The organism is Pseudomonas sp. HPB0071, assembly GCF_000478505.2.
In the GTDB taxonomy this organism is placed as follows: Bacteria; Pseudomonadota; Gammaproteobacteria; order Pseudomonadales; family Pseudomonadaceae; genus Chryseomonas; species Chryseomonas luteola.
Map to the genome: position 1 here is coordinate 2,363,506 of NZ_KI517367.1, position 114,642 is coordinate 2,478,147.

The 114,642-nt window shown below is 53.4% G+C and carries 110 protein-coding genes, 2 tRNA genes and 1 rRNA gene (2 of these 113 cut by a window edge); 89 read left to right on the forward strand and 24 right to left on the reverse strand.

The genetic code is table 11. The features are described 5' to 3' along the window. From rpsL to HMPREF1487_RS11275, 34 genes are all read left to right on the forward strand, one after another. A protein-coding gene (rpsL, locus tag HMPREF1487_RS11110; RefSeq protein ID WP_010796747.1) for a 30S ribosomal protein S12 crosses the window boundary here: on the forward strand, positions 1-73 show its final stretch. Its footprint begins 299 nt before the window's first position; the window shows 73 of its 372 coding nt (coding positions 300-372); the start codon falls outside the window, past its left edge; its stop codon occupies positions 71-73. Between the two features lie 96 nt (positions 74-169). After that, positions 170-643, forward strand: coding sequence for a 30S ribosomal protein S7 (rpsG, locus tag HMPREF1487_RS11115; protein ID WP_010796748.1), 474 nt, complete (start codon positions 170-172; stop codon positions 641-643). Between the two features lie 18 nt (positions 644-661). Then, the gene (fusA, locus tag HMPREF1487_RS11120) at positions 662-2,764 is read left to right on the forward strand and encodes an elongation factor G (RefSeq protein WP_010796749.1); all 2,103 of its coding nucleotides are present in this window, start codon (positions 662-664) and stop codon (positions 2,762-2,764) included. Between the two features lie 29 nt (positions 2,765-2,793). Beyond that, the gene (gene tuf / locus HMPREF1487_RS11125) at positions 2,794-3,987 is read left to right on the forward strand and encodes an elongation factor Tu (RefSeq protein WP_010796738.1); all 1,194 of its coding nucleotides are present in this window, start codon (positions 2,794-2,796) and stop codon (positions 3,985-3,987) included. 142 nt (positions 3,988-4,129) lie between these two features. Then, complete coding sequence (gene rpsJ, locus HMPREF1487_RS11130) at positions 4,130-4,441, forward strand: 30S ribosomal protein S10 (protein ID WP_003243886.1); 312 nt, start codon at positions 4,130-4,132, stop codon at positions 4,439-4,441. 83 nt (positions 4,442-4,524) lie between these two features. Next, on the forward strand, positions 4,525-5,160 hold the full coding sequence (gene rplC / locus HMPREF1487_RS11135; protein WP_010796750.1) for a 50S ribosomal protein L3: 636 nt from the start codon (positions 4,525-4,527) through the stop codon (positions 5,158-5,160). A 14-nt stretch (positions 5,161-5,174) separates the two neighbouring features. Next, on the forward strand, positions 5,175-5,777 hold the full coding sequence (rplD, locus tag HMPREF1487_RS11140) for a 50S ribosomal protein L4 (protein WP_010796751.1): 603 nt from the start codon (positions 5,175-5,177) through the stop codon (positions 5,775-5,777). After that, positions 5,774-6,073, forward strand: coding sequence for a 50S ribosomal protein L23 (gene rplW / locus HMPREF1487_RS11145; RefSeq protein ID WP_010796752.1), 300 nt, complete (start codon positions 5,774-5,776; stop codon positions 6,071-6,073). The genes rplD and rplW overlap by 4 nt, the downstream gene beginning before the upstream one ends. 13 nt (positions 6,074-6,086) lie before the next feature. Continuing rightward, a complete protein-coding gene (gene rplB / locus HMPREF1487_RS11150; RefSeq protein WP_010796753.1) occupies positions 6,087-6,908 on the forward strand; it encodes a 50S ribosomal protein L2 in 822 nt (273 codons plus the stop codon). Between the two features lie 18 nt (positions 6,909-6,926). Further along, complete coding sequence (gene rpsS / locus HMPREF1487_RS11155) at positions 6,927-7,202, forward strand: 30S ribosomal protein S19 (protein ID WP_010796754.1); 276 nt, start codon at positions 6,927-6,929, stop codon at positions 7,200-7,202. Positions 7,203-7,215: 13 nt separating this feature from the next. Continuing rightward, positions 7,216-7,548 carry a 50S ribosomal protein L22 gene (gene rplV, locus HMPREF1487_RS11160; protein ID WP_003103908.1) on the forward strand — a complete coding sequence of 111 codons (333 nt, stop codon included), beginning with the start codon at positions 7,216-7,218 and terminating at the stop codon, positions 7,546-7,548. Between the two features lie 13 nt (positions 7,549-7,561). Beyond that, entirely contained in the window at positions 7,562-8,248 is a 687-nt protein-coding gene (gene rpsC / locus HMPREF1487_RS11165; protein WP_010796755.1) for a 30S ribosomal protein S3, read from the forward strand. A gap of 12 nt (positions 8,249-8,260) precedes the next feature. After that, entirely contained in the window at positions 8,261-8,674 is a 414-nt protein-coding gene (rplP, locus tag HMPREF1487_RS11170; RefSeq protein ID WP_010796756.1) for a 50S ribosomal protein L16, read from the forward strand. Then, a complete protein-coding gene (rpmC, locus tag HMPREF1487_RS11175; RefSeq protein WP_010796757.1) occupies positions 8,674-8,865 on the forward strand; it encodes a 50S ribosomal protein L29 in 192 nt (63 codons plus the stop codon). The genes rplP and rpmC overlap by 1 nt, the downstream gene beginning before the upstream one ends. Before the next feature lie 2 nt (positions 8,866-8,867). Then, the gene (gene rpsQ, locus HMPREF1487_RS11180; RefSeq protein ID WP_010796758.1) at positions 8,868-9,134 is read left to right on the forward strand and encodes a 30S ribosomal protein S17; all 267 of its coding nucleotides are present in this window, start codon (positions 8,868-8,870) and stop codon (positions 9,132-9,134) included. A 12-nt stretch (positions 9,135-9,146) separates the two neighbouring features. Continuing rightward, complete coding sequence (gene rplN, locus HMPREF1487_RS11185) at positions 9,147-9,515, forward strand: 50S ribosomal protein L14 (RefSeq protein ID WP_007161241.1); 369 nt, start codon at positions 9,147-9,149, stop codon at positions 9,513-9,515. Between the two features lie 12 nt (positions 9,516-9,527). After that, positions 9,528-9,842 (forward strand): 50S ribosomal protein L24, encoded by a 315-nt coding sequence (rplX, locus tag HMPREF1487_RS11190; protein ID WP_010796759.1) that lies wholly within the window; start codon positions 9,528-9,530, stop codon positions 9,840-9,842. Between the two features lie 19 nt (positions 9,843-9,861). Next, entirely contained in the window at positions 9,862-10,401 is a 540-nt protein-coding gene (gene rplE, locus HMPREF1487_RS11195; protein WP_010796760.1) for a 50S ribosomal protein L5, read from the forward strand. Positions 10,402-10,413: 12 nt separating this feature from the next. Further along, a complete protein-coding gene (gene rpsN, locus HMPREF1487_RS11200) occupies positions 10,414-10,719 on the forward strand; it encodes a 30S ribosomal protein S14 (protein ID WP_010796761.1) in 306 nt (101 codons plus the stop codon). Between the two features lie 161 nt (positions 10,720-10,880). Next, a complete protein-coding gene (gene rpsH / locus HMPREF1487_RS11205) occupies positions 10,881-11,273 on the forward strand; it encodes a 30S ribosomal protein S8 (protein ID WP_010796762.1) in 393 nt (130 codons plus the stop codon). A gap of 11 nt (positions 11,274-11,284) precedes the next feature. Then, positions 11,285-11,818, forward strand: coding sequence for a 50S ribosomal protein L6 (gene rplF / locus HMPREF1487_RS11210; protein ID WP_010796763.1), 534 nt, complete (start codon positions 11,285-11,287; stop codon positions 11,816-11,818). 10 nt (positions 11,819-11,828) lie between these two features. Beyond that, positions 11,829-12,179: a 50S ribosomal protein L18 gene (gene rplR, locus HMPREF1487_RS11215; RefSeq protein ID WP_010796764.1), complete on the forward strand. Its 351-nt coding sequence runs from the start codon at positions 11,829-11,831 to the stop codon at positions 12,177-12,179. 3 nt (positions 12,180-12,182) lie between these two features. After that, complete coding sequence (rpsE, locus tag HMPREF1487_RS11220) at positions 12,183-12,683, forward strand: 30S ribosomal protein S5 (RefSeq protein ID WP_010796765.1); 501 nt, start codon at positions 12,183-12,185, stop codon at positions 12,681-12,683. Positions 12,684-12,685: 2 nt separating this feature from the next. Beyond that, positions 12,686-12,868, forward strand: coding sequence for a 50S ribosomal protein L30 (rpmD, locus tag HMPREF1487_RS11225; protein WP_010796766.1), 183 nt, complete (start codon positions 12,686-12,688; stop codon positions 12,866-12,868). 3 nt (positions 12,869-12,871) lie between these two features. Further along, positions 12,872-13,306: a 50S ribosomal protein L15 gene (rplO, locus tag HMPREF1487_RS11230; RefSeq protein WP_010796767.1), complete on the forward strand. Its 435-nt coding sequence runs from the start codon at positions 12,872-12,874 to the stop codon at positions 13,304-13,306. Beyond that, a complete protein-coding gene (gene secY / locus HMPREF1487_RS11235; RefSeq protein ID WP_010796768.1) occupies positions 13,307-14,635 on the forward strand; it encodes a preprotein translocase subunit SecY in 1,329 nt (442 codons plus the stop codon). Between the two features lie 29 nt (positions 14,636-14,664). Beyond that, on the forward strand, positions 14,665-14,781 hold the full coding sequence (gene rpmJ / locus HMPREF1487_RS11240) for a 50S ribosomal protein L36 (protein ID WP_003281814.1): 117 nt from the start codon (positions 14,665-14,667) through the stop codon (positions 14,779-14,781). A gap of 132 nt (positions 14,782-14,913) precedes the next feature. Then, positions 14,914-15,270: a 30S ribosomal protein S13 gene (gene rpsM / locus HMPREF1487_RS11245; protein WP_010796769.1), complete on the forward strand. Its 357-nt coding sequence runs from the start codon at positions 14,914-14,916 to the stop codon at positions 15,268-15,270. 30 nt (positions 15,271-15,300) lie between these two features. Next, on the forward strand, positions 15,301-15,690 hold the full coding sequence (gene rpsK / locus HMPREF1487_RS11250; protein ID WP_003093689.1) for a 30S ribosomal protein S11: 390 nt from the start codon (positions 15,301-15,303) through the stop codon (positions 15,688-15,690). Positions 15,691-15,706: 16 nt separating this feature from the next. After that, positions 15,707-16,327, forward strand: a complete 621-nt coding sequence (rpsD, locus tag HMPREF1487_RS11255; RefSeq protein WP_010796770.1) for a 30S ribosomal protein S4 — start codon at positions 15,707-15,709, stop codon at positions 16,325-16,327. A gap of 22 nt (positions 16,328-16,349) precedes the next feature. Then, positions 16,350-17,351 carry a DNA-directed RNA polymerase subunit alpha gene (gene rpoA, locus HMPREF1487_RS11260; protein ID WP_010796771.1) on the forward strand — a complete coding sequence of 334 codons (1,002 nt, stop codon included), beginning with the start codon at positions 16,350-16,352 and terminating at the stop codon, positions 17,349-17,351. 43 nt (positions 17,352-17,394) lie between these two features. Beyond that, on the forward strand, positions 17,395-17,787 hold the full coding sequence (rplQ, locus tag HMPREF1487_RS11265; RefSeq protein ID WP_010796772.1) for a 50S ribosomal protein L17: 393 nt from the start codon (positions 17,395-17,397) through the stop codon (positions 17,785-17,787). A 167-nt stretch (positions 17,788-17,954) separates the two neighbouring features. Beyond that, the gene (locus tag HMPREF1487_RS11270) at positions 17,955-19,412 is read left to right on the forward strand and encodes a catalase (RefSeq protein ID WP_010796773.1); all 1,458 of its coding nucleotides are present in this window, start codon (positions 17,955-17,957) and stop codon (positions 19,410-19,412) included. Positions 19,413-19,540: 128 nt separating this feature from the next. Next, positions 19,541-20,413 (forward strand): MBL fold metallo-hydrolase, encoded by an 873-nt coding sequence (locus HMPREF1487_RS11275; RefSeq protein ID WP_010796774.1) that lies wholly within the window; start codon positions 19,541-19,543, stop codon positions 20,411-20,413. Between the two features lie 16 nt (positions 20,414-20,429). On the opposite strand, the gene uvrA is transcribed toward HMPREF1487_RS11275, so the two are convergent. Then, a complete protein-coding gene (gene uvrA / locus HMPREF1487_RS11280; protein WP_010796775.1) occupies positions 20,430-23,264 on the reverse strand; it encodes an excinuclease ABC subunit UvrA in 2,835 nt (944 codons plus the stop codon). Positions 23,265-23,563: 299 nt separating this feature from the next. On the opposite strand from uvrA, the gene HMPREF1487_RS11285 reads away from it, so the two are divergent. The 13 genes from HMPREF1487_RS11285 (at position 23,564) to HMPREF1487_RS11345 (ending at position 43,344) form a co-directional block, all read left to right on the forward strand. Next, positions 23,564-24,952, forward strand: coding sequence for an MFS transporter (locus tag HMPREF1487_RS11285; RefSeq protein ID WP_010796776.1), 1,389 nt, complete (start codon positions 23,564-23,566; stop codon positions 24,950-24,952). Between the two features lie 25 nt (positions 24,953-24,977). After that, the gene (gene ssb, locus HMPREF1487_RS11290; protein ID WP_010796777.1) at positions 24,978-25,490 is read left to right on the forward strand and encodes a single-stranded DNA-binding protein; all 513 of its coding nucleotides are present in this window, start codon (positions 24,978-24,980) and stop codon (positions 25,488-25,490) included. A gap of 141 nt (positions 25,491-25,631) precedes the next feature. Continuing rightward, positions 25,632-26,855 carry a tyrosine-type recombinase/integrase gene (locus HMPREF1487_RS11295; protein WP_010796778.1) on the forward strand — a complete coding sequence of 408 codons (1,224 nt, stop codon included), beginning with the start codon at positions 25,632-25,634 and terminating at the stop codon, positions 26,853-26,855. Further along, on the forward strand, positions 26,852-28,381 hold the full coding sequence (locus HMPREF1487_RS11300; RefSeq protein WP_010796779.1) for a site-specific integrase: 1,530 nt from the start codon (positions 26,852-26,854) through the stop codon (positions 28,379-28,381). The genes HMPREF1487_RS11295 and HMPREF1487_RS11300 overlap by 4 nt, the downstream gene beginning before the upstream one ends. A 119-nt stretch (positions 28,382-28,500) precedes the next feature. Then, complete coding sequence (locus HMPREF1487_RS11305) at positions 28,501-30,390, forward strand: integrase (protein ID WP_230382318.1); 1,890 nt, start codon at positions 28,501-28,503, stop codon at positions 30,388-30,390. Positions 30,391-30,393: 3 nt separating this feature from the next. After that, a complete protein-coding gene (locus HMPREF1487_RS11310) occupies positions 30,394-30,804 on the forward strand; it encodes a hypothetical protein (RefSeq protein ID WP_010796782.1) in 411 nt (136 codons plus the stop codon). A gap of 335 nt (positions 30,805-31,139) precedes the next feature. Next, complete coding sequence (gene hsdR, locus HMPREF1487_RS11315; protein WP_010796783.1) at positions 31,140-33,446, forward strand: EcoAI/FtnUII family type I restriction enzme subunit R; 2,307 nt, start codon at positions 31,140-31,142, stop codon at positions 33,444-33,446. A gap of 3 nt (positions 33,447-33,449) precedes the next feature. After that, on the forward strand, positions 33,450-35,240 hold the full coding sequence (locus HMPREF1487_RS11320; RefSeq protein ID WP_010796784.1) for an ATP-binding protein: 1,791 nt from the start codon (positions 33,450-33,452) through the stop codon (positions 35,238-35,240). A 2-nt stretch (positions 35,241-35,242) separates the two neighbouring features. After that, positions 35,243-36,721: a type I restriction-modification system subunit M gene (locus tag HMPREF1487_RS11325; RefSeq protein WP_010796785.1), complete on the forward strand. Its 1,479-nt coding sequence runs from the start codon at positions 35,243-35,245 to the stop codon at positions 36,719-36,721. Between the two features lie 2 nt (positions 36,722-36,723). After that, positions 36,724-37,953, forward strand: a complete 1,230-nt coding sequence (locus HMPREF1487_RS26315) for a restriction endonuclease subunit S (RefSeq protein WP_010796786.1) — start codon at positions 36,724-36,726, stop codon at positions 37,951-37,953. 1,243 nt (positions 37,954-39,196) lie between these two features. Further along, entirely contained in the window at positions 39,197-41,410 is a 2,214-nt protein-coding gene (gene yccS, locus HMPREF1487_RS11335) for a YccS family putative transporter (protein ID WP_010796787.1), read from the forward strand. A 106-nt stretch (positions 41,411-41,516) separates the two neighbouring features. After that, positions 41,517-42,416, forward strand: a complete 900-nt coding sequence (locus HMPREF1487_RS11340) for a sugar nucleotide-binding protein (RefSeq protein WP_010796788.1) — start codon at positions 41,517-41,519, stop codon at positions 42,414-42,416. Beyond that, complete coding sequence (locus HMPREF1487_RS11345; protein WP_010796789.1) at positions 42,409-43,344, forward strand: NAD-dependent epimerase/dehydratase family protein; 936 nt, start codon at positions 42,409-42,411, stop codon at positions 43,342-43,344. Before HMPREF1487_RS11340 ends, HMPREF1487_RS11345 begins: the two co-directional genes overlap by 8 nt. 65 nt (positions 43,345-43,409) lie before the next feature. On the opposite strand, the gene HMPREF1487_RS26775 is transcribed toward HMPREF1487_RS11345, so the two are convergent. Next, positions 43,410-43,958 carry an outer membrane protein assembly factor BamE gene (locus tag HMPREF1487_RS26775; RefSeq protein ID WP_010796790.1) on the reverse strand — a complete coding sequence of 183 codons (549 nt, stop codon included), beginning with the start codon at positions 43,956-43,958 and terminating at the stop codon, positions 43,410-43,412. 92 nt (positions 43,959-44,050) lie between these two features. Between HMPREF1487_RS26775 and fur the strand changes: the two genes are divergently transcribed. Beyond that, positions 44,051-44,455 (forward strand): ferric iron uptake transcriptional regulator, encoded by a 405-nt coding sequence (gene fur / locus HMPREF1487_RS11355; RefSeq protein WP_010796791.1) that lies wholly within the window; start codon positions 44,051-44,053, stop codon positions 44,453-44,455. 61 nt (positions 44,456-44,516) lie between these two features. On the opposite strand, the gene recN is transcribed toward fur, so the two are convergent. Beyond that, positions 44,517-46,184 (reverse strand): DNA repair protein RecN, encoded by a 1,668-nt coding sequence (gene recN, locus HMPREF1487_RS11360; protein WP_010796792.1) that lies wholly within the window; start codon positions 46,182-46,184, stop codon positions 44,517-44,519. 194 nt (positions 46,185-46,378) lie between these two features. Between recN and grpE the strand changes: the two genes are divergently transcribed. From grpE to greA, 8 genes are all read left to right on the forward strand, one after another. Then, positions 46,379-46,948, forward strand: a complete 570-nt coding sequence (gene grpE, locus HMPREF1487_RS11365; RefSeq protein WP_010796793.1) for a nucleotide exchange factor GrpE — start codon at positions 46,379-46,381, stop codon at positions 46,946-46,948. A 91-nt stretch (positions 46,949-47,039) separates the two neighbouring features. Continuing rightward, the gene (dnaK, locus tag HMPREF1487_RS11370; RefSeq protein ID WP_010796794.1) at positions 47,040-48,965 is read left to right on the forward strand and encodes a molecular chaperone DnaK; all 1,926 of its coding nucleotides are present in this window, start codon (positions 47,040-47,042) and stop codon (positions 48,963-48,965) included. Positions 48,966-49,081: 116 nt separating this feature from the next. Next, positions 49,082-50,212 (forward strand): molecular chaperone DnaJ, encoded by a 1,131-nt coding sequence (gene dnaJ / locus HMPREF1487_RS11375; protein WP_010796795.1) that lies wholly within the window; start codon positions 49,082-49,084, stop codon positions 50,210-50,212. Between the two features lie 60 nt (positions 50,213-50,272). Further along, positions 50,273-51,079, forward strand: coding sequence for a 4-hydroxy-tetrahydrodipicolinate reductase (gene dapB, locus HMPREF1487_RS11380; protein WP_010796796.1), 807 nt, complete (start codon positions 50,273-50,275; stop codon positions 51,077-51,079). 255 nt (positions 51,080-51,334) lie between these two features. Then, entirely contained in the window at positions 51,335-52,471 is a 1,137-nt protein-coding gene (gene carA / locus HMPREF1487_RS11385; protein ID WP_010796797.1) for a glutamine-hydrolyzing carbamoyl-phosphate synthase small subunit, read from the forward strand. A gap of 3 nt (positions 52,472-52,474) precedes the next feature. Beyond that, the gene (leuE, locus tag HMPREF1487_RS11390) at positions 52,475-53,134 is read left to right on the forward strand and encodes a leucine efflux protein LeuE (protein WP_010796798.1); all 660 of its coding nucleotides are present in this window, start codon (positions 52,475-52,477) and stop codon (positions 53,132-53,134) included. Positions 53,135-53,153: 19 nt separating this feature from the next. Beyond that, entirely contained in the window at positions 53,154-56,375 is a 3,222-nt protein-coding gene (gene carB / locus HMPREF1487_RS11395) for a carbamoyl-phosphate synthase large subunit (protein ID WP_010796799.1), read from the forward strand. Then, positions 56,372-56,848: a transcription elongation factor GreA gene (gene greA / locus HMPREF1487_RS11400; RefSeq protein ID WP_010796800.1), complete on the forward strand. Its 477-nt coding sequence runs from the start codon at positions 56,372-56,374 to the stop codon at positions 56,846-56,848. The genes carB and greA overlap by 4 nt, the downstream gene beginning before the upstream one ends. A 179-nt stretch (positions 56,849-57,027) precedes the next feature. Here greA and yhbY read toward each other — a convergent pair whose 3' ends face one another. Beyond that, a complete protein-coding gene (gene yhbY / locus HMPREF1487_RS11405) occupies positions 57,028-57,339 on the reverse strand; it encodes a ribosome assembly RNA-binding protein YhbY (RefSeq protein WP_010796801.1) in 312 nt (103 codons plus the stop codon). Between the two features lie 267 nt (positions 57,340-57,606). On the opposite strand from yhbY, the gene HMPREF1487_RS28370 reads away from it, so the two are divergent. The 17 genes from HMPREF1487_RS28370 to HMPREF1487_RS11485 all read left to right on the forward strand — a co-directional run bounded on the left by HMPREF1487_RS28370 (position 57,607) and on the right by HMPREF1487_RS11485 (position 73,430). Then, entirely contained in the window at positions 57,607-57,912 is a 306-nt protein-coding gene (locus tag HMPREF1487_RS28370; protein ID WP_112297952.1) for an SAM-dependent methyltransferase, read from the forward strand. A 78-nt stretch (positions 57,913-57,990) separates the two neighbouring features. Next, positions 57,991-59,901 carry an ATP-dependent zinc metalloprotease FtsH gene (gene ftsH / locus HMPREF1487_RS11410; protein WP_019366086.1) on the forward strand — a complete coding sequence of 637 codons (1,911 nt, stop codon included), beginning with the start codon at positions 57,991-57,993 and terminating at the stop codon, positions 59,899-59,901. Positions 59,902-59,908: 7 nt separating this feature from the next. Next, the gene (folP, locus tag HMPREF1487_RS11415; RefSeq protein WP_037030717.1) at positions 59,909-60,757 is read left to right on the forward strand and encodes a dihydropteroate synthase; all 849 of its coding nucleotides are present in this window, start codon (positions 59,909-59,911) and stop codon (positions 60,755-60,757) included. A 15-nt stretch (positions 60,758-60,772) separates the two neighbouring features. Continuing rightward, entirely contained in the window at positions 60,773-62,110 is a 1,338-nt protein-coding gene (glmM, locus tag HMPREF1487_RS11420; RefSeq protein ID WP_010796805.1) for a phosphoglucosamine mutase, read from the forward strand. Positions 62,111-62,176: 66 nt separating this feature from the next. Next, a complete protein-coding gene (gene tpiA, locus HMPREF1487_RS11425) occupies positions 62,177-62,935 on the forward strand; it encodes a triose-phosphate isomerase (protein WP_010796806.1) in 759 nt (252 codons plus the stop codon). Then, the gene (gene secG / locus HMPREF1487_RS11430; RefSeq protein ID WP_010796807.1) at positions 62,935-63,321 is read left to right on the forward strand and encodes a preprotein translocase subunit SecG; all 387 of its coding nucleotides are present in this window, start codon (positions 62,935-62,937) and stop codon (positions 63,319-63,321) included. Before tpiA ends, secG begins: the two co-directional genes overlap by 1 nt. Before the next feature lie 12 nt (positions 63,322-63,333). Next, positions 63,334-63,419, forward strand: a tRNA-Leu gene (locus HMPREF1487_RS11435). Positions 63,420-63,503: 84 nt separating this feature from the next. After that, a tRNA-Met gene (locus HMPREF1487_RS11440) sits at positions 63,504-63,580 on the forward strand. Between the two features lie 128 nt (positions 63,581-63,708). Beyond that, positions 63,709-64,167 carry a ribosome maturation factor RimP gene (gene rimP / locus HMPREF1487_RS11445; protein WP_010796808.1) on the forward strand — a complete coding sequence of 153 codons (459 nt, stop codon included), beginning with the start codon at positions 63,709-63,711 and terminating at the stop codon, positions 64,165-64,167. Between the two features lie 47 nt (positions 64,168-64,214). Then, positions 64,215-65,696, forward strand: coding sequence for a transcription termination factor NusA (nusA, locus tag HMPREF1487_RS11450; RefSeq protein WP_010796809.1), 1,482 nt, complete (start codon positions 64,215-64,217; stop codon positions 65,694-65,696). A 26-nt stretch (positions 65,697-65,722) separates the two neighbouring features. Next, entirely contained in the window at positions 65,723-68,317 is a 2,595-nt protein-coding gene (gene infB, locus HMPREF1487_RS11455; RefSeq protein ID WP_010796810.1) for a translation initiation factor IF-2, read from the forward strand. A gap of 94 nt (positions 68,318-68,411) precedes the next feature. After that, on the forward strand, positions 68,412-68,792 hold the full coding sequence (gene rbfA, locus HMPREF1487_RS11460; RefSeq protein WP_010796811.1) for a 30S ribosome-binding factor RbfA: 381 nt from the start codon (positions 68,412-68,414) through the stop codon (positions 68,790-68,792). A 2-nt stretch (positions 68,793-68,794) separates the two neighbouring features. After that, on the forward strand, positions 68,795-69,709 hold the full coding sequence (gene truB / locus HMPREF1487_RS11465; RefSeq protein WP_010796812.1) for a tRNA pseudouridine(55) synthase TruB: 915 nt from the start codon (positions 68,795-68,797) through the stop codon (positions 69,707-69,709). 95 nt (positions 69,710-69,804) lie between these two features. Further along, positions 69,805-70,074: a 30S ribosomal protein S15 gene (gene rpsO, locus HMPREF1487_RS11470; RefSeq protein ID WP_010796813.1), complete on the forward strand. Its 270-nt coding sequence runs from the start codon at positions 69,805-69,807 to the stop codon at positions 70,072-70,074. 154 nt (positions 70,075-70,228) lie between these two features. Further along, positions 70,229-72,334, forward strand: a complete 2,106-nt coding sequence (gene pnp, locus HMPREF1487_RS11475; RefSeq protein ID WP_010796814.1) for a polyribonucleotide nucleotidyltransferase — start codon at positions 70,229-70,231, stop codon at positions 72,332-72,334. A 235-nt stretch (positions 72,335-72,569) separates the two neighbouring features. After that, a complete protein-coding gene (locus HMPREF1487_RS11480; protein ID WP_010796815.1) occupies positions 72,570-72,932 on the forward strand; it encodes a BON domain-containing protein in 363 nt (120 codons plus the stop codon). A 54-nt stretch (positions 72,933-72,986) separates the two neighbouring features. Then, a complete protein-coding gene (locus tag HMPREF1487_RS11485; RefSeq protein WP_010796816.1) occupies positions 72,987-73,430 on the forward strand; it encodes a PA2169 family four-helix-bundle protein in 444 nt (147 codons plus the stop codon). Here the strand turns inward: HMPREF1487_RS11485 and HMPREF1487_RS11490 are convergent, their stop codons facing one another. The 16 genes from HMPREF1487_RS11490 to dksA all read right to left on the reverse strand — a co-directional run bounded on the left by HMPREF1487_RS11490 (position 73,431) and on the right by dksA (position 93,594). Next, positions 73,431-73,742 (reverse strand): DUF2845 domain-containing protein, encoded by a 312-nt coding sequence (locus tag HMPREF1487_RS11490; RefSeq protein ID WP_010796817.1) that lies wholly within the window; start codon positions 73,740-73,742, stop codon positions 73,431-73,433. Between the two features lie 9 nt (positions 73,743-73,751). Next, positions 73,752-74,045, reverse strand: coding sequence for a DUF2845 domain-containing protein (locus HMPREF1487_RS26780; RefSeq protein ID WP_010796818.1), 294 nt, complete (start codon positions 74,043-74,045; stop codon positions 73,752-73,754). Between the two features lie 8 nt (positions 74,046-74,053). Continuing rightward, positions 74,054-76,912: a DUF748 domain-containing protein gene (locus tag HMPREF1487_RS11495; protein ID WP_010796819.1), complete on the reverse strand. Its 2,859-nt coding sequence runs from the start codon at positions 76,910-76,912 to the stop codon at positions 74,054-74,056. Between the two features lie 80 nt (positions 76,913-76,992). After that, positions 76,993-78,009 carry a class I SAM-dependent rRNA methyltransferase gene (locus HMPREF1487_RS11500; RefSeq protein WP_010796820.1) on the reverse strand — a complete coding sequence of 339 codons (1,017 nt, stop codon included), beginning with the start codon at positions 78,007-78,009 and terminating at the stop codon, positions 76,993-76,995. Between the two features lie 71 nt (positions 78,010-78,080). Beyond that, entirely contained in the window at positions 78,081-78,959 is an 879-nt protein-coding gene (locus HMPREF1487_RS11505) for an oxygenase MpaB family protein (protein WP_010796821.1), read from the reverse strand. 87 nt (positions 78,960-79,046) lie between these two features. Continuing rightward, positions 79,047-80,996, reverse strand: coding sequence for an acetate--CoA ligase (gene acs, locus HMPREF1487_RS11510; RefSeq protein WP_010796822.1), 1,950 nt, complete (start codon positions 80,994-80,996; stop codon positions 79,047-79,049). A 161-nt stretch (positions 80,997-81,157) separates the two neighbouring features. Continuing rightward, the gene (gene pgi, locus HMPREF1487_RS11515; protein ID WP_010796823.1) at positions 81,158-82,822 is read right to left on the reverse strand and encodes a glucose-6-phosphate isomerase; all 1,665 of its coding nucleotides are present in this window, start codon (positions 82,820-82,822) and stop codon (positions 81,158-81,160) included. A 182-nt stretch (positions 82,823-83,004) separates the two neighbouring features. Next, positions 83,005-83,859 (reverse strand): pantoate--beta-alanine ligase, encoded by an 855-nt coding sequence (gene panC / locus HMPREF1487_RS11520; protein WP_010796824.1) that lies wholly within the window; start codon positions 83,857-83,859, stop codon positions 83,005-83,007. After that, a complete protein-coding gene (panB, locus tag HMPREF1487_RS11525) occupies positions 83,856-84,656 on the reverse strand; it encodes a 3-methyl-2-oxobutanoate hydroxymethyltransferase (RefSeq protein WP_010796825.1) in 801 nt (266 codons plus the stop codon). Before panB ends, panC begins: the two co-directional genes overlap by 4 nt. Before the next feature lie 254 nt (positions 84,657-84,910). Continuing rightward, positions 84,911-85,396 (reverse strand): 2-amino-4-hydroxy-6-hydroxymethyldihydropteridine diphosphokinase, encoded by a 486-nt coding sequence (folK, locus tag HMPREF1487_RS11530; protein WP_010796826.1) that lies wholly within the window; start codon positions 85,394-85,396, stop codon positions 84,911-84,913. 3 nt (positions 85,397-85,399) lie between these two features. Then, complete coding sequence (locus tag HMPREF1487_RS11535; protein WP_010796827.1) at positions 85,400-86,803, reverse strand: polynucleotide adenylyltransferase PcnB; 1,404 nt, start codon at positions 86,801-86,803, stop codon at positions 85,400-85,402. Positions 86,804-87,491: 688 nt separating this feature from the next. After that, positions 87,492-88,922 (reverse strand): sigma-54-dependent transcriptional regulator, encoded by a 1,431-nt coding sequence (locus HMPREF1487_RS11545; protein WP_010796829.1) that lies wholly within the window; start codon positions 88,920-88,922, stop codon positions 87,492-87,494. 62 nt (positions 88,923-88,984) lie between these two features. After that, the gene (locus HMPREF1487_RS11550; RefSeq protein WP_010796830.1) at positions 88,985-91,942 is read right to left on the reverse strand and encodes a sensor histidine kinase; all 2,958 of its coding nucleotides are present in this window, start codon (positions 91,940-91,942) and stop codon (positions 88,985-88,987) included. Beyond that, entirely contained in the window at positions 91,926-92,102 is a 177-nt protein-coding gene (locus HMPREF1487_RS27325; RefSeq protein WP_010796831.1) for a hypothetical protein, read from the reverse strand. Before HMPREF1487_RS27325 ends, HMPREF1487_RS11550 begins: the two co-directional genes overlap by 17 nt. Positions 92,103-92,205: 103 nt before the next feature. Further along, positions 92,206-93,093 carry a tRNA glutamyl-Q(34) synthetase GluQRS gene (gene gluQRS / locus HMPREF1487_RS11560; RefSeq protein ID WP_010796832.1) on the reverse strand — a complete coding sequence of 296 codons (888 nt, stop codon included), beginning with the start codon at positions 93,091-93,093 and terminating at the stop codon, positions 92,206-92,208. A gap of 57 nt (positions 93,094-93,150) precedes the next feature. Continuing rightward, positions 93,151-93,594, reverse strand: a complete 444-nt coding sequence (gene dksA / locus HMPREF1487_RS11565; protein WP_010796833.1) for an RNA polymerase-binding protein DksA — start codon at positions 93,592-93,594, stop codon at positions 93,151-93,153. Between the two features lie 238 nt (positions 93,595-93,832). Here dksA and HMPREF1487_RS11570 point away from each other — a divergent pair, with 238 nt between their 5' ends. The 6 genes from HMPREF1487_RS11570 to deoA all read left to right on the forward strand — a co-directional run bounded on the left by HMPREF1487_RS11570 (position 93,833) and on the right by deoA (position 100,222). Beyond that, the gene (locus tag HMPREF1487_RS11570; RefSeq protein WP_010796834.1) at positions 93,833-95,005 is read left to right on the forward strand and encodes a pyridoxal phosphate-dependent aminotransferase; all 1,173 of its coding nucleotides are present in this window, start codon (positions 93,833-93,835) and stop codon (positions 95,003-95,005) included. 21 nt (positions 95,006-95,026) lie between these two features. Then, positions 95,027-95,734 (forward strand): DNA/RNA nuclease SfsA, encoded by a 708-nt coding sequence (sfsA, locus tag HMPREF1487_RS11575; protein WP_010796835.1) that lies wholly within the window; start codon positions 95,027-95,029, stop codon positions 95,732-95,734. Positions 95,735-96,101: 367 nt separating this feature from the next. Beyond that, positions 96,102-97,040 carry a nucleoside-specific channel-forming protein Tsx gene (locus HMPREF1487_RS11580; protein WP_037030719.1) on the forward strand — a complete coding sequence of 313 codons (939 nt, stop codon included), beginning with the start codon at positions 96,102-96,104 and terminating at the stop codon, positions 97,038-97,040. Between the two features lie 59 nt (positions 97,041-97,099). After that, entirely contained in the window at positions 97,100-97,513 is a 414-nt protein-coding gene (locus HMPREF1487_RS11585; RefSeq protein ID WP_010796837.1) for a cytidine deaminase, read from the forward strand. Between the two features lie 66 nt (positions 97,514-97,579). Beyond that, on the forward strand, positions 97,580-98,845 hold the full coding sequence (locus HMPREF1487_RS11590; protein ID WP_010796838.1) for a NupC/NupG family nucleoside CNT transporter: 1,266 nt from the start codon (positions 97,580-97,582) through the stop codon (positions 98,843-98,845). Between the two features lie 69 nt (positions 98,846-98,914). Next, a complete protein-coding gene (gene deoA, locus HMPREF1487_RS11595) occupies positions 98,915-100,222 on the forward strand; it encodes a thymidine phosphorylase (protein WP_010796839.1) in 1,308 nt (435 codons plus the stop codon). 236 nt (positions 100,223-100,458) lie between these two features. Here the strand turns inward: deoA and HMPREF1487_RS11600 are convergent, their stop codons facing one another. The 3 genes from HMPREF1487_RS11600 to HMPREF1487_RS11610 all read right to left on the reverse strand — a co-directional run bounded on the left by HMPREF1487_RS11600 (position 100,459) and on the right by HMPREF1487_RS11610 (position 103,276). Next, complete coding sequence (locus tag HMPREF1487_RS11600; RefSeq protein WP_010796840.1) at positions 100,459-101,256, reverse strand: Crp/Fnr family transcriptional regulator; 798 nt, start codon at positions 101,254-101,256, stop codon at positions 100,459-100,461. Between the two features lie 75 nt (positions 101,257-101,331). Beyond that, positions 101,332-101,619: a TfoX/Sxy family protein gene (locus tag HMPREF1487_RS11605; RefSeq protein WP_010796841.1), complete on the reverse strand. Its 288-nt coding sequence runs from the start codon at positions 101,617-101,619 to the stop codon at positions 101,332-101,334. A 115-nt stretch (positions 101,620-101,734) separates the two neighbouring features. After that, a complete protein-coding gene (locus tag HMPREF1487_RS11610; protein ID WP_010796842.1) occupies positions 101,735-103,276 on the reverse strand; it encodes a bifunctional aminoglycoside phosphotransferase/ATP-binding protein in 1,542 nt (513 codons plus the stop codon). 117 nt (positions 103,277-103,393) lie between these two features. Between HMPREF1487_RS11610 and mrcB the strand changes: the two genes are divergently transcribed. The 3 genes from mrcB to HMPREF1487_RS11625 are packed head-to-tail and all read left to right on the forward strand — an operon-like array spanning position 103,394 to position 106,793. Next, a complete protein-coding gene (gene mrcB / locus HMPREF1487_RS11615; protein WP_010796843.1) occupies positions 103,394-105,715 on the forward strand; it encodes a penicillin-binding protein 1B in 2,322 nt (773 codons plus the stop codon). A gap of 11 nt (positions 105,716-105,726) precedes the next feature. Continuing rightward, positions 105,727-106,467, forward strand: coding sequence for a tetratricopeptide repeat protein (locus tag HMPREF1487_RS11620; RefSeq protein WP_010796844.1), 741 nt, complete (start codon positions 105,727-105,729; stop codon positions 106,465-106,467). Next, a complete protein-coding gene (locus HMPREF1487_RS11625) occupies positions 106,467-106,793 on the forward strand; it encodes a YqcC family protein (RefSeq protein ID WP_010796845.1) in 327 nt (108 codons plus the stop codon). Before HMPREF1487_RS11620 ends, HMPREF1487_RS11625 begins: the two co-directional genes overlap by 1 nt. Positions 106,794-106,796: 3 nt before the next feature. Here HMPREF1487_RS11625 and HMPREF1487_RS11630 read toward each other — a convergent pair whose 3' ends face one another. Then, the gene (locus HMPREF1487_RS11630; protein WP_010796846.1) at positions 106,797-107,246 is read right to left on the reverse strand and encodes a DUF4124 domain-containing protein; all 450 of its coding nucleotides are present in this window, start codon (positions 107,244-107,246) and stop codon (positions 106,797-106,799) included. 387 nt (positions 107,247-107,633) lie between these two features. Here HMPREF1487_RS11630 and HMPREF1487_RS11635 point away from each other — a divergent pair, with 387 nt between their 5' ends. From HMPREF1487_RS11635 to HMPREF1487_RS11665, 7 genes are all read left to right on the forward strand, one after another. Continuing rightward, positions 107,634-109,361 carry an acetolactate synthase 3 large subunit gene (locus HMPREF1487_RS11635; RefSeq protein WP_010796848.1) on the forward strand — a complete coding sequence of 576 codons (1,728 nt, stop codon included), beginning with the start codon at positions 107,634-107,636 and terminating at the stop codon, positions 109,359-109,361. A 2-nt stretch (positions 109,362-109,363) separates the two neighbouring features. After that, the gene (gene ilvN, locus HMPREF1487_RS11640; protein ID WP_010796849.1) at positions 109,364-109,855 is read left to right on the forward strand and encodes an acetolactate synthase small subunit; all 492 of its coding nucleotides are present in this window, start codon (positions 109,364-109,366) and stop codon (positions 109,853-109,855) included. Positions 109,856-109,894: 39 nt separating this feature from the next. Continuing rightward, the gene (ilvC, locus tag HMPREF1487_RS11645) at positions 109,895-110,911 is read left to right on the forward strand and encodes a ketol-acid reductoisomerase (protein ID WP_010796850.1); all 1,017 of its coding nucleotides are present in this window, start codon (positions 109,895-109,897) and stop codon (positions 110,909-110,911) included. A 168-nt stretch (positions 110,912-111,079) separates the two neighbouring features. After that, entirely contained in the window at positions 111,080-111,946 is an 867-nt protein-coding gene (gene pssA, locus HMPREF1487_RS11650) for a CDP-diacylglycerol--serine O-phosphatidyltransferase (RefSeq protein WP_010796851.1), read from the forward strand. Positions 111,947-112,009: 63 nt separating this feature from the next. After that, positions 112,010-113,020 (forward strand): protein-methionine-sulfoxide reductase catalytic subunit MsrP, encoded by a 1,011-nt coding sequence (gene msrP, locus HMPREF1487_RS11655; protein WP_010796852.1) that lies wholly within the window; start codon positions 112,010-112,012, stop codon positions 113,018-113,020. Next, positions 113,020-113,637, forward strand: a complete 618-nt coding sequence (gene msrQ / locus HMPREF1487_RS11660; RefSeq protein WP_010796853.1) for a protein-methionine-sulfoxide reductase heme-binding subunit MsrQ — start codon at positions 113,020-113,022, stop codon at positions 113,635-113,637. Before msrP ends, msrQ begins: the two co-directional genes overlap by 1 nt. Positions 113,638-114,108: 471 nt before the next feature. Continuing rightward, positions 114,109-114,642 (forward strand): 16S ribosomal RNA (locus HMPREF1487_RS11665); it runs 1,003 nt beyond the window's last position.

Below are 114,642 nucleotides of genomic sequence, written 5' to 3' on the forward strand. Positions count from 1 at the left end.
CTCTCTGGACACCTCTGGTGTTAAAGACCGTAAGCAGGGTCGTTCTAAGTACGGCGCGAAGCGTCCGAAGTAATCTATTCTTTTTGTTCGAGTCGATAAGAGTAAGGTCAGGCGTAACCTGCTTGTTACAGTCCTGAGCTAACCTGAAGACCGTTTTGAGGGCTTATCAATGCCAAGACGTCGTGTAGCGGCCAAGCGCGAAATACTTGACGATCCAAAATACGGAAGCCAGATCCTGGCCAAGTTCATGAACCACGTAATGGAAAGCGGCAAGAAAGCCGTTGCTGAGCGTATCGTTTATGGTGCTCTGGACAAGGTCAAAGAGCGTTCCAAGAATGCCGACCCCCTGGAAGTTTTCGAAAAAGCGCTCGACGCCATCGCTCCGCTGGTCGAAGTGAAGTCCCGCCGTGTAGGCGGTGCTACCTACCAGGTGCCGGTCGAAGTTCGTCCGTCCCGTCGTAACGCTCTGGCCATGCGCTGGCTTGTGGACTCTGCGCGTAAGCGTGGTGAGAAGTCCATGGCTCTGCGGCTGGCGGGAGAGCTCATGGATGCATTCGAAGGCAAGGGCGCCGCAGTCAAGAAGCGCGAAGACGTGCATCGCATGGCAGAGGCCAACAAGGCCTTCTCGCACTACCGCTTCTAATCAAGCGAGGACCTTATCGTGGCTCGTACTACCTCAATTAATCGCTACCGTAATATCGGTATCTGCGCCCACGTGGACGCAGGTAAAACGACTACCACGGAGCGTATTCTGTTCTACACCGGCGTGAACCATAAGATGGGTGAGGTTCATGACGGCGCAGCTACCATGGACTGGATGGTTCAGGAGCAGGAGCGTGGTATTACCATTACTTCTGCTGCTACCACAGCGTTCTGGTCCGGCTCCACTAAGCAGTATGACAAGTACCGTGTAAACATCATTGATACCCCTGGTCACGTTGACTTCACTATTGAAGTTGAGCGTTCCTTACGTGTGCTGGACGGTGCTGTTGTTGTTTTCTGCGGTACTTCGGGTGTTGAGCCTCAGTCTGAAACTGTATGGCGTCAGGCTAACAAGTACGGTGTTCCGCGTATTGTCTATGTCAACAAGATGGACCGCGCTGGTGCCAACTTCCTGCGTGTTGTTGAGCAGATCAAAAAGCGTCTAGGTCATACACCTGTCCCGGTTCAGCTGGCTATCGGTGCTGAAGATAACTTTCAGGGTCAGATTGACCTTCTGAAGATGAAAGCGATCTTCTGGAACGATGATGACCAGGGCATGACCTATCGCGAGGAAGAAATTCCTGCAGAGCTTCAGGACTTGGCTGATGAGTGGCGCTCCAACATGGTTGAAGCAGCAGCTGAAGCTAACGAAGAGCTGATGAACAAGTACCTGGAAGAAGGTGAGCTGTCGATCGAAGAGATCAAGGCTGGCCTGCGTCAGCGTACTATCGCATGCGAAATCGTTCCGGCTGTGTGTGGTTCCTCCTTCAAGAACAAGGGCGTTCCACTGGTTCTTGATGCCGTGATTGACTTCCTGCCGGCTCCGACAGAAATTCCTGCGATCAAAGGTGTCCATCCGGACAACGAGGAGCAGGAAGATGAGCGTCATGCTAATGACGAAGAGCCCTTCTCTGCTCTAGCGTTCAAGATTGCCACCGACCCGTTTGTAGGTACGCTGACTTTTGCGCGCGTTTATTCTGGTGTTCTGAATTCAGGTGATTCGGTTCTAAACTCTGTGAAGGGTAAGAAAGAGCGTGTGGGTCGTATGGTGCAGATGCACGCGAACACCCGTGAAGAGATCAAGGAAGTTCGTGCAGGTGACATTGCTGCTCTGATTGGTATGAAGGATGTTACTACGGGCGATACTCTTTGCTCGCTAGAAAAGCCGATTATCCTTGAGCGTATGGACTTCCCTGAGCCGGTAATCTCGGTTGCGGTTGAGCCGAAGACCAAGGCTGACCAGGAGAAAATGGGTATTGCATTGGGCAAGCTGGCCCAGGAAGACCCGTCTTTCCGAGTTAAGACCGACGAAGAGTCTGGTCAAACCATTATTTCCGGTATGGGTGAGCTGCACCTGGATATTCTGGTTGATCGTATGAAGCGCGAGTTTGGTGTTGAGGCTAACATCGGCAAGCCTCAGGTAGCCTACCGTGAAACTATCCGGAACAAGTGCGAAATCGAAGGTAAGTTCGTTCGCCAGTCCGGTGGTCGTGGTCAGTTCGGTCACTGCTGGATTCGTTTCGCCCCGGCTGATGAAGGTCAGGAAGGTCTCGAATTTACCAGTGAGGTAGTAGGTGGTGTGATTCCGAAAGAATACATCCCTGCTATTCAGAAGGGCATCGAAGAGCAGATGAAAAACGGTATCGTTGCCGGTTATCCGCTGCTTGGCCTGAAAGCAACTGTATTCGACGGCTCTTATCATGACGTCGACTCCAACGAAATGGCGTTCAAAATCGCTGCTTCGATGGCGACTAAGCAGTTGACCCAGAAGGGTGGTGCTGTTCTGCTTGAGCCAATCATGAAGGTCGAGGTGGTAACGCCTGAAGACTACATGGGCGACGTAATGGGTGACCTGAACCGTCGTCGCGGCCTGATCCAGGGTATGGAAGATACTGTATCCGGTAAGGTGATTCGTGCTGAAGTTCCGCTGGGCGAGATGTTTGGCTACGCTACTGATGTGCGTTCCATGTCTCAAGGTCGTGCTAGCTACTCCATGGAGTTCGCCAAGTACGCTGAAGCGCCATCGAACATCGCCGAAGCTATTATCAAGAAACAAGCTTAATAAACGCTTTCTAGTAGGGGTTTATACTCGTGGCTAAAGAAAAATTTGAACGTAACAAACCGCACGTCAACGTCGGCACCATCGGCCACGTCGACCATGGTAAGACAACGCTGACTGCAGCACTGACCAAGGTTTGCTCTGAAACTTGGGGTGGTTCTGCCCGTAACTTCGACCAGATCGATAACGCTCCGGAAGAAAAAGCGCGCGGTATTACCATTAACACTTCCCACGTTGAGTACGATTCGGCCACTCGCCACTACGCTCACGTTGACTGCCCTGGCCACGCTGACTATGTGAAGAACATGATCACCGGTGCTGCGCAGATGGACGGTGCGATCCTGGTTTGCTCGGCAGCTGACGGCCCCATGCCGCAGACTCGTGAGCACATCCTGCTGTCCCGTCAGGTAGGCGTTCCTTACATTGTCGTGTTCCTGAACAAGGCTGACATGGTTGACGACGCTGAGCTGCTCGAGCTGGTAGAAATGGAAGTTCGCGATCTGCTGAACACCTATGACTTCCCAGGTGACGACACTCCGATCGTTGTAGGTTCCGCGCTGATGGCGCTGGAAGGCAAAGACGACAACGAAATCGGTGTTTCTGCTGTGCGTAAGCTGGTTGAAACTCTGGATGCCTATATCCCTGAGCCAGTTCGTGCAATCGACCAGCCGTTCCTGATGCCGATCGAAGACGTATTCTCCATCTCTGGTCGCGGTACTGTAGTAACAGGCCGTGTTGAGCGTGGTATCGTCAAGGTGGGTGAGGAAGTTGAAATCGTAGGTATCAAAGCTACGACCAAAACTACCTGCACCGGCGTTGAAATGTTCCGTAAGCTGCTAGACGAAGGTCGTGCAGGTGAGAACGTTGGCGCCCTGCTGCGTGGTACCAAGCGTGAAGACGTTGAGCGTGGTCAGGTTCTGGCCAAGCCGGGCACCATCAAGCCGCACACCAAGTTCGAGTGCGAAGTGTACGTTCTGTCCAAGGAAGAAGGTGGTCGTCATACTCCGTTCTTCAAGGGCTACCGTCCTCAGTTCTACTTCCGTACTACTGATGTGACTGGTAACTGCGAACTGCCGGAAGGCGTTGAAATGGTAATGCCGGGCGACAACATCAAGATGGTTGTTACCCTGATCGCTCCGATCGCCATGGAAGAAGGTCTGCGTTTCGCTATTCGCGAAGGCGGCCGTACCGTAGGCGCCGGCGTGGTTGCCAAGATCGTCGAATAATATCGACGTTCGTCCAGAGAAGGCCCTTCGGGGCCTTTTCTGCTTTGTCTATTATTGACACCCCTCTGGCGTCTCTATAGAATTGCGCCTCCTTTTATCGGGCATATTCTGCCTGAGGGGAAAGCTTGGAGTCTGAGGTCAAATGCAAAACCAACAAATCCGTATTCGGTTGAAGGCTTTTGATCATCGCCTGATTGATCAGTCCACCCAGGAAATCGTGGAAACCGCGAAACGTACTGGTGCTCAGGTGCGTGGTCCGATTCCTCTGCCTACCCGCAAGGAACGTTACACAGTGCTGATTTCTCCGCACGTCAACAAGGATGCACGTGACCAGTACGAGATTCGTACTCACAAGCGTGTGCTGGATATCGTCCAGCCAACGGATAAAACCGTTGATGCGCTGATGAAGCTCGACCTTGCTGCTGGTGTAGAAGTACAAATCAGCCTCGGCTAAAACCTTGGGGTTTTAGTCGTGTAACGCTCTGAAATGGGCGGCCATAGCGGGTGAAAGCCCCGTACACTCAAGAGGTTTATACAATGACTATTGGTGTAGTCGGTCGTAAGTGCGGCATGACCCGCGTTTTCACCGAGGAAGGTGTTTCCGTTCCGGTTACAGTCATCGAGATTGAGCCGAACCGTGTAACACAGATGAAAGTAGAAGAGACTGATGGCTATCGTGCTGTTCAAGTGACAGTGGGTGAGCGTCGTGCTTCTCGTGTTAGCAAGGCTCAGGCAGGTCACTTTGCCAAAGCTAGCGTTGCTGCTGGTCGTAGCGTTCTGGAGTTTCGTCTTGAAGAAGGCGAGTACAACGCTGGTGATCAGATCACGGTTGATATTTTCCAAGCTGGACAGCTGGTCGATGTGACTGGTCAGTCCAAAGGTAAAGGCTATGCCGGTACCATTAAGCGTTGGAACTTCCGTGGCCAAGATAATACTCACGGTAACTCCGTTTCTCACCGCGCACCTGGCTCTATCGGCCAGTGCCAGACTCCTGGTCGAGTGTTCAAGGGCAAGAAGATGTCCGGTCACCTGGGTGCTGAGCGTGTAACTGTGCAGTCCCTTGAAATTGTCCGTGTTGATGCTGAGCGCAACCTGCTTCTGGTCAAGGGTGCCATTCCTGGCGCGCCTGGCGGTGATGTGGTTGTTCGTCCTGCAGCCAAGGCTCGCGGTTAAGAGGGGAACGGAACATGCAACTAAATGTAAATGGCTCGCAGGCTATTGAAGTCTCTGAGCGCGCCTTTGGTGGCGAATTCAACGAGACGCTGGTCCATCAGGCAGTAGTCGCCTACATGGCTGGCGGTCGTCAGGGTACTCGCGCTCAAAAGACTCGCTCCGAAGTATCTGGCGGCGGCAAAAAGCCCTGGCGTCAAAAGGGTAGCGGTCGTGCCCGTGCAGGTACTATTCGTAGCCCTATCTGGCGTGGCGGTGGTACCACTTTTGCTGCTAAGCCGCAGAACCATGAGCAGAAGCTCAACAAGAAGATGTATCGCGCCGCGCTGCGCTCCATTCTGGCGGAGCTGGTACGTCTGGATCGTCTGGTCGTAGTGGACGAGTTTTCTATCGATGCCCCTAAGACTAAAGGGTTGGTAAACAAGCTTGACGGCCTTGGCCTGAAAGATGTCCTGATTGTGACTGATAACGTCGATCAGAACCTTTACTTGGCTGCCCGCAACCTGCCTTTCGTTGACGTTCGTGATGTACAGGGTTCCGACCCTGTTAGCCTGATCGCTTACGACAAGGTTTTGGTCACAGTGTCTGCCGTGAAGAAATTCGAGGAGCTGCTGGGATGAACCAGGAACGTGTATTCAAGGTACTGCTTGGTCCGCACATCTCCGAGAAGGCAACTGTGCTAGCGGAAAACCAAAAGCAGTTTATTTTCAAGGTTGCTACTGATGCAACCAAGCTGGAAATCAAGAAGGCGGTCGAGCAGCTGTTCGACGTTAAAGTGCGCAGCGTTAGCACCCTGAATGTAAAGGGTAAGACTAAGCGTACCGCACGTGGTCTGGGCAAGCGTAACGATTGGAAGAAGGCATATATTGCTCTCCAGCCGGGCCAAGACCTCGATTTCTCCAGCAATGCTGAGTAAGTAAGGGGGCATCATGGCAATCGTAAAATGCAAGCCGACCTCCGCTGGCCGCCGTTTCGTGGTCAAGGTTGTCAATGCTGATCTGCACAAGGGCGCCCCGTATGCTCCTCTTCTGGAGAAGCAGGGTAAGTCCGGTGGCCGTAATAACAACGGTCGTATCACCACTCGTCACAAGGGTGGTGGTCATAAGCAGCACTATCGTCTAGTTGATTTCCGTCGCGATAAGGATGGTATCCCGGCTGTTGTTGAGCGCGTTGAGTACGATCCAAACCGTACTGCTCACATCGCGCTGCTGAAGTACGCTGATGGCGAACGTCGTTACATCATCGCTCCGAAAGGTGTGACAGCAGGTGATCAGCTGATCTCTGGTGCTGGTGCTCCAATCAAAGCAGGTAATAGCTTGCCTCTGCGCAATATCCCGGTAGGTAGTACTGTTCACGGTATTGAGCTCAAGCCAGGCAAAGGCGCACAGATCGCCCGCTCAGCTGGTGCTTCCGCCCAGCTAGTTGCCCGTGAAGGCGCTTATGTAACGCTGCGTCTACGCTCCGGCGAGATGCGCAAGGTTCTAAGTGAATGTCGCGCAACGTTGGGTGAAGTATCCAATACCGAGCACAGCCTGCGTTCCCTGGGTAAAGCAGGTGCTAAGCGCTGGCGTGGTATTCGTCCAACCGTCCGCGGTGTGGCGATGAACCCTGTTGATCACCCGCATGGTGGTGGTGAGGGTCGTACCTCCGGTGGCCGTCATCCGGTGTCTCCATGGGGCTTCCCGACCAAGGGCGCGAAGACCCGTGCGAACAAGCGCACTGACAAGATGATCGTCCGTCGCCGCAAGTAACGAATTGAGGATACGACTGTGCCACGTTCTCTTAAGAAAGGTCCTTTTATCGATCTTCACCTACTGAAGAAGATCGAAGTTGCGGTAGAGAAGAACGATCGTAAGCCAATTAAGACTTGGTCGCGTCGTTCGATGATTCTTCCGCAGATGGTCGGCCTGACCATCGCTGTACACAACGGCCGCCAGCATGTCCCGGTGCTAGTCAACGAAGACATGGTTGGTCATAAACTCGGCGAGTTCGCTGCTACCCGCACTTATCGCGGTCATGCGGCTGACAAGAAAGCCAAGCGTTAAGGGGTAAGGAAAGATGGAAGTAGCCGCTAAGCTGTCGGGCGCTCGAATCTCCGCCCAGAAAGCCCGCTTGGTCGCCGACCAGATTCGCGGGAAGAAGGTGGGCGAGGCGCTCAACCTCCTGGCTTTCAGCAGTAAGAAAGCTGCCGAGATCATGAAAAAAGTGTTGGAGTCGGCTGTTGCCAATGCCGAGCACAACGAAGGCGCAGACGTGGATGACCTAAAAGTCTCCACGGTTTTCGTCAACGAAGGGCGTTCGCTGAAGCGCATCATGCCGCGCGCCAAAGGTCGTGCTGATCGCATCGTGAAGCGGTCTTGCCATATCACGGTCAAGGTTGCGGACAAGTAACGGAGTCGATCAGATGGGTCAGAAAGTACATCCCAATGGCATTCGCCTGGGCATCGTCAAGGAGCATACTTCCGTTTGGTATGCAGATAAGCGCACTTATGCTGATTATCTGCTCTCCGACCTGAAGGTTCGTGAGTACCTCCAAGACAAACTAAAAAGCGCGTCCGTAAGCCGTATCGATATTCATCGTCCGGCGCAAACTGCACGCATTACCATCCACACTGCTCGTCCCGGTATCGTTATCGGCAAGAAAGGTGAGGATGTAGAAAAGCTGCGTCAGGACCTGACCAAGCAAATGGGTGTGCCTGTGCACATCAACATCGAAGAGATCCGTAAGCCGGAACTCGACGGTGCGCTGGTTGCGCAAAGCGTGGCTCAGCAGCTCGAGCGTCGCGTTATGTTCCGTCGTGCGATGAAGCGCGCGGTGCAGAGTGCGATGCGTCTAGGTGCCAAAGGCATCAAGATTCAGGTGAGTGGTCGTCTTGGCGGGGCAGAAATTGCTCGTACCGAGTGGTATCGCGAAGGTCGTGTGCCGCTGCACACACTGCGTGCCGATATTGACTACGCAACTGCGGAAGCGCACACCACTTATGGTGTGATCGGTGTGAAGGTTTGGATCTTCAAGGGCGAGGTCATTGGTGGCCGCCAGGAAGAGCTTAAGCCTGTAGCTCCTGCTCCGCGTAAAAAAGCTGCTAAGTAAGGAGTACGCATCATGCTGCAACCTAAGCGTACAAAATTCCGCAAGCAGATGACTGGTCACAACCGTGGCTTGGCTCATCGCGGTAGTAAAGTAAGCTTTGGCGAATATGCGCTGAAAGCTGTTGGCCGTGGCCGTCTTACTGCTCGCCAGATCGAAGCAGCTCGTCGTGCCTTGACTCGTCACGTTAAGCGTGGCGGTAAAATCTGGATCCGTGTGTTCCCGGACAAGCCTGTTACCAAGAAGCCCCTTGAAGTGCGTATGGGTAAAGGTAAGGGTAGTGTTGAGTACTGGGTAGCCCAGATCCAGCCGGGCAAGGTCCTCTACGAGATCGAGGGTGTTTCTGAGGTTCTGGCTCGTGAAGCTTTTGCGCTCGCGGCTGCCAAGCTTCCCGTTGAAACCTCCTTTGTTAAGCGGACGGTGATGTAATGAAAGCGCAAGAATTACGTGAGAAATCCGTCGAGGAGCTGAACGAGCAGCTCCTCAGCCTGCTGCGTGACCAGTTTAATCTGCGTATGCAGAAGGCAACTGGCCAATTGGGGCAGTCTCACATGCTCTCGCAAGTGAAGCGCGACATTGCTCGTGTCAAGACTGTGCTGAACCAGCAAGCAGGTAAGTGATCATGGCTGAAGCTGAAAAGACCGTCCGTACACTGACCGGCCGAGTGGTCAGTGATAAAATGGACAAAACCATCACTGTATTGATCGAGCGTCGCGTTAAGCACCCGATCTACGGTAAATACGTCAAGCGTTCCACTAAGCTGCACGCCCACGACGAAAACAATCAGTGCCGCGCTGGTGACCTGGTCACCATTCGTGAAACCCGCCCTCTGGCAAAGACCAAGGCGTGGACGCTGGTTGATGTCGTTGAGCGCGCCGTACAAGTGTAAGGGTGAAGAGCCATGATTCAGACTCAATCCATGCTCGATGTGGCCGATAACAGCGGCGCTCGTCGTGTTATGTGCATCAAGGTGCTGGGTGGTTCGCATCGCCGCTACGCAGGTATTGGCGACATCATCAAGGTCACCGTAAAAGAAGCCATTCCTCGTGGAAAGGTGAAGAAGGGCCAGGTGATGACGGCTGTTGTGGTACGTACTAAGCACGGTGTGCGCCGTACTGACGGCTCCATCATCCGCTTCGACGGTAACGCGGCTGTTCTGTTGAACAACAAGCAGGAGCCTATCGGTACCCGTATCTTTGGGCCGGTGACGCGTGAACTTCGCTCTGAGAAGTTCATGAAGATCGTCTCCCTTGCCCCCGAAGTGCTGTAAGGAGTAGCCGTCATGCAAAAGATTCGTCGTGACGATGAAGTAATCGTCATCGCAGGCAAGGACAAGGGCAAGCGCGGTAAGGTGCTCAAGGTTCTGGCTGATGACCGTTTGGTTGTTGGTGGTGTTAACCTTGTCAAGCGTCACACCAAGCCTAACCCCATGCTGGGCGCGCAAGGTGGCATTGTTGAGAAGGAAGCTCCTCTGCATGTCTCCAACGTTGCTATCTTCAACCCTGAAACTAACAAGGCTGACCGCGTAGGTTTCAAGGTAGAGGACGGTAAAAAAATTCGTATCTTTAAGTCGAACCAGAAAGCGGTTCAGGCTTAAGGTTGCTAGGTAGATCACCATGGCACGATTGAAAGAAGTTTATCGGAAGGACATCGCGCCCAAGCTGAAAGAACAGCTTCAGCTGGCTAACGTGATGGAAGTTCCGCGTATCACTAAAATCACTCTGAATATGGGTGTTGGTGAGGCGGTAGGCGATAAGAAGATTATCGACAATGCGCTGGCTGACCTTGAGAAAATTGCTGGTCAGAAGCCGGTTGTAACTTATGCGCGTAAGTCGATCGCTGGTTTTAAGATCCGTGATGGTTGGCCGATTGGCGTCAAGGTAACTCTGCGTAGCGATCGCATGTACGAGTTCCTGGATCGTCTGCTGGCTATCTCTTTGCCGCGCGTTCGTGACTTCCGTGGTCTGAATGCCAAGTCCTTTGATGGTCGCGGTAACTACAGCATGGGTGTTAAAGAGCAAATCATCTTCCCGGAAATCGATTACGATAAAATCGATGCGCTCCGCGGTATGGATATTACTCTGACTACAACTGCTCGTACGGATGAGGAAGGTCGTGCACTGCTTCGTGCATTTAACTTCCCGTTCCGTAACTGATAGGAGCTACGTATGGCTAAGCAAAGCATGAAGAACCGTGAGCTGAAGCGTCAGCAAACGGTTGCTAAGTTTGCAGCTAAGCGCGCTGAGTTAAAGGCAGCTATTGCCAATCCCAACACTTCTCCGGAAGATCGTTGGGCTGCACAGGTTGCACTTCAAAAGCAGCCTCGCGACGCTAGCGCCAGTCGTCTGCGTAATCGCTGCCGTTTGACTGGTCGTCCGCACGGTGTATACCGTAAGTTCGGTCTGTCGCGTATTATGTTGCGCGAAGCTGCAATGCGTGGTGATGTTCCTGGTCTGGTTAAAGCCAGCTGGTAATTTCATAGCAATTTGCAGTAAGTATGCGAATCAAGCCCCTTTTGGGGCTTGATTCGTTTTTGTATGCCTACTAGAATATCCGGCTCGCCCGAGTCGGCATGTTTTCGGCTGGGCAGTTTCAGAGCTATAGGCTCATTTATGCATTTAGGAGCTACAAGCCCATGAGTATGCAGGACCCGTTAGCAGATATGCTAACTCGTATCCGTAATGCCCAGATGGCTGAAAAGTCCGTCGTAAGCATGCCTTCCTCCAAGCTGAAGGTGGCGGTAGCTAAAGTCCTTAAGGACGAAGGTTACATCGCGGGTTTTCAGGTCAGCACGGAAGTTAAGCCGCTGCTGTCCATCGAGCTGAAGTACTTCGAAGGTAAGCCTGTAATCGAAGAGCTTAAGCGTTCTAGCCGTCCTGGCCTTCGCCAGTACAAATCTGTTGACCAGTTGCCGAAAGTGCGCGGCGGTTTGGGTGTATCGATCGTGTCCACCAACAAGGGTGTGATGACTGATCGTGCAGCCCGTGCTGCTGGTGTTGGCGGCGAAGTGCTCTGCACTGTTTTCTAAGGGGAAGAAGCATGTCTCGCGTTGCTAAAAACCCCGTTAAGCTTCCTGCCGGTGTTGAAATTAACCTGGCTGGTCAACAGCTTTCTATTAAGGGTTCCAAAGGCTCTCTTGAGCTTAAGGTTCATCCTTCTGTTGAAGTCTCTCAAGAGTCCGGTGAGCTTCGTTTCGCCGCTCGTAATGGTGATCAGCAGACTCGTGCCATGGCTGGTACTACCCGTGCGCTGGTCAACAATATGGTCATTGGCGTGAGCCAAGGCTTTGAGCGCAAGCTTCAGCTGGTTGGTGTTGGTTATAAAGCTCAGGCCAAGGGCCAGGTTCTTTCGCTTTCCCTGGGTTTCTCTCATCCGGTCGACTATGAATTGCCGCAAGGCATTACTGCTGAGACCCCGAGCCAGACTGATATCCTGATTAAGGGTATTGATAAGCAGCTCGTTGGACAGGTGGCAGCAGAGATTCGTGATTTCCGTCCGCCAGAGCCCTATAAGGGCAAAGGTGTACGTTATTCCGATGAAGTCGTTCGCCGTAAAGAAGCCAAGAAAAAGTAGGGCATAGCAAATGAGCGTAAAGAAAGAAACTCGACTGCGTCGCGCTCGCAAGGCACGCCTGAGAATGCGCGAGCTGGAAACTGTACGCCTGTGCGTCTACCGTTCCTCTCAGCACATCTATGCCCAGGTCATCGCGGCCGACGGCAGCAAGGTTCTGGCCAGTGCGTCTACGCTGGACAAAGACCTGCGCGAAGGCGCAACCAGCAACATCGAAGCGGCGCAAAAGGTCGGCAAGCTGGTAGCAGAGCGTGCCAAAGCGGCTGGCGTTACTCAAGTAGCGTTTGATCGTTCTGGCTTCAAGTATCATGGTCGCGTTAAGGCGCTGGCCGATGCCGCTCGTGAAGGCGGGCTGGAGTTCTAAGTCATGGCAAACAACGATCAAAAGCGCGACGAAGGTTACATCGAGAAGCTCGTTCAAGTTAACCGTGTTGCTAAAACCGTTAAAGGTGGCCGTATCTTCGCTTTCACTGCACTAACCGTGGTGGGTGATGGTAAGGGTCGTGTTGGTTTTGGCCGTGGTAAGGCGCGCGAAGTTCCTGCAGCTATTCAAAAGGCTATGGAAGCTGCGCGCCGTAACATGATTCAGGTTGATCTGAACGGCAACACACTTCAATACCCAGTGAAGTCTGCTCATGGCGCATCCAAAGTTTTCATGCAGCCTGCTTCTGAAGGTACGGGTATCATTGCCGGCGGTGCCATGCGTGCCGTTCTAGAGGTGGCTGGCGTTCAGAACGTTCTGGCTAAGTGCTATGGCTCCACTAATCCAGTAAACGTTGTCTATGCAACGTTTGAGGGTTTGAAGCACATGCAGTCGCCTGAGTCGGTCGCGGCCAAGCGTGGCAAGAGCGTCGAGGAGATTCTCTGATCATGGCTACTTCAACTGTTAAAGTTACGCTGATCAAAAGCGTGAATGGCCGTTTGGCTAATCACAAAGCCTGCGTCAAGGGTCTCGGCCTGCGTCGCATCGGTCATACCGTTGAAGTTCTGGATACTCCAGAAAACCGCGGCATGATTAATAAGGCTTACTATTTACTGCGTGTGGAGGGTTAAGTTATGAAACTTAACGATCTACGTTCCGCTCCTGGTGCACGTCGTGAAAAGCTGCGTCCAGGTCGTGGTATCGGTAGCGGTCTTGGTAAGACTGGCGGCCGTGGCCACAAGGGTGCTACTTCCCGTTCCGGCGGTAAGGTTGCTCCTGGTTTCGAGGGTGGTCAACAGCCCCTTCACCGTCGTCTGCCGAAGTTTGGTTTCGTATCGCTGAAAGCCCTTGATCGCGCTGAGGTTCGTACTTCAGAGCTGGCAAAGGTAGAAGGCGGCGTGATCACTTTGCAAGCGCTGAAAGATGCCAATGTTATCAATCGTAGCGTTGTGCGCGTTAAGGTCGTTCTCTCTGGCGAAATCGGTCACGCTATTACCTTGAAGGGCATTCCTGCCACTAAGGGCGCTCGCGCGGCTATCGAAGCAGCTGGCGGTAAGATCGAGGAATAAATGGCTAAGCAAGGTTCTCTCTCTGCGCTCAACAATGGCGGTTTGTCGGAACTGTGGGCGCGCTTGCGCTTCCTGTTTCTGGCAATCATCGTTTATCGAATTGGTGCGCATATTCCAGTTCCAGGTATAAATCCTGATCAATTGGCTGCACTGTTTCGGCAGAACGAGGGGACCATTCTTAGCCTGTTCAACATGTTCTCTGGCGGTGCGCTGGAGCGGATGAGTATATTTGCACTTGGGATCATGCCGTATATCTCGGCGTCGATCATCATGCAGCTTCTCACTGCTATCAGCCCACAGCTAGAGCAGTTGAAAAAAGAAGGCGAGTCTGGTCGCCGCAAGATCAGTCAGTACACTCGTTACGGTACGCTCGTGCTTGCGCTGGTTCAGGCTACGGGTATGTCTGTAGGACTGGCGAGTCAAGGTGTAGCCTTTTCAGCAGGGTTCAGCTTCTATTTTGTTGCTGTAACCACGTTTGTTGCAGGCGCACTTTTTATGATGTGGCTGGGTGAGCAGATAACCGAGCGAGGTGTTGGTAATGGAATTTCCATGCTGATCTTCTCGGGTATCGTTGCTGGCTTACCGCGAGCGATTGGTCAATCCTTCGAGTCTGCTCGTCAAGGCGATATTAATATCTTCGCTCTGATAGCGGTGGGCCTTGTTGCTGTTGCTATCATTGCGTTCGTGGTCTTCATCGAGCGCGGCCAGCGTCGTATCGCTGTTCATTATGCTAAGCGCCAGCAAGGCCGCAAGGTGTTTGCAGCGCAAAATAGTCATTTGCCACTGAAAGTAAATATGGCGGGTGTCATACCTGCTATCTTTGCAAGTAGCATTTTGCTATTCCCGGCCTCGCTAGGCTCGTGGTTCGGTCAGTCTCAAGGGCTCGGTTGGCTTCAGGATGTGGCTCAGGCCATTGCTCCAGGACAGCCGCTTAATATCTTGCTGTTTAGTGCAGGGATCATATTCTTCTGCTTCTTCTATACAGCCTTGATGTTTAACCCCAAAGACGTTGCCGAGAACCTAAAGAAGTCTGGTGCGTTTATTCCAGGAATCCGTCCTGGTGAGCAGTCTGCACGCTATATAGATGGTGTGTTGACGCGTTTGACCATGTTCGGCGCCCTGTATATGACGGCGGTCTGCTTGTTGCCCCAGTTTCTGGTGGTTGCAGCCAACGTGCCGTTTTACCTCGGCGGGACTTCGCTGCTGATCGTAGTTGTGGTGGTCATGGACTTTATGTCCCAGGTCCAATCGCATCTTGTATCCCACCAGTATGAGTCTCTGATGAAGAAAGCCAACCTGAAGGGCTACGGCGGCGGAATGCTCCGCTGATCAGTACCCGTAAGGTTAAGGAGTTGGTGATGAAAGTTCGTGCATCGGTCAAGAAGCTGTGCCGTAACTGCAAAATCATCCGTCGCGACGGCGTCGTTCGGGTGATCTGCAGCGCGGAGCCGCGTCACAAGCAGCGCCAAGGCTGAGTGTGAATACACGCGTATAACCCGACAGCTAGTGTGCTGTCGGGTTGATCATTTTTTATTACAGCGTTAATATCTCGCGCCCTTTTCTTGGCTTCCAGGGCGTGGGTTGCTGTCACATGGAGTTTTTCTAGAATGGCCCGTATTGCAGGCGTTAACATTCCGGATAACAAGCATACTGTTATCTCGCTGACCTATATCTATGGTATTGGTCGCACTACTGCTCAGAATATCTGTGCGGCCACAGGCATCAGCCCGTCCGCCAAAATCAAGGATCTGAGCGACGAGCAGATCGATCAGCTGCGTAATGAAGTCGCTAAGCTCGTCACTGAAGGTGACCTGCGTCGCGAACTCAACATGAACATCAAGCGCTTGATGGACCTGGGTTGCTACCGTGGCCTTCGCCATCGTCGCGGTCTGCCGGTTCGTGGTCAGCGTACCAAGACCAACGCGCGTACCCGTAAGGGCCCGCGTAAGCCGATCCGCAAGTAATCGCATCCGCGAATCGACAGGAATTTAGTCATGGCAAAACCTGCTGCTCGTCCTCGTAAGAAAGTCAAAAAGACAGTGGTTGATGGCATCGCCCACATCCATGCGTCTTTCAATAACACCATCGTAACCATTACTGATCGTCAAGGTAATGCGTTGTCCTGGGCTACTTCTGGTGGTTCCGGTTTCCGTGGCTCCCGTAAGAGCACTCCGTTCGCTGCCCAGGTTGCAGCTGAGCGTGCCGGACAGGCAGCTCTTGAGTACGGTCTCAAGAACCTTGACGTAAACGTCAAAGGCCCAGGCCCGGGCCGTGAGTCTGCAGTGCGTGCATTGAACGCCTGTGGTTACAAGATCGCCAGCATTACCGACGTGACGCCCATCCCGCATAATGGATGCCGTCCGCCGAAGAAGCGTCGCGTGTAATAGGAGACAGTAAGAAATGGCTCGTTACATTGGTCCCAAGTGCAAACTGTCCCGCCGTGAAGGCACCGATCTCTTCCTGAAGAGCGGTGTGCGCGCGATTGAATCCAAGTGCAATATTGAAACTGCTCCTGGAGCTCACGGTCAGCGTCGTGGTCGTCTATCCGACTATGGTCTGCAGTTACGTGAGAAGCAAAAAGTTCGTCGTATCTACGGCGTCCTGGAGCGTCAGTTTGCTGGTTATTACAAAGAAGCTGCTCGTCGCAAAGGTGCAACAGGCGAAAACCTGCTGCAGCTGCTAGAAACTCGTTTGGATAACGTTGTTTACCGTATGGGTTTCGGTGCTACTCGTGCAGAGTCTCGCCAGCTGGTTTCTCACAAGTCCATTACTGTTAATGGCCAGACTGTAAACATCCCGTCCTACCAAGTTAAGCCTGGTGATGTGGTAGCAGTACGCGAGAAGGCAAAGAATCAACTGCGTATCGCCCAAGCTCTCGAGCTTTGCGCCCAGCGCGGTCGTGTTGAGTGGGTAGAAGTCGACTCCGAGAAGAAGTCTGGTACGTTCAAGAGCGTTCCGGCTCGTGGCGACCTTTCCGCCGACATCAACGAAAACCTGATTGTCGAGCTCTACTCCAAGTAAGGGCTAGAAAATAGGTGCATCCATGCAGAGTTCGGTAAATGAGTTCCTGACCCCCCGGCACATTGATGTGCAGGCGGTCAGTCCAACCCGCGCCAAAATCACGCTCGAGCCTCTCGAGCGCGGTTTTGGTCATACCTTGGGCAACGCGCTTCGTCGCATCTTGTTGTCCTCCATGCCTGGCTGCGCGGTGGTCGAAGCCGAAATTGATGGCGTACTACACGAGTACAGCGCAATCGAAGGCGTGCAGGAAGACGTTATTGAAATCCTGCTTAACCTTAAAGGTCTGGCTATCAAGCTTCATGGTCGTGACGAGGTGACTCTGACCCTTTCCAAGAAAGGCCAAGGTCCCGTTCTGGCTTCCGATATTCAGCTTGAGCATGACGTTGAAATCGTCAACGGCGATCATGTCATTGCTCATCTGGCTGATAACGGTTCGCTGAACATGCGGCTTAAGATTGCTCGTGGCCGTGGCTATGAGCCGGCTGATGCTCGCCAGAGTGAAGAAGACGAGACGCGTGCCATTGGTCGCCTGCAGCTCGATTCCTCTTTTAGCCCGGTTCGCCGTGTGGCCTATGTGGTCGAAAATGCTCGTGTTGAGCAGCGTACTAACCTGGATAAGCTGGTTCTTGATCTTGAGACCAATGGTACTCTAGATCCTGAGGAAGCTATCCGTCGTGCTGCAACCATCTTGCAACAGCAATTGGCTGCTTTCGTTGATCTCAAAGGTGACAGTGAGCCTGTTGTCGTTGAGCAGGAAGACGAAATTGATCCGATTCTGCTGCGTCCGGTTGATGACCTTGAACTGACCGTCCGTTCGGCTAACTGCTTGAAAGCTGAGAATATCTACTATATCGGTGATCTGATTCAGCGTACCGAAGTAGAGCTGCTCAAGACGCCTAACCTAGGTAAGAAGTCGCTTACCGAGATTAAGGATGTCCTAGCTTCACGTGGTTTGTCGCTTGGCATGCGCCTGGACAACTGGCCCCCGGCAAGTCTTAAGAAGGACGATAAGGCTACAGCCTGATCGTTATTAGTCACCGAACGTTAGTTTGGTAAGGAATTTAACCATGCGTCATCGTAAAAGTGGTCGTCACCTGAACCGCACGAGCGCACACCGCAAGGCTATGTTCCAGAACATGGCTGTGTCGCTGTTCGAGCATGAACTGATCAAAACTACTCTTCCGAAAGCCAAGGAACTGCGTCGCGTTGCCGAGCCGCTGATTACTCTGGCCAAAGAAGATAGCGTTGCCAACCGTCGTCTGGCTTTCGACCGTACTCGTTCGAAAGCTGCTGTCGGCAAGCTGTTTAACGATCTGGGCAAGCGTTATGCAAATCGTCCAGGTGGTTACCTGCGTATTCTCAAGTGCGGCTTCCGTGCTGGTGATAACGCTCCTATGGCCTATGTTGAGCTGGTTGACCGTCCTATTGGCGGCACAGTTGAGGCTGAATCTGCTGAATAAGCAGTGAGTGTTATCAAAAGCCGGGCCTAGTGTCCGGCTTTTTTATGCTTAAAGTAGTTGGGTTTTCTATCACAAGGCTAGATCTAATAAATTAGATCTACCGTCCCGCTTTTAACATACTTCTCTGCAAGACGCGCTGAAGCGCAATTCCAAGGGAGAAGTTTTTCATGAGCCAGAACAATACGCTCACTACTGCTAGCGGCATTCCAGTTGCCGACAATCAAAACTCTCGCTCTGCCGGTGAACGTGGCCCGTTGCTGTTAGATGATTTTCATCTTGTTGAAAAGCTGGCTCACTTCAACCGTGAAGTGATTCCTGAGCGTCGTGTACATGCGAAAGGTTCTGGGGCTTACGGCACTTTTACCGTTACTCAAAATATTACCCATCTATCCTCTGCTCGGCTTTTTGAAAGCGTAGGTAAGCAGACGCCGGTATTCTTGCGCTTTTCTACTGTTGGCGGTGAGCGTGGCTCGGCAGATACCGAACGTGATCCTCGTGGTTTTGCCTTGAAGTTTTATACGGAAGAGGGCAACTGGGATATTGTTGGTAACAACACGCCTGTTTTCTTCCTGCGTGATCCACTGAAGTTTCCCGATTTCATACATACGCAGAAGCGCAATCCGCAGACTAACCTAAAGAGCCCGCAAATGATGTGGGACTTCTGGTCGCATTCTCCGGAGTCACTGCACCAGGTAACCATTCTATTCTCTGATCGTGGTATTCCTGACGGCTATCGCTTCATGCATGGCTTTGGGAGCCATACGTTTAGCGTTATCAATGAAGCGGGTGAGCGGCGCTTCGTGAAGTGGCATTTTAAGAGCAAGCAGGGCATCAAGAACCTATCTCCCGCGGAAGCTACGAGGTTGGCCGGTACTGATCCAGATTATGCTCAGCGTGATCTGTTCGATGCAATCGAGCGGGGTGACTTTCCGAAATGGCGCGTTTGCATTCAGGTGATGGACGAAGCTGAAGCGTTTAGCCGCACAGAGAATCCGTTCGATGTCACCAAGGTATGGTCGCAAAAAGCGTTTCCGTTGATTGAAGTGGGTGAGCTGGTGCTTAACCGTAATCCGCTCAACTATTTTGCAGAGGTTGAACAGGCAGCTTTTGCTCCTAGCAATGTAGTGCCAGGGGTTGGTCTGTCGCCTGATCGAATGTTGCAGGGGCGCGTGTTCGCTTATGCTGATGCTCAGCGTTATCGCGTCGGAACCAACTATCAGCAGCTGCCTGTAAATGTTCCGCGTTCGCCTTACCAGAACTACCAGCGTGATGGTGCCATGCGTTTTGATGGTAATGGTGGGGCAGCACCCAACTATGAGCCAAACAGCTTTAGCAATGCACCCAAGCAGGCCCCTCAGTACCGTGAGCCTGCAATGACATTGAGTGGTGCAGCGGATCGTTATGATCATCGCCTGGACGAGGATTATTATTCTCAAGCAGGAGCGTTGTTCCGCCTGATGTCCGATGCGCAAAAGGCATTGTTGATCGATAACATCACTGGTGCTATGCGTTCTGTTACGCGTGACGTTCAATGCCGCCAGATTGCTCATTTCCTTAAGGCGGATCGCGCTTATGGTGAGGGGATCGCCAGTGGTTTGGGTGTGTCCTTAAGCGAAGTGGAATAAGTATCGTCAGTTCAGAAGGCCCCTCCTACGAGGGGCTTTTTTATTGTCTGCAAATAAATGTACAGATAGAGGAAACACCTGACGCCCGCGGTGTGTCGCAATAAAAGAACCACACTGGGATTGATCTCATGCGTATACATCATCTTAACTGCGGTTGTATGTGTCCGTGGGGCGGTGCGCTTTTTGATGGATTCAGCAAAGGCCTGACAGGACATCTTGTTTGTCATTGTCTGTTGATTGAGACAGACAACGATGGCCTTGTCTTGGTTGATACAGGGTTTGGTGCCCGTGATGTTCATGCACCGCACAAGCGTCTTAGCGGATTTTTCATTGGGTTCAACAATATCCAGTTTGAGATGCGTTATACCGCTATCGAGCAAATTCGGCAGCTTGGATTCCAGGCCAGCGATGTACGCCATATTGTGCTTACCCATCTGGACTTCGACCATGCGGGTGGTCTGGAGGATTTTCCAGACGCCACGGTTCATGTGCTAGAACGTGAGATAAGTATGGCCCGTTTGCCTCATGGCTATATAGGCAAGCGACGCTACCGTTTTCATCAATGGGACCAGGTAAGGCGCTGGGAACTATATGAGTCTCAAGGCGAGGCATGGTATGGCTTTTCTGCAGTTCGGGATTTGAAAGGTCTGCCTCCAGAAATTCTCATGATTCCATTGGCAGGCCATACTTGGGGGCATGCGGGGATTGCCATTCAGACACCGACAGGTTGGTTGCTTCACGCTGGCGATGCTTACTTTTATCGTGAAGAAGTCGGGCAGCCGAAGCGTTCCTGTACGCCAGGTTTGCGTTTTTATCAAACGATGATGGAAGTTAACCGAGAGCTACGTCTGCGTAATCAGCAGCGGCTGCGTGAGCTTTCGTTGACACATAAGAGTGAGGTGGAGCTTTTTTGTAGTCATGATGCAAAGGAGCTGGAGCGCTGCCAGCAAAGTAGACCGACAGAGCTCCAAGTTGTAGATGCAACGCCTACTAACCTATAAAGGTTAGTAGGGGGCATCACGCCCGGTCACGCTCCAGCAATGGTTGCAGAAACCGTCCGGTATGCGAGGCTGGATTCTCGGCTACGTCTTCTGGTGTACCTGTTGCGATGATCTGACCGCCCTTCGAGCCGCCTTCAGGTCCTAGGTCCACCAGCCAGTCTGCCGTCTTGATAACATCCAGGTTATGCTCGATCACTACGACGGTATTGCCGTGGTCACGTAGTCGGTGAAGTACGTCAAGCAGTTGCTGGATATCCGCAAAGTGAAGACCGGTTGTGGGTTCGTCAAGGATATAGAGTGTCTTGCCTGTATCACGCTTGGATAGCTCTCGAGCCAGTTTGACGCGCTGGGCTTCTCCACCAGAGAGCGTGGTTGCGCTTTGGCCCAGGCGGATATACGACAGGCCGACATCCATCAGGGTTTGAAGCTTACGCGCCAGGGCAGGCACTGCATCAAAGAACTCACGCGCTTCTTCGATGGTCATGTCCAACACCTCTGTGATGGTCTTACCCTTGTATTTGACCTCAAGTGTTTCACGGTTATAGCGCTTACCTTTACAGACATCGCATGACACATAAATGTCGGGCAAGAAGTGCATCTCTACCTTGATAACGCCGTCACCCTGACATACCTCACAGCGGCCACCTTTCACGTTAAAGGAGAAGCGGCCCGGCCCGTATCCTCTGGAGCGCGCCTCTGGCACACCCGCGAACAGCTCACGTATGGGTGTGAAAATGCCCGTATAAGTCGCCGGGTTTGATCGAGGGGTGCGTCCAATAGGGCTTTGGTCGATATCGACAACTTTGTCGATATGCTGCAGACCATCGAACGAATCATAGGGTGCTACTTCCAGCGTAGTGGCGCCGTTGAGTGCGGTAGCTGTAATAGGGAACAGGGTATTATTGATGAGTGTTGACTTGCCTGAGCCTGAAACACCTGTAATGCATGTGAACAAGCCTACTGGAATACGCAGCTCAACGTTCTGTAGGTTATTGCCGCGGGCACCTTTAATGACCAGTTCTTTCTTCTTGTCACGCTTGGTGCGCTCGGCAGGCACGACGATTTTCTTTCGTCCTGAAAGATACATCCCCGTTACAGACTCTGGGTGTGCCATGACTTCTGCCGGTGTACCTTGGGCAATGATCTGGCCACCGTGTACGCCTGCCCCTGGGCCAATATCTACAACATAATCGGCAAGGCGGATTGCATCCTCATCGTGTTCTACGACGATGACAGTATTGCCCAGGTTACGCAGGTGCGTAAGTGTTCCTAACAGGCGTTCGTTGTCCCGTTGATGCAGGCCAATAGAAGGCTCATCAAGAATGTACATGACCCCGACAAGGCCTGCGCCAATCTGGCTGGCGAGGCGAATACGCTGAGCCTCGCCCCCGGAAAGTGTGTCGGCGCTGCGGTCCAGGGTGAGGTAGTCCAGTCCTACATTGACCAAGAACTGCAAGCGCTCGCGGATTTCCTTGAGAATCTTGTCTGCGATCTGGCCTTTATGTCCGGCCAGGGTCAGGTCCGCAAAGTAGCTGGTTGCATCTCCTACCGGTAAGCGCGTCACGGCAGGTAGCGTTTTGTCCCCGACCCATACGTGACGTGACTCACGGCGCAGACGTGTACCATTACACTCCGAACACGGCTGTGTGCTCAGGTATTTGGCCAACTCGTCCCGTACGCTTTGTGATTCGGTTTCACGATAGCGTCGCTCCAGATTCGGCAGAATGCCTTCGAATGGGTGAGAGCGCTTGACGATGTCTCCGCGATCGTTGAGATAGCGAAACTCTACGCCCTCACGACCAGAGCCGTTGAGCACCGCTTTCTGATGGTTGGCGCTGAGGTTCTTAAAGGGTTCTTCAAGGCTGAAGCCGTAATGGGCTGCGAGTGAACCCAGCATTTGGAAGTAATAGACGTTGCGGCGATCCCACCCGCGTACGGCCCCTTCTGCCAGGGAAAGCTCGCTATTTACAACCCGGCGTGCATCGAAAAACTGCCTAACGCCTAGGCCGTCACAGGTAGGGCAGGCACCGGCCGGGTTGTTGAACGAGAATAGCTTGGGCTCAAGCTCGCCGATGGAGAATCCGCAAATCGGGCAGGAGAAGCGAGCTGAAAAGAGCACTTCTTCACCGTCCTCGCCCTCCAAGGGAGCGATTACAGCAATATCATCGGCCAGTTTAAGCGCTGTCTCAAACGATTCTGCCAAGCGCTGCTGGATGTCGCCGCGTACTTTAAAGCGATCGACCACGATTTCGATGGTGTGCTTTTTTTGCTTGTCTAGCTTGGGCAGGTCGTCTAATTCGTACAGGCGACCATCTACCCGGGCACGAACAAAGCCCTGCGCACGCATCTCTTCGAAGATAGCCTGATGCTCACCCTTGCGCTCACGGATGACAGGAGCCAGCAACATAAGGCGGCGACCTTCCGGCATGCTGACGACCTGATCGACCATCTGACTGACGGTCTGTGCTTCCAGAGGCACGTCGTGATCGGGACACCGTGGCGTGCCTACACGCGCGTAAAGCAGGCGCAGGTAATCGTAGATCTCGGTGATAGTCCCTACCGTTGAGCGAGGGTTGTGCGAGGTAGACTTCTGCTCAATGGAAATCGCAGGTGATAAGCCTTCTATGCTATCGACCTCAGGCTTTTCCATCATTGACAGGAATTGGCGAGCGTAAGCCGATAATGATTCGACGTAGCGGCGCTGCCCTTCGGCATAAAGCGTATCGAATGCCAGAGACGATTTGCCCGAGCCGGACAAGCCTGTAATGACGATGAGCTGATCGCGGGGTAGGGTAAGGTCGAAATTTTTTAGATTGTGGGTTCGCGCCCCACGGATAAGGATCTTATCCACGTATGTTATGGCCTCGCTTGGCGGGCATCTGAGAACCCGCAATTGTACGACGTCGGCCGGGTGCGCGTCGAAACGTCGCGCCTGTGCCGGACAGGTCAAGACTGGTAAAATTGTGAGTGCTCTTCAGCAGTAATTGCCGCGTTGCCAAATTGGCAACGGTACAGCCAAGGGACAGCATGTCTGGAGTATAAGTCGGCATGCTTGGGCTTCGTCCCGCTTTCTTATATGTGGTCATTTTTTCGCTATTTTTAAAGTTATCCGGCACGATGAATTTTGAGGTGCCGACAAGAGGAGTATTCATGCACGATAAGCTCAGCGACCGCATGAGCGCTTTAGAGCGCCGCGCGGCGGTCGGACTGGCCCTTGTGTTTGCCTTTCGCATGCTTGGTATGTTCATGGTGTTACCGGTGCTGGCCACCTATGGTCAGGAGCTGGCAGATGCGACGCCAGCCCTCATCGGTTTGGCAATCGGTGCTTATGGTTTGACCCAGGCTGTACTGCAAATTCCCTTCGGTACGCTTTCTGATCGTATTGGTCGGCGGCCGGTTATCATTGCCGGCCTGCTGGTGTTTGCTGCAGGTGCTGCAGTGGCTGCTAATGCGCACAGCATATGGGGTGTTATTCTGGGTCGTGTCATTCAAGGGGGCGGAGCTATTTCTGCCGCCGTGATGGCACTGCTGTCCGATCTGACTCGCGAACAGCATCGTACGAAGGCCATGGCTACCATTGGAATGAGTATTGGCGTGTCCTTTGCGGTTGCAATGGTGTCCGGTCCTCTGCTGACGCGCTCGTTTGGTTTGTCAGGTCTCTTCTGGGCGACTTCTGCGCTGGCGCTGATTGGACTCCTGTTGATTCTTTTCCTCGTGCCCAAGGGGTCGCGCGTCATGCAACATCGCGAGTCCAGTGTTGCCAAACAGGCATTGGGCAAAACGTTGCGCAACAAGGATCTTTTGCGGCTGGACCTTGGCATTGGCGTATTGCATGCCGTGCTGATGTCCAGCTTTGTAGCGCTGCCATTGGCGCTGGCTGAGCATGCCGGGTTGCCCAAGGAGCAGCACTGGTGGGTTTATCTGACTGCCTTGGTCGTAGGGTTCTTTACCATGGTGCCCTTTATCATCTATGGCGAAAAGAAGCGGCAGATGAAGCGGGTGCTCGTGGGCGCTATTGCGGTACTGGCTTTGTGTGAGCTGTTTTTCTTTGCCTTTGATGAAAGTCTGACGGCACTGGTAATTGGCATCGTTGTGTTCTTTGCTGCCTTTAATCTGTTGGAGGCTTCACTGCCCTCGCTAGTAAGCAAGGTGGCCCCTGCTGGAGGAAAGGGGACGGCAATGGGCATCTATTCCACCAGTCAGTTTCTAGGTTCGGCGGCCGGTGGCATTTTAGGTGGCTGGCTGTTCCAGCATGGAGGGTTGAATACCGTTTTTCTAGGGTGTGCGGCGCTTTGTGTCGTTTGGCTGCTAATAGCTGTTACGATGCGCGAACCCCCTTATGTCACCAGTCTGCGCATGCCGTTGGTGCCATCCGTTGCCCAGGATGCGGCATTGACTGATAGGCTAATGGCTTTGCCCGGCGTTACCGACGCGGTAGTCGTAGCGGAAGAAGCTGCGGTCTACGTTAAAATAGATACCAAACAGGTCAATCGTGAGGCCTTGGAGCGGTTGGTAAATCCCGCGGCGGTAGCTCATTGATTGATGAAGATTTCAGGAGAAGTAAATGGCTCGTGGTGTTAATAAAGTAATCCTGGTCGGGAACGTCGGCGGCGACCCGGAAACTCGTTATATGCCCAATGGCAATGCAGTGACCAATGTCACGTTGGCAACCAGTGATAGCTGGAAAGACAAGCAGACCGGCCAGCAGCAAGAGCGTACCGAGTGGCACCGCGTGGTTTTCTTTGGCAAGTTGGCTGAAATTGCCGGGGAATACCTGCGTAAAGGCTCACAGGTCTATGTGGAAGGTAGCTTGCGCACCCGTAAGTGGCAGGGCCAGGACGGACAGGACCGCTATACCACCGAGATCGTGGTAGATATCAACGGTACCATGCAGCTCCTGGGCGGCCGTGGTGGCGCGTCTGCTAGTGGTGGCGATGAATACAATCAGACTCAACAGGCGCCTCGGGCACCTCGTCCCCAGCAAGCTGCGGCGCCTCAGCGTGAAAACCGTCCGGCACCTGCGCCACAGCAGCCGGCACCAGACTACGACAGCTTTGATGACGATATCCCGTTCTAGGGGATACCTTAGATAGGAATGTATAGTTCTGGCTCAAAGCCCTCGCATTGCGGGGGTTTTTTGTTTTTGTGTGTATAAAAAATTATTGACGTAAATATGAAGTAAAATACTGTGTAAATATGTATGTTTTTAGGGGCAGTAATGAAGCTTTCGGTTAGGCATATCCTTTTTGATGACGGTGAGCGCTACATGCTTCTCGTTGACGAAAGGGGCACGCCTCTTTACTTCCCGACTCTGTACATCACCGTGGTTGTCCGTGGTAGCAGCAGGGCGGCGAATACCGTCAGAAATGCTTTGCATGCAATTAAGGCTCTTTATGACTGGCAGGTCGACTACAAGATCAATCTTGAATCGAGCTTTGCCTGTGGCGAGCTTCTTGAGGCCTATCAAATTCACGCATTGCGCGATTTCATGCAGCGCTCAATCAGGGATGATGCGCAGCCCGAAAAAAAAGTCGCATCAATTTCGGCGCGTAGGCGTCAGCAACCGATCGTCTCGACAAAGGTGCAATATGCTCGCCTGACGGTGATTGCTGATTACCTTGGCTTTCTAGCGGTTCAGCTTCAGCATGGCTCTGAGGAAAGCAAGAAGCGTGTTCAGGCCATGGTCAACACGATCAAGGCCAACCGCCCGAGAATTTCCGACAAGTCGCAAAAAGATCGAGATGAGATGAATCTTGACGTTGAGTTGCTCCACAGGCTCGAAAATGCACTCAAACCTGGCTCTAAGAACAATCCGGTTAAAGACTATGGCGCTCAAGTTCGCAATGCGCTGATGTTCGCCATTTTGCGCGTCACAGGCATGCGGCGCGGAGAAATGTTGAGCTTGAAAGTCGAAGACATCGACTTTGCTGCCAATACGTTGTCGGTTGTGCGACGGCCAGATGCAAAAGGCGATCTGCGCTCATATCAGCCCGTTGCGAAGACGCGGGAGCGCACCATTCCCGTCGATCCTTTATTGGCTGGTCGAATTCATGACTACGTGCTCAAGTATCGGAGCAAAGTGTCTGGAGCGAAGAGGCACGGCTATCTATTTGTGACGCACAAATCCGGCCCTTCCTGCGGGCGTCCATTGTCGATTGCCGGATTTGCCAAGTTCATGCGTGAAATCAAAAGCATAGGACCAGAGTTTAGCGGCGTGCATGCTCATGCTTTGCGCCATGCTTGGAATTATGTGTTCTCGAAGCAGTTGGATGACAACGGAGTGACTCCTGAACGCGAGCAGCAAGTGCGCTCCTATCTGATGGGGTGGAGCCCAACATCTGGCACTGCGGGGACATACAACAAGCGGCACATAAAAGAAGAAGCGGCTAAGGCGGTGCTTGGATTGCAAGAGCGCTATTTGAACAACAAGGACAAGACATGAACCGGTGGGCTGAGCAGGCGGAGGCAGATGAAGAGCTTATTTCCCGAGACGGCTACAAGTTCAGGTTTGGCGATGATCGTTGGAGACTTAGCAAGGACGAGGCGGTTCCGGTTTATGCGGTCAAAGAACTGCTGAGTCCGGACCTGTATCTGGCATTTCGACTAGTGCTTGCGTTCTATGCCACTACAACCTCAGCTGGGTTTGTTAGAAGTTGTTTTTACCATTGTAAAATCTATTTAAAGGCCACCAATGGGCAACAGCCATTTAGCGTCGAGTCGCTGATATCGTACAGATCCATGCTCGACAAAAAGACCGAGTGGTATCTAGGTAATCTGCGTATTGTCATCAAGCAGTGGCATGCAATGGGGTACCCAGGCATTGCCGAAGAGGTTATTCAGGTGCTGTCCAAGTGGCGCCTCAAAGCCGGTGAAAAAGGCTACGCAGTCCAGTCAATGTGCCCTGAGAGCGGACCTTTGACGGATACAGAAATGCAAGGTGTGATCCAAGCCATAACCACTGCCTTTAGCGAAGGGCGCTTGGCGCTTGTGGACACCGCTCTGACGCTCACTTTTGCGCTGACAGGTCGGCGTCCAGTACAGGTTACTGCACTGAAGATCAAAGATCTCATCAAGCAGACCGGCAAAGACGGAATCGACAGGTTTGTTATCAGCTTTCCGCGTGCTAAGCAGTTTTATCAGGGCTGGCGTAGGTCATTCAGTAAGTTCCCAATCAGCGAAGACCTCTGGCTTGTTTTGCAGCAGCAAGCAACGGCTGTTCAGCAAGAATTCACGAACATGATCGGCGGTAAAGTGCCCGCCAAGTTGATTCCCGAGTTGCCGCTGTTCCCCAATCTGAGTGTGCTCAATCCCAATATCAGTTTAGAAGAACAGTTGAGGATGGATTACTTGCACATGCGAACCAGCAAAACGGGCAACTTGATGTGTAAGGTCTCAAAGGCAATTAATGTAACCAGCGAGCGCACCGGCCAGCCGATCAAGCTCTTTCCCTATCGCTTCCGGTATACGCTGGGTACGAACCTAGCGCGTGAAGGCAAGCGTGAATACTTGATTGCTGAAGCACTGGATCACACTGATACACAGCATGTTGGTGTTTATGTCAAAAACATTCCCGATATCGTCAAGCATATCAACAAGGCTGTAGCCCTGCGGCTTGCGCCGCTAGCTCAGGCATTTCAGGGAGTTATTGTTGTATCTGAGAAAGATGCGGTGCGCGGCAATGACCAAGCTAGTCGCATCACTAATGGGTCGAAAGGCCTCGGCACGTGCGGGAGCTATGGCTTTTGTGGAGCGATTGCCCCCATTGCCTGTTACACCTGCAACAGATTCCAACCGTGGCTCGACGGCCCTCACGAAACAGTCCTTGAGAGGCTAATCAATGAAAGAGACCTCGTTCTTAAACAGACCAACGACTTAAAAATTGCGTCAGTCAATGACCGCTTGATACTTGCGGTTAGCGATGTTGTGAGTCGTTGCAAGGCTCTGAAGGAGGAGGCCGAGTATGTCTGATATTCTGCTTTTTAAGCCTAAAGCAGAGCTTGATGCTCGGACTAACTTGGAAGCGTTCATTGCCATGTGCCGTGACAAGCTGACAGTGTTCGGGGTAATTGGGACTGGGAAAGCCATGCTTGGCCAAAAGTATGCAATTTTACTGTCATGGGAGCGCCCTCGCGTGGGTACTCACAAGAACAGTTGCTGAGCGCAGAGATTATCCCGTTCGCCAAGGCTTATATACGTTACCAGCAGGGCCACAATCCAACAAAGCTCAAAATGAAATCAAGGCCATTCGCTGCATTGAAAAAGCCTTGTTGCAAGTCAAAGGCAAAGCCGATATCACCTTGGCAGATGCAAATGTCATGGATATTGCTGTGGATGTTGCGCGTGCATCCCCTGCGACTGCTTATCAATCTGGAATTGCCCTTCGCAAGCTCGTTGAGTTCCTCAATGACAGTGGAATAGTCTCGTGCCAAATTATCTGGAAAAATCCGATCTCAAAGCCTGCAGAGCTCATACGAACAGACTCAGATAGTAAGGCTAAGCGCAATGCGAAGATCCCAGCTGAGCAATGGTTAGACTGGATGGCCGAGATGTTCGCAAATGACCTTCAGGCGCCGCGAGACCGATTCACCACGTCTATCTTCGCTCTGTTGATGTGCGCGCCTTCGCGCATTACTGAGATTCAGGATTTACCTGTTAACTGCTTGCACTACGAAGATGATGACCAGCACACCAAATGCATTGGTCTTCGGTTTTATGGCGGAAAGGGGTTTGGCTCTGACATCAAATGGTCTTCTGAAGTCTTTAACGAGACGGCCATCGAGGCTGTTCGGCGGCTCACCGAGTTGTCCAAAAAAGGGCGCGATTTAGCCAAATGGTACGAACAGAACCCTGATAAGTTCTTTCGCCATGAGAGCTGCCCCAATGTGGGGGAGACGCAGTCGTTGACTGATGAACAGGCATGCATGGCGCTGGGCTTGACTAATGAAAATTCACGCACCGCCATAAGGCAATATTTTAAGGCATATGAGCCTTATCAGATGCTTAAGGCTAAAGGCGAGCCGTTGACTCTCGCGTTTCTTAATGCCTATTGCCGAAGTCAGTTGCCCAAAGGCTGGCCTTGGAAAAACAAGGAGCGGCATATCAAGTACTCCGATGCGCTCTGCTGCTTTCGCTGGAACGAACTGCGTGGAGATATGAGCCCAAGCCCAGTGTTGTTGTGGGTGCCTTCCAAGAGTACCTTCACAACCGACTTGAATTATATCAATGGCCAAGAAAGAAGCATCTGGAAGCGTAATGGCTATAAGAATTTAGATGGGTCCGACATATCGATGACCTCTCATCAAGTTAGGCACTATTTGAATACCATTGGTCAGCAGAACGCCCTTGGTGAGCTTTACATTGCTCGCTGGTCTGGGCGGGCAAATATTCACCAAAATGCCACTTACAACCACATGACCACCGATGAGTACGTGACTCTAGCTAAAGGGGTTGGTGTCGGCTCGGCGCTAGCAAAGATCAAGGCCAACATGCCGGTGAGCTTTGCCGATCTTGAAGCTGCCGGCGAGGGTATTGCTCATGTGACTGAGTACGGTTTCTGTGTTCATGATTTTTCGATGTTGCCCTGTCAAAAGTATAGGGACTGTCTTAATTGCACGGAGCAGGTATGCGTGAAAGGCGATGACAGCAAATTGCAGCGTTTGAAGCAGCAGCGCGAGGGTATTCGATTGCAACTCAAGAAAGCGCAGGACGCCAGCAGTTCTGGTGAATTCGATATAGGCAGTGTTGACCGTTGGACAGCGCACCAGATCAAGACGCTTGAGCGAGTTGAACAACTCATTCAAATTCTTGAGTCGCCTGACACTACAGATGGTGCAGTCATTCGTATGCGACATGATCAGGAATTCAGTCCGCTAAAGCGGGCACTCACCGCTAAGTCCGCAACACCTAAGCTTTCAGCTCCAGCTAAAGATATTGAGGAGCCGAAAATCGATGAACTGCGCGCGCTGCTGGGGGTTTAGGTCATGGCCAAACATCTAGCGGGAAAAGATATCGATATCATTATCAACCAGATCGACAGTACACGGGACAAGCTGACCTGGGATGGCTTATGTGACGCCGTTGCTCCATTGATCGGTACGCGGCCTACTAGACAGACATTGAATGCCCAGGAGCGCGTCAAGACGGCATTCGCTCTCAAAAAACAGCAGATTAAGTCCGGATTCCAAAGCTCAAAGAGACCTGCAAGCTTAGCTATTGCGGAGCAGCGTATCAGTCGTCTGGAAAGCGAAAATGATCGGCTCAGGCGTGAAAATCAGCTTCTGCTGCAACGGTTCGCTACTTGGCAGTACAACGCCTACAAGCACGGAATGACACCCGCAAAGCTCAATGCGCCACTCCCTACCATTGATCGCGATTCATCAAAAAGGAACTGACCAAGGCACGCTAACAGCCGGCTGCGGTGTTTCAGGATAAGAAAACTAAATGAGCCATATCCTTTCGCTAGGTATGCAGGGGGGCTACCTTGCTGAATCCCGGGCCTAGTACGATTGCTATTCGTGGCTTTTGCTTGGTTTTTAAGGGTAATGCTCGGGCCTAAAACTGACGCAATACGTGCAAGAAGGCGGCGATGTATCATGGTAGGGCTGATTACACCCTGTCACGCAATAGACCGAGTCTGGCTCCGAATGCCGCCCTCTCTTATTCGTACCGGCTGCAGGTCTTGTGCTTCGGAGTTTTAGCCTGAGAAGAAGGACTAAGGAGTGGCCTAATGGCATCTGAAGCAGATACCCGAGCCAACTATATCGATCCAGCCTTACGGGCAGCGAACTGGCAACCAAGCAATATCATTCGGGAGCATTACTTCACCGACGGTAGAAAGATGGCTGGCGGTGTACGTGGGAGACGTTGCTTTGTGGACTACCTACTTCACAAAGACAACCGCTATCTGGCCGTTGTAGAAGCCAAGAAAGAATCCGAACATCCAACCAAAGGCCTGCAACAAGCCATCGCCTATGCGAACAAGCTTCGCGTACGTTTCGTCTATTCCAGTAATGGCAAGCAAACCTACGAATTCGATCTGGAAACAGGCAAAGGCGAATACATTGAGTTTTACCCAACACCTGCTGAGCTGGAAAAGCGCTATGATGGTGAAACAACGGATTTAAGCCAAGAACTAAGAAACATCCCTTTCCATTTGGAAGGGGCTATGCAACCGCGTTACTACCAAGAGCTGGCAGTTCATGCTGCCACAGATGCCATCGGCCAAGGCAAATCCCGCGTCTTGCTCACACTGGCCACCGGTACCGGTAAAACATTTATTGCATTTCAAATCGTTCACAAAGTATTTCAGGCTCGCTGGAACCGCGATAATGCTGGTTCACGCAGGCCGCGCGTCCTGTTCCTGGCCGACCGTAATATCCTGGCCGACCAAGCCATTAACACGTTCAACCCCTATGAAAAAGACCTAATCAAAATCAATGGGGAAGAAGTGCGCAAGCGCAATGGAGTGGTACCCACCAATGCGCACATCTTTTTTGCGATTTATCAGGCGATTGCGGAGCGAGAAAACATTGGTGGCTATTACAAAGCCTATCCCAAGAATTTCTTTGATCTGGTGTTGATTGATGAATGTCACCGTGGTGCTGCCAATGAAGCTGGATCTTGGCGGGCCATTCTCGATCACTTCAGCAGCGCCGTTCACCTGGGTTTAACGGCCACCCCCAAACGCACAGACAACGTGGACACCTATGAATATTTTGGCCAGCCCGCTTATGTGTATTCACTTAAAAACGGTATCAACGACGGCTTCTTAACGCCCTACCGGGTTAAGCGTATAAGAACCAACCTTGATGAGTTGGTGCTTACCAAAGATGACGTGATAGTCGAAGGTGAGTCCGGTCAGGGTATATATCAGGTCGAAGATTACGACCGCAAAATAATTGTTGATGAACGCACTGAATTGGTCGCCAAAGCCATCTTGCAAAACATCAACCCGTTGGAAAAAACCATAGTCTTCTGTGAGAACCAGAACCACGCGCTGACCATGCGCGACATGATCAACAAATACAAAGCCGTTAAAGACCCGCATTACTGTGTGCGAGTGACCAGTGACGAAGGCAAGGTTGGCCGCGAGCTGCTGGAAAAATTTCAGGACAACGACAAAGACATCCCAACCATTATTACCTCATCACAAATGCTCACTACCGGTGTCGATGCCCGAAATGTGCGAAATGTGGTACTGGATCGAACCATTGGTACGATGGTGGAATTCAAGCAGATTGTTGGACGTGGCACCCGAGTATTTGACGGGAAAGACTACTTCACTATCGTCGATTTTCGAGGCGCTACCAACAACTTTTATGATGAAGAATGGGACGGCGAGCCCGAGGCGCCGGAACCAGGCGGAATCAGAGAACCAACCACACCGCCCAACACACCTGAACCGCCCGAAGGCGGCGATAGTGAACCAAGTGAGCCGCGTCCAAGGTTGAAGATAAAACTTGGCAAGCACCGCGAGCTCAAGGTCATCGATATTGAAACCCGTTATATCGACGAAAACGGTAGGCCCCTTACTATTCAAGAGTTTGTTGAACGGTTAATTGAACAACTGCCGGGCCTGTTCAAAAGTGTTGATGATCTTCGTGATATCTGGTCAGACCCAGACCTGCGTGAACAAATCTTGGCCAAGCTGGTGCAGGCGGGCTTTGACAAAGAGCAGCTCACAACCTTGCGCCGTATGTTTGAGGCCGACGACTGCGACATGTTCGATCTGCTGGCGTTTTTAGCGTTCGAACAACCCATGGCTACCCGTAAATCACGAGCGGAAGCAGTAAGAGCCAATAATGCCTTCTTCAATCAGTACCAACAGGAAAAGGCCAGGCAGTTCCTGCATTTTGTGCTGAATCGCTACGAGCAGACGGGTGTGACCGAGCTGGCGCGTGAGCGCCTGCCAGCGCTGATTGAGCTATCTGACCTTGGCACCAATAAAGAGGCCTCCATGGCTTTTGGTGGAAAACCTGCTCAATTGCTCGCTGCATTTAAACAACTACAACACCAGTTATACCATTTGAGCTAACCAATGGAACTTAACTTAGCCCCAAATCCATTACATGAACAAGTGCAGACCTTAACGATTGATAAGGTCGCAACGCTGATCGGCGAGAATGGCTCAGGCAAATCCAGTATTTTGCAGTCGGTGTTTGAACAACGATTAGCCGGGCGCGACCACGAAAACCTAAAGGTTGTGTGCTTCTCGTCTGGCCAGAACGAGAACTACTCAGAAAAATTCAGGGCGTATTTGAAAAGAGAAAGGCAAGCTGGGCGCGGTCTCAATCTTGACTGCTTTTATTTCGACAAATCTTGGTCGAAGCTTCTGATTTTTTTAGCTACAGCCATCAAACGCAATGGCAAAGTTAGATCTTTCCTGGTTGAGCATGAATACGTTAATGAGTCGCAGCCAGATAAAGATGATCTGAGCACAGTCTTCAAATGCGCCTTTGAAGTGGATAAAAACTACATCGCACGTGTGCAAGATGCACTCAAGCGTGAGGAGCGCGGTGAGGCTGACACGCTGCGTGCAACGCCATACTTTCGCTCACTTGAAAGCTTTATTACCAACCTGATATCTCATAATTATGAGTTTGAAGAGCCACTGCGAAAGCGAGCCGTTGATCTCACAGCCAATGGGTTAATCCAAGTCTCTTTCGACTATCCACGGCAAGTTCAAGCTGGTGATGATGAAGCCGGTGAGCCAAACGCCCAAGCCATGACTACCAACTGGGACCCGGAAGTGGCTTTTTTCACTCAGGCTGCCGACAACAACTACTTTATAGATAAACCGCGTTGTCAGCTCGTATTCAACAATAATATCGAGTTGGATCAGCTAAGCGACGGCGAATACCAGCTCTTATTCTTGTATGCCCTCATTGACCTATTCGACTCAGAAAATACGCTGTTCTTATTCGATGAGGCAGATTCGCATCTTCACTATAAAAACGTCGAAAAGCTTTGGGCATTGCTGCACAGCATAAAAGGGCACGCCATCACTACCACACACTTACTCGACTCCATTTCAGCAAAAGAGAATCGTATAGAGCACCTGAAAGTCGTCGAAAAAGGCAAGATCAACGAAGACAACAAAATTAAGCAATTGATCAATCGCCTGAGTGTGCTGTCACGAGCGAAATCGGTGGAATTTGAGGTGTGCGGTAAACTGCCAAACATCGCCTTGCTAGATGACTATAACGACTGGATTATCTTCACCAAACTCGCGGCACGTGCAGGGCTAGACGTAAACCGGCTAGCCGCTGTGCATGCCATGAAAAAGTCATCCAGTTACGCTACTTCCAACGAAACCTTTGGCAAGGGCAAGATTGATTGGCTACATGGCCTTAGCAAGATCGAGTCCACGCTGGTCACAACCAAAATTTTTATGATTTGCGATCGTGACGAGGCCACCCTCGATTGGAATGCTGCCAATGGCGTTCAGGTGAATGGGCAAGTGTACCGCGACTTACTGACTGCCATTCTCTGGCCGCAAACCATAAGGGTGACACCTTATTTGCTCGCGTGGAAACGCCGCGAAATTAAAAACTATTTGCTCTCCTACACCGCATTGGCGCACCGCAATCTGCTTGGACAAATAAACAATGTTGATATTGCGCAGCGCAATCACCTGCAACCAAATAACCCTGGTGATAACGATGATATTCGCAGGTTGAATGTCAAAGATGTTATCAATCCGCTGATTAATACCGATGGTGAGGGTTTAGACCCTGCAAAACTCCAAGCCTATATTGACCTGATTCCACCCGCAGAAATCAGCGAAGACATCACCAATATGTACAATTTTATTATCGGAAAGCTCTAAGCATGTCACTGCAACAGAAAATTGATCGCATTACCGACATCCTGCGCCGCGACGATGGAATCAGCGGTGCCATGCATTATACAGAGCAAACTTCATGGGTTTTATTCCTGAAGTTTCTCGATGATTATGAGTCAGAGAAAGAAGACGAAGCGGTATTTTCCGGCAAGAACTATCAGCCGGTATTGGATGATGAACACCGTTGGTCAAACTGGGCTTGCCCTAAAACAACTGATGGCAAGTTGGATCTTGCACGTGCTAAAACCGGGGATGACCTCACCGATTATGTAAACAAGCAGCTATTCCCTTACTTGAAAAGCTTTTCCAATGCAGCCGCAACCGGTGCAGACCCAAAATCCTTTACCTATAAAATTGGTGCGATATTTCAGTATCTGGATAATAAGGTAGCATCCGGCCATACCTTGCGTGAAGTGCTGGATATTGTGGATAGCCTGAGCTTCCAGTCAGAATCTGATCTGTTTGAGCTCTCGTTAGTCTATGAAGGCTTACTCCAGAATATGGGGGATGCAGGTGGTTATGCTGGTGAATTCTATACGCCGCGTCCTGTCGTACGCGCGATGGTGCAGGCAGTTGATCCAAAACCCGGCAAGACCATTTATGACGCGGCAGCCGGTTCCTGTGGATTTTTGGTGGAAGCTTTTGAACACCTGAAGAGGAAAAAGAAGCAGCTCTCTACCGAGCAGTGGGAGTTTATCCAGCGCGATACTTTCTTCGGTTACGAGAAAACCTCGCTGGCTTATGTGATGGGGATGATGAACATGATTTTGCATGGCATCGAGTCACCCAATCTGTTCCGTGGTAATACTCTGACCCAGAATATTCGCGACATTCAGGAGAAAGATCGATACGACATTATTCTGGCTAACCCGCCGTTTGGCGGTAAAGAGAAGTCGCAGATCCAGCAGAACTTCCCTATCCAGAGTAACGCTACCGAATTGCTGTTCTTACAGCACTTTATGAAAACTCTAAAAAGCGGGGGCAAGGCCGCGGTTGTCGTGCCTGAGGGTGTGTTGTTCCAAACCAACAGCGCTTTTAAACAGGTTAAACAAGAACTGCTAGAAAACTTCAACCTGCACACTATTTTGAGCCTGCCTGCCGGGGTGTTTTTGCCTTACTCGGGTGTAAAAACCAACGTGCTATTTTTTGAGCGCAGCGGCGGCACTAGCGATGTTTGGTACTACGAGTGCGAACCCGAGCAAAAGCTCACCAAAAACAAACCTATCACCGATCAGCACTTAAAAGAATTTGTTGAGTTGTATATCAGTCGCGAAGTCACTGATCGCTCTTGGATAGTCTCGGCTAGCAAACTGGCTGAAGACTATGACTTGTCCGTTAAAAACCCCACCAAGCAAAAAGATGCCGAGCATTTAGCACCAAGCGATATTCTGAAGCGGATCCGCATCAAGGAGGAACTGGTATCTGGGCTGCTGAATGAAATTGAAGATCTGCTGGCGGAGAAATAAGCATGGAACAGGTTTTATCTCCATTGCCGGATGGATGGAAATACACGGAATTAGCCTCACTCTGTAAGTTTGAAAATGGAGATCGAGGAAAAAACTATCCATCCAAAGATGCTTTTGTAAACTCGGGGGTTCCTGTCATTAACGCAGGAAGCTTGGATGGACGAAAAATAGTTGAGGCTGGTTTAAATTACATAACCCGTGAGCGTTACGATATTTTGGGTTCCGGGAAAGTTCGCCAGGGCGATCTTCTGTTCTGCTTAAGAGGATCACTTGGAAAGTGCGCTATAGTAAATAATCTTACCGAGGGTGCAATTGCCTCATCTTTGGTGATTGTTAGACCATCTGACGCTCTCGATCCAAATTACTTGCTGTATTATTTTAATAGTTCGCTGTGCGCAAATTTCATTGAGCGCTACAATAATGGCGCTGCGCAGCCTAATTTGTCTGCTAAAAGTTTATCAAGATTTCTTATTCCACTGGCTCCGCAAAAAGAACAAAAACGTATTGTCGAAAAACTCGATGAACTGCTTACCCGCGTCGACACCGCCATCGAGCATTTGCAGGAAAGCGCTGCGCTAAAAAGCAGCCTTCTTCAATCAGCACTCGACGGGCAATTCTCGGCCATCGCCGAGCGCATGACGATTGATTCGCTGGCCGAGGTAAAAGGTGGAAAGCGCTTGCCAAAAGGTGAAAAACTAAGTGATGAAGCGACTGCGCATCCTTATATCCGAGTGGCAGATTTTACTGATAAAGGAACGATAGACCTATGTGATATCAAGTACATATCCAAAGAAGTCCATGAGCAAATAAAGCGCTATGTTATTTCTAAGGATGATCTGTATATCAGTATCGCCGGCACTATCGGTAAGACAGGCTTTGTACCACCAGAATTAAACGGCGCAAACTTGACGGAAAACGCAGCCAAATTAGTTATCAAAGACAAGCAGCAGTTGAACTTAAACTACCTGTATCTGTTCACTTTAACTTCGGATTTCTCTGCGCAAGCAGGGCTAGCCACAAAAACAGTTGCTCAGCCAAAGTTAGCGTTAACTCGCTTAGGCAAAATTGAGGTTCCGATGTGCTGCTTAGAGGACCAAAAAGCTTTAGTGGCAACTATTGAAGCACTGAAAAGCAAAGTTCACGATGCAGAAGAAGTCCTGCTCGGAAAAATAGAAGATCTTAAAAGCTTGAAAGCATCGATTCTCGACTCTGCCTTTAAAGGGGATCTCTAATTCAATAAAGTGAATGGAGTTTACAAACTAAACTCAAAGACCGCTTGCGAAACACCTCTTTTCCGAAAAGCCACGGTCTAACGCCGGTGTTGAGGTGGTTGAAAACTCCATTCACTCTATCGAAGAAAAAGCGAATGCCGAAAATGGCAAGATTGTTCTTCGTATCAATCACGCTAGCTAGGGCGGTCTGGATTGAGACGTTAAATCTCTATCCACAATCATCGGCTTCGCTATCTCCGACAATGGCTGCGTTTTTGACCAGGCCAATTTGAAACCATTTAAAACCCTCGATTCCGACCATAAAATTGACAAGTAGGGCCGAGGATTTGGTCGCCTGATGTATCTAAAGGTGTCTGATCTGGTTGAAGTGGATAGCCACTTTCTCGATGTTTATGGTGAACTTCAAATAGCGCTATTCTGCTTTGATAATAAATTGGCTTTCCATGCTTAAAAGTTGAGGCGGCTACCGCACAGCAATTAGGTACTATTATCAAGCTATTAGGATTTGATGAGAACTTTAAAAAGCAGGCTCCCGCCGCGGGACGATTTAGTGCGCCTTAATGAGGCACTGAGCTTAGACGTCGCTCAACCTATCTATAGAGCAATACCTACGAAACCATGGGCGACTTCATCACTGCTGCCTACCGTTCAATAATAGTAATTTACTTCCCATCTCAAGGACTCACTATCAGGAACGGTGATTGGCAGTCGGCGTCGTTGTATACGGCATCTTCAATGAGGAGCATGCTGGAGTCTCTGCTTTGTACAGCGGGTAGGTGGCTGACCTAAATCAGCATAGGCAAGAGGTTTTCCCTCCAAGCATTTTAATGCTCGGCCGGCCCTATAGGGCAAGAAATGTAAAGATTCTGGCTCCTTTAGGTTGGTGATTTTACAAAAAACCTTACAGAATTTCTTTTTTTGTTTTTTTATTTATTAAAAATCAATAAGTTACGGCTAATTAAAATGATCTGTGGTATGTACAACCGTTCTGATACGTATTGAGCTGGTTCTGAACGAAAAGCCCGACTTGAAAGAGTTGGGCTTTTTTATTTTTACCGCTCAAGACGTGTGTTTCAGTTATTCCTGTTCGAGCCGATCTTTAAGGCTGCTTGTCCTTGTATTGGTGGATTGGCCTGGAAACAATAAAAACACTTTCATCTGTAGGATGTCTTTTCCTCTTTGCCCAGCGTCTATTGGTAACAGCCTCGCTGAAGAGGCACAACGGAGCTAACGAAGCCTCACTATGACTTTATTCGGCAAACCTCTGCGTCATTTGTGGGCCCATGATAAGGCCAGCTACAGTGTTCGTGTGTTTGTCGCCCTGACAGGGGCTATGGCCGTATGCTGGTATCTAGGGGATCTACGCTCCATTTCTCCTGTCTTTCTCGGAATTATTGCCAGTGCCCTGGCCGAGACCGATGACAATTGGCTGGGACGATTGAAGTCCCTGCTGGTAACGCTGGTCTGCTTTGCCATCGCTGCATTTTCTGTGGAGATACTGTTCCCCTATCCTTGGATCTTTGTCTGCGGGCTGGCGCTGGCTACATTCTTGTTGACGTTGCTGGGCGCGCTTGGCGAGAGGTATGGCTCAATAGCCCAAGCAACAGTGATCTTGTCCATCTACGGAATGATCGGTGTGGATCAGCGGCTTGGAGGCGAGGTGCCGATCTGGCATGAGCCCGCGCTTTTGTTGGCGGGTGCCACGTGGTACGGCTTTCTATCGGTGTTATGGTGTGCCTTGTTTGCGCATCAGCCGGTGCGGCAGCACCTAGCAGCTTTGTATTATGAACTGGGTCTCTTTCTACGCTACAAGGCTGATCTGCTTGAGCCGGTGCGTCAGGTAGATCTCCATGAGCGCCGTTTGAAACTGGCGCAGCAGAATGGGCGTGTTGTCGATGCACTGAACAAGGCCAAGGCCACTATTCTGATTCGCTTTGGCCGCTCAGGTAGACCAGGCGTACGTTCGGGGTTCTATTTCAAGCTCTATTTCATGGCTCAGGATATTCACGAGCGGGCCAGCTCTTCCCATTATCCTTATAGCGCATTGACCGAGGCGTTTTTCCATAGCGATGTGCTGTTTCGTTGCCAGCGCTTGCTGAGTCTGCAGGCAAAGGCTTGTGCCTTGCTAGGTGAGGCTACTCGATTGCGTCAGCCCTTTGAGTATGGCCAGCAGAGTCATCAGGCTATGGCTGATCTGCACGCATCGATCGAACACCTCAAACAGCAGAACAACCCCCGTTGGCGTGGGCTGTTACGTTCTCTGGATTCGTTATCCACCAATCTGACGACTCTGGAGCGCCAGCTTTCCAATGCCAGCCAGCCTGATGTCAATATAGGAGAGTTGGATACCAGCCTGCTTGATCCAACGCCGCGCTCCCTCAAGGACATGTTGCAACGCATACGGCTGCAACTTACGCCAACATCGCTTCTGTTTCGCCATGGGCTGAGAATGGCTATTGCTCTGGCTGCCGGCTATGGCATCTTGCATCTGATTCACCCGAACTACGGCTATTGGATATTGCTCACGACTGTTTTCGTATGCCGTCCAAATTATGGCGCTACACGGGTGCGCCTGGTTCAGCGAATAGTGGGTACCGTCATAGGTCTATTGTTGGGAAATGCCTTGCTGCAGCTTTTTGGCAGTACCGAGGCTCAGCTGTCGTTGGCGGTTATCGCAGGTACGGTCTTTTTCGTGACCCGGACCGATCGATATACCATCGCCACAGCGGCTATCACGGTCATGGTGCTGTTCTGCTTCAACCAGGTGGGCGATGGTTTCGGCCTGATCTGGCCGCGTCTGATCGATACCCTTATCGGTTGCCTAATTGCAGTATTGGCTGTCTTCTTTATCTTGCCCGACTGGCAGGGAAGACGCTTGCATCAGGTGATGGCCAACACACTGCTGACCAGCAATAACTACCTGCGTAGCGTTATCGACCAGTATCGCCACGGCAAGCGGGATGATCTGAACTACCGGGTGGCGCGGCGTAACGTACACAACGCAGACGCGACGTTATCGGCAGCACTGGCTAACATGTTGCGAGAGCCTGGGCATTTTCGCCGCAATTTAGAGGCAGGGTTTCGCTTTCTGGCGTTATCCAATACCTTGTTGGGTTATCTCTCAGCATTAGGGGCTCACCGTATACAGCTGGCTGAGCATCCCGTAGATGTCCTGATTGAAAAAGCCATGGAACGCTTGAGCGCAGGGCTGCTTGAAATAGCCCAAGCGCTCAATGAGCGGCGTTCTCTGGTGCCTACGGCAGAAGAAGAAAATGCCTTGGCTGATGAGCTGGAACAGTTTCCGGATGATCTTGACGATGGGCATCGTCTGGTACTGACCCAATTGGCCTTGATCAGCCGTCTGCTACCCAACCTCAAGAGCGCAGCGGCCTATGTGCTACGTGCGCCAAAAGAAAATACCGAAGATGAGACAACCGTTGAGGCTGTCCCATCCTGACGCGGATGACGAAAGCTTCCGCTATGCTGCACAATGATGACACTGTCGGCGTGCCTGTTTTCAGGCACGCCATTTATGATTAGATTTTGGAAGATACCCGAACTCCATGCGCATGCGCCTCATGCTGTTGGGCGGCGGTAATGCCCTGGGTCAGGCGCTGATCCGTCTGGGTGCTGAAGAAGATATTCACTTTCTTGCACCTCGTCCGCCAGCGCAGGGCTGGAACGCCAGCCACCTGACTCAGTTGCTTGATGACACCCGTCCCGATGTAATTATCAACCTGGCCTATTATTTCGACTGGTTTCAGGCCGAGCACGTCGATGATGACCAGCTCTCTCGGCAGGCCAGCGCTATCGAGCGGCTGGCTGAACTCTGCCAACATTACTCAATTGCCTTGATACAGCCCTCCAGCTACCGTGTTTTCGATGGGAGTAGAGCGAGTGCGTATAGCGAGAAAGATGAGCCCAATCCTCTTGGTGTGCGCGGACAGGCGCTATTGACTATAGAGCAAACAGTACGTGCCTTGTGCCCCCAGCATGTTCTGTTGCGATTGGGATGGCTTCTGGATGAAAGCCCGCAAGGTGAACTGGACCGTTTCCTGTCGCGGGCTGAGGTAGGGCAATTGATGCCGCTTGCTGATGACCGTCGTGGAAGCCCAACCCCTGTCGATGACGCCGGGCGGGTTATCCTAGCCGTCATCAAGCAACTGGATTGCAGTGCTCCTCTGTGGGGGACCTATCATTACGGCGGTATTGAGGCTGTTACTCAATTGACGCTGGGACAGGCGATTATTGCCGAGGCCCTGACTCTGCACGGGATGCCAGAGCCGAACCTTGAGCCAAGAGCTCATGGCGCGACTCTTGATGCTTCTGAAGAGCCGCAAAATGCAGTGTTAGCTTGCAGAAAGATTTTGAACACGTTTGGCGTCAAGCCGCGTAACTGGCGTAGCGGAATGTCCGCTTTGCTGGACCGTTATTATCGGCAAACAGGAAGTCGCCATGACTGAGCAACCAATTCTCATAACGGGCGGAGCCGGGTTCATCGGTTCTCATCTGGTTGATGTGCTACTAGCCAAAGGCAAACGTGTCCGGGTACTGGACGATTTCTCTACCGGTAAACGGGACAATCTCCCAGCAGATAATGCTTGGTTGGAAATCATTCAAGGGGACGTGGCCGATACCGATACGGTCCACCAAGCGATGACAGGTTGCTGTGCTGTTGTGCATTTGGCAGCTGTCGCCTCGGTTCAGGCGTCGGTAGACAACCCAGTTAGTACACATCAGAGCAATTTTATAGGCACGTTGAATGTCTGCGAAGCCATGCGCAAGCATCATGTTCGCCGTGTGGTTTTTGCTTCAAGTGCTGCGGTATATGGGCCGAACGGAGAAGGGCAGGCCATTGCCGAGGAAACGCCCAAGGCGCCGCTTACGCCCTATGCAGCTGATAAGCTGGCTGGCGAGTATTACTTTGATTTCTACCGCCGTGAGCACGCTCTGGAGCCGGTCGTCTTCCGATTCTTCAATATATATGGCCCTCGGCAGGATCCGTCTTCACCATACTCGGGGGTCATCAGTATCTTTACAAATCGAGCACGTCAGGGAGAGCCAATAACCGTTTACGGCGATGGCGAGCAGACCCGCGATTTTGTATATGTGGGCGATCTGGTAGGGCTTATTGTCCAAGGCCTTGAAAGGGCTGAACCCGTGGTTGGGGCTGTCAATGTAGGACACGGCCAAGTCGTTAGCCTGAATCAATTGTTACAGGAAGTTGGCGACTTAGTAGGCGGTCTTCCCAAGATCACACATGCAGCAACACGCGCAGGTGATATCCGTCATTCAAAAGCAGATAACTCGCGTCTCAAGGCATATTTCACTTTTGATCACGTTACGTCTATGCGTGAGGGGCTGAGCCTGTTGTTAAAGACAGACAGCTAACCATGGCGCCCCTATAAAAAAGCCCCGTCAACCGGGGCTTTTTTATTTGAAATAGATAATGGAATCTATTCGTTCTGTGTATCAATGGGGGCTGGCGTAGGGACTGGAGTCGACTGTGTTCTATCGATTTCCTGCTGGATCTGCTCTTCAACTGAGCCAGGTGCTGGCGGTTGATCAACCGGCTGCTGAGGTTGTTGTTGAGCGGGCTGGTCCGCTGGGCTGGAAGTCTCTGGAGCAGCGGTTTGACCGTCTGTGCCCATGATTTCCTGCTCCCGGGTAACACCCGGTTTGAAGTCGCCGGCGAGGCCTACAAGATGATCGCTGTCATCGAAAACCAGGCTCACACGCTCCTGCTGGCGCTGACCGCCACCCGGCTGCATGCTATAGAGGTAATCCCAGCGATTAGCGTGAAAAGTATCGGTAATCAGGGGGCTCCCCATGATAAACCTTACTTGTCGTCGGGTCATTCCTGGGCGAAGCTGGTCTATCATGTCCTGCGTGACAACGTTGCCCTGCTGGATATCAATTTTGTAGACCCCCGGAAAAGAACATCCGGCGAGCGTGGCGAGGCTCAGAAAGGTAAGCCCGGTCAGCGTTAGCTTGAGGTTTTGCATCGGGGGAAGACTTCCACTATCTTGCTAGGCAATGAACTCTGATCATACCTGCATTCCGAAGTGCTGCGAAGCGTTCGAAGCCGAGAAAGAACATGGTTGAAAATAACGAGCTCCGTAAAGCCGGGCTAAAAGTGACTCTTCCAAGGGTCAAGATCCTGCAAATGCTGGATTCCGCCGGTCAGCGCCATATGAGTGCTGAAGATGTATACAAGGCGTTAATGGAGGCCGGCGAGGATGTCGGGCTCGCTACTGTTTATCGTGTATTGACCCAGTTTGAAGCCGCTGGACTGGTGGATCGCCACAATTTCGATGGTGGCCATGCTGTGTTTGAGCTGGCAGATACGGGACATCACGATCACATGGTGTGTGTAGACTCAGGCGAGGTCATCGAGTTCACAGATGCCTCAATCGAAAAGCGTCAGCGTGAGATTGTTGAAGAGCACGGCTATGAGCTGGTCGATCACAATCTTGTGCTGTACGTCAAAAAAAGAAAATAAGCCTTGCTGCGCAATAAAAAACAGCGGCCTTTGCCGCTGTTTTTGTTTCGTCTTAACGCTGTTATTTCGCTGTAACCATCTTTTTGGCATGCGCAAGGGATTCGCGCGTCAGGTCGATGCCCCCTAGCATGCGGGCCACTTCCTCAATGCGGCGCTGTTTGTCGAGTATCGCAACCGCCGTCCGTGTTTCACTGACGCCACGCTCCTTGTGAACAAAGAGGTGGTGATGTCCCTGAGCCGCTACTTGTGGCAGGTGAGTAACGGTTAAAACCTGTCCATCTTCGCCGAGGCGTCGTAGCAATTGACCTACAATTTCAGCGGTAGGCCCGCCGATCCCTACATCCACTTCGTCGAATACAAGCGTAGGGACGCGTGACGTCTGGGCTGTGATGACCTGAATGGCCAAGCTGATACGAGACAGCTCGCCTCCTGACGCTACCTTAGCCAGAGTTTTCAACGGCTGACCAGGGTTTGCGCTTACGCGAAACTCCACCGTTTCTTGACCGTAAGGTTGCAGGTCGTCTGAGGGTTCAGGCTGTAGCGTAATAGAGAAACGACCACCAGGCATGCCGAGGCGCTGCATCTCTGTCTCTACGGCTGCCGCCAACTCGGGCGCACGGGTTTGTCGCCGTTCGCTCAGTTCATTGGCCTTTTCTTGATAATGACGTGCATACGCTGCCAGCTCTTCCTGGAGGCGCTCAACCGCTGCATCATCAGCATTAAGCGACTCGAGCTCACTCTGAAGCTGTGTCTGCAAGTGAACAAGTTCTTCGGGCTGTACGCGATGTTTACGCGCCATGGTGTAGATGGCATCCAGGCGCTCCTGTACTACCTGTTGGCGCTCTGGATCGGCCTCGAAGTTATCGATAAAGCGGTTGAGTTCGGACACGGCTTCTTCGATCTGTATCTGCGCCGAACCAATTAGGTTTGTCGCTTCCTCCAGCGGTTTGGGCGCATGACTGAATCCGCCCAGGCGGTGAGTGCTTGTGTTCAGGGCCGACAGGACGTTGCCGCCTTCACCCTCACTGCATAGGTCGATGACCTGACGACAGGCAACAAGAAGCTGCTCTGCGCTGGCTAGTGTCTTCTGCTCCTGTTCAAGTGCTTCGATTTCCCCTTCGCTCAAAGCGAGATTTGCCAGCTCTTCAAGCTGGTAACTCAGCAACTGATAGCGAGCTCGTTGTTCTTCACTGCTACTCGACAGTCGCTCAAGGGTTTGCTTGGTCTGGCGCCACCGCTGTGAAGCCAGCTGTACCTGGCGTGCCAGCTCTTTTGCCTCGGCAAATTCATCCAGCAAGCGGCGATGGGTATCCGTTTTCAGCAGAGACTGATGTTCATGCTGGCTATGGATGTCGATGAGCAGGCTGCCCAATGCTTTAAGGTCCCCTTGAGGGCAGGGCGACCCGTTGATGTAGGCCCGCGAGCGACCTTCGGCTGTAATAACACGACGCAAAATACACAACCCATCATTATCAAGGTCTCGCTCGGCCAGCCAGCTTTGCGCCTCGGGGATGCGTTTCAGATCAAAGGTGGCCAGGATGTCCGCCTTGTCAGCGCCAGGGCGTACTACGCCGCTATCTGCCCTGTCGCCCATGGTAAGGCCGAGCGCATCGAGCATGATCGATTTGCCGGCGCCCGTTTCGCCGGTAATCACTGTCATGCCACGCTCAAGTTCAAGATCGAGATGTTCAACAATCGCGTAATTACGGACGGACAGATGCACCAGCATGTGGGTGGGCTCCGAAATCTGTTGATCTGGTTATTTATTCAGTGGTGTTCATTTATACAGTTTTTCTTTTCGTTCTGGCAATAAGCTCAACCCTTGAAGCTTTAAATGCCGGCCCCATATAGCGGGCAGAACCGCAGGCTTTGCAGCGCTTTATATGGTGCCTCGCCTGCCAACTGATTCGACAGGAGGACGACATGGCTGACGAACAAAATCCAGATATTCAAAAGCCTGAAACCAATCAAGACGCCCAGGCTTCTCAGGGAGATGACCTGGCTGCTCGCGTAGCGTCATTGGAAGAGCAGCTAGCGGCTGCACAAGATCAGATGCTGCGTAGCGCAGCTGAGTTGCAGAACGTCCGTCGCCGCGCTGAGCAGGATGTCGAGAAAGCGCACAAGTTTGCCTTGGAAAAGTTCGCGGGCGACCTATTGGCTGTGATCGATAGCCTTGAGCGTGGTCTTGAGATGTCGGATGCCAACAACGAGGCGCTGCGCCCTATGCGTGAAGGCATGGAGCTGACGCTCAAGGTTTTCCAGGACACGCTCAAGCGTTACCAGGTAGAGGTTATTGATCCGCATGGTGCGCCCTTTAATCCAGAGCATCACCAGGCTATGGCAATGGAGGAAAGTGCCAATGTCGAGCCGGGCAGTGTGCTGAAAGTTTTCCAGAAGGGCTATTCCATCAATGGACGCCTGTTGCGTCCGGCCATGGTGGTTGTCAGCAAGGCGCCTTCGAGTCAGCAGCCGACAATTAACGAAAAGGCTTGAAATAATCTGCTCGATCCCCATTTGGTGAAACAACCGAGCAAAAAAGATCCGCAGACGGATCGCACGGAATCAAGATTTCTGGAGAGTGAACATGGGTAAGATCATTGGTATCGACCTGGGGACGACCAACTCCTGCGTGGCCATCCTCGAAAACGGCAATGTAAAGGTGCTTGAGAACGCTGAAGGCGCTCGCACCACGCCGTCCATTATTGCCTACACCAACGATGGCGAAACACTGGTAGGTCAGCCTGCTAAGCGTCAGGCGGTGACTAACCCGCAAAACACGCTGTACGCCGTCAAGCGTCTGATCGGCCGCCGCTTCGAAGAGAATGTGGTACAGAAAGATATCCAGATGGTGCCCTACAGCATCGTCAAGGCAGACAATGGTGATGCGTGGGTAGAAGTGAAGGGCCAGAAGATGGCTCCTCCGCAGATTTCTGCCGAAGTGCTGAAGAAGATGAAGAAAACCGCCGAGGATTACCTGGGCGAGACAGTAAGCGAAGCGGTAATTACCGTTCCGGCCTACTTCAATGATAGCCAGCGTCAGGCTACCAAGGATGCCGGTCGTATCGCAGGCTTGGATGTTAAGCGAATCATCAACGAGCCGACGGCTGCTGCGCTGGCGTATGGCCTGGACAAGGCCAAGGGCGACCACACCGTTATCGTGTACGATCTGGGTGGCGGTACCTTCGACGTGTCCGTGATTGAAATCGCGGAAGTGGATGGGGAACACCAGTTCGAGGTACTGGCGACCAATGGTGATACCTTCCTGGGTGGTGAAGACTTCGATATTCGTCTGATCGACTATCTGGTAGACGAATTCAAAAAAGAAAGCGGCATCAACCTCAAGGGCGATCCGCTAGCTATGCAGCGTCTGAAAGAAGCTGCTGAGAAAGCCAAGATCGAGCTTTCTTCTGCTCAACAGACTGATGTGAACCTGCCGTACATTACCGCAGACGCAACAGGTCCCAAGCACCTGAACGTGAAGATCTCCCGTGCCAAGTTGGAGTCGCTGGTTGAGGACTTGGTCGAGCGCACCATCGAGCCCTGCCGTACGGCACTGAAGGATGCCGGTATCGATGTGTCCAGCATCGATGAGGTGATCCTGGTTGGTGGTCAGACGCGTATGCCTCTGGTTCAGAAGCGTGTAGCTGAGTTCTTTGGCAAAGAAGCACGTAAAGATGTCAATCCTGACGAAGCGGTAGCTATCGGCGCTGCGATTCAGGGTGCCGTACTGGCAGGTGACGTTAAAGATGTTCTGCTGCTGGACGTAAGTCCGCTGACGCTGGGCATCGAAACCATGGGCGGCGTGATGACTCCGCTGATCGAGAAAAACACTACGATTCCAACCAAAAAGTCGCAGGTGTTCTCGACGGCAGATGATAACCAGAGCGCTGTGACTATTCATGTGCTGCAGGGTGAGCGTAAGCAGGCTGCACAGAACAAGTCCCTGGGTAAGTTTGACCTGGCTGAGATTCCGCCAGCACCCCGCGGCGTACCGCAGATCGAGGTCACATTCGATATTGATGCCAACGGCATTCTGCATGTGTCTGCCAAGGACAAGGCCACTGGTAAGCAGCAGTCCATTGTCATCAAGGCGTCTTCTGGTCTTTCCGAAGAAGAGATCCAGCAGATGGTTCGTGATGCCGAGGCCAATGCTGATGAGGACCGTAAGTTCGAAGAGCTGGTAACTGCACGTAACCAGGGCGATGCGCTGGCGCACGGCACGCGCAAGATGCTTACCGAAGCGGGTGACAAGGCGAGCGCTGACGAAAAAGCGGCCATCGAAAAAGCGCTTGGTGAGCTTGAAGCAGCGGTGAAGGGTGATGACAAAGAGGCCATCGAGGCCAAGATGAACGCTTTGTCTCAGGCTTCTGCTCCGTTGGCTCAGAAGATGTATGCTGAGCAGCCTGCTCCAAATGCAGAAGGCGCAGCCAAGGCAGATACCAACAGCGACAAGCCTGCCGGCGATGACGTTGTGGATGCCGAGTTCGAAGAGGTCAAGGACAATAAGTAAGCCTCGCGCTTGCTTGAGCCCCGGCAGGTCACTTGACCTGCCTGATCCGCTGCGCGGGAGCCTGCCTCCCGCGTTGGCGTGTCTGGAGGGTTGAAAAATGAAGGTGCAGGAAACTTATGGCCAAGCGTGATTATTACGAGATTCTTGGTGTCGAGCGTGGCGCTAGTGATGCTGACCTGAAAAAGGCTTACAGGCGCCTTGCGATGAAATATCACCCGGACCGTAATCCGGGCGATAAGGCCGCTGAGGAAAAATTCAAAGAGGCCAATGAGGCCTATGAAGTGCTGTCTGATGCGGGTAAGCGCTCTGCATACGACCAATATGGGCATGCAGGGGTTGATCCCAGCATGGGGGCTGGTGGCTTCGGCGCCGGAGCAGCAGGCGCCAGCTTCTCCGACATATTTGGCGATGTGTTTAGTGATTTCTTTGGTAACGCTCGTGGAGGCGGACGTGGTGGTCCGCAGCGTGGCGCAGACCTGCGTTATACGCTGGATCTAGACCTTGAAGAGGCTGTACGTGGCACTAATGTCACGATCCGTGTCCCAACACTGGTCGGGTGTAAGACCTGTGATGGCAGCGGTGCAAAGCCCGGCACGTCGCCAACTACCTGTACGACCTGTGGTGGTATTGGTCAGGTTCGCATGCAGCAAGGCTTCTTTTCGGTTCAACAGACCTGTCCGCGGTGTCATGGCACTGGCAAGATCATTCCTGAGCCATGCCAGACCTGTCATGGTCAGGGGCGTATCGAAGAGCAGAAGACGCTGTCGGTCAAGGTTCCGGCAGGTGTTGATACCGGTGACCGCATCCGCCTTTCTGGCGAGGGCGAGGCGGGAACAATGGGTGGCCCGGCCGGCGATCTATACGTGGTTGTGAACGTTCGTGAGCATGCCATCTTCCAACGTGACGGTAAGCATCTCTATTGTGAAGTGCCGATCAGCTTTGCCGATGCGGCGCTGGGAGGCGAACTAGAGGTGCCAACGCTCGACGGCCGCGTGAAGCTCAAGATTCCAGAAGCCACCCAGACAGGCAAAATGTTCCGCTTGCGCGGTAAGGGTGTTGTGCCTGTGCGCGGGGGGGGTGCGGGTGATCTGATGTGCCGTGTGGTGGTCGAGACGCCTGTTAATCTGGACAAGCGCCAGCGTGAGCTGCTCGAAGAGTTCCGTAATACACTTCAAGGCAATAGCTCGCACTCGCCGCGTGCCAGTGGGTGGTTCGATGGTATGAAGCGGTTTTTCGACGATCTATAAGCTAGGCGGGCACAGGCCTGGCGGCGTGTCGGCCTGTTGCTAGCGGCATGGAGCATAACAATGCGACGTATAGCAGTAATGGGCGCCGCCGGGCGCATGGGTAAGACGCTGGTTGAAGCCGTGCAGCAAACCAGTGGCGCGGCGGGACTGACGGCAGCGGTGGATCGTCCTGACAGTACCTTGGTTGGAGCGGATGCCGGTGAGTTGGCTGGCATTGGTCGTATCGGTGTGCCTTTATCTGGCGATCTGGCGCGGGTTGCCGATGAGTTCGATGTGCTGATTGATTTTACTCATCCAACCGTAACGCTACAGAATCTGACTTATTGCCGTCAGGCAGGCAAAGCCATGGTCATTGGGACCACCGGCTTTACTGCAGAGCAGAAACTTATGCTCATGGAGGCGAGTAAACAGGTTCCGATCGTGTTTGCAGCCAATTTCAGTGTAGGCGTCAACCTGTGTTTGAAGCTTCTTGACACGGCTGCTCGTGTGCTTGGAGATGAAGTTGACATTGAAGTCATTGAGGCTCACCACCGGCATAAAGTTGATGCTCCTTCCGGTACAGCGTTGCGTATGGGCGAAGTCGTTGCGCAGGCCTTGGGCCGAGATCTGAATGAGGTGGCTGTATACGGTCGTGAAGGTCAAACCGGAGCACGTGACCGCAAGACGATTGGTTTTGCTACTGTCCGGGCGGGCGATGTGGTTGGAGACCATACGGTATTGTTTGCTGCCGAGGGTGAGCGAGTCGAGATTACCCACAAGGCGTCAAGTCGCATGACCTTTGCAAAGGGTGCGGTCCGCGCAGCGCTGTGGCTGGAGGGGAAAGAGCCTGGCCTTTACGACATGCAGGATGTTTTAGGGCTGCGTTAAATTATCTTTTCGCTAGGCACTTATGAGGTGCGCTTAGAGGTGCTTTAGATTATCTAGTTTCGTTTTAGCATCTAAGCCGATGAGTTGCATCAATAAGTGTGGATTTGCTCAAGTAATTTCCGTATAATGCAGCTTTAGTGTGTCCACTAAAGCCAGCGCGGCATAATCTAATAAAAAAGCGGGATGCGGTTCATACCACATCCCGCTTTTTTACAGCCTGCGTTTGCCTCTTCAGACTAGATTTTGGGAGGTCTCTTGACTAAGCCAGCCATTCTCGCACTTGCCGATGGCACGATTTTCCACGGAGAATCCATCGGTGCCGACGGTCTTACAGTCGGTGAGGTGGTGTTTAATACCGCTATGACCGGCTATCAGGAAATCCTCACCGATCCTTCCTATGCCAAGCAACTCGTAACCCTTACTTATCCTCATATTGGCAACACCGGTACGACACCTGAAGACGGTGAGGCCAATCAGGTATGGGCCTCCGGCCTGATTATTCGTGATCTTCCCCTGGTAGCCAGCAACTGGCGTAACAAGCAGTCACTTCCTGACTATCTTCGTACCAATCAGACCGTAGCCATTGCTGGAATTGATACCCGCAAGCTGACCCGGATTCTGCGTGAAAAGGGCGCTCAAAACGGCTGCATTCTTGCGGGTGATAACATCACTGAGGCGCAGGCGCTTGAAGCAGCCCGTGCGTTCCCAGGCCTCAAGGGAATGGATCTTGCCAAAGAGGTGAGCGTCAAGCAGTCCTACGAATGGCGCCGCTCTGTTTGGGGGCTGGAGACAGATAGTGCTCCAGAGATTCCGGCTGACCAGTTGCCTTACCATGTGGTTGCGTTTGACTACGGTGTCAAATACAACATCCTCAGGATGTTGGTTGCTCGCGGCTGCCGAATTACTGTTCTGCCCGCGCAAACCCCAGCTAGCGAAGCCTTGGCGTTAAATCCTGATGGTATATTCCTAGCCAATGGTCCGGGAGATCCTGAGCCTTGTGATTATGCAATCCGGGCTATTCAGGAAGTGCTCGAAACAGACATTCCCGTTTTCGGTATCTGTTTGGGGCATCAGCTTTTAGCGTTGGCCTCTGGTGCGCGTACAGTGAAAATGCCTAACGGGCACCATGGTGCAAACCACCCGGTGCAGGACCTCGATACGGGTGTTGTGATGATCACCAGTCAAAACCACGGTTTTGCTGTAGATGAAGCGACATTGCCGGGCAACGTTCGTGCAACTCACAAGTCGCTGTTCGACGGTACCCTCCAGGGCATCGAGCGTACTGATAAGGTCGCGTTCAGCTTCCAGGGTCATCCGGAAGCAAGTCCGGGGCCGCATGATGTGGCGCCACTGTTTGATCGCTTCATCAATGCCATGGCGGGGCGGCGTTAATAAATGGCCTGGTCGGAGTTGGGTATCACTGACCTTTGGACATATATAGCGGGTGTGATTTTCGTCGTATTGCTGCCCGGTCCCAACTCCCTCTTTGTGCTGGCGTCCTCTGCAAGAAGAGGCGTGGCAGCCGGTTATCGTGCTGCCTTTGGCGTCTTCTTTGGGGATGCGTTGCTTATGACGCTATCCGCGTTGGGAGTAGCCTCACTCCTGAAAGCCGAGCCCCTGTTTTTCATGGGACTCAAGTACCTGGGCGCAGCTTATCTACTGTATCTAGGTGTAGGAATATTACGTGGCGCTTGGCGTCAGTGGCGTTATCCCCTGTCGCCCATTGAGCAGCAGACTCAAGAAGAGGGCATCGACAAGCCTTTTAGAAAGGCACTTCTATTGAGTTTGTCGAATCCAAAGGCCATTTTGTTCTTTGTGTCTTTCTTCATACAGTTTGTCGATCCCGGGTACGCTCATCCAGGGTTGGCATTCGGGGTGCTCGGGCTGATTCTTGAAGTGATTAGCGCGATATACCTCAGTTTTCTGATTTTTACCGGTGTGCGTTTGGCGGCCTGGTTCCGCCAGCGGCAGCGGCTCGCCGCCAGTGCCAATACTGGTGTAGGCGCATTATTCGTTGGCTTTGGTGTGAAGCTGGCGACCGCAACTCTGACTTGATTACTGCAACGAGAATCCCATGCCCAAGCGTACAGACATAAAGAGCATCCTGATCCTCGGTGCCGGCCCTATCGTTATCGGCCAGGCCTGCGAATTCGATTACTCCGGTGCACAGGCCTGTAAGGCCCTGAAAGAAGAAGGTTTCCGCGTCATTCTGGTGAACTCCAATCCGGCCACCATTATGACTGACCCATCCATGGCTGATGCGACCTACATCGAGCCTATCAAGTGGGCGACGGTAGCTAAAATCATTGAGAAAGAGCGCCCTGACGCGCTGCTGCCTACCATGGGTGGCCAGACAGCGTTGAACTGTGCGCTGGACCTTGAGCGTCATGGCGTCCTGGAAAAGTTTGGCGTCGAAATGATCGGTGCCAATGCTGATACGATTGATAAGGCAGAGGACCGCTCCCGTTTCGACAAGGCCATGCGTGCCATCGGCCTGGCCTGTCCGCGCTCGGGTATTGCCCACAGCATGGAAGAGGCGTACGGCGTGCTGGAGCAGGTTGGTTTCCCTTGTATCATCCGCCCATCCTTCACTATGGGTGGCAGTGGTGGCGGTATTGCCTATAACCGTGAAGAATTCGAAGAGATTTGCTCTCGCGGTCTGGACCTTTCACCAACCAACGAGCTTTTGATCGATGAGTCTCTGATCGGTTGGAAAGAATACGAAATGGAAGTTGTCCGCGACAAAAAGGACAACTGCATCATCGTCTGCTCCATCGAAAACTTCGATCCTATGGGGGTGCATACGGGCGACTCCATCACCGTTGCGCCTGCGCAGACGCTAACCGATAAGGAATACCAGATCATGCGTAACGCCTCCCTGGCGGTGCTGCGTGAAATTGGTGTAGAAACCGGTGGCTCCAACGTGCAGTTCGGTATCTGCCCTGATACAGGTCGCATGGTTGTCATCGAGATGAACCCGCGTGTCAGCCGCTCTTCAGCGCTGGCATCCAAGGCCACAGGTTTCCCGATTGCCAAAATTGCAGCCAAACTCGCAGTTGGCTACACGCTGGACGAGCTGCAGAACGACATTACCGGTGGGCGCACCCCGGCATCGTTCGAGCCGGCTATCGATTATGTCGTAACCAAGATACCGCGCTTTGCCTTTGAGAAATTCCCTAAGGCTGATGCTCGCCTGACTACCCAGATGAAGTCAGTGGGTGAGGTAATGGCGATCGGTCGTACCTTCCAGGAATCGGTCCAAAAAGCATTGCGTGGCCTGGAGGTTGGCGTAAATGGATTTGATCCCAAGCTCAATCCAGAAGATCCTGAAGCCGATAGCATTCTCAAGCGCGAACTTACAGTGCCTGGCGCAGAGCGTATCTGGTACGTCGGAGATGCGTTCCGACGTGGTCTGAGCGTTGAGCGTGTGTTTGAGCTGACCAAGATCGATCCGTGGTTCCTGGTGCAGATCGAGGACCTGATCAAGGATGAAGAAAAGGTCAAAACCCTGGGGTTGGCGGATGTCGATCGTAATCTCATGTGGAAGCTCAAGCGCAAGGGCTTCTCGGACGCACGTCTGGCCAAGCTGCTCGGTGTGACGGAAAAAAGCCTGCGTCGCCATCGCTACAAGCTGGAAGTGCTCCCGGTCTACAAGCGTGTCGATACCTGCGCCGCAGAGTTCGCGACCGACACTGCGTACATGTACTCCACGTATGAGGAGGAGTGTGAGGCCAACCCATCCAGCCGTGACAAGATCATGGTGATTGGGGGTGGCCCCAACCGTATCGGACAAGGTATCGAGTTCGACTACTGCTGTGTTCATGCGGCTCTGGCTATGCGTGAAGATGGTTACGAAACCATCATGATCAACTGCAACCCCGAAACCGTGTCGACGGATTACGACACGTCTGACCGCCTGTATTTTGAGCCGGTTACGCTTGAGGACGTGTTGGAAATCGTGCGTGTCGAGCAGCCTAAGGGTGTAATCGTTCAGTTCGGTGGCCAGACACCGTTGAAGCTGGCTCGCGCGCTGGAGGAGGCCGGGGTTCCGATTATCGGTACCAGTCCCGATGCAATCGATCGTGCTGAGGATCGTGAGCGCTTCCAGCAGATGATCGAGCGTTTGAATCTGCGCCAGCCGCCGAATGCTACTGCTCGCAGCGAAGAAGAAGCGATTGCTGGTGCCAAGCGTATCGGTTATCCGTTGGTGGTTCGCCCTTCATATGTGTTGGGTGGCCGTGCCATGGAAATCGTTTACGAAGAAGAAGAGCTCAAGCGCTACATGCGCGAAGCGGTGCAGGTGTCCAATGATAGCCCTGTGTTGCTGGATCACTTCCTGAACTGCGCGATAGAAGTAGACGTGGATGCAGTATGTGACGGCAAGGACGTAGTCATTGGCGCTATCATGCAGCACATCGAGCAGGCGGGTATCCACTCGGGTGATTCGGCGTGCTCATTGCCTCCGTACTCCCTGCCGGCACACATACAGGATGAAATGCGTGAGCAGATCCGGAAAATGGCGCTGGAGCTTGGCGTGGTCGGACTGATGAACGTGCAGTTGGCCCTTCAGGGGAACGATGTTTATGTGCTGGAAGTAAACCCGCGTGCCTCCCGTACAGTGCCATTCGTTTCCAAGTGCATTGGCGAGTCACTGGCCAAGGTAGCGGCACGTGTAATGGCGGGTAAAACCCTGGAAGAGATCGGGTTTACCAAGGAGATCATTCCGCCTTATTACAGTGTTAAGGAGGCAGTGTTCCCCTTCGCCAAATTCCCTGGCGTCGATCCGCTTCTCGGCCCAGAAATGAAATCTACCGGAGAGGTCATGGGCGTAGGCGACAGCTTCGCCGAGGCATTCTCGAAAGCCCAGTTGGGTGCGAGTGAGATTCTTCCTAATAGTGGTTGTGCCTTTATCAGTGTTCGGGATGACGATAAGCCTTTTGTCGCTGAAGTGGCTAAAGAGCTGGTTGAGCTGGGCTTTGAGGTTGTTGCTACAGCTGGTACGGCCCGTGTCATTGAGGAAGCTGGCCTGCCGGTTCGCCGTGTTAACAAGGTGACTGAAGGTCGCCCACACGTTGTCGACATGATCAAAAATGATGAAATTACATTGGTGATCAATACAACCGAAGGTCGTCAGTCTATTGCTGACTCCTACTCAATTCGCCGGAATGCGCTTCAACACAAGATCTGCTGCACGACAACGCTTGCAGGCGGCCAAGCGATTTGTGAAGCTTTGAAGTTTGGTGCAGAAAAGACTGTGCGCCGGCTTCAAGATTTACATGCAGGAATCAAGGCATGAACAAATATCCTATGACAATCCAGGGCGCTCGCGCCCTGGAGGAAGAGCTCAAGCATCTCAAGACGGAGCTTCGTCCCCAAATTACACAGGCGATTGCCGAGGCGCGCGAGCTGGGTGATTTGAAAGAAAATGCGGAATATCATGCGGCTCGCGAGCAGCAGGGCATGGTCGAGGCGCGTATTCGTGATATCGAAGGGCGTTTATCCAATGCCCAGGTAATCGATATCACAACGATTCCGCGCTCGGGCAAGGTGATTTTTGGTACAACCGTTGAGATCATAAATGTTGATACGGACGAGTCGGTGACGTATCAGATCGTTGGTGACGACGAGGCAGATATAAAGTCTGGCAAGATCTCAGTTAGTTCTCCAATTGCTCGCGCATTAATCGGCAAGCAAGAGGGCGACGCGGTGATCGTTAAGACCCCGGGCGGCGATGTTGAATACGAAATCGTCGAAGTGCGTCATATCTGATGTAGGTAGCCAGCTGTCCAATCGCTTCCCTTGAGGTAGCGATTGGAGGCGGGTAGGCAGGTTGTCAAAAGATGACTTGCCGAACAAGCATTAAGGTGAGAGGTCTGCCCAAGGTGGGCCTGCTTTCTCTTCCCATCAGACAGAATGCAATTATCTGTATGCCTGATTCGTCCCGGGCATTACAGGCTGTGGCGGACTACGTTTGAAAGCGAACGGTTCTGCGGCTGAGCCTTGCGATAGATAAGTGCCATTTTGCCAATGGTCTGAATCAGGTCGCATTTGGCGGACTGGCAAAGTTCTTCCATTAGGGTTCGCCGATCTTCGCGCTCACTTAAATTGAACTTGACCTTGATGAGTTCATGATCGTTGAGTGCCCGCTCAAGCTCAGCCAGTACACCTTCAGTAAGACCATTTTCACCTACTATCAATACAGGCTTTAAATGGTGTCCGATAGATTTGAATTGCTTTTTCTGCTCTTGATTGAGAGCCATAATTAAACCCCAGAGAAAAGGTATCTATTGTACCCTAGCGGCTAGGTATAGCCCAGAAGGACAGGATAAAGTACGCGTGGCTCGATCAGAAAAGCAGCGTGTTTTTGCTCAGGTAACATTGTTCAGAGTGTTTTCGCGCAACATAAAGTTTTGAACGAATTGGCGAGGCGACTAGTGGAGCTTCCGAAGACCTTGTTATTTCTGATAGGGCCCCAATATGTGGGGTTTGAGTACAGTAAGTCAGCTGCAAGCTAAGTATTTTGTAAGCTGGCGCCTGATCCTGCGCAGTGTCTACTGCGTCCGGCTGGTGAATTCTTAATCAAAATATTTCAAGACGAGGGGTTTGGCAGTTACCTGAAGCTGGAGCGGGAGAACTTCGACAAGGTTGTTATGCGCACGTCTTCTGCGTCACAAGATCGTCTGCATGAGCAGTATTTGCTGGTGCGAGGCCTAAAGGTAACGCGCAGTCAGATGCAACGGCAGACTCTTCTGAAAGTCTCAGCTAAAGTGAGAAGAGCGACGGATCTCATAAAGGGTTACAGACGGCCGCTGCTCAGCGTCAGCGTTGTGTAGTAACTTACCGGCCAATAGCCGGTTTCGATACGAACGGTTCCAAGCGAAGCCGGCTCAGAGGGTAGTCAATTGAACGATATGGCAAAGAATCTGATTCTATGGCTCATCATCGCAGCCGTACTGGTCACGGTGATGAACAATTTCTCCAGTCCCAATGAGCCGCAAACGCTCAATTATTCTGACTTCATTCAGCAAGTGAAGGACGGTCAGGTTGAGCGTGTGACTGTCGACGGTTACGTCATCACGGGAAAACATCGTGGCGGCGATACGTTCAAGACGGTTCGGCCTGCTATTCAGGACAACGGTCTGATTGGTGATCTGGTCAACAATAATGTGGTCATTGAAGGCAAAATGCCTGAACAGCAGAGCATCTGGACGCAGCTACTTGTAGCGAGCTTCCCGATTCTGGTGATCATTGCCGTGTTCATGTTCTTTATGAGGCAGATGCAAGGCGGCGCAGGTGGACGCGGCGGCCCCATGAGCTTCGGCAAGAGCAAGGCACGACTACTATCTGAAGATCAGGTGCGAACAACGTTTGCAGACGTTGCTGGCTGTGATGAGGCGAAAGAAGAAGTTACCGAGCTGGTAGAGTTTCTGCGTGACCCCGGTAAGTTTCAGCGTCTGGGTGGACGTATTCCTCGTGGTGTGCTGATGGTAGGTCCGCCCGGTACAGGCAAGACCCTGTTGGCAAAGGCTGTTGCCGGTGAGGCCAAGGTACCTTTTTTCACTATTTCAGGTTCCGACTTCGTTGAAATGTTCGTGGGCGTTGGTGCTAGCCGCGTTCGTGACATGTTTGATCAGGCGAAAAAACATGCGCCCTGCATTATTTTTATCGACGAGATCGATGCGGTTGGCCGCCACCGTGGAGCGGGTATGGGCGGTGGTCATGATGAGCGTGAGCAGACCCTGAACCAATTGCTGGTTGAGATGGACGGCTTCGAAATGAATGACGGTATTATCGTCATAGCTGCTACCAACCGTCCTGATGTACTTGACCCTGCTTTACTACGCCCGGGTCGCTTCGATCGTCAGGTCGTAGTAGGTCTTCCAGATATTCGTGGTCGTGAGCAAATCCTTAAGGTTCACATGCGGAAAGTTCCAATGGGAGATCGTGTGGATGCCGCTGTTATTGCGCGTGGCACCCCGGGGTTTTCGGGCGCTGACCTTGCCAATCTGGTAAACGAAGCCTCTCTATTTGCAGCGCGTTCCAATAAGCGCACCGTAGATATGCGTGAATTCGAGTTGGCCAAAGACAAGATCATGATGGGCGCAGAGCGCAAGACAATGGTCATGTCCGAGAAGGAGAAGCGCAACACTGCTTATCACGAGGCGGGGCACGCTATCGTAGGTCGCCTGGTGCCTGAGCATGACCCTGTCTACAAGGTCTCGATTATTCCTCGTGGACGCGCTTTAGGTGTAACCATGTTCCTGCCTGAGGAGGATCGTTACAGTCTGTCCAAACGGGCGTTGGAGAGTCAGATCTGCTCGCTGTTTGGAGGACGAATCGCTGAGGAGATGACGCTTGGCTTCGAAGGTGTCACTACTGGCGCTTCGAATGACATCATGCGCGCTACTCAGTTGGCTCGCAATATGGTCACCAAGTGGGGCTTGTCTGAAAAGCTCGGCCCGCTACTCTACGGTGAGGAAGAAAGTGAAAGCTTCCTGGGTCGTGGTTCGGGTGGTGGTAGCGGCAGCATGTCAGGTGAGACAGCCAAAGAGATCGACTCTGAAATCCGGCGAATCATCAATGACTGTTACAACACAGCCAAGCGTCTGTTGGATGAGAATCGAGACAAGCTGGAAATGATGTCTGACGCTCTGATGAAGTACGAGACGATTGATGCTGATCAGATCGACGACATCATGGCAGGTCGTGTACCGAGGGAGCCGCGTGATTGGCAGGACGGTTCAGGTCCTACCGGCACCAATGCTACTCAAGGAGATAGTCGTCCCGAAACACCAATAGGTGGACCGGCAGGCGAGCACTAATTTCTCCATGATTCCTGTTTCAATCCAAACCCGACTGCTTTGCGGCAGTCGGGTTCTTGATTTATCACATCCCCATGTCATGGGGATCCTCAATGTCACCCCTGATTCCTTTTCTGATGGCGGCCGGTTCAATACCTTGGATAGCGCGCTGTTTCATGCACGTGCTTTGGTATCGGCAGGTGCCACCCTTGTTGATATTGGCGGCGAGTCAACAAGGCCTGGAGCTCCTGCTGTTTCAGAGGACGAAGAGCTCAGTCGGGTAGTGCCTGTAGTTGAAGCTATATCTAAAGAATTGGACGTTATCATTTCGGTTGATACCTCTTCACCTCAGGTGATGCTTGAGAGTGCAAAGGTGGGGGCGGGACTGATTAATGACGTGCGTGCCTTGAAGCGTCCCGGTGCGCTTGAGGCTGCCGCTGCAGCAGGCTTACCTGTCTGTCTGATGCATATGCAGGGTGAGCCTGGGACAATGCAGCAAAACCCTCATTATGAGGATGTGGTTACCGATGTGATTGCCTTCTTGAGTGAGCGGGTTGCTGCTTGTGAAAATGAAGGGATTCGTCGCGACCAACTTATTCTTGATCCTGGCTTCGGGTTTGCCAAAACGCTTGAGCATAACCTTGTTCTGTTCAAGCGTATGCCAGAGTTGTTTGAGCTAGCGTTGCCGCTGTTAGTAGGCGTTTCACGTAAGAGCATGATCGGGGCGGTCCTGACCAAACCTGTCGAAGAGCGTTTATATGGCAGTCTCGCTTTAGCTGCACTCGCGGTTGCCAAGGGAGCCAGTATTATCCGGGTGCATGATGTAGAGCAGACGGTTGATGTTATAAAAATGATTGCTGCGGTAGAGCAGGCTTAAGGCAAGGCGATAGCAATGGCTAGAAAGTATTTTGGAACAGATGGAATTCGTGGTCGCGTAGGTGAGTATCCCATTACGCCTGACTTTATGTTGAAGTTGGGATGGGCTGCGGGCATTGCGTTTCGTAGTCAGGGTATCTGTCGTGTCTTAGTAGGTAAGGATACGCGTAACTCTGGTTATATGTTCGAATCTGCACTTGAGGCCGGCCTTTCAGCCGCTGGCGCAGATGTCATGCTTTTAGGGCCGATGCCAACGCCAGGTATCGCTTATCTTACACGTACATTCCAGGCTAATGCCGGCATTGTTATCAGTGCCTCCCATAACCCGTTCTACGATAACGGGATCAAGTTCTTTTCCGGGTTGGGCACTAAGTTGCCTGATGAGGTAGAGCTGATGATTGAGGAGTTACTGGATCAGCCGATGACTGTTGTGGAGTCTGCTCGCATCGGTAAAGTGTCTCGTATCAATGATGCCGCAGGGCGCTATATAGAGTTCTGCAAAAGTAGTGTGCCAGCGGGTACCAGTTTTGCTGGTATGCGGATCGTAGTCGACTGTGCTCACGGTGCGACTTACAAGATTGCCCCAAGTGTCTTCCGTGAGCTGGGTGCTCAGGTTAGTGTTATCGGTGCTCAGCCAGATGGTCTCAATATCAACAAAAATTGCGGCTCTACTCATTTAGGCGAGCTGCAGAAGGCTGTGCGGGATCAGCATGCTGACCTTGGTATTGCCTTTGATGGCGATGGTGATCGTGTGTTGATGGTTGATCATACAGGCGCAATCGTTGATGGGGACGAGCTCTTGTTCCTGATTGCGAAGGATCTCAAGGGCCGCAATCGCCTTGATGGTGGGGTCGTGGGTACTCAGATGAGCAATCTGGGGTTGGAGCTTGGTCTGGCTGAGTTGGGAATTCCATTTGCCAGGGCCAAGGTCGGCGACCGCTATGTCATGGCTGAGCTCTTGTCCAAGAAATGGACGCTAGGTGGCGAGAGTTCTGGTCACATTGTATGTTGCCAGTACACCACAACGGGCGATGCCATTATTTCCGCTTTGCAGGTTTTGATGGCATTGAGGCGCGCTGGGCAAACATTGGCAGAGGCGCGTAAGGGCCTCAAAAAGTATCCTCAAGTGCTTATCAATGTGCGCTACTCCGGAGACGTAGATCCCTTGGCGCATCCTGACGTACAAAAAGCATGTACAGAAGTGACCGAGCAAATGGCGGGTAAAGGGCGTGTTTTACTGCGTAAGTCGGGAACAGAACCGCTTGTTCGAGTAATGGTTGAAGGCAGCGACGAACGCCAGGTTCACAAGCATGCAGAAGCCTTGGCTAAGCTGGTAAGTGAGGTATGTGCTTGATTTGGCTTGTCAAAGCAAAAAAACTTAGATAATATCTGCGCCCACTTCGCTCACTGAGGCATTAGCATGCGCAAGCCTTTGGTCGCTGGTAACTGGAAAATGCACGGAACACGTGCAGATGTAGCCGAGCTGATAGAAGGGTTGAGTAAGCTCGCCTTGTCTGATGAAGTTGAGATGGTAGTGTTTCCGCCATTTCTGTTTATTGATCGGGTAGAGGTAGGCCTTGCGGATAGTAGTATAGGCCTCGGCGCGCAAGATTGTGCCGTGCAGCCTGAGCAAGGTGCGCTCACTGGTGAGATAGCAGCTTCTCAGTTGCGTGATGTGGGCTGTGGATATGTCCTTGTAGGGCATTCCGAGCGTCGTTTGATCTTGCTAGAAGATGACGATACAGTTGCAAAAAAGTTTGCTTCAGCCCAAAAGATGGGTATAGTGCCGGTCCTTTGTGTTGGTGAGACTCGAGAGCAGCGAGAAGCTGGTAAGACCTTTGACGTTGTTAAAGGGCAGCTCAAATCTGTAATAGATGTGCTGGGTATCGAGGCTTTTGAGTCTGCGGTTGTAGCCTATGAGCCTGTATGGGCGATAGGTACAGGATTGACAGCAACTCCTGATGAAGCTCAGGCGGTGCATCAGGAACTGCGACAGTTTATCCGCTCTTATAGCAATGTTGTGGCTGATAAAGTTCGGCTGCTATACGGTGGAAGTGTAAAGGGCGGTAATGCTGCCGAATTGTTCGGTATGCCTGATATCGATGGTGGGCTTGTAGGTGGAGCCTCCCTAAATGCGAATGAATTTGGCGTGATTTATCACGCTGCTGGAAGTAAATGATGTTAGAAACTCTAGTTGTTGTCGTGCATCTGCTAATGGCGCTGGGACTGGTTGTCCTAGTTCTTCTTCAGCAGGGTAAAGGTGCGGACGCTGGTGCTTCTTTTGGTGCAGGTGCTTCGGGTACTGTTTTTGGAAGCCAAGGTTCTGCTACCTTTTTGAGTCGTTTTACTGCTATACTGGCGGCGGTTTTTTTTGCTACTAGTTTAGGTTTGGCTTATTTCGCTAAGGAAAAAGCCAACGCGTTGCAGGAAGTGGGGCTTCCTAAGCCTGCAGCCATGCAGCAGGCGCCTGAAGTTCAGAAGCCTGCGGCAAATGATGATGTTCCCATGCCACAGCAGAAACCTTCGGCATCCTCAGAAGGTGATGTTCCGGGAAATCAGAAATAGTAAGAAGTTTTTGCCGAAGTGGTGGAATTGGTAGACACGCTATCTTGAGGGGGTAGTGGCCAACGGCTGTATGGGTTCGAGTCCCATCTTCGGCACCATATTTAGACACTGAAAATAGTGTCGTGAGCGTAAGTAGATTGACCTGAAAGAGACTCTTTCTTATACTTTCGCTCCAGCTTTGACGCGGGGTGGAGCAGTCTGGTAGCTCGTCGGGCTCATAACCCGAAGGTCGTAGGTTCAAATCCTGCCCCCGCAACCAGTCAACAAAGGCCCCTTTATAGGGGCTTTTTGTTAGCTGAACAATCAGGTCGTGCGTTCTTGCAGCGACCACAAGGGATGGGCGTTATCGCCCATTTTTTATTTGCACAGCATGCGTGAGGCAACCAGGTGTCGAGCAAGCTAGAACAGTTGCAAGCCATGCTGGCCCCCGTCATCGAAGCGCTTGGCTATGAATGCTGGGGCATCGAGTACATTTCCCAGGGCCGGCATTCTCTGCTAAGGGTCTATATCGATCATTCAAACGGAATTCTGGTTGAGGACTGTGAAAAAGTCAGTCGTCAAGTTAGCGGGATTTTAGACGTAGAAGATCCTATTCCGGGCGAATACACCTTGGAGGTTTCATCTCCAGGTATGGATAGACCTTTATTCACTCTTGAGCAATTCAACGCTTTTGTCGGTGAGCAAGTAAAAATAAGGCTTCGTTCGCCTTATGAAGGCCGCCGCAATTTTCAAGGCCTTTTGCGCGGTGTGGAAGAACAGGATGTCGTGGTTCAGGTTGATGACCATGAATATCTGCTTCCCGTCGAGATGATCGATAAGGCTAATGTCATTCCCCGATTTGAATAAGGCGCAAATCCGCGGATCCCAAAGGATTGCGACAGGCGAGGCGTACGATGAGTAAAGAAGTTCTACTGGTAGTGGAATCGGTTTCCAATGAAAAAGGTGTTCCGCCCGGTGTCATTTTCGAGGCATTGGAGCTAGCCCTGGCCACTGCCACAAAGAAACGCTACGAAGAAGATGTAGAGCTGCGTGTGGCTATTAATCGCCACAACGGTAGTTATGAAACGTTTCGCTGCTGGACAGTTGTCAAAGATGAAGACTTTGATAATCCAGCAGCAAACCTGACGCTCGATGAGGCTCAGGAAATCAATCCAGATGCCAAGATTGGCGATCTGATTGAAGAAAAGATCGAATCCATAGAGTTCGGCCGCATCGCGGCTCAAACAGCCAAGCAAGTTATTGTCCAGAAAGTGCGTGAAGCTGAGCGTGCTCAGATTGTTGATGCTTACCGGGAAAAAGTGGGTGAGATCATTTCTGGTACAGTCAAAAAAGTTACGCGAGACAATGTAATCGTCGACTTGGGCAACAATGCAGAAGCCTTACTGGCTCGTGATCAGATCATCCCACGGGAAAACTTCCGTGTTGGCGTTCGGGTTCGTGCACTGCTCAAGGAAATCCGTACGGAAAATCGTGGCCCTCAGCTAATCCTGTCGCGCACAGCGCCTGAAATGTTGATTGAGCTGTTCCGGATTGAAGTACCGGAAATATCTGAGCAGCTGATTGATGTTATGGCCGCTGCTCGGGATCCAGGCTCGCGTGCAAAAATTGCCGTGCGCTCGAAAGACAAGCGTATCGATCCGCAGGGTGCCTGTATCGGCATGCGGGGATCGCGTGTCCAGGCCGTGTCTGGCGAATTGGGCGGTGAGCGAGTAGACATCGTTTTGTGGGATGACAACCCTGCTCAGTTCGTTATCAATGCCATGGCGCCTGCTGAGGTTGCGTCAATCATTGTTGATGAAGATACCCACACCATGGATATCGCAGTTGCCGCTGATAATTTGGCTCAGGCTATTGGTCGTAGTGGCCAAAACGTTCGCCTTGCAAGTCAATTGACAGGCTGGACGCTGAACGTGATGACCGAAGAGGACATCATGGCCAAGCAGCAGGCAGAGACGGGCGATATTCTTCAGCAGTTTGTAGACGAACTGGACGTAGATGAAGAGTTGGCTCAAGTGTTGGTTGAAGAAGGTTTCACCACGCTCGAAGAAATCGCCTACGTTCCCATGGAGGAAATGCTCAATATTGATGGTTTCGATGAAGACATCGTCAATGAGCTTCGTAATAGGGCTAAGGACCGCCTGTTAACCCGTGCCATCGCGACGGAAGAACAACTGGCTGACAAGAAGCCGGAAGAAGATTTGCTTAGTCTCGAAGGCATGACTGAGGAACTCGCGCTTGAGCTGGCGCAGCGAGGCGTTGCCAATCGCGAAGATCTTGCCGAGCAGTCCATTGATGATCTGCTCGATATTAACGGCATGAATGAAGAGCGTGCCGGCAAGTTGATCATGGCTGCCCGTGCCCATTGGTTTGAGTGAGCGGTGCTGCCTGAGGAGAAGAGTGCATGACGCAAGTCACGGTGAAAGAACTGGCCCAAACGGTCAATACACCGGTTGAACGCCTGCTGCAGCAAATGCGGGAAGCGGGTCTGTCCCATAGCAGTGCAGACCAGGTTGTGACCGACACTGAAAAGCAAAAACTGCTGTCTCATCTGAAAGGAAACACCAAGCTGGACGAACCGCGTAAAATAACGCTCCAGCGCAAGACTCAAACGACATTGAAGGTGTCTGGAAGCAAGACGGTTAATGTCGAAGTCCGTAAAAAGAAGACCTACGTCAAGCAAAGTCCCGATGAGTTGGCGACCGAACAGCAGCGTGAGCTTGAGGCGCAGCGCGAGGCCGAAGAGGCTGCTCGCTTGAAGGCCGAAGAAGAAGCTCGCCAGCGAGCAGAAGAAGAGATTCGCTTGAAGGCCGAAGAGGAAGCTCGCCTTAAAGCTGAAGAAGAAGCTCGCCAGCAAGCTGCTGCCAAGGCCGCTCAAGAAGTGGCAGAAGCGGCTGCGAAAGCCGCTACAGAAACCAAGCCCGAGGAAGTAGTGGAAGAAGTGGTTGCAAATAAAGCAGCACCGGCAGCGCCGGCAGCTGCATCTGATGAGCGTAAGCGCGAAGAACCGCGTCGTCCCGTAGCGCCGCCTGTAGCAGGCAAGCGGGATGAGGATGAGCGTCGCGATCGCAAGCATGCACAGCACCGTCCTTCCTTGAAGGAGAAGGATAAGGTTAGTAGTCCGCGCGTTGTTCGTAGCGCCGGCGATGATGAAGATGATGGTTTTGGCGGTCGCCGTGGCGGCCGAAACAAGTCCAAGCTCAAAAAGCGTAACCAGCATGGCTTCCAGAACCCTACAGGGCCGGTTGTTCGTGAAGTCGCTTTAGGCGAAACAATTACTGTTGCTGAGCTGGCCCAGCAGATGTCTGTCAAGGCAGCTGAAGTCATCAAGTTCATGTTTAAGATGGGCTCGCCTGCCACGATCAACCAAGTGCTGGATCGTGAAACCGCTCAGCTGGTTGCTGAGGAGCTTGGTCACAAGGTTAAGCTGGTTAGCGAAAATGCATTGGAAGAGCAGCTGGCTGAGTCCCTCAAGTTCGAGGGCGAGCAGGTTCACCGTGCGCCGGTGGTTACGGTCATGGGTCACGTTGACCATGGCAAGACTTCCTTGCTGGACTACATCCGTCGCGCCAAGGTTGCAGCAGGCGAAGCGGGTGGCATTACCCAGCATATCGGCGCCTACCATGTAAACACTGATCGTGGCATGGTGACGTTCCTGGATACCCCTGGTCACGCAGCATTTACCGCCATGCGTGCTCGTGGTGCTCAGGCAACCGACATTGTTATTCTGGTTGTCGCTGCCGATGACGGTGTCATGCCACAGACAGAAGAAGCTATCCAGCACGCTAAGGCTGCTGGTGTGCCGATCGTTGTTGCAGTAAACAAGATCGACAAGCCTGATGCAGATCCGGACCGTGTTAAACATGATCTGGCTGGGCGTGATGTCATCCCAGAAGAGTGGGGCGGTGATACTCAGTTTGTTCATGTATCTGCCAAAGCAGGTACTGGCGTTGATGAGCTGTTAGAAGCCATTCTTCTGCAGGCTGAAGTTCTTGAATTGACTGCAACACCTTCGGCTCCAGGTCGTGGTGTAGTAATTGAGTCGCGCCTTGATAAGGGTCGCGGACCGGTTGCTACTGTTCTGGTGCAAAACGGTACTCTGCGTCAGGGTGATATGGCCCTGGTCGGTGTTAACTTCGGTCGTATCCGTGCCATGCTCGATGAGAACGGCAAGCCGATCAAAGAGGCAGGCCCATCCATCCCCGTCGAAATTCTTGGCTTGGATGGCACGCCGGATGCCGGTGATGAGCTGACTGTTCTGACCGATGAGAAAAAAGCGCGTGAAGTTGCCTTGTTCCGTCAGGGTAAGTTCCGTGAGGTCAAGCTGGCACGTGCTCAGGCAGGCAAGCTCGAAAATATTTTCGAAAACATGGGCCAAGACGAGAAAAAGACGCTTAACATCGTTCTCAAGTCCGATGTGCGCGGTTCTCTAGAGGCTCTGCAAAGCTCGCTAAGTGGTCTGGGTAACGATGAAGTTCAGGTGCGTGTTGTTGCTGGTGGTGTAGGGGGTATCACTGAAAGTGATGCGAACTTAGCGCTGGCTTCTAATGCGGTTCTCTTCGGCTTTAACGTTCGTGCCGATGCTGGTGCTCGTAAGATCATTGAGCAGGAAGGTTTGGATCTACGTTATTACAACGTGATCTACGACATTATCGAAGATGTTAAGAAAGCGCTAACGGGTATGCTGGGCAGCGATGTTCGCGAGAACATTCTGGGCATTGCAGAAGTTCGTGACGTCTTCCGCTCGCCGAAGTTTGGTGCTGTTGCAGGCTGTATGGTTGTTGAAGGCATGGTCCATCGCAATCGTCCGATTCGTGTTCTACGTGAAGATATTGTGATCTTTGAAGGTGAACTTGAATCTCTGCGTCGCTTCAAAGATGACGTGGCTGAAGTTCGTGCCGGCATGGAATGCGGTATCGGTGTGAAGAGCTATAACGACGTTAAGGTCGGCGATAAGATCGAAGTTTTCGAGAAGGTCGAAGTAGCACGCTCGCTGTAATTCACGCAAGCGAAAAGCCAGGAGCTGGAAGTTGCCGCAAGGCAGCTTCCAGCTTCGTCTTTTTAACAGCACCTGGCTTTAAGAGAGAGCGAAGATGGCTAAAGAATACACTCGTACTCAGCGCATCGGTGATCAGATGCAGCGTGAGTTAGCGCTTTTGATTCAGCGGGAAATTAAAGATCCTCGTCTGGGCCTGGTAACGATTACTGGCGTCAATGTGGCGCGTGATCTTTCCCACGCCAAAGTATTTATTACTGTTTTGGGTAAAGATTCGTCTAAGGATATTGCCCAGAATTTAGGGATTCTGAATGAAGCCTCTGGCTTTTTGCGTCAGCAGTTAGGACGCGCAATGAAACTTAGGACGATCCCGCAAATGCGCTTTCATTATGATGAGAGCATCCGTCGCGGAGCGGAACTGTCTGCGTTGATCGAGCGTGCAGTATCTGAAGATCGTCGTCACGAGGATGGAGAGTAAGCGTGGCGCAAGTGAAACGAATCCGTCGATCGGTTAACGGTATTCTGGTACTCGACAAGCCGAGAGGCCTGACCTCTAATGCGGCCCTGCAGAAGGTACGCTGGTTGCTTAATGCTGAAAAAGCGGGGCATACCGGTAGCCTTGATCCATTGGCAACAGGTGTTTTGCCGTTGTGCTTTGGTGAGGCAACAAAGTTCTCCCAGTATCTGCTTGATGCGGATAAAGGGTATGAAACGGTTATGCAGCTAGGTGTCACTACAACGACAGGTGATGCCGAGGGAGAAATAGTTGACCGTCGAGAGGTAAACCTTGACGCCTCGGCTGTAGAAGCAGCCCTGCCAGTGTTTCGAGGTGATATCCTACAGGTTCCGCCTATGTATTCGGCACTGAAGCGAGACGGTCAGCCGCTCTATAAGCTGGCTCGTGCAGGCGAGGTGGTGGAGCGTGAACCGCGTTCTGTTACTATTAGCCGTCTCGAGCTGCTGGCGCTGACAACGGATCGCGCTACACTCGATGTGCACTGTAGCAAGGGCACCTACATTCGGTCCCTGGTCGAAGACTTAGGCCAGACGCTTGGTTGCGGAGCTCATGTAGCGGAACTACGCAGAACTCAGGCAGGCCCCTTCGCTCTGGCTCAGTCTGTAAGCCTTGAGGTGCTTGAAAAAGCGCACGAAGAAGGTGGTGCAGAAGCGTTGGATGCCTTCCTGCTCCCGGTTGATAGTGGTCTGGAGCACTGGCCGCTGCTACAACTGACCGAGCACACAGCCTACTATTGGTTGCATGGTCAGCCGGTGCGAGCGGCGAACGCGCCCAAATTTGGCTGGATGCGAGTACAGGATAATGAAGGTCGCTTCATCGGTATCGGTGAGGTGACTGACGACGGGCGTATTGCGCCGCGTCGTTTGGTTCGGTCGTAAGACTGATATGAGGGTGGCTGTTAACAGGCATGGTCATTCCTCTTCTCTGAACACGGGGGTAGTTCCCTCGGCCTGTTATATCTAGGAGCCCTATCATGGCACTTAGCGTTGAAGAAAAAGCCCAGATCGTTAACGACTACAAGCGCGGCGAAGGCGATACCGGTTCTCCGGAAGTGCAGGTTGCTCTGCTGTCTGCCAATATCGACAAGCTGCAGGGTCACTTCAAGGCCAACAGCAAGGACCACCACAGCCGTCGTGGTCTGATCCGTATGGTTAACCAGCGTCGTAAGCTGCTGGACTACCTGAAGGCCAAGGACACTACTCGTTACAGTGACCTGATCAGCCGTCTGGGCCTGCGTCGTTGATCACGATGCAAGCTGGACGCTAGTCGCTTAAAAGCTGGGGGTCGGCTATGCCGGTTTCCAGCTTTTTTGCTTCATGCGTCCCCTGAGATCGCGCCGGGTCCGATACCCCGCCGCTCTCAAGATTTCCCCAAGGGCAATACAAGAAGGAAATACTGTGAATCCAGTAATCAAGACATTCAAATTCGGTCAGCAGACCGTAACCCTGGAGACGGGCCGTATTGCGCGTCAGGCCAGTGGTGCAGTACTTGTCAGTACTGAAGACGTTAGCGTTCTGGTCACTGTTGTGGGTGCCAAGTCTCCAGCAGAAGGCCGTGACTTCTTCCCGCTGTCTGTCCACTATCAGGAAAAGACGTATGCGGCAGGTCGTATCCCCGGTGGCTATTTCAAGCGTGAAGGTCGTCCAAGCGAAAAGGAAACATTGACCTCCCGCCTGATCGATCGCCCGATTCGTCCTCTATTCCCCGAAGGCTTCATGAACGAAGTACAGGTTGTCTGTACTGTAGTTTCTACCAACAAGAAGTCTGATCCGGATATTGCTGCCATGATCGGTACGTCTGCCGCTCTGGCTATTTCCGGCATTCCGTTCGCAGGTCCGATTGGTGCTGCACGCGTAGGGTTCCACCCAGAGCTGGGCTATATCATCAACCCAAGCTATGAGCAGCTTCAGAGTTCCAGCCTGGACATGGTTGTCGCAGGTACCTCTGACGCGGTTCTAATGGTTGAGTCCGAAGCGGACGAGCTGACTGAAGACCAGATGCTGGGCGCTGTACTGTTTGCCCATGAAGAGTTCCAGGTTGTCATCGAGGCAATTAAGGCATTTGCTGCTGAAGCAGGCAAGCCTACGTGGGACTGGCAAGCTCCGGTCGAGAACACAGCTTTGGTTAACCAGCTGCGTGCCGAATTTGGTGAGGCAATCTCTCAGGCTTATACCATTACCATCAAGCAGGACCGTTATGCGGCTCTGGGTGAGCTGCGCGATCAGGCTGTGGCCAAGTTTGCGGGTGAGGAAGAGGGTCAGTACAGTGCCGCCGAGGTCAAGGAAATTTTTGGCCTGCTGGAATATCGCACTGTACGTGAGAACATCGTAGGCGGTAAGCCGCGTATCGATGGTCGTGATACCCGTACTGTTCGTCCGCTGAATATTGAAGTGGGTGTGCTGCCCAAGACTCACGGCTCCGCATTGTTTACGCGTGGTGAAACTCAGGCGCTGGTAGCGACTACCCTGGGTACTGCCCGCGATGCTCAGATCCTCGACATGCTGGAAGGCGAGCGCCGTGACACCTTTATGCTGCACTACAACTTCCCGCCTTTCTCGGTCGGTGAGTGCGGACGTATGGGTAGCCCAGGCCGCCGTGAAATTGGTCATGGCCGTCTGGCACGCCGTGGTGTGCAGGCTATGCTGCCTTCTCAGGAAGAGTTTCCCTACAGCATTCGTGTTGTTTCAGAGATCACTGAGTCAAACGGCTCAAGCTCCATGGCTTCTGTCTGCGGTGCCTCGTTGGCATTGATGGATGCTGGTGTTCCAGTTCGCGCTCCGGTTGCTGGCGTTGCGATGGGCCTGGTAAAGGAAGGCGACAGATTTGCTGTTCTGACCGATATTCTAGGTGATGAAGATCACCTCGGCGATATGGACTTCAAGGTGGCCGGTACTGACAAGGGCGTTACCGCTCTGCAGATGGACATCAAGATCAACGGTATTACCGAAGAGATCATGGAAGTCGCTTTGGCTCAGGCTCTAGAGGCTCGCCTCAATATCCTGTCCCAAATGAATCAGATAATCGCCAAGCCGCGTGCAGAGCTGTCTGCCAATGCACCGACCATGATTGCCATGAAGATCGAGCCGGACAAGATCCGCGACGTCATCGGTAAAGGCGGCGCTGTTATTCGTGGAATCTGTGAAGAAACCAAGGCGTCGATCGACATCGAAGATGATGGCAGCGTCAAGATTTACGGCGAAACCCGTGAAGCTGCCGAGGCCGCCAAACAGCGCGTTCTGGGTATTACTGCAGAAGCTGAAATCGGCAAGATCTACGTTGGTAAGGTCGAGCGCATTGTCGATTTCGGTGCGTTCGTAAATATTCTGCCTGGCAAAGATGGTCTGGTACACATTTCCCAGATCAGCGATCAGCGCATCGAGAAGGTTTCCGATGTACTGAAAGAAGGACAGGAAGTGAAGGTATTGGTATTGGACGTGGATAACCGCGGCCGTATCAAGCTCTCTATCAAGGATGTCGCAGCAGCTGAAGCTTCTGGCGCCTGATAGTTAGTAAGTTGAAAGCCCAGCCTTGGCTGGGCTTTTTTATGTCCGTTGTTCATGCAACTTGCATGTATTGCATGAACGATTTATTGCAATGTGCAACGGTTTATTAAAAAGCTAAATTATTAACTTATTGATATTTAATGATTTTTTTGTGAAGCCGACTTGGCATGCTGATTGCGATCATGATTAGTGCTAGCGCCAGGATACGGCGTACACTCAAAACAGGAGTCACACCATGAAGAAGACTTTCAGCCATTTCGCTCTTGCCGCCGCTGCTGTTACCGCTCTAAGCATGCCGCTTGCCGGAGGTGCGTTTGCTGCCACAAACCATCAAACGATGACGTTGGCCGCTAATGACAACGTGGAGAAGGCAGAGGAAACAGTTTCCGACACATGGATCACTGGAAAGGTGAAATCTTCTTTCCTTGCTGATGATCATATCAAAGGGACCGATATCAAGGTCGAGACCAACAAAGGTGTAGTCTCCCTTTCAGGTACCGTTGCGACAGACGCTCAGCGTGAGCTGGCTGTTGAAAAAGCGAAAAATATCAAAGGTGTTAAAGCCGTATCGGCTGATGGCTTGAAATCGGCCGAGTAATCTAAGGTGGCGGGCTTGAAGCCCGCCACTTTTAGTATCTGTGAGGTAAGTGCCATGTCTGGAAAAGCAGATGCCTTTGTGGATCTGATTGAAGTTTCTCGTAATGGCAGAACATTCTACGAGTCAGCGATCAATGCAGTGAGCAGTCCCCAGCTCAAGGCGTTGTTCTCTGAGATGGCTCAGATGAAAGCGGGTCTGGTTATCCTGTTAAGTAGCCAGACATCCTTGCATGGCAGGCAGCCTGCTAATGACAGTCTTTTTGTAAGCTCTTTCAAAGTACTTTATGAACAGACCAGAGCTGCTCTGGCAGAAGCGGGGGATACCACCTATATTCAAGTGTTAGAGGAGTCTGAGGACCAGCTTCTCCACCTGCTGGAACAGGCCATACACGATATGCCGGAACTGGAAGCCAAGCCGCTGGTTCAGGAGCAGCTACAAAAAGCCAAGCTGTGTCATGATCACCTTTTAGAGCTCAAGCTTCGCCTTAACGTGGCCTAATTACTGGCCGCGCTTGCTTTCAATCTTGAACAGCCGGTCGCCGCGAAACGTCAAATAGTGATACATGCCGTTCCATGGGCCATATACCCATTCTTCGACTTTAACGTCGCTGCGTCTTCTGTAACTGTCTACAACCTCAATGTAACCCAGGTTAGCACGGCTGCCGGGCCTTCCACATTTACGGTAAATTTCGCTGATATGGTCATCTGTATTGACCAGCTGACTACCGCATCGTAAGGACTCGGCATGAGCAGGCCACACTATGGTAGAGAGGATGAGCAGTACAGAGACTCGAAGAGCATTAAAGGGCATGAACAGGCTCTAATCACGTGTGAATTCGATGCTGACAAGCCGGTTGGCTTCAAATGTCAAAATGTAGGTTCCACCATTCCAGGGACCGTAAACCCATTCTTCCCGTGTCGATTCCCTACGACCATAGTCACCTTGCGTGTAGCCTATAAAATCTCGATGCGCAGGTTCGCCGCATTTCCGTTGTACCTCAAACGTACGGTCGCCTCGGTTAACCAAGTTACTGCCGCAGCGGAGCGTGTCACCTAGCGCCACCGAGGCGGAGAGCGCTAGTAATAGGGCTATGGCGGTTGTGGTGTATCTCATCTGCTGTCCTAGCTACTGCCAAGATGAAGTTGTGCCGCGATACGCCCATTATTGCCTTGCTGGCTTGTATTGACATCAATTAAATAAATACGGCCTTCCTCAAGCCCGGTCTTTTCTACGAGGTATTGCTTGATGTTTTGAGCACGCGCCTGTGCCAGTCGTCGCAGAAGCAGATCACTCGTTTTCCATGAATCAAGAATGGCAGCACTCAGACGCTGCTGCCGCTCGGTATCGCTCAGGTGTGTCCACTCGGCAGGCGGCTGTTGTTTAAGGCGGGTACGGTAAATCCCTTCTAGCAAGGCAGGTCGCATATCTTCCGGTACGGCAAGCTGGGTGGCATCTGCGGGAACCTTGTCGCCTCGCCGCTGCAGCAAATTGTAGTACTGTGTCTGGAATTCGCGCTCCAAGCGCTGCGCAGAAAGTGAAGGGCCGTCGATCTCAACCGCGCTACGGCCTTCTACATCCAGTTGCAGCTGCGGACGCCTTTTTAGCGCCTGGGCCAGCGTATCGAGCGACTGACGCGCCTCACCCGTCAAGTTGACCGAGGCCGCTTCAAAGGGTATCTCGTTGAGATCCGTTTCTGCTCGACCTGCCAAGCCTGCCAGCATCTTGAAGGGCGATTGGACGGCCCTTGCAATGACGTTGCGCATCGTTTGCCAGATGATGGGCGCCACGCTGAAGTTAGGGTCGTTGAGGTTACCCGCGACAGGGAGAGTCAGGTCAATCCTGCCGTGGGAGTCCTTGAGTAGTGCAACCGCAAGCCTGACAGGCAGGTCGACGGCATCAGGGCTGTCAATCCGTTCACCTAGCTCAAGTTGATCCAATACCAGATGGTTTTGAGCATCCAGCTTGCTGTTGTCGATCCGGTAGTTGAGATCCAGGTCCAGGCGCCCTTTGCGGATGGCATAGCCGGCGAATTTTCCGGAATAGGGCGTGAGGGTCGTAAGTTCAACATGACGGAATGCCGCTGTCACGTTGAGTTTGTTGAGCGGATCCAGTGGGTTCAGACGACCTTTGATATTGACGGGTGCAAAGCGATCCACCTTGCCGGTCAGGCTTATTTCCGCCGGATCGGAGGCCTTTGTATCCAGCGTGCCGATTTGACCGTTCAGCTCCTGAATAGCCGTTATGAAGCTGGGCGTAAGGCTATAGTCTGCAAAATTGGCCGAGCCGTTAACGACATGAATACCGCCGATGTGCAGGGTTAGCGGAGTGGTGTTGTCAGGTGCGTCGTCTTTGGGTTGAGGAATCAGCAGCTGACGAAAGTTGGTGGTCAGGTCTTCGTTGATAATAAGACGGGCATAGGGACGCAGCAGGGTAATGTCATCAATGGCGAGACGCTGGCCATGCTCGTAGCTGATACCTTTGAGCGTAAGCGTTTGCCAGCGCAGGAAGTCACGCTGGCGCTGGGTATCTAGAGTATGTAGCTGGGTGAGCTGGGCCTGCCCGGTCACGGACAAGGCAAGAGGCGCTGTATCATGGAGGGAGAGGTTGATGTCGCTTGCCAGCATGCCGCTCCGCACTTCAAGACGGATATAGGGGCCAATATAGGCTTGGGCTAGGCGTAGATCGATATCATTGTTAATGATATGCAGGCGAGCAGTCACAGGATTCAATGTCAGCTCACCGCTAACCTCAAGCTGCCCATGTAGACCAACTTGAGCGTTGAGGTTGACCGTGGTCGGCATTTGGCCTGCCAGATCAAGGCTGGATAACGCCAGGTTGATGTCCTTTATGTTCAGATCCACTGGTGCTGAAGCGGCCAGGTCTTTTAGATGAAGGCGGCCGCCTTGTAGGTCAGTCTTGCCAATTCTGATCTGCCAATTCGGTGTGTCGGGCAACGCCTCGGGTTGCTCCGGGAAGGTGAACAACTTGGCCCAATCCAGCTGCCCGTCCCGATCCCGAGAGACCCAGGCCTCCAAGTTTCGGGTCTCGAGCTTTCCCAGATGAATCTGGCGTTTGGTCAGGTCCAGTGTGGCATCGGCAATAGCGAGGTGGTTTAGATGTATTTGTGGCGTGGCATTGACTGCTTTGCTGGAAAACTCATCAAGGCTCAGGCTAGTCTTGGACAGTTGTAGTTGAAAGGTTTTTCCTGTTTCGAGGTGGTACTGAGCATGCCCATTCAACCGACCCTTATCGAGTGAAAGCGGTAGCGCTTCGCTGACGTAGGCCCACCAGGGGGCCAGCGCAGCCTCCTTGAGTTCCAGAGAGCCATTAAGGGTGAAAGGGACCAAGTGGAGCGTTCCTTCGCTTGTGAGTGCACCATCCTGGCCTGCTTGGGCATTCAGGCTGTAGCGGCCTGGGTTTTCTGTGCGGGTGCCGATGTTTTCTAGGGTCAGATCAATGGGGTTGAAACTCACTTCGACGGGCTGTTTGAGCTGTTGATCTCGGTAATGCACCTGGGCCTTCTGAAGGGCAAGAGCATCGATGGTCAAGGGAAAGGGTTGCTCGGTTGAATTTGCCGTAGGCTTGTCTTGAGGGTCGGAATTCTCAGGCGTTTTAAACAGCTCGGTAAGATTTAGCGTACCGTCTTTCTCGAGCGTAACGTCGATAACGGGCTCTTCCAGCTCCAGACGCGCCAGATGTGCTTCCATTCGCCATAAGCTGTTCAGCTCAAGGTCAGCATAGAGGCGCTTGGCTGCCAAGACGGGGTGTTCGGGAGAACCAATGCGAAACCCCTTCAGTTCTACTTCAAATGTGAAGGGATTGAAGGTGATCTCATCAATCTGAGCAGGCTGCGTGGTGTAACGCGTCAACTGTTGGTTTGCAACGTGCAACGCAACGCGCGGGAGAATCAGAAAACCAAGCAGGCAATACAGCAGGAGGAGCGACAACACAATGGCGGCGCGTTTCAATGCTTTGGGCATGGCGTCTATCCATCAAGAGTGCTCTCCAGTATCGCACATGCCGCTGTGGTTCCAACGGCAGCATGCGCAAAGCGTGATCGTTACAACTGTAAAATCAAGGTCTTAAGGGGCGGCTGGCCGTCAAAGGACGGGAAGTCCTCGTCTGGCGCGATAACCTGACAGTCACGTACCGGTCTTCCTTGTTTGCTGGCGCAGCGCAGGACAGACTCGCGCCATTCTGCCATGGAGACTTTGGCCAGGTTGTTACAGCACACCAGGGTGCCGTTTTCGGCAGTAGCCAGAAGCGCTGGTTTGAGCAGGCTTTGATAGTCACGCTGAAGGTCTACCGTTCCAAAGGCACTTTTGGCCCAAGCCGGTGGATCAAGAAATACAAGGTCGAATTGCTTTGGGTCCAGGCGAGGATAACTGGGCAAGCGCTGGCCTCGACGATGAGTGATAGGTAAGCCGGCTAGCTGGCGAATAGCGGGGAAATAGTCCGACTGAACGAACTGCATGGGCGGCAATGAAGGATTGAGAGTACCGTTTTCCTGACCTACAGCCAGATTGCGCGTAGCGAAGTCCAGATTCCAGACCTCCTGCGCTCCACCAGCCGCCGCGCAGAGTCCTACACCGCAAGTATAGGCAAAGAGATTCAGGACTGACTTGTCCTGGCTGTTCTGCTTGACCCAGCCTCGCGCGTTACGCAGGTCAAGAAAGAGTAACGGGTCTTGGCCGGCATGGCGGCCCCGCACACGATAGGTCAAGCCCCATTCGCGAGCGGCGGTGGCCTCCAGTGCATCTGGTTCGGTTGTATGGGCGGTGCTGCTGCGATCAATCCGGGAATTGCCCTGCGACCGGTCGTTATAGACAAGAAATAATTCCTGGCCCAAAAAACGCTGAACCTGCTGATGCAGTGCAAGGATTACCTCATTTTCAACAGGGGCGTGAAAGCTCTGAATCAGTAACTGCGGGCCGTACCGGTCGAGTGTAAGTCCTGCTGCTCCCTCCTGTGATCCATGAAACAGTCGATAGCAATCTGTACCCTGGGTATGAAGTCGTGCAAGGAGCGACTCACGGCGGGACAATGCTGCGTCCAGAGCGGAGAAAAGGGTTTGCATGGGCAGGCCTTGAAGCGAAGAGCAATAAAGGCGTACAGAATACAGATTATTGTGGGCTGCCGTGCGATCGATCAGGGCTTGGTGGGCTGACCCATGCGGCGGCGTGCCCGATGTGAAGAGCCGTTGCGAACCGCCCAGCGTAACAGGGGGGCTGTACGGTTGACGCCGGCCCTTACCAGATGCCGCTCCGCATGGCCGGGCAGGATATTCAGTTGCTGAGCGGCCCATTCGGGTAGCAGATCAATCCCTGCTCTCATGATCAGTGAACCGAATGGCTTGGCCAGCGCACTGGGGGCTGGGGCTGAAAGCAGGATCTGCGTAATCTCGCGTGTACGTTCATCGCAGACCAGCTGTGGGCGCATCGTATTGAGGTAATGTTCGATTTCTACCCGTGATACCGGGACTTGCTGAGCGCCCAGTTGCCTGGCAATCAGGGAAACTTCTCGGTAATAACGGTCCTGCTCAGCAAGGGAAAAGTGGGGATTGAAATAGCGAAGGTAGGCTTTCAGGAAGCTGCTTACCTCTGCGACATGTACCCACGTCAAAAGATCAGGGTCATCGGCTGCGTAAGGGCGTCCATCCAGGGCAACTCCTTTGATATGGCCATGAATCATCCGGACTTTTTCGATCAACCGTTGTGCATCGGCCTGGTTGCCAAAGGTAGTGGCGGCAATGAATTGGCCGGTACGCCGTAATCGGCCCAGCATATCTTCTCGAAAGCGGGAGTGATCCCAGACACCTGCCAGTGCCAAGGGATGCAGCATTTGCAGAAGCAGGGCGGCGACCCCGCCGATCATCATGCAGGTAAAGTCACTGTGTACCTTCCAGCAGGCGGAATCAGGTCCGAACAGGCCAGGGTCCCCAGGTGGGTTTTCGTAATCGACTCCGCCCAGGCTTAGCCCGGTAAGGCTCATAACCTGACTTTCAATACGGCGTCGCAGAATTTCCATTACAGCCCCAAATGATGCTTCATCACGTAAAGCTTAATGGATAACGAGCCGCCAGACATCCAACGCTATGCCCGGCGGCGGTTTTACTCACTTTTTGGCTGCAAGATTCTGCCGATGCTCAATCAGCTCCTGCACGACGGAAGGATCAGCCAGGGTGGAGGTATCGCCCAGAGTGTCCAGCTCATCACAGGCAATCTTGCGCAGGATACGTCGCATGATTTTGCCAGAGCGTGTCTTGGGTAGCCGCGGCGCCCACTGGAGGAAGTCCGGTTTTGCAAAGCTGCCAATCTCGGAACTGACCTGAGCCAGCAGGCGCTTTTTCAGCTCATCCGTGGGTTGCACACCGCCCATTGGGGTGACAAATGCATAGACGCACTGGCCTTTCACATCATGGGGGCAGCCTACTACAGCGGCCTCGGCCACTTCGTCATGTAAAGCCAGCACGCTTTCCACTTCTGCCGTGCCGATCCGGTGGCCGGATACGTTGATTACGTCATCCACGCGGCCGGTAATCCAGTAATACCCATCTTCATCACGGCGGGCACCGTCACCGGTGAAATAGTAGCCGGGGTAAGCCTTGAAGTAGGTATCGATCATACGTTGATGATCGCCATAGATGCTTCGGATCTGGCTGGGCCAGCTGGCCTTGATAGCCAGAACACCTGCGGCAGGGCCTTCGATCTCCTTGCCTTTGTCGTCCAGAAGAACAGGCTGAACGCCAAAGAAGGGGCGTGTAGCCGAGCCTGGCTTGAGGTCCGTTGCGCCAGGGAGCGGTGCGATCAGGATGCTGCCTGTTTCGGTCTGCCACCATGTGTCGACAATAGGGCAGCGCTTCTCACCTACGACGCGGTAGTACCATTCCCACGCTTCAGGGTTGATGGGCTCGCCTACACTACCCAGCAAGCGGAGGCTGGCGCGGGAGCTTTTGTGCACATAGGCGTCTCCCTCACGCATTAGTGCCCGAATGGCGGTGGGGGCTGTATAGAAGATGTTAACCTGATGCTTATCCACGACCTGCCAGAAGCGTGAGGCATCCGGGTAACTCGGCATGCCTTCATACATCAGCGTTGTCGCCCCATTGGTCAAGGGACCATAGACGATATAACTATGGCCGGTTACCCAGCCGACGTCCGCGGTGCACCAGAAGATCTCACCTTCGTGATAATCGAATACATACTTGAAGGTCATTGCAGAGCCCAGCAGGTAACCCCCGGTGGTATGTAATACCCCTTTGGGTTTACCGGTCGAGCCCGAGGTGTAGAGGATGAAGAGCGGATCTTCCGCATCCACCGGTTCGGCTGGACATTCATCACTGACGTTTTGCACGGCGTCGTGGTACCAAACGTCCCGACCTTCGGTCCATGCAATATTGCCCTTGGTGCGCTGTACTACGATCACGTTGGAAACATTCGGGCATGAGGCCAAGGCCTTATCCACATTGTTTTTGAGCGGGACACATTTGCCGCCGCGGGTCCCTTCATCGGCGGTAATGACGGTACGGCAATCGGCATCCAGGATACGGTCGCGCAGGGCGTCGGGAGAAAAACCGCCAAACACCACAGAGTGGACCGCACCCAGCCGGGAGCAGGCCAGCATGGCATAGGCCGCTTCGGGAATCATGGGGAGATACAGGCACACACGGTCACCTTTCTTGACGCCATGAGCCTTCAGAACGTTAGCCAGCCTGCAAACATTCTGGTGCAACTCACGGTAGGTGATTTTCTGGGAGTCGGAGGGATTGTCGCCTTCCCAGATAATGGCGACCTGGTCCGCACGCTTGTCCAGATGGCGGTCGACACAGTTGTAGGACACATTCAGTTGACCACCCTTGAACCATGAGGCTTCACCCTTGGCCAGATCGCTATGGTGAACTTCATCCCACGGTTTGAACCAGTCAAGCATGGCTTTGGCCTGCTCACCCCAAAAGCGCTCAGGGTCTTCAATGGACTGGCGATAGAGACGCTCATAGCCTTCTTTATCCAGAAGGGCTTGCTTTTGCACTGCTTCGGGCACGGGGTAGCGATGGTGTTCCGACATGGCGGGCTCCTGTTGTGGTTGTTCTCCGCTTCCATCCACATTAGGCGCTATTTGGGCGATGGGGTTCAGCCAGGCGATAGAGTGTGTGTATTTCTGGCCGAAAGTCGTAGGTGAAAATAAAAAAACGCCGCAAGAGCGGCGTTTTGAGCGGAGCGGATTGGTCAGCCGCGATGGTGCTGGCGGAAGTACTCGATCAGACCTTGAGTCGAGGCATCTTCCGCAGCCTCTTCTCCATTGCCAACCAAATGCTGATAGACGCTGTTACCCAGCTCTTTACCCAGCTCTACGCCCCACTGGTCAAAGGCATTGATACCCCAGATCACGCTTTGTACGAATACCTTGTGCTCATAGAGCGCCACCAGGGCGCCTAGGCTGCTCGGGGTTACGCGCTCGAATACCAGCGTATTGCTGGGGCGGTTGCCCGGGATGACCTTGTGCGGAGCCAGGAATGCTACTTGCTCATCAGGCAGGCCCTTAGCGCGCAGTTCGGCTTCCGCTTCTTCAAGCGTCTTGCCGCGCATGAGGGCCTGGCTCTGGGAGAGGCAATTGGCATACAACCAGGGGTGATGGTCAGCAATGGGATGATGGCTGGAGGCCGGCACGATGAAATCGCATGGAATCATCGGGGTGCCCTGGTGCATCAGCTGGTGATACGCGTGTTGCCCATTGGTGCCTACGCCACCCCAGATGACCGGGCCGGTTGCCGTGGCGACGGGAGTACCGTCCTGGCGAACACGCTTGCCATTGGACTCCATATCCAGCTGCTGCAAATGCTTAGTGAAGTCGCGCAGATAGTAATCGTAGGTCAGTACAGCGTGGCTCTGAGCATCCCAGAAGTTGCCATACCACACACCCAGCAGGCCCAGCAGCACGGGCAGGTTGCTTTCGAAGGGCGTGTTCAGGAAGTGCTGGTCCATAGCATAGGCGCCGGCCAGCAATTCCTTGAAATTGGATACACCGATGGCAATGGCAACAGGCAGGCCGATTGCCGACCACAGCGAGTAACGGCCGCCGACCCAATTCCACATCGGGAAAATGTTTTCTTCGCTGATCCCGAACTCAACGGCTGTCTTCACGTTGCTGGAGACCGCAATGAAATGCTTGTGCAGATCCTGCTCGGCGCAACCCTGACCGAGGCACCAGGCACGTGCAGCCTGGGCGTTTTTCAGGGTTTCCAGGGTACCGAAGGATTTGGAAGAAACGATGAACAGGGTCGTTTCGGCTTCCAAGCCGGTCACCAGCTCATGGAATTCGCTGCCATCGATGTTTGCGAGGTAATGGCAGCGGACCTGCGACTGTGCGTAAGGCGTGAGTGCCTCGGCAACCTGCTGGGGTCCGAGGAAGGAGCCGCCGATTCCGATATTGACGACATCTGTGATCGGCTTGCCTGTGTGTCCTCGCCAGAGGCGGTTATGGATACGGTTGACCAGGTCGGTCATGCGGCCCAGTACCCGATGTACCTCCGGCATGACATCCTGCCCGTTCACCATCACCTTGTCGCCTAGCGGGCGGCGCAGGGCTGTATGGAGTGCAGGACGATTTTCCGAGGAATTGACGGGCTCGCCTGACAATAACGCCTTGATCGCGCCTTCAAGGTTTGCTTCACGTGCCAGGTTGATCAGCAGGTCGCGAGTCTGCTGAGTTAGCAGATTCTTGGAGTAGTCCAGAAACAGCCCGCAGGCGCTCAATGAAAATTGCTTGAAGCGTCCTGGGTCCGCCGCGAACGCATTACGCATAGTGAAGGACTGCATCTCCTGACGATGTTCTGTCAGTGCCTGCCAGGACTTCAACTCGGTAACGTTGATAGGCTGTTTGTAATACTCCATTGGGATTCGCTTCCTTCTGTAGGTATTGTCGTACGTTGTGCACTACATCTTGGGATAAAGCTTGTGGCACGCCCGGCTATAGCACGCCAAATAGAGCGCGTCAGTCAAGCTAATGATGGCCGTCAGACACGAAAAAGCCCGGGGTGTTCCGGGCTTTAGCGAAGCGGTGCTCATCCTGCTGATTAGATATCAAGCTCGAATGACAAATTATCAATCAACCGTGTGTTTCCAACATAGACGGCCAATAGTATTACCAGTTGCCGATCGGCTTCTGCCGCCGGGCGCAATGTGCCTTGCTGACGAAGCTCCAGATAATCCACTCGCAGGCCATCCGCTTCAAGCTGCTGTCTGGCCTCGTCGAGCAGGGCAGGGTAGTGGCGGCGACCTGCCTGGATACGCTCGGCCACTTGTTTCAGCAGGCTATACAGGCAAGGGGCCGTGGCGCGCTGTTCGCCATTGAGGTAGCCGTTACGTGATGATAGTGCCAGCCCATCGGTGTCTCGAACGGTAGGCTGACCTATGATCTCGATAGGCATGTTCAGGTCATTGACCATCTTGCGGATAACAGCGAGCTGCTGGTAGTCCTTTTCACCAAACACAGCGACATCAGGCTGGACCATGTTGAACAGCTTGCTGACAACCGTGGCGACGCCTTCGAAATGACCGGGGCGGCTGCCGCCACACAGGCCTTCCGAAACGACCGGGACGCTGACCCGTGTCTGGTGGTCCATCCCTTCGGGATACATCTCCGATACGGCAGGTGCAAATAGAACTGCGCAGCCGGCCGCTGCCAGTTTCTCCTGGTCAGCGGCAAGCGTTCTCGGGTATTTGTCCAGGTCTTCGGTGGGACCGAACTGCAGTGGATTGACGAAAATACTGGCAACCACGAAATCGCTATGGACCCGCGCTGTATCAACCAGGGCGACATGGCCTGCATGCAGATTGCCCATGGTGGGAACAAAACCGATGCGCTTGCCTGAGCGGCGGGCCTCGGCGACTGCGTTTCGCAGCTCGCTGATAGTGTGTACGGTAATCATGCCGAAAATCCGTGTTCTGGTGCGGGAAAGGTGCCGCTCTTGACAGCCTGAACATAGGCTGTGAAGGCTTCCTGGATACTGCTCTGGCCGGCCATGAAATTATTCACGAACTTGGGTGAGCGGCCTGTCAGAGCAAGGCCTAGCATGTCGTGCATGACCAGTACCTGCCCATCCGTGTCCGCGCCAGCACCGATACCGATGACCGGTATGTTGGCAGCGCGTGTAATGTCGGCCGCCAGCGGGCTGGGGACACACTCAAGCACAATCATGGCAGCTCCGGCTGCCTCAAGCGCCTTGGCATCTTCACGCAGCTGCTGGGCGCGAGCCTCATCACGCCCTTGTACCTTGAAGCCACCAAACACATTTACTGACTGAGGCGTAAGGCCCAGGTGCGCGCAGACCGGAACGCCCCGTTCAGCCAGCTGGCGAATAGGCTCTGCCAGCCAGGCAGCGCCTTCCAGCTTGATCATGTGCGCGCCGGCCTGCATCAGTGCGCCAGCATTCTGGAAGGTCTGCTCCAGTGTCGAGTAAGCCATAAAGGACATATCGGCCACGATAAGTGCGCCACGATTGCCGCGTTTTACACAGGCCGTGTGATAGGCCATATCGGCCGTGGTAACAGGCAGGGTGCTGTCGTGGCCCTGAAGGACCATGCCCAGGGAGTCGCCTACCAGCAGTATTTCGACGCCCGCCTGGCTAGCCGTATGGGCAAAGGTCGCGTCATAGCAGGTCAGCATGGTGATTTTTTCACCACGCTGTTTCAGCGCCTGCAAAGTGGTGAGGGTAACCTCAGGCATATCAAACTTCCTCTTCAGGCTGTGTCCTGAATGGCTGGGGACATACAGTCGTATCTTTTTATTCTGGTTGATGGCTGTAGCGAACTACAGATCTCATCGCTTGCCTGCCAATTCTGCAGAGGACACAGCCTGTCTGTAGGCAGTAACAAAGGGATGGCCAGGCAAGTGGGTGCCTATAGTCTCGGCGAGTTCAGGGGAAGTCAATCACGATGTGTTACCGGAACGTTACGGTAACACTATGACTTGCAAGTCCCTTATTCCAGTCGCTCCAGGCCCACGAACGGGCACTGGTCCAGCAGAGCCTGCAACAGGCTGCCATCGGGCAGGCGCAACTCATCCGAGGCAATTTCGGCCAGAGGATAGAGAACGAACGCCCGGGCATGCATATGATAGTGCGGTACGGTCAGGCGGGGCTCATTGATCGTGTGGCTGCCGAATAGCAGGATATCAAGGTCTAGTGTTCTGGGGCCCCAGCGCTCATCCTTGCGGACTCGACCCTGCTGTTGCTCGATGGCTTGCAGCTCATCCAGCAGCGCAAGTGGTTCCAGAGCGGTATCAAGCGCTGCGACAGCATTTACATAGCGGGGCTGATCAGCCGGACCCAATGGGTCGCTTCCATAAAAGGAGGATCGGGAGACAAGTCGGCTTTGCGGAAGTGTACTCAACGCCGCCAGCGCTGATTCAAGCTGGGTACGGGGCTCCGCCAGATTACTGCCGAGCCCGATGTAAACACGCTCCATCGATTACTCCGCTGACGGGGTAGGTTTGTCGGTGCCAGGTGTGCGACGCTTGCGTGACCCACCGCCACGGCGGCGCTTGCGGACCGCGCCCTTGCCGTCTTCCTGACTCAATTCACGAATCATCTCTCGACGTTGACTGTCGCTGACTTCCTGATAACGCGTCCACCATTGACCCAGGTTACCGGTACGCTCGCCGGCGCTCTCACGCAACAGAAGGAAGTCATAGCCTGCCCGGAAGCGGGGGTTTTCCAAGAGCATATCGGCGCGTTTGCCCTGACGACGAGGCAAGCGTTCCTGCATGTCCCAGATCTCGCGCATGGGAATAGTAAAGCGCTTGGGAATGGCGATCCGGCGACACTGTTCAAGCGTAATGTCGTGAGCCGCTTCCTGCATGGCTGGAATCGGTGGCAGCCCCTTTTCCTGATGGTAATCCACGCGGGCGGGAAGGGCAGGCCAGAGCAGCGCTGCAAACAGGAAGGCGGGTGTTACCGGCTTGCCTTCACGAATACGTGCGTCCGTATTGGCCAACGCCTGCTTGATGAGACGGCCTGTGTATTCAGGGTTCTTTTCGAGCGCTTCAGCTGTTGCCGGGAATAGAGGGGCAAAGAGATCATAGGTGACCAGCAGCTCATAGGTGCGCTCTGCGTTACCGCTCAGGAACAACTTGAGCACTTCATCGAACAGACGGGAGGCTGGGATATCCCTTAACAGGTGTGCCAGGCGGCGAATAGGTGCTGCTGTCTGCTCTTCGATCTCGAAGCCCAGCTTAGCCGCGAAGCGTACGGCTCGCAGCATGCGCACTGGATCTTCCTGGTAGCGCTGCTCGGGATCTCCAATCAAGCGAATCAGGCGATTACGAATATCCGAGGCGCCATTGGCATAATCGAAGATACGTTCCTGGGTAGCTTCGTAGTACAGGGCATTGATCGTGAAGTCACGCCGCTGTGCATCCTGCTCCTGATTGCCATAGATGTTGTCACGAAGGATGCGTCCACTTTCGTGGCGGGCGGAGTGAACGGAGTCTTCATCCTCTTCTTCTTCGGGGTGATTGGCGCGGAAAGTCGCCACTTCAATGATCTCTCGGCCAAAATGTACGTGGACCAGCTTGAAGCGACGTCCAATGACGCGTGCATTGCGAAATTCAGCGCGTACCTGCTCAGGCGTTGCGTTGGTCGCGACGTCGAAATCCTTCGGCTCAACGCCCAGCATCAGATCTCTTACGCAACCACCGACCAGATAGGCCTGGTAGCCAGCCTTCTCCAGCCGATCCACAACGCTCAGGGCATGGCGACTAATCTGTTCACGCTCCAGCGCGTGCTGGCTACGAGGAATCACGATAGGTAGTTCAGGCTTACTGGGTGCGCGACGTAATGGCGAACGCAGGGACTGGATCAGCTTTTTCAGCATTGATAGCACTGTTCTTGAGGTCGGCGGAGCGAGCGGAAACCCGCGGTTATGGCGGATTCTAGCATTATAGGAGGGGATCTTGAATGATGGCTGGCGTGAAGCTTAAGGCACTGGGGGAGCCGAAGCTCCCCCCCAAATTGGTACGTGCTTTGTTTTTATTGTTATATCGAACCTGTTGTTTTTCTTGTCTGGTCCGTCCTGGTCGGATACCTGCCGCCAGGAGGGCTCCCAAATTCGGGGCCAAGAGCAAACGGATTACTTTGGACGCTGATGTCGTCATGATCACAATTGATCTATCCAGTGCAGGTGCTGCCTCAGGGCAGTTTTATTGTTCTCGGCCTGGTACGGGGCAAATGCTCCGCAATCGACTCTTCTCCAAAATGATCAGTTAGCTACGCCTCCGCCTGCTTGTTCTTATTGTGCTGGAGTCGTTACGTCTTATTTTTATTAGGGGTTTTACTGATTTTTTATTTTTGTTGTGCCAGATATAAAGCAGATGCTGTGCCAACTTTTAAAAATCGTTTTAAAACAATGGCTTGTGAAAATATGTAGTGTTTTTTGAGGCGGGCAACATGAGAAATTCGTTACCGTTAACCTCGCCTGATGTTACGGCGGTAACACATTCTGAAACGATGGCCCTGTGTTACCCGCAAAAAAAACGCATCGGTAACGATGCGTTTTCTGTCTATCAGGACAGGTCGGTGCTGGTAGCGCCCGTTTTTCGGCGCGGAATACCAAGCCGTTGACGTCGCTCCCACAAGCACTTGCGACTTATGCCAAGCTTGCGGGCTAATTCGGTCTCGGTCATGTGGTCCTGGTGTTCAAGCACAAAGTGCTGGAAATAGTCCTCCAGGGAGAGGTCTTCCGTAGGCTCATGGCTGACATTGGAGGAGCCCAGAGGCGTCTCGAGTGGATCAAGGAAGTGTTCGGAAAGGTCCAAATCTTCCAGTTCAATATCGATGCCGAGCAGGTCCGGTTCGATTTCGTTCTTCTCGCTGAGAATGACGGCTCGTTCGATTGCATTCTCCAGCTCCCGAACGTTACCCGGCCAGCTGTAATGGCGAATGGCGAGTTCAGCTTCCTGGCTGAAATGCATGGTCTCGCGACCCATGCGGTTGGACTGGCGGGCCAGAAATACGCGGGCGATTTCTAGCACGTCATTGCTTCGCTCACGCAACGGCGGAAGGCGCAGGGAAATAACATTCAGACGATAATAGAGGTCTTCCCGGAATTGCCCGGTCTTGGCCAACGTCTTCAAATCACGGTGAGTGGCTGCAATCAGGCGGACATTGACCTTTTGCGACTGCACCGAGCCGACGCGGCGAATCTCGCCCTCCTGCAAGACACGCAGCAGGCGTGCCTGAGCTTCCAGCGGCAGCTCGCCGATTTCGTCCAAAAAGAGCGTACCGCCATCAGCTGCCTCGACCAGGCCAGTGCGGCTTGCGCTAGCACCTGTAAAGGCACCTTTCTCATGGCCGAACAGTTCGGACTCGATCAACGTTTCGGGAATGGCAGCGCAGTTCACAGAAATCAGAGGCGCTTTTACCCGGCGTGACAGGTTATGAAGTGCACGAGCCACCAGCTCCTTGCCCGTACCGGACTCCCCCTGAATGAGCACGGTGGAATCGGTAGGGGCAACCTTGCGAATCTTGCCATACAGATCCTGCATGGGAGCACAACTGCCGATGATACCAATGTCGCTGTCGTGGACTGGCAGCGCTTCGCCGCGAGTGGCTGGACGCTCCGGCGGTGTCTGCTGCGGGGCCTGTTCGCGCTCGATGAGAATGCGCGCAACCGCTTGCAGCATCTCGTCATGGTCGAATGGCTTGGCGATGTAGTCGACAGCGCCTTGCTTCATGGAGTCTACGGCAGAGCGCAGGCTGGCATAGCTGGTCATGATCAGCACCGGCTTGCCTGCCGCCAGGTCGATCAGCTCAGTCCCAGGGGCACCGGGCAGGCGCAGGTCACTGATAATCAGGTCGAACGATGGAATGTCGTAACGATCCTGCGCTTCCTGCACAGAGCCAGCCTCGCTGACCTGAAACTGATTGCGCTCGAGCAATCGGCGCAGGGCCGAGCGAATGATGGTTTCGTCTTCGACGATCAAAATATGTGCCATATTGGGCTCTCTCGACGGTGGCAGAGCGGAGGCGCCAGGCAGTGGCGCATCTCGTTTCCGCTCTACGTTCCGGTTACGGCTCGATCAGGTTGTTCAAAATGACGCGGCAAATTCACACGTATACGCGTACCGCGGCCTTGCACAAGGTCGATCGGGCTGTCGATCATTATGTCTCCATAATGCTCTTCCACGATGGAATAGACCAGAGCAAGGCCAAGTCCCGTCCCTTTACCAGGGTCTTTGGTTGTAAAGAAGGGCTCGAAAAGACGGCTGATTATGGCTTTTGGGATGCCGGAGCCTTCGTCCTCGACGATAAGCGTTACCGTCTGCCCACGGGCTTCGCTACGCACCTTAATCGTGCCGGTGGGTGGCGAGGCATCGCGAGCATTGGACAATAGATTGATCAATACCTGAGCAAGCCGCTGCGGGTCGCCTTTGACCCAGTGCTCCGGATCGCACAGGTTCTGGAACTCGACATCGACGCTGCGGCGGTTAAGCGACAACAGCGAGATGGCTTCTTGTGCAGTATCTAACAGTCTGACCGGCTCTGGGTCATGTTGCCGACCACCGGCATGGGCAAAGCTCATCAGCGATTGAACGATGCGGGTGATGCGGCGTGTCTGCTCGACGATCTGTCCGCTAATCTCCTGAATTTCTGCATCCGCTTCGCGTTCTTCCTGAAGGATCTGTGCCAGGCAGGCAATACCGGTAACCGGATTACCAATCTCGTGGGCGACTCCTGCTGCGAGGCGGCCAATAGAGGCGAGGCGCTCGGAGTGAATCAGTCGATCTTCGAGCAGCTGGGTCTCACTGATGTCTTCCACGACCAGAACGTTGCCGCTGTTACCGGGGGCAAGGGGCTCGTCGATGGCCGCCTTGTGCAAATTGAGCCAGCGCTGGTTGCTGTCGAGTGCCAGGCGCTGTTTGTATAGATGCTGGTCGGGAGAGCGGAGAAAGCGTTCGAACAGGGCTTTCCAGGGCTCAGGTAGTGCCGAAAGGCGCGAGCCTACAACTTGCACTGAGTCGATGTTTGTCAGCCGCTCCATGGCCCGGTTCCACATCAGGATCTCGCAGTCCTGGGCTAGCGCGCAAACACCCATGGGCAGTTCCTGCAGGGTTTGCCGGTGGTAACGACGCAATGCGTCCAGTTCGGCTGCAAGACCTGTAAGACGGGACTGATAATCTTCCAGACGGCTTTCAATAAAATGGATGTCTTCGGTGACATAGGCCTCGCTGCCTTCCTTGTAAGGCAGGAACGTTTCGACGATATCCTGGGCGACCCGTGGCCCCATCAGGCCTGACAGGTTGGCCTCGATACGGTCTCTGAGCCGACGTAGCGCGTACGGGCGGCGCTCGTCGAAGGGAAGCAGCAGATCGCTGAGGGCGCGCTCTACTTCCTTCTGGGCGGTCTTGGCACCCAGGGGCTTGGCCAGCTGAGTAGCGAACTCCTGGGGCGAGGCGGCAATCAGCTCCCGTCGCTGGGGCCGTCTGACATTGTCTACCGCACAGGCTTCCGCCGCGCTTTTTTCCTCATCGCTGGCTTCGGTGAACAGAGAGACCAGTGCAAACACCAGAACGTTAGCGGCCAGTGACGCCAGGGCTGCCAAGTGCCAGTTGGTGGCATCGATGTAGTAGGAGAAAGGACCGACTTCGAAGCCTTTCATGAAGCCAAGCGCCGGCAGCAGCATGGTCAGCGTCCACAGGCCCATGCCGGTCAGAAGGCCTGCGATGAAGCCGCGGTGATTGGCGGTCTGCCAGTAGAGAACAGATAATGCGCCTGGTAGAAACTGCACCGTGCCCACAAAGGCAACAATGCCAAGGCTCGACAGGTCGCTATGATTACCGATCAGACGGTAGAACCCATAGGCGGCCATGATGATGGCTGCAATCAATCCGCGGCGCGTCCAGCGTAACCAGCGATAGATATTGCCATCGGTAGGTGGCTGATACAGGGGCAGCACCAGGTGGTTGAGCACCATGCCAGACAAGGCCATGGTCATCACGATGATCACGCCGCTGGCGGCGGACAGGCCTCCTACAAACGCTACCAGCGCCAGCAGCGGTTTATCCAGCGCCATGCCCACACCCAATGTGAAATATTCCGGGCTCGTGGGCGCTCCAAGAGCAAGACCGCCCCAGAGAATCGGTGGAATAGCCAGGCTCATCAATAACAGGAATAACGGAAGGCCCCAGCTGGCGCTGACAAGGGCACGGGGGCTCAGATTTTCCGTGAACGCCATGTGATACATGTGTGGCATCACGATGGCCGCCGCAAAAAAGACAAGGAGCAGGATCCGCCAGGGGCCTTCCTGCAAGGGTGTATGCAGTGTGGAAAGTGCTGTCTGATTCTGGGTCAGCCAGGTTTCAAGCCCAGAGGGACCATCGAACACGGTATAGAGCGTTACCAGGCCAACAGCACCTAGCGCGATGAGCTTGACCAGCGATTCGAAAGCAATCGCTACCACGAGTCCTTCATGACGTTCGCGAGCGGTAATCTGTCGCGCGCCAAACAGCATGGCGAACAGCGTAATCAGAAAGCAGAAGGCCAGTGCCGGGCCGTCCTGTGCCGGTGCGCTGATCAGAATGCCGGTGCTGGTAGCGACCGCCTGGATCTGAAGGGCCAATAATGGCAGAACGGCAACCACCATCAGCAGGGCCGTGAGTGCGCCTGCCCAGGTACTTCGAAAGCGAAAGGCGAAAAGGTCTGCCAGTGAAGACAGCTGATAGACACGGGTCAGCCGCAGAATGGGGTAGAGCAGCACAGGCGCCAGCAGAAATGCGCCACATAGACCCAGATAATAGGAAAGAAAGCCGTACCCATAGTCATAAGCCAGGCCAACCGTTCCATAAAAGGCCCAGGCACTGGTATAGACACCTAACGACAGGGTATAGATGATCGGATGTCTGACCAGGCGGCGGGGGACCCAGCCTCGCTCGGTCATCCAGGCTACGCCAAAGAAAATCAGCAGATAACCTGCGCTAATGGCAAGCAGTTGGGAAATACTAAAGCTCATCGGCATCGCGTTGGCTCTGAAGAATAAAAGTAACCACGATCAGAATCAGCCAGAGCAGGTAAGGGCGATACCAGGCACCAGTCGGGTCGATCCACCAATCCATGATGGCAGGGGAAAACAGGTAGATGCCCACAACCAGGAGCAGGACCAACCGGTAGATATACATACTGCATTCTCAAATAGGCCTTGGCTCGATGGTAGCCGATGGACGGGGGGCCTGCATCCGTTAACGCAGGTCTGCCTTATCCGTTTTGAGACAATCTGCGTTGTTACCGGAGTTCAGCTTCGGCAAGTGTATGGGTATGTGGTATCCGGGCAGGCTGCCAGGATTGTATACCCCAGGTCAGAATCTCTCGGGCACTGGCGCCATGGAGCTCGGAGGATGGCTGCTGGCCTAGCGCACGCAGGGCTCTGAGCAGTAGCGGTCCGGCTTGATCGTGCGGAAGAGGCGGGGAGCGGTACGATTTGCCCAGCTTGTGTCCGTCAGGCTGAATGATCAGCGGGACGTGCAGGTAGCGAGGCTGGGGAAAGCCCAGCAGTTCCTGCAGATAGAGCTGACGCGGCGTGGAGTCGAGAAGGTCTGCACCTCGGACGATATCGGTAATGCCCTGCCAGGCATCGTCCAGTACCACGGCGAGTTGATACGCAAACAAGCCATCACGCCGACGGATAATAAAGTCGCCTACGTCCCGTCCTAGATGCTGGCGGAATTCGCCTTGTACCCTGTCGGTAAAGGCATATTCGAGCTCAGGAACCCGGATGCGTATCGCGGCCATGTCATGGGCATGCTGGGCGTTACGGCAGTGGCCTGGATACAGTCCCCCATAGCCTTCCAGCTGTTTGCGCGAGCAGGTACAGGCATAGGCCAGGCCGCTATGCAGCAGGCGCGCTACGGTAGCCTCATAGGCATCATGACGATCACTTTGCCGCTCTACGGCGCCATCCCATTCGAAGCCATAGCGTTCCAGCGTGTCGAGAATGGCTGTTTGGGCGCCTGGAACCTCACGAGGCGGATCGAGATCCTCCATGCGTACAAGCCAGCGCCCTCCTGCGGCACGGGCGTCCAGATAAGACGCAACGGCTGCAACCAGTGACCCGAAATGCAGGTAACCGCTAGGTGTCGGGGCAAACCGGCCTATATAGGATGAGGTCGTCATGGTGGGGAATGACAATCGTTAAAAAGCAAGCGGGGCGCCTGAGCGCCCCTTGATCGATCAGGAACCGATCTGCTTTTCCTTGATTTCCGCCAGTGTCTTGCAGTCGATGCACAGACTGGCAGTCGGACGGGCTTCAAGGCGGCGGATACCTATTTCGATACCGCAAGAGTCGCACCAGCCGTATTCGTTGTCTTCGATCAGCTGAAGCGTCTCGTCGATCTTCTTGATCAGCTTGCGCTCACGATCACGGGTACGTAGCTCGAAGCTGAACTCTTCTTCCTGGGTCGCACGGTCGGCCGGGTCGGCATGGCTGCCGGCATCTTCCTTCATGTGACTTACAGTGCGGTCTACTTCTTCCCGCAGTTCCTGCTTCCATTTATTCAGGATGTTAGTGAAATGGGCGCGCATGCGCTCACTCATGTACTCCTCGCCAGACTCCTCCTGATAAGGTTCGAAGCCACGGGTCAAAGGGGTGTTTTGCTGTTTTTCGTCGGTCGCCATGGATGACCCTCTCACTTTCGCTAATCCTGTCCGCAGGCTGGATACGTCTACTGGGCAAGAGGCCCCCGCGGATGCAAGCGGGCGAACTTACCAGAAGCCTTGGTGCGGCGCTACTACCTGAAGTCCTTGTTATCAAGCCCCAAGGCATATCTTGTGGGTCTTGCTCGAGTTATATGTATTGGTGCCGTCTTTATAGCCTTGGTTAGAATCCCCTCTCTCTAACAAGTTCGGATAGACCATGACCAAATCATTTAGTGCGCGTAGCCGTGCCATTGAGCCCTTCCATGTCATGGCCCTGCTGGCTCGTGCCAATCAGTTACAGGCCGCTGGACATGATGTCATTCACCTGGAGATCGGCGAGCCGGATTTCACGACAGCAGAACCCATCGTCCAGGCTGGGCAGGCGGCGCTGGCGAATGGTAATACCCGTTACACCGCTGCGCGAGGTCTGCCTGAGCTGCGCGAAGCCATTGCCGAATTCTATGCCAAGCGCTATGCCGTCAATATTGATCCCGAACGCATTATGATTACGCCCGGAGGCTCAGGCGCACTTCTGCTAACCAGTGCGCTTCTGGTCGACCCGGGCAAGCACTGGCTGATGGCTGATCCCGGTTATCCCTGTAATCGCCATTTCCTGCGCCTGATCGAAGGGGCGGCCCAGTTGGTCCCGGCTGGTCCGCAGACGCGCTACCAGTTGACGCCCGAGCTCGTCGACGCCCATTGGACGCAAGACAGCGTAGGTGCTCTAGTAGCATCGCCTGCCAATCCCACGGGAACGGTCCTGCACAGGGATGAGTTGGAGGCGCTCTCCAGGAGTCTATCCACGCGAGGCGGTCATCTGGTAGTGGATGAGATCTACCATGGTCTGACCTATGGGTTGGACGCGGCAAGCGTGTTGGAAGTCGATGACGAGGCCTTCGTTCTGAACAGTTTTTCCAAATACTTTGGAATGACCGGCTGGCGCCTGGGCTGGCTTGTCGCACCGTCGGAGGCTATTCCAGAGCTCGAGAAGCTCGCACAAAATCTTTATATCAGCGCACCCACGATTGCTCAGCATGCGGCCTTGGCCTGTTTCAAGCCAGACGCGATCGAGATTTTCGAGGCCCGGCGTACAGCGTTTCAGCAGCGTCGCGACTTCCTGCTGCCAGCCTTGCGGGCGCTGGGCTTTAAAGTTGAGGTCGAGCCGGAAGGCGCGTTTTACCTCTACGCCGATATGTCTGCCTTTGGCGGTGATGCGTATGCTTTTTGCCAGCACTTTATCGAGACCGAGCATGTAGCCTTTACTCCGGGGCTCGACTTCGGACGCTACCGTGCCGGTCAGCATGTCCGCTTTGCCTATACCCAAAGCCTGCCGCGGTTGGAGGAGGCCGTCACACGCATTGCTCGCGGCCTCAAAACCTGGCGTCCCTGATCATCGAAGCGGAAGTAGTCCATGCAGTTTGATCCACCTCTGGAAGAGGGGCTTTTGATCCGGCGTTATAAACGTTTTTTAGCTGATATCGAGACGGTGACGGGCGAGACTCTGACGATTCATTGCCCGAATACGGGATCAATGCTCAATTGTCAGGCAGAGGGTGCTCGTGTCTGGTTCAGCCGTTCCAATGATCCCAAGCGCAAGCTTCCTGGGACATGGGAGCTTGTAGAGACGCCTCACGGGCGGCTCGCCTGCATCAATACCAGCAGAGCGAACCGGTTGGTGGAGGAAGCGCTATTGGCTGGGGCAATTCCAGAACTTGCCGGCTTTAGCGCGTTGCGTCGTGAGGTGGCTTATGGCGCTGAAAATAGCCGGGCGGATTTTCGTTTGACGTATCCCTCAGGAGAGGTTTTTGTCGAGGTGAAGAGCGTAACGCTCGGCTACAACATGGACTGTGTGGCAGCTTTCCCGGACGCCGTTACGGTTCGGGGAGCCAAGCATCTACGTGAATTGTCGGCGCTGGCGCGTGAGGGCGCGCGTGCGGTGCTGTTGTATTGCGTCAATCTCACAGGTATCGAGGCGGTTCGTCCTGCCGATGATATCGATCCTGTCTACGGACGTGCATTGCGCGAGGCGCTGGAGGCCGGAGTCGAGATTCTGGCTTACGGTGCTGATGTTACGCCACAGGCCATACAGGTGACTCGTCGGCTTAAGGTCGTGATGTAACTCTCGGTGGGATGAGCTCGACCACGCCGTTGTGCCCTTCACAGGGCACGAATGAGTCATGACGGTGCAGCGACCAATGGATTCAGTAATGTGAGGCCGACTGATTCCGGTGTGCATGGGGAAAATGCGGGCCGGCAGCGGCTCTTGCCTGAATCCTGTTCAGCGAGTCAGGTTTGGCACATCCCGTGCTTACGCTCCCTCCCACTTTACAAACGTATCAATACGTAACCTTTTTGTAATGCGGTTACTCCGTACAGGGTAAAGCTTATGGCCTTCTGCTGTGCCTAATCTGGCGGGTGATGTAACCCTTCGAAGGAGTGCAACATTGGAGTACGCGGTTATTTCTCGTTTCTTCACCTGTTTACCTATGACCAAGCGGACTCAAAAGGTCTTGTTAGGTGTCTCGCTGACTGCAGGCATTGGCATGCCCGTGTTTGGAGCGACGCCACCTGCGCAAGGAGAGGAGAGTGCCCAGGGCGAGGACCTCAGCTACGAAGTCGCTCCGCCGGAGAAAGGAACCTATCTGTCCTCCTGGTATAACCAGAACGTGACACTGATCGGTAGCAAGGACATCAGCTTCGGTCCACGGCCCGTCGATGATATCTATCTCGAATATGAATATTTCGGGCGTAAAGGGCCTTTCGAGCTCTATGGGTATGTCGATATCCCCAAGGTGTTAGGGATCGGTAACAGTCACGACAGCGGTGTATGGGATAAAGGCTCTCCCGTGTTCATGGAGCATGAGCCGCGGGTATCCATCGATGAGCTGCTGGGTCGCAAGCTGGGGTTCGGCCCTTTCAAGGAGTTCTATGTTGCGTTTGACTGGATTTATGATCACGGTCATAACCGCGAGAACCGGGGCAACACGCTTTATAGCGGCCTGGGAACGGATATCGAGACGGGGACGCGTCTCAACCTCTCCGCTAACCTGTATGTGCGCCGTCAGTGGGAAAATTATGGCGCTGCCAATGAAAACTCCTGGGATGGCTACCGGGCGCAGCTAAAGTACATTCTACCCTTGGGGACGTTCGACAACGGAGCGTCCCTAACATATGTCGGCTTTACCAACGTTGACTTCGGCTCGGATCTGCATGACAAGGCAGGCCCTGCTCGTACCGCCAACGCGACCGTTGCTACCAACGTCCTTTTGTATTCCTTTACGCACCTGCGCCTGATGGCAGTGGGGCGCTATTTCCATAATGGCGGACAATGGAAGGATGGCACCGAACTGAATTTTGGTGACGGCCCCTTCAGGGCTCGCTCGAACGGTTGGGGCTATTACTTCGGCGTGGGTTATCAATTCTGATTCATAAAACGAGGCTGGAACGTTTAAAGTGCCGGCCTTTTATCTGCGAGGACCTCCTTATGAGCGAGCATGCCGCCACTGAGCATGAACAATTGTTGGAAGAAGCCAAGCTGGCTGCTGACCAAACTTACTCACCGTATTCTCAGTTCCCCGTGGGCGCAGCACTGCTGACCGAGAACGGACGCGTAATTCGCGGCGTAAACGTCGAAAATATTTCCTACGGCCTCACCAACTGTGCCGAGCGTAGCGCATTGTTTTCGGCCATCAGTCAGGGATTTGCTCCACGCAGCTTCAAGGCAATTGCCGTTTATGCTCCCAAGGTTCCGCTGATCAGCCCGTGCGGTGCCTGCCGTCAGGTCCTGCTCGAACTTATGGCGCCTGATGCAGTGATCATCTGCCAGGGTAGCGACGCGTTGGCCACCAAGGTCTGGACACTCAAGGAATTGCTTCCGGGCGCCTTTGATTCTTTCTAACGTCACCGAAGGCTTGCCGGCGTTCGAGTCGGCGCTTGAGGTCCTATTGTGTTCGGAGACAACACCATGATCAGTCTTGTCGGGATGGCTGTGCTCGTCGCTATTGCCGTCGTGCTATCCAGCCATCGCCGCGCCATCCGGCCGCGTACGGTTCTCTGTGCCTTTGGCATTCAGGTCGCGCTAGGGGCCTTTGCACTCTATATCCCCTGGGGCCAGACCGTGTTGGCATCGATCTCCAGTGGCGTCTCGTCGCTACAGCTCTATGCGGACAAGGGCATCGAGTTTCTCTTCGGCGGGTTGAGCAGTGCCCGCATGTTCGAGGTGTTCGGCAATGGCGGCTTTGTATTTGCCATCAAAGTACTGCCGGTCATTGTCTTCTTTGGAAGCTTTATCTCCGTACTCTACTACCTGGGGATCATGGGTTGGATCATTCGGCTGATCGGAGGGGGCTTGAGGCTGATGCTGGGGACCAGCCGGATTGAGTCGATGGCAGTAACGTCGGCCATCTTTATTGGTCAGTCTGAGGTACCGCTTGTCGTTCGGCCATTTATCGCCGATATGACCCGGTCAGAGTTATTTGCAGTGATGGTTGGCGGGTTTGCAGCCGTTGCCGGATCGGTATTGCTGGGCTATGCCGGGCTGGGTGTTGATCTCAAATATCTGATCGCTGCCAGCTTCATGGCCGCACCGGGAGGCTTGCTTATGGCCAAGCTGATGGAGCCTGAAACCGAGGCGACCCGGGACGAAACCATCGTGGGTAACCTGGGGCAGGGCGAGAATCGGCCAGCCAACGTTATTGATGCTGCCGCAGAAGGCGCTCAGGCGGGTTTGAAGCTTGCCGTGGCCGTAGGCGCAATGTTGCTGTCGTTCATTGCGCTCATTGCCATGCTTAACGGATTGCTCGGCTGGGCTGGCAGTTGGCTGGGTTATCCGCAGATCACGATGCAGCTGATTTTGGGTTATCTGCTGGCGCCTGTCGCATTTCTCCTCGGCGTGCCGTGGAATGAAGCGGTTCAGGCAGGCGGTTTCATCGGCCAGAAAATCGTTCTGAATGAGTTCGTGGCCTATGTGGATCTTGCCAACTATATGGATCCTGCCAAGGCGGCTGCTGCAGGCGTGCAGGTCTTGTCTACCCATACACAAATCATTGTGACTTTTGCTTTGTGCGGCTTCGCCAATTTGGCATCCATTGCCATTCAATTGGGTGGCTTGAGTTCCATTGCTCCGCAACGCCGCTCTGAACTGGCACGGCTTGGACTGCGCGCCATGATTGGCGGGACGCTTTCCAACTTCATGAGCGCAGCGATTGTGGGATTTTTCATCTCGATATGAACCAGGCGGCGCGGTAGTTATATGCTGCGCCTACCTCGTGATGGTGGATTAGCCCGGAGGACTGCCAGGATGTGGTTGGCTCAGGAAGTGATTCGTCGCAAGCGTGACGGCTTGGTACTGGAGCGCTCGGATATCAAGCGTTTCGTTGCAGGAATAACGGACGGAACCCTCAGCGAAGGCCAGATCGCGGCGTTCGCCATGGCTGTTTTTCTCAAGGGCATGACGGTCGACGAGCGCATTTTCCTTACGACTGCCATGCGCGATTCGGGACAAACGCTCTCCTGGATCCTGCCCGGTCCTGTAGTCGACAAGCACTCCACCGGCGGTGTGGGTGATGTGGTAAGCCTCGTTCTTGCGCCATTGCTGGCAGCTTGTGGCTGTTACGTGCCGATGATCTCAGGTCGCGGCTTGGGCCATACCGGCGGTACGCTGGACAAGCTGGACAGTATTCCCGGTTATAACTGCCAGCCATCGCCTGAACAGTTGAGGCGAGTCGTAGCTGAAGTGGGCTGCGCCATCATTGGGCAGACCGCTGACTTGGCACCGGCGGATAAACGGCTTTATGCCATTCGCGATGTGACCGGTACGGTTGAGTCCATTGATCTTATTACCGGGTCGATCCTGGCCAAGAAGCTGGCGGCAGGACTGGATGTTCTGGTCATGGACGTCAAGATGGGTAACGGTGCCTTCATGGCAGAGACTAGCCAGGCGCAAGCGCTGGCACAGAGCATTGTCGCGGTAGCCAACGGGGCAGGTGTCAAAACCCGGGCATTGGTTACCGATATGAACCAGCCGCTGGCACGCAGTGCGGGAAACTCCCTGGAAGTGGCTGAGGCTATCGCGCTTCTCAAAGGCGAGATCCGTAGTCAGCGACTTTGGGAGGTAACAATGGCCTTGGCTGCACAGGCCCTGGTTTTGGCAGGGCAGGCCAATACAATAGTCCAGGCCCATGAACAATTGCTCGGGGTCTGGAGAGACGGTTCCGCCCTAGAGTGTTTCGCTCGTATGGTGGCCGCGCTGGGCGGCCCGGTTAACCTGACCAAAGCACCGGAGCGGTATCTACAGCAAGCGCCTGTCGTCATGCCTGTTTTCAGTGAGCGACCGGGACGTGTGGTGTCCATCGATACACGTTCGGTAGGCCTGGCAGTTGTAGTCCTGGGTGGCGGTCGTCAGCACCCGGCCGATCAGATCGATCTGTCGGTTGGTTTAAGTGAGCTGGCTTTTGTGGGCGAGGCCGTAGACGAGCAGAAACCTCTCTGCTGGGTTCATGCTGCCAATAAGGACAAAGCCCAGGAAGCAGCTGTCTCGATCAAGCGTGCCTACCGCTTGGGAATGGAGAGCCCTGTGCCCGGCAGACTGATTCACGAGTACATCTGAAGGCTGGATAACCAGTTACGCACTCAGCGCAGTCGCTTTTCTCCAGACAAAAAAAGACCCGGCAGAGCCGGGTCGAAACCGTGATTAGCCTGATGAGGAGATAACCTGAAAGGCCGACCTGCTAGTCTCTCAGTTATCAGAGCCAGTCTCGCGACCAGCTGATTCAAATAATAGCTATTCTCATTTCTGTGTCAAGCTATTCGAGAATATTTCTTATTCTCAAATAGGAAGCAGGCTTATGATTTGAGCTGCTGGCGCAACTGCGTGACTTCCTTATTGAGCAGATCGATGCGGCGAGCCATATTCTCAATAAGGTTGTGAGCGATACGGGGCGTGCTGTACATCAGGCTTAAGAACTGATCCTTGGGAATGATCATCACTGTGCAGGGCTCTGTCGCTACTACAGTCGCACTGCGTTTCTCCTGGGTGAAAACCGCCATGGCGCCAAAGATTTCGTCTTTGCACACATCGCCTACCTTCTGATCATTGACCCGCGCCTCGGCGTGGCCTTCGATAATAATGAAGACGTGGTCAGCCTCATCCCCCTGACGGATCAACTCTTCGCCTATGGCAAATTGCTTGAAGCCTGTGCTGGGGCGTACTTCCTGGGGCTTGAGTCGCACCAGTGCATCGGAAAGCAGCGCGTTTTGACCAATAAGGTATTGAAGCAGCAGCTCCTGGCGCTGTTCGCTGCTGTGGATATGGCGAAACACATCCGAGCGCCGATAGGGAATGAGCGTGACGGGCTCGTCGCTTTTATAGGTGCACTCGGGAAGGTCCAGCCCTTGTCTCATGCCAACCAGGTCGCCTTCCTGCAAATAAAACAGGGGACGCCCCTCCACTAAGGCATGCACCATGCCTTTCTGTATCAAAAAAAGATGGTTGGCTGGCTCAAGCTCGCTCAAGCCATACAGGCAGTAAACGGAAATAGGCTCGCCTGAAGGGGAAAGTCCTTCGAGCAACTGCGCCGGAATGCCCTGTAGACGGCTGATCAGCTGGTCGGCATAGGTAGGCTGCTCGCCAAGGAGATACATGGCCCTGAATCCTTTATATCAGAGGTGTGAAATAGCTCGCACAATAAGCAAGCCGGTGGACGGCGTAAATCCTCATCAGCGGAGCTTGTGAGCTATCTCGTGTTCCTGAGCCAAGGCTCTGGCCTGAGCGAGTAGGGCCTGCTTGTGTTGAGGTGTCAGTTCATTCCAGTGAATGTTGAGCAGAGCGCCCTCCAGGGCATAAAGCAGAACTTTCGATGTACGAAAACCGCGTGCACATACCGCCATGTAAGCTCCCGCCGAGCCCCGATTGCGCAACTCGTCTACCGTACGGATACCTACCGCATGTAACCAAAGTACTGACGTCTTGCCGAGATTCTTCAACAACAGTAAGTCATTACTCATCGTGCCCTCCAGGCCCGTTTTGCCTAGTGCTCACTGAATGCACTCGCCTGAGTACCTCTTCAGTGTAGCGGTCTCTCCGGGCGCTGGAGGAGGAAACGATGTGTGGAGCCTGCAGTCAGTTGACCGGTAGCTTGTCTTGCATGGCCTTGACGAGCGCATCCAGGTTGGTCGGATCGGTCATGTCAACATGCCGTGTTCGGATCAATTCCTGCTCTGTCAGTGCTTCACGGCCTTGCTGCTGAGCCTGGACGACCGCCAGGGTTGCATCAGACGGATCACGGCCTTCAGCCTGGCGCTCGGCAAGCCACTGGGCAATCACGGTATCCGGGGCGTGGCAGTCGATAATCAGGAAGGGGACGGCTGCCGTTTCTGCCACCTGAGCAGCTGCTTCGCGCTGGGCCTGTTTCAGATAGGTTGCATCCAGTACTACCGGATAGCCGGCCTGAAGGATATCTGCCGCTAGGTGATGCAGGCGATCATAGGTTGCCTTCCCGGACTCAGCGCTATACAGCACGTCAGGCGTAGCGTCTTGAATCAACCGCTTGCGCTCGACATCCGAGCGAATACGAATCGCGCCCAGTGCCTCCACCAGTTTGAGCGCTGCGCTGCTTTTGCCTACAGCGGATACGCCATGGGTAATGGCCAACAGGCAGTACGGAATGGCGCAGTAACTTTCTGCCAGAGACGCATAATTGCGGTAGCGTGCCAGGATTTCAGCCTTTTGAGCCGGATCGGAGGTCTGTCCGTACTGGAAGAGGTTGACCTTGGCCCGAACCATGGCCCGGTAAGCCTTATAGAACGGCAGAACATGCAGCCCGTCATAATCGCCGGTCATCTCGAAATAGGCATTGATGAAGCGGCGGGCTAGCGTCTTGTGCTTGCGGTCTTCCAGGTCCATCGCCAGGAAGGCGGTATCGGCAATCACATCCGTCATACGGAAAGGCTCGTTGAACTCGATGCAGTCAAAGAGTACGACCTGTCCGTCCAGTTGGGTCACATTGGCAAGGTAGATGTCGCCATGGCATTCACGAATGAAACCCTCCGCCTTGCGCCGCTCGAACAGGGGATGCAGCCGGGCAAAATGTTCCTCTGCCCAGGCCTCCAGGTGATCCAGTTGGGCAAGGTCTTGTGCATGCTCAAGCATCGGGCGGATCTGCTCGAAGTTCTGACGCACAGGTGCCATCACCGCATCGGGCGACCCCAGTTCGTTTGAAGCATCGACAACCGGTGCGCTCAAATGGAAGCGCGCAATCTGCTCGGCCAGTGCATCAATATGCTGCTCGGTGAGTTCGCCGCGCTTTTCAATCTCGCTTAATAGCTGACTCTGAGGAAACTCGCGCATCTTGATGGCATATTCAATAACCGGACCTTCGCCACTTATCTGGGGTGCCTCCGGACGGCCTGTAATGGGAACGACATCCAGATACAGTCCTTTCGTCAGGCGTTGGTTGAGGCGTAGTTCCTCGCTACAGAAATGCTCTCTGGCTTTCAGGTCAGTAAAGTCAAGAAAGCCGAAGTTCACCGGCTTCTTGATCTTGTAGGCATACTCCCCTGTCAGAACAACCCAGGAAATATGCGTCTCGATAACATTGAACGCGGTAACCGGGTGCGGATAGAGGGCCGGGTTCTGCAGCGCAGCGATCAGGGTCTGACTCACAAGCGGTCCTTAGCGTAGCCATGAAAAAGTGATCGCCATTATGGCCGCTGTGAGTGACCCTGCAAACCGCTGGCTGGCGTCTGCCCGCTAGAAGCAAAGTGCGTATAATGCGCCGCCATGAAACGCACCCGATCCTCTCGCTCAAAAAAACCGTCCCGCCAATTCTTCAACTGGCGCTCCCTGTCCGGCTGGGCTCTTAAATTAGGCCTGGTGGGCTTGGTCGTCCTTGCGGGATTTTCCATTTATCTCGACGCTATCGTGCAGGAGAAATTTTCCGGCAAGCGCTGGATGGTTCCTGCCAAGGTATATGCACGGCCGCTTGAGCTGTTTACAGGGCTTAAGCTCAGCAAGGATGACTTCCTGACCGAGCTTGATGCACTAGGCTATCGCCGTGAAAAAGCCATTCAGGGGCCGGGTGACGTCTCGGTAGCAGGCTCCAGCGTTGAGCTGGATACCCGAGGCTTTCAGTTTTACGAGGGTGAGGAACCTCCTCGCTCGATCAAGGTGAACTTCTCTGGCGATTTTGTCTCGGGGCTAAGTAGCAAGGACGGCTCAGATCTGGCTGTGGCGCGTCTTGAGCCTCTGCTGATCGGCGGAATATACCCCGCCCACAACGAAGACCGAATCCTCGTTAAGCTGGATCAGGTTCCGCCTGCACTTATCAATGGACTGGTCTCGGTCGAAGACCGTGAGTTCTGGGATCACCATGGTGTTTCGCTAAAGTCGATTGGGCGAGCCGCCTGGATCAACGTCACCACAGGGCAGTTGCGTCAGGGCGGCAGTACGCTGACTCAGCAGTTGGTCAAGAACTTCTACCTCTCCAGTGAGCGCAGTCTGACGCGTAAGCTTACCGAAGCCCTGATGGCGGTATTGCTGGAGCTGCATTACGACAAGAACGAAATCCTTCAGGCCTACCTCAATGAGGTTTTCCTGGGGCAGGATGGCACCCGCGCCATTCATGGTTTCGGTCTGGCCAGTCAGTATTTCTTTAGCCAGCCGTTGTCCGAGCTTAAACTGCACCAGGTCGCTCTGCTGGTAGGAATGGTAAAAGGACCTTCCTACTACAATCCGCGGCGTTATCCGGAGCGTGCCCTGGCTCGTCGTAATCTGGTCATCGACCTGATGGCCGAACAGGGTGCGGTTACAAAGGAAGATGCGGAAGCGGCCAAGCAGCGGCCCTTGGGGATCAGTAAGGCAGGCTCGCTGACAAACAGCTCCTATCCCGCCTTCATCGATCTGGTTAAGCGTCAGCTCCAACAAGACTACCGGGAAGAAGATTTGACTGGTGAAGGGCTGCGTATTTTCACCAGCTTCGATCCAATTCTTCAGCTCAAGGCCGAGACCTCCATGACCGAGGCCTTGAAGCGCCTCGACGGCCGCAAGGGTGTGGAAGGCATTGAGGCGGCCATGGTGGTCACCAACCCGGAAACCGGTGAAGTTCAGGCATTGCTGGGCGGGCGTGATCCTCGCTTTGCCGGCTATAACCGGGCACTGGATGCAGTTCGGCAGGTCGGCTCCATCATCAAGCCTGCGGTATACCTGACAGCACTGGAAAGGCCGAGTCAGTACACCCTGACCACGTTCATCAAGGACGAACCGTTCTCCGTTAAGACCGGTGATGGTCAGGTTTGGCGTCCGCAAAATTACGAACGTGATTCCCACGGGACGATTTTCCTGTATCAGGGACTGGCTCATTCCTACAACCTGTCTACTGCCCGGCTGGGCCTGGATCTGGGCGTGCCTGAGGTGCTCAAGACCATCGAGCGTCTGGGGGTGAGTCGCTCGTTGCCGCCTTATCCTTCAACGCTTCTGGGTGCTGGTGCGTTGACTCCCATGGAAGTCGCCACCATGTATCAGACGCTGGCCAATGGCGGGTTCAATACACCGCTGCGTAGCATTCGTAGCGTTCTGGCATCTGACGGTGAGCCGCTCAAGCGTTATCCGTTCCAGATTCAGCAGCGTTTCGATCCGGGGGCTATTTACCTGACCCAATACGCGATGCAGCGTGTCGTGCGCGAGGGCACAGCTCGCTCGGTCTATAACCAGCTGCCTTCATCCTTGAATCTGGCGGGCAAGACCGGTACGACCAACGATTCACGAGACAGTTGGTTCTCGGGCTTCAGTCAGGACTTGCTTGCCGTAGTCTGGCTGGGTCGTGATGACAATGGCAAGACGCCGTTGACCGGCGCGACAGGAGCCCTGCAGGTATGGACCGGATTCATGAAGCGTGCCAAGCCAACCTCGCTGGACCTTCCGCTGCCCGATAATGTTGTTCAGGCATGGGTTAATCCGGCCACAGGGCAGGGGACCGATCCAAATTGCCCCGGCGCGGTCCAAATGCCCTATATTCAGGGAAGTGAGCCGCCCCCTGGGCCGGCATGTGGTGGACAGAACCCTTCCGACTCTGTCATGGACTGGGTCCGCGGTTGGTTGAATTAAGAGGGTAGAACGTGACTAAAGCGGTATGGGCGGCACTGGCCGCTACGGTAGTTCTGGCTGGTTGTGCCACGCCACAGCAAGGTGCTATTCCGGTTGTGGATTCAAGCACGCCTGTTTCCAATCAGGAGCTGGCGCGTAGTGGCGGTCGCATGCCGACTAATTCACTGCCGCCTATGGCTGCCCAGGCGCCACAGCAGCAGGATGGCGGTGTAACGGTGATGGTGCCCGGTGATAATCCGGCGCCCATCCAGACCTTTGCGGCAGCTCCGGCTACAGCGCCTATTTCGACGGGGCCTATAACGGTGGGACCCTCTACCGGTGCGCCAGCTGCTCAGGGGTATGACAGCTACTCAGCGCCCCAGCCGGCACCCAGCGCGCCTACGGGAATTCCTTCCGGCCGTAGTAGTGCGCTGTCGGCCGATGAGCAGCTCGATGGTCCCGTATTGGCCTTGCTGACAACAGCACAGCAACAGCAGGGCGGCGGCGATCTTAACGGAGCTTCCTCAAGCTTGGAGCGTGCCATGCGCATCGCGCCTCGCGAGCCGCAAGTGCTATATCGGCTGGCTGAAGTCCGCTTGGCCCAAGGCGATGCCGCGCAGGCTGAGCAGCTGGCTCGACGTGGACTGACGTACGCCAATGGCCGTCCTGCCCTGCAAGCCAGTCTGTGGGAATTAATCGCTCAATCGCGCGAACGCCAAGGCGATGCCGCGGGTGCGGCTACAGCACGTCAGCGTGCCAAGGTGGGTGCCTGATGGATGCTCGCCTGTCTGATCTGGCGGAGCAATTGCTTCTGATCGAGCGAGAGTTGCGTGTACTGGGATGGTGGGAAAGCGTGCCACCCAGCGATCAGGATCTGGCCAGCCAAGAGCCGTTCTGTGTAGACACGTTGAGCTTTGCGCAATGGCTTCAGTGGATTTTTCTACCACGGATGAAGGTCATCATTGAGTCGGACAGCGGGTTACCTGGACGCTCAGGCATCCGTCCTATGGCGGAAGTGGTCTATCAAAACGACATGCGCAACGTGGCAACGCTTTTGGAGGCGCTGGGCGAGTTCGATCGTCTGATCGAACATCGCTAAGGCTTAATTGCAGTTCTGATTGATCGAGAATTCGGCTTCGCTGATACGCTGCTGGCGTTCTTCCTCGGTGAGCCGTCTCATTTGTCCCCGACCCTCTTCGATCATGACCCGAGGATTACTGCGCAGCTGTGCCAGGTTGGTTCGCGCAGCCTTGCAGTACTCCTCACGCTTCTTTTCTTGTTCTCTGACGTCTTGCTGAACCTTCTGCTCGATAGAGCGCTGTTCTGCGTTGTTTACGGCGTCGCCCGTACCATTCCCGGCTCCCGGTGTGTTGGCCTGGCCTGAAAGACTGGGTGCCGGTTTTACCTTCATTTCATCTGCACTGCGGTCAGCAGGCGGTTGCGCGCTGAAGTGGGTGACGCCTTGGGCATCGACCCACTTGTAGACCTGAGCGGCGTGAACGGAGCCCATCAAGACAAAGGCACTGCTAATGGCTAAAAACGTACGCCACATGTTGAATCCTTTAGCGTAAGGGTTAGAGCGCTCTACTATAGCGAAACTTGCCTCTAAAAAATGAGACTTCGATCTGTGCATAAATTAAGTGCATAGACGGCTTGACTTGCACCGGCTGAATGCGAAGAATCCAAAGTTCGCTGTAGAAAGCCGGCCCAAAGCTAGCTTCTCGGCAGACCATGAGGTGCCTACCCGCGCCGCCGCAGTCATACCCGTAACGCGTTACCTCGCGCTGGGTGGAGGAACTCGGTAACTCTAGAGCTCTTCCAACACGGCTTTCTTGGCAGCTGTCCCGTCGGCGATCACCGTCGCCCATGCTCTGCCTTGCAGTCGATCGAACCCCGAAAGCCCACTCGTGGGCGCTCGTATTGCGTTGAGAGGTGAAACGTGGAGCTCTTATCCGGCGCTGAAATGGTCGTCCGTTTTTTGCGTGACGAAGGCGTTAAATACATTTATGGGTATCCTGGTGGTGCCCTGCTGCACATCTACGATGCCCTCTTTAAAGAAAAAGAAGTAACCCATATTCTTGTTCGCCATGAGCAGTCAGCCACGCATATGGCAGACGGCTATGCGCGTGCGACCGGAAAGGCAGGCGTCGTTCTGGTAACGTCAGGCCCCGGTGCCACCAACGCCATTACAGGTATCGCTACGGCGTATATGGATTCCATTCCGATGGTAATCCTGTCTGGGCAGGTTGGCAGCAACATGATCGGCTCCGATGCGTTCCAGGAAGTCGACATGGTGGGGATTTCCCGGCCTATCGTTAAACACAGCTTCATGATCAAGCACCCCTCTGAAATTCCAGAGGTCATGAAAAAGGCCTTCTATCTGGCGGAGTCGGGTCGTCCCGGGCCGGTTGTGGTTGATATCCCGAAGGATATGACCAGCCCCACGGAGAAGTTCGAATACGTATACCCCAAAAAGGTCAAGCTGCGTTCCTATAATCCGGCTGTTCGTGGCCATTCAGGACAGATTCGCAAGGCCGCTGAAATGCTGTTGGCGGCCAAGCGGCCTATCCTGTATTCGGGCGGCGGCGTCATCATGGGGAACGGTGCAGCCCAGCTGACCGAGCTTGCCAAGATGCTCAACCTGCCAGTTACCAACACGTTGATGGGGCTGGGCGGTTTTCCAGGCAGCGATCGTCAGTTCCTGGGTATGCTAGGTATGCACGGCAGTTACACAGCCAACCTGGCAATGCACCATAGCGATGTCATCCTGGCAGTAGGTGCCCGCTTTGATGATCGCGTCATCAATGGCGCCAAACGTTTCTGCCCCAATGCCAAGATCATTCACGTCGATATCGATCCGGCCTCCATCTCCAAAATGATCAAGGCGGATGTTCCGATTGTTGGACCTGTCGATAGCGTTCTGACGGAAATGGTTGCCATCCTCAAGGAAATTGGCGAGAAACCCGCGGCAGAAGCTCAGGCCAATTGGTGGAAGCAGATTGAGGAATGGCGCAGCTCGCAGGGCGGCCTGTTCCCCTATGACAAGGGGGATGGAAGCATCATCAAGCCGCAGACGGTGATCGAGACGCTTTACGAAGTAACCCATGGAGATGCGTTCATCACTTCTGACGTAGGTCAGCATCAGATGTTCGCTGCACAGTACTATCTGTATGACAAGCCAAACCGCTGGATCAACTCCGGAGGCCTGGGCACCATGGGGTTCGGCCTGCCAGCGGCGATGGGCGTCAAGCTGAACTTCCCCGACGTCGACGTCGCTTGTGTAACAGGCGAGGGCAGTATCCAGATGAATATTCAGGAGCTGTCCACCTGTTTGCAGTATGACCTTCCCGTCAAGATCATTACGCTGAACAACCAGGCCCTGGGCATGGTTCGCCAGTGGCAAGACATGCAGTACAACAGCCGTTACTCGCATTCCTATATGGAATCGCTCCCTGACTTCGTCAAGGTGGCTGAGGCATACGGGCATGCCGGTATGCGCATCACGCGTCTGGCTGATCTCAAGCCCATGATGGAAGAGGCCTTTGCCATGAAGGACCGTCTGGTCTTCCTGGATATTCAGGTCGATACCAGCGAGCACGTCTATCCGATGCAGATTAAAGATGGGTCGATGCGCGAAATGTGGCTGAGCAAGACGGAGCGGACTTAATCATGCGGCACATCATTTCCCTTCTACTAGAAAACGAGCCAGGCGCATTGTCCCGTGTGGTCGGCCTGTTCTCGCAGCGCAACTACAACATCGAAAGCCTGACCGTTGCTCCGACAGAAGACCCAACGCTCTCGCGTCTGACACTGACAACCGTGGGGCACGATGAAACCATCGAGCAGATTACCAAGAACCTCAATAAGCTGATCGAGGTTGTAAAGCTGGTGAATCTGTCCGAGGGCTCCCACATTGAGCGTGAGCTTTTGCTGATCAAGGTCAAGGCGACCGGAGCTCAACGCGATGAAGTCAAACGCACCACGGATATCTTCCGTGGACAGATAGTGGATGTAACGAGTAGCGTCTATACGATTCAGCTGGCTGGTACGAGTGAAAAACTCGACAGCTTTATCCAGGCGATCGGTACGACGTCTATTCTGGAAGTCGTACGCAGTGGTGTCACAGGGATTTCCCGTGGCGACAAGGCTCTGAGCATTTAAATTTGATAAAGCCACGCGGCTAATTCTAAGGAGAATTTCATGCGCGTTTATTACGATAAAGATTGTGATCTTTCCATCATTCAGGGCAAGAAAGTCGCCATTATCGGCTATGGCTCTCAGGGCCACGCTCATGCAAACAACCTGAAAGACTCAGGTGTAGACGTTGTCGTCGCGCTGCGCCCGGGCTCTGCCTCTGCCAAGAAGGCCGAAGCGGCTGGACTGGCTGTTAAAAGCGTTCCAGAAGCCGTTAGCTCTTCCGATGTCATCATGATTCTGACGCCTGACGAATTTCAGGCTCAGCTATACAAGAATGAAATCGAACCTAACCTGAAGCAGGGCGCTACCCTGGCCTTCGCTCACGGCTTTGCAATCCATTACAACCAGGTTGTGCCGCGTGCGGATCTGGACGTCATTATGATTGCACCCAAGGCCCCGGGTCATACTGTTCGCTCCGAGTTCGTCAAGGGCGGCGGTATTCCTGACCTGATCGCCGTTTACCAGGATGCCTCCGGCAATGCCAAGAACGTAGCGCTGTCCTACGCTTGCGGCGTGGGTGGTGGGCGTACCGGTATCATCGAAACCACATTCAAGGACGAGACCGAGACCGACCTGTTCGGTGAGCAGGCTGTCCTGTGCGGTGGTACCGTTGAATTGGTTAAAGCAGGTTTCGAAACACTGGTTGAAGCGGGCTACGCTCCTGAGATGGCCTACTTCGAGTGCCTGCACGAGCTGAAGCTGATCGTGGACCTCATGTATGAAGGCGGTATCGCCAACATGAACTACTCCATCTCCAACAATGCGGAGTATGGCGAGTACGTGACAGGTCCTGAAATTATCAATGCCGAATCTCGCCAAGCTATGCGCAATGCGCTCAAGCGTATTCAGGATGGCGAATATGCCAAGATGTTTATCAGCGAAGGCGCAAGCAACTACCCATCCATGACGGCATATCGTCGCAATAATGCGGCGCACGGTATCGAGCAGATCGGTGAAAAACTGCGCGCCATGATGCCTTGGATTGCTGCTAACAAGATCGTCGACAAGAGCAAAAACTAATCATTAGGGCCATTAAAGGTCCTGTTGATCTCAGTTTCGGAAAAACGCGGCCACGGCCGCGTTTTTTCGTTTCAGCTCGTCTTCTGATATAAAAGCTGTAACGTGTTAAGGATGAACCCTGAGAGGAGGGGATCATCCAAGACTTCAAGTCCTATGCAAGGAATTTTCATGAGCGAGCGTCCCGACGAAGCTAACGAAACAGCTTCCTCAAGCACTGAAAGCATTATTCCCGTCGATGAGCATTTCGAAGAAACACACGATGCCCAGGGACGAAAGATTCGCCGTCGAGGCGTCTATTTACTTCCGAACCTCTTCACGACAGCCGCGCTTTTTGCAGGACTTTATTCAATCATCAAGTCCATTGCGGCACAGACTGCGTTTATCCAAGGGCAGTCGGAAGAGGCTGCTGTAGGGTTTGCAGCAGCAGCGGCAGCCATTTTTATCGCCATGATCCTTGATGGACTGGATGGTCGTGTTGCACGCTTGACCAATACCCAGAGTGCTTTTGGGGAACAGTACGATTCGCTGTCCGACATGGTGGCCTTTGGTGTGGCGCCGGCCATTCTTGCATTTGAATGGGCTCTGATCAGTCTAGGTAATGTAGGTTGGGCTGTGGCCTTTATCTATGTGGCAGGTGCAGCACTTCGACTGGCGCGTTTCAACACTCAGATCGGCTCCGTCGATAAGCGTTATTTCATTGGATTAGCCAGTCCGTCCGCCGCTGCGCTAGTTGCCGGAACAGTATGGTGCTTTAGCGACTTTGGTATTCAGGGTTCCAAACTCTCATTCCTGGTTGCGTTCATGGTTGCTGCTGCAGGAATGCTCATGGTTAGTAATTTCAAGTACTGGAGCTTCAAGACCCTGGATATGAAAGGGCGTGTTCCGTTCGTGGGCATCCTCATCGCTGTCCTGATCTTCGCCATTATCTTTACTGATCCGCCACGTGTCCTGCTGCTGGGTTTCCTTGCTTATGCTGTGTCAGGTCCCGTCAAGGCATTAATGCGCTTCCGCCGTCATCGCGACCGCGCGCATTGATTAATTCCCTGATTATCTCCACAGTGAGACTACGTATCGACAGTAGTCGCTGTGGAGATTGCCATGCTGATCAACGTCCCTCCGCGTTCTGCCTGCACGCCATCTGAAATCACTCCAGAAAATATCTATTTGTCTCGCCGTCAATTCATGGGTGCAGCCAGTGCTGCTGTCACTGCTACGATGCTGCCCGGCTGGGCGCTTGCTGACGGATCTGTTTATTCAGATGTGGAACCAGGCAAAGCGCCTGATTGGTTTGCCGAGAAGCAGTCTGCTATTCATTGGAAAGCGGTAGATGTAAAAGGTGAGTCTATAACGCCTTTCAAAGACGCCACGCAATACAATAACTTTTATGAGTTCGGCCCTGATAAAGGGGATCCCTATGCCAATGCAGAGCAGATGGTGATCGAGCCTTGGACAGTTAAGGTAGACGGAGAGGTTGGTAAGCCAGGTACCTATTCGCTGGAGGACATTATCCGGCCTCAGCAGTTGGAGGAAAGGATATACCGCCTGCGTTGTGTCGAAGCTTGGTCCATGGTTATCCCGTGGCTGGGTATTCCACTGGCGGATGTCATTAAACAGTTCCAGCCAACAGCTAATGCCAAATACGTTCGTTTTGAAACATTGAATGATCCCCAGCATATGCCAGGGCAGCGTTCCAGTTTCTCTCTACTGGATTGGCCTTATCGAGAAGGTCTGCGTATGGATGAAGCCATGCATCCATTGGCTATATTGGCGGTAGGCATGTATGGGCGAGTACTGCCTAATCAGAACGGCGCACCCATTAGATTAGTTGTGCCGTGGAAGTATGGATTCAAAAGTATCAAGTCGATTGTTCGCATCAGCTTGGTGAGTGATCAACCGCAGACAACTTGGCAAAGCATGGCGCCAAATGAGTATGGCTTTTACGCCAACGTCAATCCGCAGGTCGATCATCCCCGTTGGAGTCAGGCTAAAGAGCGACGGCTTCCTAGCGGTTTATTTAGTCCTAATATTAAAGAAACACAGATGTTTAACGGTTATGCAGAGGAGGTTGCTGGCCTATACGCCGGAATGGACCTAAGGACGCAGTATTAATGATGTTGCAAGTATGGCGAGTGGTCGTTTTTATCAGTGCGTTTTCGGTGCTTGGTGTTTGGCTGTACGAGGCATGGAGTTCTGCCTTGGGCCCTGACCCTGGTAAAGTAATCATTGATAGGCTTGGCCTGGGGGCGCTAGTGCTCTTACTGATAACGCTCAGCTTGACGCCCTTGCAGAAAATGACGAGCTGGAAAGGATGGGCATTGGTTCGCCGCCAGTTAGGCTTGTGGACATTCACCTATGTAGCGCTTCATTTCTGCTCTTACCTGGCCTTTGTATTAGGCTGGGATTTTTCCCGCTTGGGTATTGAATTGCAGAAGCGTCCCTATGTGATTGTAGGGTTCATTGCCGTGCTGGGGCTGCTTCCTCTAGCTCTGACCTCGAACCGTTACAGCATGCGTAAATTAGGCAAGCAGTGGAAGCGGCTGCATCGCCTCATTTATATAGCATTGGTTATGGCCTTGCTGCACATGTTCTGGATAACTCGCTCGGATATCCGCGAGTGGCTGATATACGCCTCGATAGGAGGCCTGCTGCTTGTGCTTCGCTTACCATTCATCGCCACTCAGCTAAGACAAAAGAAGATTTTTCAGTCCGGTCAAAATAAAGCTTGACCTGTGAGCGGAGGGGCCTATAATGCGCCCCACTTCCGTTGCAACGGAACGGCAAAAAGCCTTGTATATCAATGGCTTAGCTGTTTAGTTAAGGTCAGGCCTCCGGTCTGGCAGAAGCGGAAAGAGGGAAGCGGTAGTTGACAAGCCCCTGGGCTTGTGTAGAATACGCCTCCCGCTGCCAGAACAGGTTTCCTGATCCGGCAGGTCCGGCAAGCGGTTCAGCAGGTTAGACCGGTTGAACAAAATGCTTGACAGGACAAGAGGTTAGCGTAGAATGCGCGCCTCGGTTGAGACAAGGTCTTAACCAACCGCTCTTTAACAAGTTGAATCAAGCAATTCGTGTGGGTGCTTGTGCTGTAAGACTGATGGATCGACAAGATTATCAGCAAGACAAGTAACACTCGTGAATTCGAGAGTTTATTTGCGATTGCTGAGCCAAGTTTAGGGTTTTCTCAAAACCCGGATATGTTTGAACTGAAGAGTTTGATCATGGCTCAGATTGAACGCTGGCGGCAGGCCTAACACATGCAAGTCGAGCGGATGAGGAGAGCTTGCTCTCTGATTCAGCGGCGGACGGGGGAGTAATGCCTAGGAATCTGCCTGGTAGTGGGGGACAACGTTTCGAAAGGAACGCTAATACCGCATACGTCCTACGGGAGAAAGTGGGGGATCTTCGGACCTCACGCTATCAGATGAGCCTAGGTCGGATTAGCTAGTTGGTGGGGTAACGGCTCACCAAGGCGACGATCCGTAACTGGTCTGAGAGGATGATCAGTCACACTGGAACTGAGACACGGTCCAGACTCCTACGGGAGGCAGCAGTGGGGAATATTGGACAATGGGCGAAAGCCTGATCCAGCCATGCCGCGTGTGTGAAGAAGGCCCTCGGGTCGTAAAGCACTTTAAGCTGGGAGGAAGGGTTGTAACCTAATACGTTGCAATTTTGACGTTACCAGCAGAATAAGCACCGGCTAACTCTGTGCCAGCAGCCGCGGTAATACAGAG

Bases quoted from the DNA above. Each gene is read 5' to 3' on its own strand.
- rpsG (WP_010796748.1), top strand. From the start codon at position 170: ATGCCAAGACGTCGTGTAGCGGCCAAGCGCGAAATACTTGACGATCCA.
- rpsJ (WP_003243886.1), top strand. From the start codon at position 4,130: ATGCAAAACCAACAAATCCGTATTCGGTTGAAGGCTTTTGATCATCGC.
- rplC (WP_010796750.1), top strand. From the start codon at position 4,525: ATGACTATTGGTGTAGTCGGTCGTAAGTGCGGCATGACCCGCGTTTTC.
- rplD (WP_010796751.1), top strand. From the start codon at position 5,175: ATGCAACTAAATGTAAATGGCTCGCAGGCTATTGAAGTCTCTGAGCGC.
- rplW (WP_010796752.1), top strand. From the start codon at position 5,774: ATGAACCAGGAACGTGTATTCAAGGTACTGCTTGGTCCGCACATCTCC.
- rplB (WP_010796753.1), top strand. From the start codon at position 6,087: ATGGCAATCGTAAAATGCAAGCCGACCTCCGCTGGCCGCCGTTTCGTG.
- rplV (WP_003103908.1), top strand. From the start codon at position 7,216: ATGGAAGTAGCCGCTAAGCTGTCGGGCGCTCGAATCTCCGCCCAGAAA.
- rpsC (WP_010796755.1), top strand. From the start codon at position 7,562: ATGGGTCAGAAAGTACATCCCAATGGCATTCGCCTGGGCATCGTCAAG.
- rplP (WP_010796756.1), top strand. From the start codon at position 8,261: ATGCTGCAACCTAAGCGTACAAAATTCCGCAAGCAGATGACTGGTCAC.
- rpmC (WP_010796757.1), top strand. From the start codon at position 8,674: ATGAAAGCGCAAGAATTACGTGAGAAATCCGTCGAGGAGCTGAACGAG.
- rpsQ (WP_010796758.1), top strand. From the start codon at position 8,868: ATGGCTGAAGCTGAAAAGACCGTCCGTACACTGACCGGCCGAGTGGTC.
- rplN (WP_007161241.1), top strand. From the start codon at position 9,147: ATGATTCAGACTCAATCCATGCTCGATGTGGCCGATAACAGCGGCGCT.
- rplX (WP_010796759.1), top strand. From the start codon at position 9,528: ATGCAAAAGATTCGTCGTGACGATGAAGTAATCGTCATCGCAGGCAAG.
- rplE (WP_010796760.1), top strand. From the start codon at position 9,862: ATGGCACGATTGAAAGAAGTTTATCGGAAGGACATCGCGCCCAAGCTG.
- rpsN (WP_010796761.1), top strand. From the start codon at position 10,414: ATGGCTAAGCAAAGCATGAAGAACCGTGAGCTGAAGCGTCAGCAAACG.
- rpsH (WP_010796762.1), top strand. From the start codon at position 10,881: ATGAGTATGCAGGACCCGTTAGCAGATATGCTAACTCGTATCCGTAAT.
- rplF (WP_010796763.1), top strand. From the start codon at position 11,285: ATGTCTCGCGTTGCTAAAAACCCCGTTAAGCTTCCTGCCGGTGTTGAA.
- rplR (WP_010796764.1), top strand. From the start codon at position 11,829: ATGAGCGTAAAGAAAGAAACTCGACTGCGTCGCGCTCGCAAGGCACGC.
- rpsE (WP_010796765.1), top strand. From the start codon at position 12,183: ATGGCAAACAACGATCAAAAGCGCGACGAAGGTTACATCGAGAAGCTC.
- rpmD (WP_010796766.1), top strand. From the start codon at position 12,686: ATGGCTACTTCAACTGTTAAAGTTACGCTGATCAAAAGCGTGAATGGC.
- rplO (WP_010796767.1), top strand. From the start codon at position 12,872: ATGAAACTTAACGATCTACGTTCCGCTCCTGGTGCACGTCGTGAAAAG.
- secY (WP_010796768.1), top strand. From the start codon at position 13,307: ATGGCTAAGCAAGGTTCTCTCTCTGCGCTCAACAATGGCGGTTTGTCG.
- rpmJ (WP_003281814.1), top strand. From the start codon at position 14,665: ATGAAAGTTCGTGCATCGGTCAAGAAGCTGTGCCGTAACTGCAAAATC.
- rpsM (WP_010796769.1), top strand. From the start codon at position 14,914: ATGGCCCGTATTGCAGGCGTTAACATTCCGGATAACAAGCATACTGTT.
- rpsK (WP_003093689.1), top strand. From the start codon at position 15,301: ATGGCAAAACCTGCTGCTCGTCCTCGTAAGAAAGTCAAAAAGACAGTG.
- rpsD (WP_010796770.1), top strand. From the start codon at position 15,707: ATGGCTCGTTACATTGGTCCCAAGTGCAAACTGTCCCGCCGTGAAGGC.
- rpoA (WP_010796771.1), top strand. From the start codon at position 16,350: ATGCAGAGTTCGGTAAATGAGTTCCTGACCCCCCGGCACATTGATGTG.
- rplQ (WP_010796772.1), top strand. From the start codon at position 17,395: ATGCGTCATCGTAAAAGTGGTCGTCACCTGAACCGCACGAGCGCACAC.
- HMPREF1487_RS11270 (WP_010796773.1), top strand. From the start codon at position 17,955: ATGAGCCAGAACAATACGCTCACTACTGCTAGCGGCATTCCAGTTGCC.
- HMPREF1487_RS11275 (WP_010796774.1), top strand. From the start codon at position 19,541: ATGCGTATACATCATCTTAACTGCGGTTGTATGTGTCCGTGGGGCGGT.
- HMPREF1487_RS11285 (WP_010796776.1), top strand. From the start codon at position 23,564: ATGCACGATAAGCTCAGCGACCGCATGAGCGCTTTAGAGCGCCGCGCG.
- ssb (WP_010796777.1), top strand. From the start codon at position 24,978: ATGGCTCGTGGTGTTAATAAAGTAATCCTGGTCGGGAACGTCGGCGGC.
- HMPREF1487_RS11295 (WP_010796778.1), top strand. From the start codon at position 25,632: ATGAAGCTTTCGGTTAGGCATATCCTTTTTGATGACGGTGAGCGCTAC.
- HMPREF1487_RS11300 (WP_010796779.1), top strand. From the start codon at position 26,852: ATGAACCGGTGGGCTGAGCAGGCGGAGGCAGATGAAGAGCTTATTTCC.
- HMPREF1487_RS11310 (WP_010796782.1), top strand. From the start codon at position 30,394: ATGGCCAAACATCTAGCGGGAAAAGATATCGATATCATTATCAACCAG.
- hsdR (WP_010796783.1), top strand. From the start codon at position 31,140: ATGGCATCTGAAGCAGATACCCGAGCCAACTATATCGATCCAGCCTTA.
- HMPREF1487_RS11320 (WP_010796784.1), top strand. From the start codon at position 33,450: ATGGAACTTAACTTAGCCCCAAATCCATTACATGAACAAGTGCAGACC.
- HMPREF1487_RS11325 (WP_010796785.1), top strand. From the start codon at position 35,243: ATGTCACTGCAACAGAAAATTGATCGCATTACCGACATCCTGCGCCGC.
- HMPREF1487_RS26315 (WP_010796786.1), top strand. From the start codon at position 36,724: ATGGAACAGGTTTTATCTCCATTGCCGGATGGATGGAAATACACGGAA.
- yccS (WP_010796787.1), top strand. From the start codon at position 39,197: ATGACTTTATTCGGCAAACCTCTGCGTCATTTGTGGGCCCATGATAAG.
- HMPREF1487_RS11340 (WP_010796788.1), top strand. From the start codon at position 41,517: ATGCGCATGCGCCTCATGCTGTTGGGCGGCGGTAATGCCCTGGGTCAG.
- HMPREF1487_RS11345 (WP_010796789.1), top strand. From the start codon at position 42,409: ATGACTGAGCAACCAATTCTCATAACGGGCGGAGCCGGGTTCATCGGT.
- HMPREF1487_RS26775 (WP_010796790.1), bottom strand. From the start codon at position 43,958: ATGCAAAACCTCAAGCTAACGCTGACCGGGCTTACCTTTCTGAGCCTC.
- fur (WP_010796791.1), top strand. From the start codon at position 44,051: ATGGTTGAAAATAACGAGCTCCGTAAAGCCGGGCTAAAAGTGACTCTT.
- recN (WP_010796792.1), bottom strand. From the start codon at position 46,184: ATGCTGGTGCATCTGTCCGTCCGTAATTACGCGATTGTTGAACATCTC.
- grpE (WP_010796793.1), top strand. From the start codon at position 46,379: ATGGCTGACGAACAAAATCCAGATATTCAAAAGCCTGAAACCAATCAA.
- dnaK (WP_010796794.1), top strand. From the start codon at position 47,040: ATGGGTAAGATCATTGGTATCGACCTGGGGACGACCAACTCCTGCGTG.
- dnaJ (WP_010796795.1), top strand. From the start codon at position 49,082: ATGGCCAAGCGTGATTATTACGAGATTCTTGGTGTCGAGCGTGGCGCT.
- dapB (WP_010796796.1), top strand. From the start codon at position 50,273: ATGCGACGTATAGCAGTAATGGGCGCCGCCGGGCGCATGGGTAAGACG.
- leuE (WP_010796798.1), top strand. From the start codon at position 52,475: ATGGCCTGGTCGGAGTTGGGTATCACTGACCTTTGGACATATATAGCG.
- carB (WP_010796799.1), top strand. From the start codon at position 53,154: ATGCCCAAGCGTACAGACATAAAGAGCATCCTGATCCTCGGTGCCGGC.
- greA (WP_010796800.1), top strand. From the start codon at position 56,372: ATGAACAAATATCCTATGACAATCCAGGGCGCTCGCGCCCTGGAGGAA.
- yhbY (WP_010796801.1), bottom strand. From the start codon at position 57,339: ATGGCTCTCAATCAAGAGCAGAAAAAGCAATTCAAATCTATCGGACAC.
- ftsH (WP_019366086.1), top strand. From the start codon at position 57,991: ATGGCAAAGAATCTGATTCTATGGCTCATCATCGCAGCCGTACTGGTC.
- folP (WP_037030717.1), top strand. From the start codon at position 59,909: ATGATTCCTGTTTCAATCCAAACCCGACTGCTTTGCGGCAGTCGGGTT.
- glmM (WP_010796805.1), top strand. From the start codon at position 60,773: ATGGCTAGAAAGTATTTTGGAACAGATGGAATTCGTGGTCGCGTAGGT.
- tpiA (WP_010796806.1), top strand. From the start codon at position 62,177: ATGCGCAAGCCTTTGGTCGCTGGTAACTGGAAAATGCACGGAACACGT.
- secG (WP_010796807.1), top strand. From the start codon at position 62,935: ATGTTAGAAACTCTAGTTGTTGTCGTGCATCTGCTAATGGCGCTGGGA.
- nusA (WP_010796809.1), top strand. From the start codon at position 64,215: ATGAGTAAAGAAGTTCTACTGGTAGTGGAATCGGTTTCCAATGAAAAA.
- infB (WP_010796810.1), top strand. From the start codon at position 65,723: ATGACGCAAGTCACGGTGAAAGAACTGGCCCAAACGGTCAATACACCG.
- rbfA (WP_010796811.1), top strand. From the start codon at position 68,412: ATGGCTAAAGAATACACTCGTACTCAGCGCATCGGTGATCAGATGCAG.
- rpsO (WP_010796813.1), top strand. From the start codon at position 69,805: ATGGCACTTAGCGTTGAAGAAAAAGCCCAGATCGTTAACGACTACAAG.
- HMPREF1487_RS11480 (WP_010796815.1), top strand. From the start codon at position 72,570: ATGAAGAAGACTTTCAGCCATTTCGCTCTTGCCGCCGCTGCTGTTACC.
- HMPREF1487_RS11485 (WP_010796816.1), top strand. From the start codon at position 72,987: ATGTCTGGAAAAGCAGATGCCTTTGTGGATCTGATTGAAGTTTCTCGT.
- HMPREF1487_RS11490 (WP_010796817.1), bottom strand. From the start codon at position 73,742: ATGCCCTTTAATGCTCTTCGAGTCTCTGTACTGCTCATCCTCTCTACC.
- HMPREF1487_RS26780 (WP_010796818.1), bottom strand. From the start codon at position 74,045: ATGAGATACACCACAACCGCCATAGCCCTATTACTAGCGCTCTCCGCC.
- HMPREF1487_RS11495 (WP_010796819.1), bottom strand. From the start codon at position 76,912: ATGCCCAAAGCATTGAAACGCGCCGCCATTGTGTTGTCGCTCCTCCTG.
- HMPREF1487_RS11500 (WP_010796820.1), bottom strand. From the start codon at position 78,009: ATGCAAACCCTTTTCTCCGCTCTGGACGCAGCATTGTCCCGCCGTGAG.
- HMPREF1487_RS11505 (WP_010796821.1), bottom strand. From the start codon at position 78,959: ATGGAAATTCTGCGACGCCGTATTGAAAGTCAGGTTATGAGCCTTACC.
- acs (WP_010796822.1), bottom strand. From the start codon at position 80,996: ATGTCGGAACACCATCGCTACCCCGTGCCCGAAGCAGTGCAAAAGCAA.
- pgi (WP_010796823.1), bottom strand. From the start codon at position 82,822: ATGGAGTATTACAAACAGCCTATCAACGTTACCGAGTTGAAGTCCTGG.
- panC (WP_010796824.1), bottom strand. From the start codon at position 83,859: ATGATTACCGTACACACTATCAGCGAGCTGCGAAACGCAGTCGCCGAG.
- panB (WP_010796825.1), bottom strand. From the start codon at position 84,656: ATGCCTGAGGTTACCCTCACCACTTTGCAGGCGCTGAAACAGCGTGGT.
- folK (WP_010796826.1), bottom strand. From the start codon at position 85,396: ATGGAGCGTGTTTACATCGGGCTCGGCAGTAATCTGGCGGAGCCCCGT.
- HMPREF1487_RS11535 (WP_010796827.1), bottom strand. From the start codon at position 86,803: ATGCTGAAAAAGCTGATCCAGTCCCTGCGTTCGCCATTACGTCGCGCA.
- HMPREF1487_RS11545 (WP_010796829.1), bottom strand. From the start codon at position 88,922: ATGGCACATATTTTGATCGTCGAAGACGAAACCATCATTCGCTCGGCC.
- HMPREF1487_RS11550 (WP_010796830.1), bottom strand. From the start codon at position 91,942: ATGCCGATGAGCTTTAGTATTTCCCAACTGCTTGCCATTAGCGCAGGT.
- HMPREF1487_RS27325 (WP_010796831.1), bottom strand. From the start codon at position 92,102: ATGTATATCTACCGGTTGGTCCTGCTCCTGGTTGTGGGCATCTACCTG.
- gluQRS (WP_010796832.1), bottom strand. From the start codon at position 93,093: ATGACGACCTCATCCTATATAGGCCGGTTTGCCCCGACACCTAGCGGT.
- dksA (WP_010796833.1), bottom strand. From the start codon at position 93,594: ATGGCGACCGACGAAAAACAGCAAAACACCCCTTTGACCCGTGGCTTC.
- HMPREF1487_RS11570 (WP_010796834.1), top strand. From the start codon at position 93,833: ATGACCAAATCATTTAGTGCGCGTAGCCGTGCCATTGAGCCCTTCCAT.
- sfsA (WP_010796835.1), top strand. From the start codon at position 95,027: ATGCAGTTTGATCCACCTCTGGAAGAGGGGCTTTTGATCCGGCGTTAT.
- HMPREF1487_RS11580 (WP_037030719.1), top strand. From the start codon at position 96,102: ATGACCAAGCGGACTCAAAAGGTCTTGTTAGGTGTCTCGCTGACTGCA.
- HMPREF1487_RS11585 (WP_010796837.1), top strand. From the start codon at position 97,100: ATGAGCGAGCATGCCGCCACTGAGCATGAACAATTGTTGGAAGAAGCC.
- HMPREF1487_RS11590 (WP_010796838.1), top strand. From the start codon at position 97,580: ATGATCAGTCTTGTCGGGATGGCTGTGCTCGTCGCTATTGCCGTCGTG.
- deoA (WP_010796839.1), top strand. From the start codon at position 98,915: ATGTGGTTGGCTCAGGAAGTGATTCGTCGCAAGCGTGACGGCTTGGTA.
- HMPREF1487_RS11600 (WP_010796840.1), bottom strand. From the start codon at position 101,256: ATGTATCTCCTTGGCGAGCAGCCTACCTATGCCGACCAGCTGATCAGC.
- HMPREF1487_RS11605 (WP_010796841.1), bottom strand. From the start codon at position 101,619: ATGAGTAATGACTTACTGTTGTTGAAGAATCTCGGCAAGACGTCAGTA.
- mrcB (WP_010796843.1), top strand. From the start codon at position 103,394: ATGAAACGCACCCGATCCTCTCGCTCAAAAAAACCGTCCCGCCAATTC.
- HMPREF1487_RS11625 (WP_010796845.1), top strand. From the start codon at position 106,467: ATGGATGCTCGCCTGTCTGATCTGGCGGAGCAATTGCTTCTGATCGAG.
- HMPREF1487_RS11630 (WP_010796846.1), bottom strand. From the start codon at position 107,246: ATGTGGCGTACGTTTTTAGCCATTAGCAGTGCCTTTGTCTTGATGGGC.
- ilvN (WP_010796849.1), top strand. From the start codon at position 109,364: ATGCGGCACATCATTTCCCTTCTACTAGAAAACGAGCCAGGCGCATTG.
- ilvC (WP_010796850.1), top strand. From the start codon at position 109,895: ATGCGCGTTTATTACGATAAAGATTGTGATCTTTCCATCATTCAGGGC.
- pssA (WP_010796851.1), top strand. From the start codon at position 111,080: ATGAGCGAGCGTCCCGACGAAGCTAACGAAACAGCTTCCTCAAGCACT.
- msrP (WP_010796852.1), top strand. From the start codon at position 112,010: ATGCTGATCAACGTCCCTCCGCGTTCTGCCTGCACGCCATCTGAAATC.
- msrQ (WP_010796853.1), top strand. From the start codon at position 113,020: ATGATGTTGCAAGTATGGCGAGTGGTCGTTTTTATCAGTGCGTTTTCG.